General features: G+C 62.7%; 99 protein-coding genes and 1 pseudogene (1 of these 100 running past the window's edge). 45 read left to right on the forward strand and 55 right to left on the reverse strand.

Annotation, left to right across the window (positions count from 1 at the left end):
• The 10 genes from LB552_RS12375 to LB552_RS12425 form a co-directional block, all read right to left on the reverse strand.
• On the reverse strand, positions 1-6426 hold a 6426-nt coding region (locus LB552_RS12375), incomplete at its 3' end, for an autotransporter-associated beta strand repeat-containing protein (protein ID WP_224605988.1).
• Between the two features lie 358 nt (positions 6427-6784).
• On the reverse strand, positions 6785-8872 hold the full coding sequence (locus tag LB552_RS12380) for a response regulator (protein ID WP_224605991.1): 2088 nt from the start codon (positions 8870-8872) through the stop codon (positions 6785-6787).
• An 11-nt stretch (positions 8873-8883) separates the two neighbouring features.
• Positions 8884-14598, reverse strand: a complete 5715-nt coding sequence (locus LB552_RS12385; RefSeq protein WP_318012036.1) for a HAMP domain-containing protein — start codon at positions 14596-14598, stop codon at positions 8884-8886.
• A 369-nt stretch (positions 14599-14967) separates the two neighbouring features.
• Positions 14968-15750, reverse strand: coding sequence for an ABC transporter ATP-binding protein (locus LB552_RS12395; protein WP_224605994.1), 783 nt, complete (start codon positions 15748-15750; stop codon positions 14968-14970).
• Between the two features lie 10 nt (positions 15751-15760).
• On the reverse strand, positions 15761-16624 hold the full coding sequence (locus LB552_RS12400; protein WP_411965924.1) for an ABC transporter permease: 864 nt from the start codon (positions 16622-16624) through the stop codon (positions 15761-15763).
• 28 nt (positions 16625-16652) lie between these two features.
• Positions 16653-17654, reverse strand: coding sequence for an ABC transporter substrate-binding protein (locus LB552_RS12405; protein WP_224606904.1), 1002 nt, complete (start codon positions 17652-17654; stop codon positions 16653-16655).
• A gap of 314 nt (positions 17655-17968) precedes the next feature.
• Positions 17969-18700: a histidine utilization repressor gene (gene hutC / locus LB552_RS12410; protein WP_095768633.1), complete on the reverse strand. Its 732-nt coding sequence runs from the start codon at positions 18698-18700 to the stop codon at positions 17969-17971.
• Positions 18701-18730: 30 nt separating this feature from the next.
• A complete protein-coding gene (locus LB552_RS12415; RefSeq protein ID WP_224605997.1) occupies positions 18731-19756 on the reverse strand; it encodes a zinc-dependent alcohol dehydrogenase in 1026 nt (341 codons plus the stop codon).
• 15 nt (positions 19757-19771) lie between these two features.
• Positions 19772-21094 (reverse strand): histidinol dehydrogenase, encoded by a 1323-nt coding sequence (gene hisD, locus LB552_RS12420; protein WP_224606004.1) that lies wholly within the window; start codon positions 21092-21094, stop codon positions 19772-19774.
• 197 nt (positions 21095-21291) lie between these two features.
• Complete coding sequence (locus tag LB552_RS12425) at positions 21292-22065, reverse strand: SDR family NAD(P)-dependent oxidoreductase (RefSeq protein WP_095768630.1); 774 nt, start codon at positions 22063-22065, stop codon at positions 21292-21294.
• 185 nt (positions 22066-22250) lie between these two features.
• Here LB552_RS12425 and LB552_RS12430 point away from each other — a divergent pair, with 185 nt between their 5' ends.
• The 12 genes from LB552_RS12430 (at position 22251) to LB552_RS12485 (ending at position 36601) form a co-directional block, all read left to right on the forward strand.
• The gene (locus LB552_RS12430) at positions 22251-24329 is read left to right on the forward strand and encodes a N,N-dimethylformamidase beta subunit family domain-containing protein (protein ID WP_224606007.1); all 2079 of its coding nucleotides are present in this window, start codon (positions 22251-22253) and stop codon (positions 24327-24329) included.
• A gap of 10 nt (positions 24330-24339) precedes the next feature.
• Positions 24340-24489, forward strand: coding sequence for a hypothetical protein (locus tag LB552_RS12435; protein ID WP_224542919.1), 150 nt, complete (start codon positions 24340-24342; stop codon positions 24487-24489).
• A gap of 732 nt (positions 24490-25221) precedes the next feature.
• Positions 25222-25491 (forward strand): acylphosphatase, encoded by a 270-nt coding sequence (locus tag LB552_RS12440; protein ID WP_411965928.1) that lies wholly within the window; start codon positions 25222-25224, stop codon positions 25489-25491.
• Between the two features lie 163 nt (positions 25492-25654).
• Positions 25655-26305 (forward strand): Rieske (2Fe-2S) protein, encoded by a 651-nt coding sequence (locus LB552_RS12445; RefSeq protein WP_224606027.1) that lies wholly within the window; start codon positions 25655-25657, stop codon positions 26303-26305.
• Entirely contained in the window at positions 26302-27147 is an 846-nt protein-coding gene (locus LB552_RS12450; protein ID WP_224600629.1) for an aromatic ring-hydroxylating oxygenase subunit alpha, read from the forward strand. The genes LB552_RS12445 and LB552_RS12450 overlap by 4 nt, the downstream gene beginning before the upstream one ends.
• On the forward strand, positions 27144-27803 hold the full coding sequence (locus LB552_RS12455) for a glutathione S-transferase family protein (RefSeq protein ID WP_224606030.1): 660 nt from the start codon (positions 27144-27146) through the stop codon (positions 27801-27803). Before LB552_RS12450 ends, LB552_RS12455 begins: the two co-directional genes overlap by 4 nt.
• Position 27804: 1 nt before the next feature.
• The gene (locus tag LB552_RS12460; protein ID WP_224606034.1) at positions 27805-29184 is read left to right on the forward strand and encodes an amidohydrolase; all 1380 of its coding nucleotides are present in this window, start codon (positions 27805-27807) and stop codon (positions 29182-29184) included.
• A gap of 26 nt (positions 29185-29210) precedes the next feature.
• Entirely contained in the window at positions 29211-30305 is a 1095-nt protein-coding gene (locus LB552_RS12465) for a BMP family ABC transporter substrate-binding protein (protein ID WP_224606933.1), read from the forward strand.
• A 2-nt stretch (positions 30306-30307) separates the two neighbouring features.
• Entirely contained in the window at positions 30308-31831 is a 1524-nt protein-coding gene (locus LB552_RS12470; protein WP_224606036.1) for an ABC transporter ATP-binding protein, read from the forward strand.
• On the forward strand, positions 31828-32928 hold the full coding sequence (locus LB552_RS12475) for an ABC transporter permease (RefSeq protein ID WP_224606039.1): 1101 nt from the start codon (positions 31828-31830) through the stop codon (positions 32926-32928). The genes LB552_RS12470 and LB552_RS12475 overlap by 4 nt, the downstream gene beginning before the upstream one ends.
• Complete coding sequence (locus LB552_RS12480) at positions 32925-33836, forward strand: ABC transporter permease (RefSeq protein WP_095768621.1); 912 nt, start codon at positions 32925-32927, stop codon at positions 33834-33836. Before LB552_RS12475 ends, LB552_RS12480 begins: the two co-directional genes overlap by 4 nt.
• A gap of 464 nt (positions 33837-34300) precedes the next feature.
• Complete coding sequence (locus LB552_RS12485) at positions 34301-36601, forward strand: FdhF/YdeP family oxidoreductase (protein WP_224606059.1); 2301 nt, start codon at positions 34301-34303, stop codon at positions 36599-36601.
• 2 nt (positions 36602-36603) lie between these two features.
• Here LB552_RS12485 and LB552_RS12490 read toward each other — a convergent pair.
• A pseudogene (locus tag LB552_RS12490) lies at positions 36604-36710 on the reverse strand (cysteine hydrolase); the annotation flags it as partial.
• A 5-nt stretch (positions 36711-36715) separates the two neighbouring features.
• Between LB552_RS12490 and LB552_RS12495 the strand changes: the two are divergent.
• Positions 36716-36820 carry a DUF3309 family protein gene (locus tag LB552_RS12495; protein WP_224606936.1) on the forward strand — a complete coding sequence of 35 codons (105 nt, stop codon included), beginning with the start codon at positions 36716-36718 and terminating at the stop codon, positions 36818-36820.
• 93 nt (positions 36821-36913) lie between these two features.
• Here the strand turns inward: LB552_RS12495 and LB552_RS12500 are convergent, their stop codons facing one another.
• The 21 genes from LB552_RS12500 to LB552_RS12600 all read right to left on the reverse strand — a co-directional run bounded on the left by LB552_RS12500 (position 36914) and on the right by LB552_RS12600 (position 56209).
• Positions 36914-37858, reverse strand: a complete 945-nt coding sequence (locus tag LB552_RS12500) for a cytochrome c oxidase assembly protein (protein ID WP_224606062.1) — start codon at positions 37856-37858, stop codon at positions 36914-36916.
• On the reverse strand, positions 37858-38454 hold the full coding sequence (locus LB552_RS12505; protein ID WP_224606081.1) for a heme-copper oxidase subunit III: 597 nt from the start codon (positions 38452-38454) through the stop codon (positions 37858-37860). Before LB552_RS12505 ends, LB552_RS12500 begins: the two co-directional genes overlap by 1 nt.
• Complete coding sequence (gene ctaD / locus LB552_RS12510) at positions 38455-40368, reverse strand: cytochrome c oxidase subunit I (RefSeq protein WP_224606084.1); 1914 nt, start codon at positions 40366-40368, stop codon at positions 38455-38457.
• On the reverse strand, positions 40365-41096 hold the full coding sequence (gene coxB / locus LB552_RS12515) for a cytochrome c oxidase subunit II (RefSeq protein ID WP_224606101.1): 732 nt from the start codon (positions 41094-41096) through the stop codon (positions 40365-40367). The genes ctaD and coxB overlap by 4 nt, the downstream gene beginning before the upstream one ends.
• A gap of 477 nt (positions 41097-41573) precedes the next feature.
• On the reverse strand, positions 41574-42734 hold the full coding sequence (locus tag LB552_RS12520) for a c-type cytochrome (RefSeq protein ID WP_224606104.1): 1161 nt from the start codon (positions 42732-42734) through the stop codon (positions 41574-41576).
• Positions 42731-43183 carry a c-type cytochrome gene (locus tag LB552_RS12525; RefSeq protein ID WP_224606106.1) on the reverse strand — a complete coding sequence of 151 codons (453 nt, stop codon included), beginning with the start codon at positions 43181-43183 and terminating at the stop codon, positions 42731-42733. Before LB552_RS12525 ends, LB552_RS12520 begins: the two co-directional genes overlap by 4 nt.
• Positions 43184-43442: 259 nt before the next feature.
• A complete protein-coding gene (locus tag LB552_RS12530) occupies positions 43443-43688 on the reverse strand; it encodes a hypothetical protein (protein ID WP_224606109.1) in 246 nt (81 codons plus the stop codon).
• A gap of 192 nt (positions 43689-43880) precedes the next feature.
• Complete coding sequence (locus LB552_RS12535; protein WP_224606112.1) at positions 43881-44243, reverse strand: hypothetical protein; 363 nt, start codon at positions 44241-44243, stop codon at positions 43881-43883.
• Between the two features lie 2 nt (positions 44244-44245).
• On the reverse strand, positions 44246-44605 hold the full coding sequence (locus LB552_RS12540; protein WP_224606115.1) for a hypothetical protein: 360 nt from the start codon (positions 44603-44605) through the stop codon (positions 44246-44248).
• Positions 44605-45825 carry an NRAMP family divalent metal transporter gene (locus tag LB552_RS12545; protein ID WP_224606117.1) on the reverse strand — a complete coding sequence of 407 codons (1221 nt, stop codon included), beginning with the start codon at positions 45823-45825 and terminating at the stop codon, positions 44605-44607. Before LB552_RS12545 ends, LB552_RS12540 begins: the two co-directional genes overlap by 1 nt.
• Positions 45822-46214, reverse strand: a complete 393-nt coding sequence (locus tag LB552_RS12550; protein WP_224606134.1) for a hypothetical protein — start codon at positions 46212-46214, stop codon at positions 45822-45824. Before LB552_RS12550 ends, LB552_RS12545 begins: the two co-directional genes overlap by 4 nt.
• 797 nt (positions 46215-47011) lie before the next feature.
• Positions 47012-47830, reverse strand: a complete 819-nt coding sequence (locus LB552_RS12555) for a 3-methyl-2-oxobutanoate hydroxymethyltransferase (protein ID WP_411966012.1) — start codon at positions 47828-47830, stop codon at positions 47012-47014.
• Between the two features lie 32 nt (positions 47831-47862).
• Positions 47863-48642 carry a TIM barrel protein gene (locus LB552_RS12560; protein ID WP_224606153.1) on the reverse strand — a complete coding sequence of 260 codons (780 nt, stop codon included), beginning with the start codon at positions 48640-48642 and terminating at the stop codon, positions 47863-47865.
• A gap of 6 nt (positions 48643-48648) precedes the next feature.
• Positions 48649-48957, reverse strand: coding sequence for a MocE family 2Fe-2S type ferredoxin (locus LB552_RS12565; RefSeq protein ID WP_224606156.1), 309 nt, complete (start codon positions 48955-48957; stop codon positions 48649-48651).
• Positions 48958-48968: 11 nt separating this feature from the next.
• Positions 48969-49928, reverse strand: coding sequence for a sugar phosphate isomerase/epimerase family protein (locus LB552_RS12570; protein WP_224606160.1), 960 nt, complete (start codon positions 49926-49928; stop codon positions 48969-48971).
• Positions 49925-50929 carry a Gfo/Idh/MocA family oxidoreductase gene (locus LB552_RS12575; protein WP_224606162.1) on the reverse strand — a complete coding sequence of 335 codons (1005 nt, stop codon included), beginning with the start codon at positions 50927-50929 and terminating at the stop codon, positions 49925-49927. Before LB552_RS12575 ends, LB552_RS12570 begins: the two co-directional genes overlap by 4 nt.
• Before the next feature lie 80 nt (positions 50930-51009).
• Positions 51010-51855, reverse strand: a complete 846-nt coding sequence (locus LB552_RS12580) for an ATP-binding cassette domain-containing protein (protein WP_224606165.1) — start codon at positions 51853-51855, stop codon at positions 51010-51012.
• Between the two features lie 73 nt (positions 51856-51928).
• On the reverse strand, positions 51929-52951 hold the full coding sequence (locus tag LB552_RS12585) for an ABC transporter permease (RefSeq protein ID WP_224606167.1): 1023 nt from the start codon (positions 52949-52951) through the stop codon (positions 51929-51931).
• Positions 52948-54000, reverse strand: coding sequence for an ABC transporter permease (locus LB552_RS12590; RefSeq protein ID WP_140630329.1), 1053 nt, complete (start codon positions 53998-54000; stop codon positions 52948-52950). The genes LB552_RS12585 and LB552_RS12590 overlap by 4 nt, the downstream gene beginning before the upstream one ends.
• A 102-nt stretch (positions 54001-54102) precedes the next feature.
• A complete protein-coding gene (locus LB552_RS12595) occupies positions 54103-55068 on the reverse strand; it encodes a sugar ABC transporter substrate-binding protein (protein ID WP_140542665.1) in 966 nt (321 codons plus the stop codon).
• A 94-nt stretch (positions 55069-55162) separates the two neighbouring features.
• Positions 55163-56209, reverse strand: coding sequence for a sterol desaturase family protein (locus LB552_RS12600; RefSeq protein WP_224606170.1), 1047 nt, complete (start codon positions 56207-56209; stop codon positions 55163-55165).
• A 197-nt stretch (positions 56210-56406) separates the two neighbouring features.
• Here LB552_RS12600 and LB552_RS12605 point away from each other — a divergent pair, with 197 nt between their 5' ends.
• Positions 56407-57441: a LacI family DNA-binding transcriptional regulator gene (locus tag LB552_RS12605; protein ID WP_224606173.1), complete on the forward strand. Its 1035-nt coding sequence runs from the start codon at positions 56407-56409 to the stop codon at positions 57439-57441.
• 114 nt (positions 57442-57555) lie between these two features.
• Here LB552_RS12605 and LB552_RS12610 read toward each other — a convergent pair whose 3' ends face one another.
• Together LB552_RS12610 and LB552_RS12615 are read right to left on the reverse strand one after the other, a co-directional pair.
• Complete coding sequence (locus LB552_RS12610; protein ID WP_224606176.1) at positions 57556-58773, reverse strand: NAD(P)/FAD-dependent oxidoreductase; 1218 nt, start codon at positions 58771-58773, stop codon at positions 57556-57558.
• Positions 58774-58781: 8 nt separating this feature from the next.
• On the reverse strand, positions 58782-59546 hold the full coding sequence (locus LB552_RS12615) for an HpcH/HpaI aldolase family protein (protein ID WP_224606179.1): 765 nt from the start codon (positions 59544-59546) through the stop codon (positions 58782-58784).
• A gap of 109 nt (positions 59547-59655) precedes the next feature.
• Here LB552_RS12615 and LB552_RS12620 point away from each other — a divergent pair, with 109 nt between their 5' ends.
• From LB552_RS12620 to LB552_RS12725, 22 genes are all read left to right on the forward strand, one after another.
• Entirely contained in the window at positions 59656-60546 is an 891-nt protein-coding gene (locus LB552_RS12620; protein ID WP_224606183.1) for a 2-hydroxy-3-oxopropionate reductase, read from the forward strand.
• A 3-nt stretch (positions 60547-60549) separates the two neighbouring features.
• On the forward strand, positions 60550-61362 hold the full coding sequence (locus LB552_RS12625; RefSeq protein ID WP_224606186.1) for a shikimate dehydrogenase family protein: 813 nt from the start codon (positions 60550-60552) through the stop codon (positions 61360-61362).
• The gene (locus tag LB552_RS12630; RefSeq protein WP_224606189.1) at positions 61355-62161 is read left to right on the forward strand and encodes an SDR family NAD(P)-dependent oxidoreductase; all 807 of its coding nucleotides are present in this window, start codon (positions 61355-61357) and stop codon (positions 62159-62161) included. Before LB552_RS12625 ends, LB552_RS12630 begins: the two co-directional genes overlap by 8 nt.
• Before the next feature lie 10 nt (positions 62162-62171).
• Positions 62172-62423 (forward strand): Rid family hydrolase, encoded by a 252-nt coding sequence (locus LB552_RS12635; protein ID WP_411965941.1) that lies wholly within the window; start codon positions 62172-62174, stop codon positions 62421-62423.
• 172 nt (positions 62424-62595) lie between these two features.
• Positions 62596-63384, forward strand: a complete 789-nt coding sequence (locus LB552_RS12640) for a FadR/GntR family transcriptional regulator (RefSeq protein WP_224523025.1) — start codon at positions 62596-62598, stop codon at positions 63382-63384.
• A gap of 280 nt (positions 63385-63664) precedes the next feature.
• Positions 63665-64375 carry an SDR family oxidoreductase gene (locus LB552_RS12645; protein ID WP_224606192.1) on the forward strand — a complete coding sequence of 237 codons (711 nt, stop codon included), beginning with the start codon at positions 63665-63667 and terminating at the stop codon, positions 64373-64375.
• Positions 64376-64385: 10 nt separating this feature from the next.
• The gene (locus LB552_RS12650; RefSeq protein ID WP_140630296.1) at positions 64386-65135 is read left to right on the forward strand and encodes an SDR family NAD(P)-dependent oxidoreductase; all 750 of its coding nucleotides are present in this window, start codon (positions 64386-64388) and stop codon (positions 65133-65135) included.
• 81 nt (positions 65136-65216) lie between these two features.
• Complete coding sequence (locus tag LB552_RS12655; RefSeq protein ID WP_224523045.1) at positions 65217-66164, forward strand: LysR substrate-binding domain-containing protein; 948 nt, start codon at positions 65217-65219, stop codon at positions 66162-66164.
• Between the two features lie 88 nt (positions 66165-66252).
• The gene (locus LB552_RS12660) at positions 66253-67287 is read left to right on the forward strand and encodes an amino acid ABC transporter substrate-binding protein (RefSeq protein ID WP_224523047.1); all 1035 of its coding nucleotides are present in this window, start codon (positions 66253-66255) and stop codon (positions 67285-67287) included.
• 98 nt (positions 67288-67385) lie between these two features.
• The gene (locus tag LB552_RS12665) at positions 67386-68549 is read left to right on the forward strand and encodes an ABC transporter permease subunit (RefSeq protein WP_224606195.1); all 1164 of its coding nucleotides are present in this window, start codon (positions 67386-67388) and stop codon (positions 68547-68549) included.
• Between the two features lie 5 nt (positions 68550-68554).
• Positions 68555-69634, forward strand: coding sequence for an amino acid ABC transporter permease (locus LB552_RS12670; protein ID WP_224606211.1), 1080 nt, complete (start codon positions 68555-68557; stop codon positions 69632-69634).
• Positions 69635-69644: 10 nt separating this feature from the next.
• Complete coding sequence (locus tag LB552_RS12675; protein ID WP_224606213.1) at positions 69645-70400, forward strand: amino acid ABC transporter ATP-binding protein; 756 nt, start codon at positions 69645-69647, stop codon at positions 70398-70400.
• A gap of 50 nt (positions 70401-70450) precedes the next feature.
• On the forward strand, positions 70451-71854 hold the full coding sequence (locus tag LB552_RS12680; protein WP_224606215.1) for an FAD-binding oxidoreductase: 1404 nt from the start codon (positions 70451-70453) through the stop codon (positions 71852-71854).
• A gap of 121 nt (positions 71855-71975) precedes the next feature.
• On the forward strand, positions 71976-73646 hold the full coding sequence (locus tag LB552_RS12685; protein WP_224606218.1) for a thiamine pyrophosphate-binding protein: 1671 nt from the start codon (positions 71976-71978) through the stop codon (positions 73644-73646).
• Positions 73643-75739, forward strand: coding sequence for a hydantoinase/oxoprolinase family protein (locus tag LB552_RS12690; protein ID WP_224606221.1), 2097 nt, complete (start codon positions 73643-73645; stop codon positions 75737-75739). The genes LB552_RS12685 and LB552_RS12690 overlap by 4 nt, the downstream gene beginning before the upstream one ends.
• Positions 75736-77352, forward strand: coding sequence for a hydantoinase B/oxoprolinase family protein (locus LB552_RS12695; RefSeq protein WP_224606240.1), 1617 nt, complete (start codon positions 75736-75738; stop codon positions 77350-77352). The genes LB552_RS12690 and LB552_RS12695 overlap by 4 nt, the downstream gene beginning before the upstream one ends.
• Entirely contained in the window at positions 77352-78554 is a 1203-nt protein-coding gene (locus LB552_RS12700; protein ID WP_224606243.1) for a pyridoxal phosphate-dependent aminotransferase, read from the forward strand. The genes LB552_RS12695 and LB552_RS12700 overlap by 1 nt, the downstream gene beginning before the upstream one ends.
• 3 nt (positions 78555-78557) lie before the next feature.
• Entirely contained in the window at positions 78558-79370 is an 813-nt protein-coding gene (locus LB552_RS12705) for an NAD-dependent epimerase/dehydratase family protein (protein ID WP_224542954.1), read from the forward strand.
• Between the two features lie 318 nt (positions 79371-79688).
• Positions 79689-80429 carry an ATP-binding cassette domain-containing protein gene (locus tag LB552_RS12710; protein ID WP_224606246.1) on the forward strand — a complete coding sequence of 247 codons (741 nt, stop codon included), beginning with the start codon at positions 79689-79691 and terminating at the stop codon, positions 80427-80429.
• Between the two features lie 34 nt (positions 80430-80463).
• The gene (locus LB552_RS12715; RefSeq protein WP_224606249.1) at positions 80464-81546 is read left to right on the forward strand and encodes an ABC transporter permease; all 1083 of its coding nucleotides are present in this window, start codon (positions 80464-80466) and stop codon (positions 81544-81546) included.
• 51 nt (positions 81547-81597) lie between these two features.
• Positions 81598-82602, forward strand: a complete 1005-nt coding sequence (locus LB552_RS12720) for a sugar-binding protein (protein ID WP_224523067.1) — start codon at positions 81598-81600, stop codon at positions 82600-82602.
• Between the two features lie 89 nt (positions 82603-82691).
• Positions 82692-83441 (forward strand): glucose 1-dehydrogenase, encoded by a 750-nt coding sequence (locus LB552_RS12725; RefSeq protein WP_224606252.1) that lies wholly within the window; start codon positions 82692-82694, stop codon positions 83439-83441.
• Positions 83442-83609: 168 nt separating this feature from the next.
• Here LB552_RS12725 and LB552_RS12730 read toward each other — a convergent pair whose 3' ends face one another.
• Complete coding sequence (locus LB552_RS12730; protein WP_224606255.1) at positions 83610-86198, reverse strand: EAL domain-containing protein; 2589 nt, start codon at positions 86196-86198, stop codon at positions 83610-83612.
• A gap of 351 nt (positions 86199-86549) precedes the next feature.
• On the opposite strand from LB552_RS12730, the gene LB552_RS12735 reads away from it, so the two are divergent.
• From LB552_RS12735 to LB552_RS12745, 3 genes are all read left to right on the forward strand, one after another.
• Complete coding sequence (locus LB552_RS12735; protein ID WP_140839140.1) at positions 86550-86756, forward strand: hypothetical protein; 207 nt, start codon at positions 86550-86552, stop codon at positions 86754-86756.
• A gap of 238 nt (positions 86757-86994) precedes the next feature.
• Positions 86995-87468 carry a hypothetical protein gene (locus LB552_RS12740; protein ID WP_224600596.1) on the forward strand — a complete coding sequence of 158 codons (474 nt, stop codon included), beginning with the start codon at positions 86995-86997 and terminating at the stop codon, positions 87466-87468.
• Positions 87469-87581: 113 nt separating this feature from the next.
• A complete protein-coding gene (locus LB552_RS12745; protein ID WP_224606258.1) occupies positions 87582-89636 on the forward strand; it encodes a sigma-54-dependent Fis family transcriptional regulator in 2055 nt (684 codons plus the stop codon).
• Between the two features lie 75 nt (positions 89637-89711).
• Here LB552_RS12745 and LB552_RS12750 read toward each other — a convergent pair whose 3' ends face one another.
• From LB552_RS12750 to LB552_RS12790, 9 genes are all read right to left on the reverse strand, one after another.
• Complete coding sequence (locus LB552_RS12750; RefSeq protein WP_224542959.1) at positions 89712-90401, reverse strand: MIP family channel protein; 690 nt, start codon at positions 90399-90401, stop codon at positions 89712-89714.
• Positions 90402-90471: 70 nt separating this feature from the next.
• Entirely contained in the window at positions 90472-91515 is a 1044-nt protein-coding gene (locus tag LB552_RS12755) for an NAD(P)-dependent alcohol dehydrogenase (RefSeq protein ID WP_224606261.1), read from the reverse strand.
• 29 nt (positions 91516-91544) lie between these two features.
• The gene (locus LB552_RS12760; protein WP_224606264.1) at positions 91545-93176 is read right to left on the reverse strand and encodes a molecular chaperone GroEL; all 1632 of its coding nucleotides are present in this window, start codon (positions 93174-93176) and stop codon (positions 91545-91547) included.
• 76 nt (positions 93177-93252) lie between these two features.
• Entirely contained in the window at positions 93253-94050 is a 798-nt protein-coding gene (locus LB552_RS12765; RefSeq protein ID WP_224606267.1) for an iron-sulfur cluster assembly protein, read from the reverse strand.
• Between the two features lie 4 nt (positions 94051-94054).
• On the reverse strand, positions 94055-95077 hold the full coding sequence (locus LB552_RS12770) for an amidohydrolase family protein (protein WP_140839152.1): 1023 nt from the start codon (positions 95075-95077) through the stop codon (positions 94055-94057).
• Between the two features lie 87 nt (positions 95078-95164).
• Positions 95165-95533, reverse strand: coding sequence for an MmoB/DmpM family protein (locus tag LB552_RS12775; RefSeq protein WP_112097527.1), 369 nt, complete (start codon positions 95531-95533; stop codon positions 95165-95167).
• Positions 95534-95550: 17 nt separating this feature from the next.
• The gene (locus LB552_RS12780) at positions 95551-96609 is read right to left on the reverse strand and encodes an aromatic/alkene monooxygenase hydroxylase subunit beta (RefSeq protein ID WP_224523075.1); all 1059 of its coding nucleotides are present in this window, start codon (positions 96607-96609) and stop codon (positions 95551-95553) included.
• A gap of 52 nt (positions 96610-96661) precedes the next feature.
• Positions 96662-97720, reverse strand: coding sequence for an NADH:ubiquinone reductase (Na(+)-transporting) subunit F (locus tag LB552_RS12785; protein WP_140839155.1), 1059 nt, complete (start codon positions 97718-97720; stop codon positions 96662-96664).
• A 100-nt stretch (positions 97721-97820) separates the two neighbouring features.
• Entirely contained in the window at positions 97821-99494 is a 1674-nt protein-coding gene (locus LB552_RS12790; protein WP_224600592.1) for an aromatic/alkene/methane monooxygenase hydroxylase/oxygenase subunit alpha, read from the reverse strand.
• A 549-nt stretch (positions 99495-100043) separates the two neighbouring features.
• On the opposite strand from LB552_RS12790, the gene LB552_RS12795 reads away from it, so the two are divergent.
• From LB552_RS12795 to LB552_RS12810, 4 genes are read left to right on the forward strand one after another with little or no spacing between them, the layout of a single operon-like run.
• Positions 100044-100520 (forward strand): hypothetical protein, encoded by a 477-nt coding sequence (locus LB552_RS12795; RefSeq protein WP_224600591.1) that lies wholly within the window; start codon positions 100044-100046, stop codon positions 100518-100520.
• A gap of 12 nt (positions 100521-100532) precedes the next feature.
• Positions 100533-100841 (forward strand): hypothetical protein, encoded by a 309-nt coding sequence (locus LB552_RS12800; RefSeq protein WP_140839161.1) that lies wholly within the window; start codon positions 100533-100535, stop codon positions 100839-100841.
• A 14-nt stretch (positions 100842-100855) separates the two neighbouring features.
• Positions 100856-101983 (forward strand): WD40 repeat domain-containing protein, encoded by a 1128-nt coding sequence (locus LB552_RS12805; RefSeq protein ID WP_140839164.1) that lies wholly within the window; start codon positions 100856-100858, stop codon positions 101981-101983.
• Positions 101984-102017: 34 nt separating this feature from the next.
• Positions 102018-102191, forward strand: coding sequence for a hypothetical protein (locus LB552_RS12810; protein WP_181174704.1), 174 nt, complete (start codon positions 102018-102020; stop codon positions 102189-102191).
• A 156-nt stretch (positions 102192-102347) separates the two neighbouring features.
• Here the strand turns inward: LB552_RS12810 and LB552_RS12815 are convergent, their stop codons facing one another.
• The 3 genes from LB552_RS12815 to LB552_RS12825 all read right to left on the reverse strand — a co-directional run bounded on the left by LB552_RS12815 (position 102348) and on the right by LB552_RS12825 (position 106156).
• Positions 102348-103472, reverse strand: a complete 1125-nt coding sequence (locus tag LB552_RS12815) for an FAD-dependent oxidoreductase (protein WP_224606271.1) — start codon at positions 103470-103472, stop codon at positions 102348-102350.
• Between the two features lie 489 nt (positions 103473-103961).
• Positions 103962-104843 (reverse strand): NmrA family NAD(P)-binding protein, encoded by an 882-nt coding sequence (locus LB552_RS12820; RefSeq protein WP_224606273.1) that lies wholly within the window; start codon positions 104841-104843, stop codon positions 103962-103964.
• 32 nt (positions 104844-104875) lie between these two features.
• The gene (locus LB552_RS12825; RefSeq protein WP_224606276.1) at positions 104876-106156 is read right to left on the reverse strand and encodes a serine hydrolase domain-containing protein; all 1281 of its coding nucleotides are present in this window, start codon (positions 106154-106156) and stop codon (positions 104876-104878) included.
• A gap of 174 nt (positions 106157-106330) precedes the next feature.
• Between LB552_RS12825 and LB552_RS12830 the strand changes: the two genes are divergently transcribed.
• Positions 106331-107233 carry a LysR family transcriptional regulator gene (locus tag LB552_RS12830; protein WP_095768606.1) on the forward strand — a complete coding sequence of 301 codons (903 nt, stop codon included), beginning with the start codon at positions 106331-106333 and terminating at the stop codon, positions 107231-107233.
• A gap of 55 nt (positions 107234-107288) precedes the next feature.
• Here the strand turns inward: LB552_RS12830 and LB552_RS12835 are convergent, their stop codons facing one another.
• The 8 genes from LB552_RS12835 to LB552_RS12870 form a co-directional block, all read right to left on the reverse strand.
• Positions 107289-108035, reverse strand: coding sequence for an ABC transporter ATP-binding protein (locus LB552_RS12835; protein ID WP_224606279.1), 747 nt, complete (start codon positions 108033-108035; stop codon positions 107289-107291).
• A complete protein-coding gene (locus tag LB552_RS12840; protein ID WP_224606295.1) occupies positions 108032-108760 on the reverse strand; it encodes an ABC transporter ATP-binding protein in 729 nt (242 codons plus the stop codon). Before LB552_RS12840 ends, LB552_RS12835 begins: the two co-directional genes overlap by 4 nt.
• Positions 108747-109835, reverse strand: a complete 1089-nt coding sequence (locus LB552_RS12845) for a branched-chain amino acid ABC transporter permease (protein ID WP_176477098.1) — start codon at positions 109833-109835, stop codon at positions 108747-108749. Before LB552_RS12845 ends, LB552_RS12840 begins: the two co-directional genes overlap by 14 nt.
• A gap of 7 nt (positions 109836-109842) precedes the next feature.
• A complete protein-coding gene (locus LB552_RS12850; RefSeq protein WP_224606298.1) occupies positions 109843-110712 on the reverse strand; it encodes a branched-chain amino acid ABC transporter permease in 870 nt (289 codons plus the stop codon).
• A gap of 86 nt (positions 110713-110798) precedes the next feature.
• On the reverse strand, positions 110799-112031 hold the full coding sequence (locus LB552_RS12855; RefSeq protein WP_224606301.1) for an ABC transporter substrate-binding protein: 1233 nt from the start codon (positions 112029-112031) through the stop codon (positions 110799-110801).
• Positions 112032-112302: 271 nt separating this feature from the next.
• Positions 112303-113184 (reverse strand): amidohydrolase family protein, encoded by an 882-nt coding sequence (locus LB552_RS12860; RefSeq protein WP_224606304.1) that lies wholly within the window; start codon positions 113182-113184, stop codon positions 112303-112305.
• A gap of 5 nt (positions 113185-113189) precedes the next feature.
• Complete coding sequence (locus tag LB552_RS12865; protein ID WP_224606306.1) at positions 113190-114176, reverse strand: aldo/keto reductase; 987 nt, start codon at positions 114174-114176, stop codon at positions 113190-113192.
• A 261-nt stretch (positions 114177-114437) separates the two neighbouring features.
• Positions 114438-115187 (reverse strand): FadR/GntR family transcriptional regulator, encoded by a 750-nt coding sequence (locus LB552_RS12870; protein WP_224606309.1) that lies wholly within the window; start codon positions 115185-115187, stop codon positions 114438-114440.
• A 77-nt stretch (positions 115188-115264) separates the two neighbouring features.
• Here LB552_RS12870 and LB552_RS12875 point away from each other — a divergent pair, with 77 nt between their 5' ends.
• Positions 115265-115343 carry the beginning of an NAD(P)-dependent oxidoreductase gene (locus LB552_RS12875; protein WP_224606312.1) on the forward strand. The gene runs 911 nt beyond the window's last position, so the window shows 79 of its 990 coding nt (coding positions 1-79); its start codon is at positions 115265-115267; the stop codon falls past the right edge of the window.

The following is a 115343-nucleotide window of genomic DNA, read 5'->3' on the forward strand; positions in this document are numbered from 1 at the left end:
CGGCACGTTCGCCTGGCCGAAATTGACGTTGACGGCCGACGTGTTGTTGAGCGTCAGGTTGCCGCCGATGGTGAGCGCGCCTGGTGCGTTGCCGGCGTCGCCAGGGCTGAGCGTACCGCCCGCCTGAATCGTGACGTTGCCGCCGATGATGCCGATGCCGCCGAGCGTCGTGGCATTTCCGGCGGTGGTCTGGCCCGTCGCGGCGGACTGATCGCCGTTGACGAGCAGCGTGCCGGCAGTGATGATGGTGGATCCGGCATAGCTGTTGTTGCCGGTCAGCGTCGTCGTGCCGAAGCCGGACTTGGTCAGGCCGCCCGTGCCGGAGATCGTGCCGCCGAATGTGTAATTGTTGTTCAGATTGAAGGCGAGGCTGCCGTTGTTGAGCGCGCTCGGCGTGTCGAGCGCGCCGGCGGTGGTGCCGAAGCCGACCTGCAGCACCCCCGTCTCGATCGTCGTGCCGGCGCCGTAGCTGTGATTGCCGGTCAGGACCAGCGTACCGGTGCCCTGCTTGTCCAGGGTTTCGAAGCTCGCCACGTTGCTGCCGTCGAGGGTGCGGCCCGCGACAGCATTCACCTGCAGCGCGTCGCCGGCGCCGGTCTCCCCGCCGGTGCCGGCATTGATCGTTCCAGTGACGGCCCCGCCGTCCTGGAGCGCCAGCGTGTCGTTGCCGGCGCCGAGGTTTAGCGCCCCGGCGCCTGTGTTCAGCGTACCGGCCACATTGACGGTGTCGCTGCCGCCGCCAAGGTCGCCCGTCGCACGGAGAATACCGCCGGCGTTGATGTTGATGGTGTTGTTGCCGGTATCGCCAGTGATGGCGGTCTGGGTGGGGCCGGCGGCCTGAACCGTGCCGCCGACGGCCAGGGTTGAACTGCCGGTCATGGCGATGGAGGGCGTTTCCAGGCGGCCATTCACCTGCAATGTGCCGGCGCTGATGGTCGTCTTGGCAATGGCATTGTTCAGCGATGTCAGCACGCTTGTGCCCGTACCGATCTGCGCCAGGGTGCCGGGCCCGCTCAGCGTGCCGCCGAACGCAAAAGTGTCGCTGCGATTGAGGGACAGGGTGGACGTTGGAGAATTGACGATGACGTTGCCGACACCGGCATTGCCGGTAGTGCCGCCATTGCCGATCATCAGATTGCCGTCATTGATGACGGTGTTGCCCGAATAGGTGTTGTTGCCGGTGAGAACCCAAGTACCGCCGTCGTTCTTGGCGAGCGTCGTGGCGCCGGTGCCGTTGTCGCCGATGGCGCCGCCCATCGTGTTAAGCCCGGTGTTGGTGCCGCCGAGCGCAATCGTGCGCGTCGCGTTGGTGCCGGTCAGGCCGACCGTCCCGGTGTTCGCGAAGACGAGCGCGCCGGTTCCCGAGGACTGGATATAGGTCACACCGGTATCGAGCGTGAACTGACGGTTGGTCGTGTCTCCCGCGCCGACGTAACGCAACGTGGAGTCCTTGCCGATCACCAGGTTGCCGGCCGCGTTGGAGGACGCACCGATGCTGCTGGCCATGCCGCCATCGGCCAGCTTGTCGACGATCAGTATGCCGCCGCCGATGGTGGTCGCGCCCGTATAGCTGCTGGCCTGATTGGTCAGGCGCCAGGTGCCGGTGCCGGTCTTGGCGAGCGAGGTGACGCCGGCGACATTGTCGTCCAGTCGGGCGGCCAGGATATTGGTGCCGGCATTGGTGCCGGCCAACGTCAAGGTGCGCGGACCGTTGCCGGCCAGGGTTACCGGGCCGCCATAGGTGAACTGTATGGGGCCGGTGCCCGAAGAATCGAGCGTGGCGCCGCCCGCGCCAAGCGTGAACTGCCGGTCGGTCATGGTGGCCGCGCCGACATATTGCAGAGTAGCGCCGTTGCCGATCACCAGATTCGCCGGATTGGAAGACGAGGCGCCGATCGAGCTGTTGACGCCGCCATTCGCCAGGCAGGTAACCTGGAGCGTGCCGCCATTGATGACCGTGCTGCCGGTAAAGCTGCTGTTGCAGCCGGCGAGCGCCTGTATGTTGGCGCCGTTCTTGATCAGCCCGCCGGCGCCGTTGATGGCGCCTGCGTAGGTGTAGTTGCCGAGGCTGTTGATCGTCAGTGTCGCGTTGCCCAGGCTGATGCTCCCGCCGACGGCGCCGCCGCCGTTAAGGCCGCTCACCACCGTATCATAACCGTTGAGGTCGAGCAGCACTCCGGCCGTGTTGTTCAGGGTCATGACGCCCTGCGGGCCAAAGGCATTGGTCGTCCCTGCGCGCAATATGCCGCCCGACACCGTGGTATTGCCGGTCGAGGTGTTGATGCCCGACAGAATCAACGTGCCGGAGCCGGTCTTGGCGAAGCTGCCTGCCCCGATGACATTGCCGGTGAAGGTCATCGTCGTGGCGGCGTTGGATACGCCGATGGCACCGGTCCCTCCCAGCAACTGGAAACCGCGGTCGGTGATGACGTTGCCGCCGGTATAGATCAGCGAGGCGTTGTTGAAGACCAGATTGGTCGGAACGTTGCTCGATGCGCCGATGCCGCTGGCGATACCGCCGTTGCGGATGCAATCGGTGCTGATATCGCCGCCTTGCAGACTAGTGGGCCCGGTATAGCTGTTGTTGCAGCCGGTGAAGGTCTGGGTGCCGCCGCCGGTGCGCAGGATGCCACCGGTGCCGCCGATCGTGCCCGAATAGCTGCCGTTGCCGCCATTGATCTGCAGCGTGGCCGAACCCAGCGCGACATTGCCGCCATTGGCACCGCCGCCATTGAGGGCGCCGATGACAGTGTTGAAATTGTTGAGATCGAGCTGCGCGCCGGCCACATTGGCGAGCGTCATTGGTCCACTCCCCAGGGCGTTCGTGGTGCCCGCGCGCAGGATGCCGGCATTGACCGTATTGCCGCCGGTATAGGTATTGGCCGCGGTCAGGACCAGAGTGCCCGCGCCGTTCTTCGTCAGGGCGCCGCCGCCCACCACCTGGCCACCGACCGTCAGCGTCGTGCCGCCCGCGCTGACGTCGACGACGCCGCCGCCAGTCCCCAGGGTGAAGCCGCGATTGGTGGTGGTCGTGACGCCGGTATAGCGCAACCCGCCACCGCCGCTCAGCGTCAGGTTGGCCGGAGCGCTGCTGCTCTGGCCGATCGGGCTGACCTGTCCGCCGTTGGGCAGCGTGCTCATCGCCAACAGGCCGCCGGTGACGGCGACGGCGCCGGTAAAGTCGTTATTTGAGTTGGCGAGCGTCAGCGTGCCGGCGCCGCTTTTGGTGAATCCGGCGCCATCGGCGCTGGTGACGAGCCCCGAAAAGACCAGATTGGCGTTCGCATTGGTGACCTCGACCCCGGCACCCAGGATAGCGCCCGACTTGCCGAAGGTGAAACCGCGGTCGCTGGTGTCGCCGGCTCCGGTATAGCGCAGCGTGCTGCCTTCCAGCACCAGATTGGACGAATTCGCCGAGGACGCGCCGATGCTGCTCGCCGCGCCGCCATTGCCGATGCTGGCCACCGCCAGCGTGCCCTGCACGACGCGCGTGGCGCCGGTATAGCTGTTGGCCGTGTTGGTGAGGGTGACGAGTCCCGTGCCTGCCTTGGTGAACCCCATGCCCGGACCATTGTCGACGATCTGCGAAGCGATGGTGAAATTGCCGGTACTGTTCTGCTGGATCCCCAGCACGCCGCCATTGGCGCCGGTCATCTTGCCGCCGGTGATCAACTGGTTGTTGCCCAGCACCGTCGGGGCGACGATGATCGTGCCGTCCACGCCCAGCGTCTCGCCGGGGTTGACGGTCACGGTGGTGGAAACCGCCTGGGTATACCGCAGGCCGCCGAGCTGCTTGGTGCCGGTCACCGTGCCGAAAAAGCCGGTCACATCCGTGATGAACTCGTTGTCCAGCCAATTGGCGGCATTGTCCTTGTCGGTGTAATCGGCATCGGTGAAGGCCGCGATATTGCCGCCCACCACTTTCGCATAGTCGGTGCCGTTGACCGTGGCCCACCCGCCGAGCGACGTATTGGTGGTGGTGATGTTGCCGCTGGTCGGCAGGTTGAAATTCATCAGCCCGCCCGTGCGGGTTATGGCGCCGAGGTTGACGGTCAGGCTGCCGCCGGTGCCGGATACCGCACTGATCGTGTTGTTGCCGGCTGTAATCGTCAGGCCGTCGAAAGTCTGAGTGTCGCTCTCGTTCGCGGCGCCGGTCACGTTCAGCGTGCCACCAGACATGACCAGAGCGGAACCGCTGCCGACGATATTGCTCGTCGGGCCGCCGGCCGCGCTGAAGTCGAGAGCGAGCGTGCCCCCGCCGATGGTCGTGTCGCCGGTATAGGTGCTCGCACCGGTCAGCGTCTGGATGCTGTTGCCCGTTTTGCTGAGCCCGCCGCTGCCGGAGATGCTGCCGCCGAAGCTCGCGCTGGTGCCCGTCGGCCCGTCTATCGTCAGTTTCGCGCCGCCCAGGGCCAGTGTGCCGCCAGTACCCGTCAGGGTGGTCAACGTCTGGTCGAAGCCGTTGAGATCCAGCGTGCCGCCGTTGACCTGGAAGGTCTTGGAGCCGGCGAAGGCCGTGGCCGATCCCGCGCGCAGCGTGCCGCTGTCGACGATGGTCTGGCCGGTATAGGTGTTCGCACCCGAGACGACCCAGGTTCCAGCGCCGGCGCCGCGCAAGTTGCCGGCGCCCGAGATCACGCCCGAAACCACATTGTCCGCGCCGGTGAAACCTCCGCCCAGCGTGCCGGTGCCGCTAAGGCCCATGTTCCCGCTCAAAGCCAGCGCACCGGTCCCATCGTTGCTGAACGTGCCGCTGAGACTCCAGTCGCGGTTTGTGCTGGCGCCCGTGCCGGTGTAGCTCAGGGTTCCGCTGATGTTTGTCGAGTTCCCCGCTCCTACCGAACTGGCGATGCCAGCATTCGCCAGAGTGCCCGCTTCCACCTTTCCCGCGCCGCCGATGCTGCCGATTGAAAAGGTGTTGGCATCGCCAAGCCTCAGGACCTGTCCGGCATTCGCATTGAAAACGACGTTATTTCCGCTGATGACGCCAAGCAGCTCAAGGTCGGCCGTTGCCGCCGTGAAAGAAGGCGCCTGAGCGAGAGAAGTCTTGTTCACCGAAATGGCGCCCGTCAGCGTTAGTGTCCCGGTGCCGCTATTGCTCAGGCCCGTACCGCGATAGCCGTTGGAGGTCAGGGCCCAATTGCGGTTCGACACATCGCCATCGCCGATATAGATGGCAATGCGAGTACCGGCGGTTCCGCTCGGATTTGATATGCCGATGGTGCCGGCCGCGACCGTGGTCGGCGCTCCTAGGGAACTGGCCTGACCCAGATTGCCGATCGAGGAGAAGGTGGAGCTGCCAGCGCCAACGAAGCTGGTGGCACCGGTGTAGTTGTTGGTATCGTCGGTCAGGTTCACCCCGGGATTGACGGAAAGGCCACCCGTGCCGGTGAAATGGGCGCCGCCGATACCCGCCCCAAAGAGGCTGACCGCCGTGCCGCTGAGTGTGACGGTGCGTCCGGTCAGGCTGCCGCCGGTCGTGCCGATGTTCAGCGCCCCGCCCGAGATGATGATGTTGTTGCCGACATCGCCCAGAGCCGCAGCGCCGCTGGCGGTCAACGAACCGTTGACGTTGATATCGCCGACGAAGCTGTTGGTGCCGGTCAGTGAGAGCGCGGCCCCGCCGGTGATCACCGGGCTGCTGCCGAAGCTGTTGTTGCCGGTGAGGGACAAGGTGCCGGCGTTCACGGTCAGGCCGCCGGTGAAGCTGTTGTTGCCCGTCAGCGTCAGCGTTCCCGCGCCGGCCTTGATCACTGCGCCCGTGCCGTTGATCGTCGAGTTGATCGTCGCGGTGCCGGTCGTGACCGAAAGCGTAGGGTTGACCCCGCCGAGAGTGAGCGTGCTGCCCGTAACGGTGTAGCCACTGACCTCGAATGTCATGTTGTGGACGGTGATCGGCGCGCCGAGGGTGACGGTTCCCGCCGTGCCGCCAAAGAAGGCGTCGTCGAGCGCGCCGTTGTTCCAGGCACTATAGGGGCCGCTCACACCGTCATTGCTGGCGCTCCAGACTGACGTGCTCAGATCCCAAACGCCGGTGCCGCCGCGGTTGAGCGATGTGTTGTTGACGTCCCAGTAGAGGTTGGCTGCCGCAGCCGGTGTTGTCGCGGCAAGCCCTGCAAGGAACGCCAACGGCAGAAGCGTGCCCTTCATCGTATGGACGACGAATGCTGACAAACCGACGGCTTGTGGGGCGTAGCTGGCCGCTTGGCCCTTCCATTTGGTCATGCGTCCGCCGCGCAGCAGGCGCGAGAAGATGGCGTCGCGCCTCTCCCGCTGCCCCAAGCGGCCCAGACGCCCTTGGGACGATGCGCGTTCGGGATGCTGGGTATCGGCTTTCAGGTTCGGGTCAGGATTCTGCTCACCGGCGCTTTCGCCGGATCGAGAATGGTCGTGGATCGTCCTGCCGCCACCGGGCAATCCCACCATGTTGTCCCCCGCCTAAGTCTCTGGTTAACAAAGTCTTGCTTGAATGGAGATTTGGCATCAAGGCATAGTCAACAATATGAAGTATATCGTAAAGTCCTCTCTTATAAAAAAAGTGCGTTTTCCCTTGCTGGCTCACAGATTACCGGACCGTGACTCGATTCCCACAGTGGTCAACACGCTGCGAGGCAACAAGTGAAGAGATGCGATACGTTTATATAAGCGCAGTCTAATTTTTAAACTTTCCGGCTACATCGGCAGCAGCGCGTCTCTCGGCCCCGCAGCAGCATGGTGCCTAGCGGCTGTTCTCGGATTCAATCCATTGGCGCGAAAGACCGGTTGGCCACTGCCAAATCTTGATCTAACCGGAGCCGGCAGTCGGCCGGCCGCCGACTGGCTTCAAGGCGCTGACCCGCAAGATGCTCTCGATGAGATCTTTTTCCCGGAACGGCTTGTTGACCAATGGCACGTCCGATGGGCGGTTTGAAATTGCCTCAGCGTCGGCATAGCCGGTTATCATAACCGCTGGCCAATCGGAGCGCAGGTTGCGCGCGAAGCGAATTACCTCGACTCCGGACACGAGCGGCATTGCGAAATCGGTGACAATCACGTCGAACTCATGCGGTGTCCGTTCAATAATTGCCAGCGCCTCGGCACCCCCTGCTGCGCATGTCACTGTAAACCCGTGTTGCCGAAGCGATTCCGCGGTCAGCTGCCGCAATCCGCTGCTGTCGTCGATCAATAGAAGCGAAGGGAAAGCCTTCCCTGCAGTCTCGACCAGGACTCTCTCTCCATCCAGATCTGCCACATTGTCGGAAGGCTGCTCCGCTGAACGCGGCAGCCACAGCTCCATGGATGTTCCGCGCCCGACGAGGCTGTCTATGCGAAGCGCGCCGCCCGATTGCTTCATGAAACCGTATACCGTGCTGAGACCAAGCCCGGTGCCTTTCCCGACGGGCTTCGTCGTGAAAAACGGTTCGACGACCTTGGTCAGAATCTCCTTCGGGATGCCGGCACCGGTGTCCTTGACGGTGAGGACTACATACTCTCCGGCCGCCAGGTCTTCGGAAGGTATTTTGATGACCCGATTTTGCGCCTGCACGGCAATTGTCCCGCCGGAGGGCATCGCGTCGCGCGCGTTGAACACCAGATTCATCAACGCCAACTCCAATTGGCCGACGTCGACATGCGCGGGCCAAACGGAGTTGTCGACCTCCCACTCAAAGCGGATCAGGCCGCCGAGCACGGGAGCCACCAAGCCGTTCATCGTATCTTCCAGCGCGGCCAGCCGCACTGCCGTCGGCTTCAGATTCTGACGCCGCGAAAAGGCAAGCATGCGGTTGACAAGTTCGGCGCCTTGCTTCGCGGAGCGGCGAGTGAGTTCAACGATCTTCTTTGCTTGCTCGTCAAGCGTAAGCTGCCTCTCGAGCAATCCTAGTCCGCTCAGAACCGCGGCAAGCAGATTGTTGAAATCGTGTGCCAGCCCTCCGGTGAGTTTCCCGACCGCTTCGAGGCGCTGTGACTGAAGAAGTTGATTTTCGAGCTCACGCCGCTCGGTCACGTCAAGCAAAGTGCCGAGGATTTCAGGTCGGCGTCCGTCGACACCTTTCGACAGGATTCCTTGGTCGAGAAAGATACGATATTTGCCATCGGCGCACTGCCAGCGGAACTCGCATGTGTAGGAGCCTGTCACCTTTGCCGCCAATAAAGCTTCCCGCACCCTGGGTAGATCTTCCGGATGCACCCGGCTCAGCCCAAACCGCGGCTCGGACGTCAGTCGCTCAGGCGGGAATCCCGTCAGACGTTCGACACCTTTTGAAACAAACCGGGCTGCAAAGGGCGGCTCGGCGAACCTGGCGTGAAAACAGACGGGCAAGGATCCAAGAATGGCCTCCTGCCGTTCTTCGGCGCCGCGCAGCGATCGTTCGGCCTCGAGCTTTTGTTTTTCGGCCTGCAAGGCCTTCGCCAGCAGTGCCTGTTCGGCGACCGCATTGCGCTGGATCTCGAGCGTCTTTTCGTGAAGCTCGACGAATACAGCCACTTTCGATCGCAGCATCGCGGGGTCGAAGGGCTTGAACATATAGTCCACTGCGCCGGCGTCGTAGCCACGCAGCATATGAGCATCTTCCTTGTTGATAGCCGTGAGGAAGATGAGAGGGGTTCGTCTGGACTGTTCGCGCTGGCGGATCAACGCGGCTGTTTCGTAGCCGTCGAGGCCCGGCATCAAAACATCCAGCAAGATAACGGCGAAATCCTCCTTTAGGAGGCAGCGCAGAGCCTCCTCGCCGGATTGCACAGCGACGACTTCCGCGAGTGGAGTGAGAACTTCTTCGATCGCCAACAGGTTTCGTTCGTCATCATCGACCGCCAGGATGCGTGCCTTTGACGGATTGTCCGCCAACTGCACAATCTCCAGTTTCTTCGAACGTATCCGCGACAGCCTTTGCATCGGGCATCCCGTCAGCTGACTGACCTAAGCAGATTTTGGGATGTCTCGACCCGATCCCGAGAGCGACCGATCCAGACCCGCAGCAGTGCCAACAGCAGGTCGAGATCGACAGGCTTGGCAATATAGTCGGAAGCCCCGGCTTCCAGGCATTTCTGCCGGTCGCCTTTCATCGCCTTTGCTGTCACCGATATCAACGGAATATGCGCGATGGAGGGTGTGTTGCGGATACTCCTCATCGTCTCGTAGCCGTCCATCTCCGGCATCATGATGTCGATCAAGGCTGCGTCGACGTCGGCATTCTCCTCCAGCAACGCTATCCCATCGCGACCGCGCTCAGCGTGAAGGACTTCGATATCGTAGGTCTCAAGGACGCTCGTCAGCGAATAGATGTTTCGAATATCGTCATCGACGATCAGGACTTTCGCGCCCGCAAGATTCGACCTGTTGTCAGCTCGTTCGGCACCTGCCCCGCTTTCCTCGCGCAATCCTCCCGGAAGCGTCGCAGATATATGGAGAGCCAATTGAGCAAAATTCTCAGCTCGGGGGACCGAGGACAAAGCGGGATTCAACGCCAGCACCTGTTCAACTGCCTCTGAATGAGGGGCAAAAAACAGCAGCGGGGGAAGGCCGTCTGAAAACTGGTTGGTGAGCTCGTCAAGGGCCCGCGCATTATCCCTGGCAGACTTTCCAAGCCCAAGGACAACCGCATCGAATGAGGCGAGGTCGATGTCCTCCGCGGTTGCCGCGCGACTGATTGCGGTGACCGAGGTGACGCCGTCCCGGATCGTCTCGACCAGGGAAAGTCGGCGCTCGGGATCGGAGTCGGCCACAAGCACCCGGCGCTGGACGCGCAGGTTCCTCGAATGAATTTCCTGGAACACCTTCACCAGCTCTTCGGATGACACCGGTTTGGTCGAGATGCTCGATGCCCCTTTGCGAGCCAGGCTATCGATGTCTTCCGCTCCGGAAATCACATGAATGGGAATGCCGGCGGTCTTCGGATCATGGCGCAGCAGGTCGAAGAGCACCCATCCATCGATGTCCGCAAGGCCGAGGTCCAGCGTGATCGCGTCCGGCACCAGTTTGCGGGCCAGCGCCAAGGTTCCGGAGCCTGCGGTCGAAAGGACGCCTTTCAACCCGGCAGACCGTGCCAGGCCCAGCAGCAGACCGCCAAAGGTCGGGTCGTCCTCGACGATCAAAACGACCCTGTCTTGCGCCGATATAGCGTCGCGATCGTCCATCAATTCCGCCGACGGCAAACCGCTGGGCGCCGCTGTCGTCGCGATTGCCTCGGTGGCCGGAAGCAGTTCCGGCTGGCTGGCGGCGGCAACCCTGGGACCATCGATCGGAATGACGAGCGTGAACGTCGATCCTTTGCCGGGAATGCTTTCAACTCTTAGCTCACCGCCGAGCAAACGGGCGATCTCACGGCTGATCGAGAGCCCAAGTCCGGTTCCTCCATATTTGCGGCTGGTCGTGCCGTCGGCCTGCTGGAACGCCTCGAAAATCAATTTCTGCTTGTCTTCCGGGATGCCGATACCGGTGTCGGTCACCGCTATGGCAAGTGCTTTCCTGGGCAGCTTGGCGCCGTTGCGGCGTCCCGCCTTTTCCATTCTGAAACTCAGGCTGACCTTGCCTTCGGAGGTGAACTTGAAGGCGTTCGACAGCAGGTTGAGCACGATCTGCTGCAACCGCTTCTCGTCCGTACGCACGGTTTCCGGAAGAGCGGGATCGACATTGATGGTAAAGCCCAGACCCTTGTCGGCTGCAAGCTGGCGGAACGTGCGCTCCATATGCTGTCGCAAATGGGCGACTGGCATATCGTTGATGTCGATCGAGACCGTGCCGGACTCGATCTTCGACAAATCGAGAATGTCGTTGATCAGGCTGAGAAGATCCGTGCCGGCCGAATTGATGGTGCGAGCAAACTCGACCTGCTTTTCATTGAGGTTGCCCTGCTGGTTCGTGGCAAGCAGATTTGAAAGAATGAGAAGCGAATTGAGCGGGGTTCTGAGCTCATGACTCATGTTGGCGAGGAACTCGGATTTGTACTTGGAGGTAAGCGCCAGCTGCTCGGCTTTCTCCTCAAGCGCCCGGCGCGCCATCTCGATTTCGAGATTTTTGTTTTCGACCTGCTTCTTCTCATTCTCCAGAAGTTGAGCCTTCTCCTGGAGTTCCTCGTTCGTGGCGTGCAGTTCCTCCTGCTTTTTCGTCAGTTCGGTCTGACGCGCCTGCAGCTCGGATGTCAGCAATTGCGATTGCTTGAGCAGGCCCTCGGTGCGCATCGTCGCCGCGATCGTGTTGAGGACGATGCCGACCGATTCCATCAGCTGATTGAGAAACGATTGGTGCGTGTCGCGGAACTCGCTGAAGGATGCGAGCTCGATGACAGCCTTGACCTCATCTTCGAACAAGGCAGGTAGAATGATGACGTTTGCCGGCGAGGCGCTGCCAAGCCCCGATGTGACGCGCAAAAAGTCCGGCGGAACATTGTCGAGCATAATGGCTCGCTTGTCGGCAGCACTTTGTCCGACGAGACCCTCACGCAGATCGAGGCGTTGCTTGATTGCCGCCTTGCTCTCGGCACCATAGGACGCCGCCAGTTCCAGATAGGACTCCTCCTCGTCCCGATTGGTCACGTAAAAGACGCCGTATTGCGCGTTCACAAGCGGAGCGAGCTCGGACATGATGAGACGCGATACCGTGGCGAGATCGCGCTCTCCCTGCAGCATGCGGGAGAAACGCGCGAGATTTGTCTTCAGCCAATCTTGCTCGGCGTTCTTCAACGTCTGATCCTTGAGATTGCGGATCATCTCGTTGATGTTGTCCTTGAGCGCGGCGACCTCTCCGGAAGCCTCGACGCTGATCGAGCGCGTCAGATCGCCCTTCGTCACCGCTGTCGAGACCTCGGCGATTGCGCGGACCTGCGTGGTCAGATTGGCCGCCAACTGATTGACGTTGTCCGTAAGATCGCGCCACAGACCGGCGGCGCCAGGCACGCGTGCCTGGCCTCCAAGCTTGCCTTCGATGCCGACTTCGCGCGCGACATTGGTCACCTGGTCGGCAAAGGTGGCGAGCGTTTCGATCATCCCGTTGATGGTGTCCGCCAGGGAGGCGATTTCGCCCTTCGCGTCCACAGTCAGCTTGCGTTTGAGATTGCCTTGCGCAACCGCAGTCACGACGTCGGCGATGCCGCGCACCTGGTTGGTCAGATTGGTGGCCATCAGGTTGACGTTGTCGGTCAGATCCTTCCAGGTGCCGGCCACGCCGCGCACTTCGGCCTGACCGCCAAGCTTTCCTTCCGTGCCGACTTCACGTGCGACGCGTGTCACCTCGCCGGCGAAGGAGTTCAGCTGGTCGACCATGGTGTTGATGGTCGACTTGAGCTCGAGGATTTCGCCCTTCACGTCGACGGTGATCTTCTTCGATAGATCGCCTCGCGCGACCGCCGTCGTCACTTCGGCGATGTTGCGAACCTGGCCGGTCAGATTCTCGGCCATCGAGTTCACGTTGTCGGTCAAGTCCTTCCATGTACCGGCCACGCCTCGCACCTGGGCTTGGCCGCCGAGCTTTCCTTCGGTGCCGACTTCGCGCGCCACGCGAGTCACCTCGCCGGCGAAGGAGTTCAGCTGATCGACCATGGTGTTGATCGTCGACTTGAGCTCGAGGATCTCGCCCTTGACGTCCACGGTGATCTTCTTTGAAAGGTCGCCGAGCGCCACGGCCGTGGTCACTTCCGCGATGTTGCGCACCTGGCCCGTCAGGTTGGCCGCCATCGCGTTCACATTGTCGGTCAGGTCCTTCCAGGTGCCGCCCACGCCTCTGACCTGCGCTTGGCCGCCGAGCTTGCCGTCCGAACCGACCTCGCGCGCCACGCGCGTCACCTCCGAGGCAAAGGAATTCAGCTGATCAACCATCGTGTTGATCACGTCCTTGATCTGCAGGATCTCTCCCAAAGCATCGACGGTGATCTTCTGCGTCAGATCGCCGGTCGCGATCGCGGTTGCGACCTTGGACACGTCACGCAACTGCACGGTCAGATTGCCGGCCATGGCGTTGACGTTGTCGGTCAGGTCTTTCCAAGTGCCGCCGACGCCTTCCACATGGGCCTGGCCGCCGAGCTTGCCTTCCGAACCGACCTCGCGCGCCACGCGCGTGACTTCGGAGGCGAAGGAGTTCAGCTGGTCGACCATCGTGTTGACGGTATCCTTGAGCTCGAGGATCTCGCCTTTGACGTCCACGGTGATCTTCTTGGAAAGGTCGCCGCGGGCGACGGCTGTCGTAACCTCGGCGATGTTTCGAACCTGGCCAGTCAGGTTGGCCGCCATCAGATTGACGTTGTCGGTCAGGTCTTTCCAGGTGCCCCCGACGCCCCTCACCTCTGCCTGCCCGCCGAGCTTGCCTTCCGTGCCCACTTCGCGCGCAACGCGCGTGACTTCGGAGGCGAAGGAGTTCAGCTGATCGACCATCGTATTGATGGTATCCTTGAGCTCGAGTATCTCCCCCTGCACTGCCACCGTGATCTTTTTCGACAGGTCACCCGAAGCAACCGCCGTCGTGACCTCGGCAATGTTGCGCACTTGGCCGGTGAGGTTCTCGGCCATGGAATTGACGTTGTCGGTCAGGTCTTTCCAGGTGCCGGCGACGCCGCGAACCTGGGCCTGGCCGCCGAGCTTGCCCTCGGTGCCGACCTCGCGCGCGACGCGCGTGACCTCGGATGCGAACGAGTTCAACTGATCGACCATCGTGTTGATGGTGTTCTTGAGTTCCAGGATCTCGCCCTTCACGTCGACGGTGATCTTCTTCGAGAGATCGCCCAGCGCGACCGCCGTCGTCACCTCGGCAATGTTGCGAACCTGGCCGGTCAGATTCTCGGCCATCGAGTTCACATTGTCGGTGAGGTCCTTCCACGTGCCGCCGACGCCTTCGACCCGCGCCTGGCCCCCGAGCTTGCCTTCCGTGCCGACCTCGCGCGCGACGCGCGTCACTTCCGATGCGAACGAGTTCAACTGATCGACCATCGTGTTGATGGTGTTCTTGAGCTCGAGGATCTCGCCCTTCACATCGACAGTGATCTTCTTAGACAAATCGCCTGACGCCACCGCAGTGGTCACCTCGGCGATGTTGCGCACCTGGCCGGTAAGGTTGGTGGCCATGGCGTTGACGTTGTCGGTCAGGTCCTTCCACGTGCCGGCCACGCCCTTCACCCGCGCTTGTCCGCCGAGCTTTCCCTCCGTTCCAACCTCACGCGCGACACGTGTCACTTCGGAGGCAAAGGAAGCCAGTTGCCCCACCATCGTGTTGACGATCTTGCCTATGCGCAGGAACTCCCCGCGCAGCGGGCGGCCGTCGATTTCGACCATCATTGTCTGGGAAAGGTCGCCCTTGGCCACTGCCCCGATGACGCGGGCCACTTCGGCGGTCGGTTGAACCATGTCTTCGATCAGGTCGTTGACCGACCTGACGCTTGATTCCCAGCTGCCGGTGGCATTGCGGACATGACCCCGCTCGCCAATTCTCCCGTCCTTGCCGACGACCCTGCTCAGTCGCTCAAACTCCTTCGTCACCTGATCGTTGAGTTCGACGATCTGGTTGAAGGCATCGGCAATATCGGAATCGATTCCTTCGTAGATGTTGTCGATCCGGACGGAAAAGTCGCCTCGCCTGAAGGCCTTTAAGGAATTGAGAATCTGACGACGATCTAATTGCGCCCTTGATGCCTGCACGTTCACAGTGCCCCTCCCCAGTCCACCTGTTTGTGAAGAAACTGATGATCAGATGAAGTCCCGCCCTCGCGGCGAGGTATACAATTCACCGCAAGCTCCACAACGTGGTGGGCGCCAATTTGTTCCGACACGCAGATCGAATCTTATCCGCACGCCGGCAAACGCTTAAAAAAGCGCGAGGGCTCGCCCGTTATTTGGCTTGCTTTGCCTTGGATTGCTTGGCGTAGTCAGCCCAATCGGAAGCTGCGACACCGCCGCCCGCAGGCTCTTGTCAACTTTGGCGAACCGCTTCGTAAGCTATTGACGGAGAAGGATTATGTTAGTCGCAGAGGGGCGATTCCGCAGGCGGCCCGGCAAGGCCGGCTCGCCTCATGCCATCTCTGGACGTCTTGAAGCTTCGCGGATCGCCTTGTGAACATTGCGCTGCAGGTCCATGAACTCCGCGCTTTCCACGACCTCTTCCCGGCGCGGGCGCTCTATGTCGACGTTGAAGGTTCGCATGATGCGTCCCGGGCCGATCCCCATGAGGACGATGCGGTCGGACAGATAGACGGCCTCCTCCACGTCATGGGTGACGAAGAGCACGGTCAGCCGGTGCTCCTCCCAGATCTGCGTCAGCAGCTCCTGCATCTGGTGCCTAGTCAAGGCGTCGAGCGCGCCGAAGGGCTCGTCCATGAGCAGCATCTTGGGCCGATAGGACAGCGCCCGCGCGATGGCGACGCGCTGCTTCATGCCGCCCGACAGTTCCGACGGGTAAAGGTCGGCGCAGTGCGGAAGCTTGACGAGGTCGAGATGCTCGCGCGCGATCCTGCGGCAGGTCGAGCGATCATAGCCGGCGGCCTTGAGGGCAAATTCTATGTTCTGCTGCGCCGTCAGCCAGGGCAGCAGCGTGTAGGACTGGAAGACGACGCCGCGGTCGAGCCCGGGCTTGAGGATCGGCGAGCCGTCGATGTCGAGTTCGCCCGCGTCGAAATCCTGCAGCCCGGCCACGATCGACAGCAGCGTGCTCTTGCCGCAACCCGACGTGCCCACCAGCGAGACGAACTCGTTGTCGGCAAGGTCGAGATTGATGTCGCGCAGCACCTCGGTGCGCCGCTCCCCGGTGCCAAAGCTCTTATGGAGGCCTTCGATGCGAAGTTTGGGCAAGCTCATCGGCCGAACCTCATTGCGCGTGCCCTTCCTGCCGGAACAGCACCTTTCCCAACGCCTTCATCACCTGGTCGGTGATGAGACCGAGCACGCCCAGGAGCAGGATGTAGCCGATGATGGTGTTGGTCTGGAAATAGCGCTGCGACACGGTGATGCGGTAGCCGAGGCCGGATGTCGCCGCGACGAGCTCAGCCAGCACGAGCCAGGTCCACGCCCAGCCCAGGCTGATGCGCAGCGTGTCCCAGATGCCCGGCAGAGCGCTGGGCACCACGATGCGCGTCAGGATCTTGCGGTCCGGCAGGCCGAGCGTCCTGCCGAGGCCGACGAAATCCGTCGGAACCCGCTTCACATTGTCCATGATCATCAGGACCTGCTGGAAGAAGGTGCCGATAAAGATGATCAGGAACTTCTGGGCGTCGCCGGTGCCCGACCAAAGGATCGAAAGCGGCACGAAGGCGACCACCGGCATATAGCGGATGAAATCCACCAGCGGCTCGATGGCGGCTTCCCAGACCCTGAAGCTGCCGATCAGCACGCCGATCGGTATCGCCAGCGCCGAGGCGATCAGGAAGCCGACGGAGATGCGGTATATCGAGGCCTTGAGGTCCAGCCACAGCGTGCCGTCGCTCCAGAGCTTGCCGAGCTGTCCCGCCACGCTTTCCGGAGAAGGCAGGAAGATGGGCTTCACCAGCTCCAGGCCTGTTGCCGCCCACCAGGCGAGGCCTAGGCCGGCAAAAACGGCCACGGCGATCATCAGGAAACGCGACCGCGTGATGGGCGCGCCGATTCCGGAGGATCGGCGGCGCGGCACCGGTCGCGCAGCCGGTCCTTGCGCGGGGCCGGGCTGGCTCGTTTTGGCGGCGCGCTGCTCGGACATCCGCGCTACCACCGCGACGCAGCCTTCGTCATTCCGCGGCCTTGACGAATGACGGGTCTATCATCTGCTCCGGCGTAACGTCGGCCTGGAGCAGCCCGGCATTCTTGGCGGCGGCTTCGACATCGGCGAATGTCTTGGTGGAGAACTCGCCGGTCAGAGCGCTCTTGTTCTCGGCGAGAGAATAATAGCGCACGCCGTCGAAGGCCGTGTTGAGGTCCTCGACACTGGAACCGACCGCCTTGGAAATGATGGCGCGGCCACCCGCGGTATCGGCGTTGTAGTTCTTCAGGGCCGCATCCCAGGTCTTGATCATGGCAAGCACCTGACCGGGCCGCGACTTGATCACCTCGTCGCGCACCACAAGCACGTCGCTGATCAGGCCGGGATCCTCGCCGGCGGTGAAGAGCAGCTTGACGTCCTTGTTCTGCGCCCTGGCCGCGGTGAGATAAGGTTCGTAGGTGACCGCGACCGGGACCTGTCCGGCAATCAGCGCGCTGCCGGCGTCGGCCGCCGGCATCGGCACCGGCTGCACATCGGCGATGGACATGCCGTTCTTGGCAAGGGCGTATTTGAGCAGGATGTCGCTGGTCGTGCCTTCCTCGAAGGCGACCTGCTTGCCCTTGAGGTCGGCGACGGAGGAAATATCCTTGCCGGCGATCATGGCGTCGGCCGTCATGCTGACGTCGAGCAGCAGCACGATCTTCACCGGCAGGCCCGCCGCAACCATACCCATCGCGGTATGGGTCGCGATGTTGGCGGCATCGAGCTGGCCGCTCGCGAGCGCGGCATTGATGTCCTTGTCCTCGGCGAAGTTGACGATTTGGACGTCCGACAACCCACTTGCCTTGAACAGGCCCTTGGCCTCGGCGACGTGCCACTGGCCATAGCCGAGCCATGGCTCGATGCCGATCTTGAAGGTGCCCGCTTCAGGCGCCGCGGGAATGGCCGTGTCGGCGGCATAGGCCGCCGGGGCGATTACGATGGCGGCGGCCACGGCGAGTGCACGAAATTGTCCTGCTAGGTTACGCATCATCTCTGTTCCCCTTTATGATCGCGCCGATCTTTGAACTGCATATCCGGCTTGGATGAGAATGCGGGCTTATGCTCTTGCGGCATTGTGCCTCGGCGTCTTACCTGCCGCTTCAACGGAAGCGCAAGGATACTCAACGTCAGCGGCGGTGAATGTCAAGGCGAAAATACATACATGCATATACAAGCTGGAGCAGCTGAATCCGCGGCTTCCATGGCATCGGGCCGCATCCGTTCGCCGCATGGCGTTCGATCGATCGCATCCAGGAAGTCCGTCACGCGATTTGCGCCGGAACAGGGCTCGCCTTGCCGCGATCAGCCGCTTTTGGAAGGAGAGTACCGGCTGCCGAGCGAATAGCGGCTGCCGACATAGGTCAGCTTGCTGATCGTGGCGACGATCGCTCCCGTCCACGTCCGGCGGTGCAGAAGCAGGCAGCAGCTGCCGGCATCGATGCCTAGATGCCGCGCCGTCTCGGCATCGGCTGGGATTGCCGAGATGATGTGCTCGACCTCGGTCACCGGTGTTTTCTGCATCAGATAGTCGTAGGTCGCGGTCTTGGAAAAATCCTGCTTGTCGTAGTCGGGTATCAGGCTCGGATTGACGAAGCGCTCTTCCAGTTGCACGGGCAGATCGTTCTCGAAATTGACGACGACGGAGTGGTAGACCGACGAACGCCTGGCGAACTCGAAGGACAGCGCAAGCTCCTTTTCCGGCATGATTTTTTCGAGGACGAGAACCTCGGAACGATGCTTGTTGCCGCGTGCCAGGATCTCGGCCGCGATATTGTTGATCTCGATCAGGGCCGATTGCGGCCGCGGCGGCGCAATGAATGTTCCCACGCCCTGCAGCCGGATCAGAAATCCCGCCGAGGTCAGTTCCCGCAAGGCACGGTGGATCGTCATCCTGGAGACGCCAAGCGCTGCCACGAATTCATTTTCGGACGGCAGCTTGCGGTCCTTGCTCCACCGGCCGGTTCCGATGTTCGTCAGGATGTAGTCCTTGACCTTCTCGTAGAGGGGGCTGGCCGTATCGGGCAGAGTGTTCATTTCAGATATCCTTTCCGGCAAGCACGGAAATCAGGAATGCTCAAGGGATTGCCGCATCCGGATGATTGTTTTCAAGCCGTCGCCCTGGCCTTCCAGCAGCCGCCGGTAGGTTGCGGGGACGTCATCCAGGCCGATCTCGCGGTCAATCAGGCTGATCAGCGGCTCGCTCAGTTCACCCAGCATCCGGATGGCATCGGGAAGCTCGTCGGCGAAGGCGTGGCAGCCCAGCAACGCGATCTCCCGCTCGACCAGCATGTTGGGGTCGATGTCGAGCCGGCCGTGGAAGATGCCGACCATCGCAATGGTGCCGCCCGGGCCGAGAACACCCAGCAACTGACTGAGCGCGGCGACGCTGCCTGTCGCCTCGACGGCCGCGAGCAAGGGGGTATTCGCAGTCGCTGAGGCGATGGCGTGCGCGTCCAGGTCGACGATCGTGGCGCCGGTCACGCGCGCGACGCGAGCGCAGCGGCCTTGGTTGCGGTCGGCGATCAATACGGTGCCCGCGAGCGTCCGCGACAGCAGCAACGCGGCAAGGCCCCCGATGGTCCCGCAGCCGAGAACAAGCACCGAGGCCGCCGCTTTCGGCAGGCGTCGCACCGCATGCAGCGCAACCGCGAGCGGCTCGGCCATCGCCGCCACCCGCACATCAAGCGCGGCATCGACGCTATGCAACAGGCGCGCGGGGAGCACGGCCTGTTCGGCAAATCCGCCGTCGCATATTTCGCCGACGAAGCCTAGCGACGTGCAGAGATGGCGCCTGCCGGCACGGCATTGCGCGCACTCTCCGCACCAGAAGCGTGAATCGGCGACCACCCGGTCGCCAATGGCGATGGTGTCGACGCCCTCACCCACGGCGATCACCGTGCCCGTCAATTCATGGCCGGCCGTCGAAGGCGAGCGGCTTATCCATTGACCGGTGCGGAAATTGTGCAGGTCGGAACCGCAGATGCCCGCGGCGTCCACCTTGAGCTTCACCCAGCCCGCATCGGGGACGCCCGGGGCGGCGATATCCTCAACGCGCAAGTCGCCGGGTCCGTAAAGTCGCGCGGCCTTCATCGTCTTCGCTTCCGCTCAGACCGAGAGATAGCGGCTGCGGATTTCCGACACCGCGTTTTCATGCGAGCTGAAGCCTTCGTAGCGGGCGAGCCTGCGCGCGTGCCGGGCGAGTTCCGGATAGGCCGCCGACGTCACATAACCGACTGACGAGCGCTTGACGAAATCCGTGACCGACAGCGGCCCATAGGTGCGCGCCCACCGGCTGGTCGGCAACACGGCATTGGGCCCGAGGACAAAGTTGGCGAGCGTCACCGGCGTATGCGGACCCATGAGGATCTCGGCCGCTTCGGTGATGTGCCCGAGATGCGCGAACGGTTCCTTCGACAGGATCTCGAGATGCTCCGGAGCGTAGTCGTTGATGAAGCGATAGCTGTCCTCCAGGGACGCGGTCAGCACGATGCCGCCGCGCGTTCCGGTCAGCACAGCGCGCGAGAATTCGACGCGCTGTTCGCTCATGCGGGACCAATGCTGCGGCAGCGCGGCAAGCGCGGCCTCGGCGACCTTGCGGCTGTGCGTCACCAGATAGGCCGAGGAATCCGGTCCGTGCTCGGCTTCGATCAAAAGGTCCAGCGCGGCAAGGCCGCCATCGACGCTGTCATCGGCAAAGATGATGGCTTCGGAAGGGCCGGCCGGAAGGCCGGTGTTGATGACCGAGGACAGCAGGCTCTTTGCCGCCACCACCCAGGGACTGCCCGGCCCGACGATCTTGACGGCGGGCTTCACCGTCTCGGTGCCATAGGCGACAGCAGCGACCGCCTGGGCGCCACCGCATTTGTACACGGTCTCGACGCCGGCGAGACGTGCGGCAACCAGGGTCGCGGCATCGACGGATCCATCGGAAGTCGGCGGCGTCACGATCGCTATCTGGGGCACGCCGGCAATCACAGCCGGGACCGAGGTCATCATCGTCACCGACGGGAAGGCGCCCTTGCCGCGCGGAACGTAAAGCGCCACGGAGGCGATCGGGGTGTATCTGTCACCTGCATAGGCGCCCGGCCGGACTTCCTTCAGCCACATCGTTTCCGGACGCTGCTCCTCGTGGAAATGCCGGATGTTCTCGATACCGAACCGGATGCTCTCCACGACATCCTTTTCGACCTTGTCGAATGCCGCGTCGAACTCCGCTTCCGAGACCTTGAGCCCGCCATCGGCCACATCGGCCTTGTCGAGCTCGCGCGCGAACCGAAGCAGGGCGGTGTCACCTTCGGTCCTGACCGCCTCGATGATCGGACGGGCTTTTTCGACGAAGACCGAAAGATCGGCTTCGGCGCGCCTCAGCAAGCTGGCCCGCCGGTCGGCGTCGAGGGTCGACAGGTCGTGGAAGCTGATATCGGACATGGCTGCTCCTTCTCCCGGAACGCAGTGGCGGTTGGCGATGGCCGGTCACACGCCTGGAAGACCTTTGAGACCGGCAATACGAGGCAAGGGCCGCAGGTGGAACATTGCCAGCCTGCAAAAGTATATACATGTACGTATAACAGCTGCCAGCATTTTCTGCGTCCAGCAAACTCTAGCTCAGCTGATGAGAGGCCATCTCAGATCGACGCGAGAAAGCCGCCATCGACGGGGATGGACTGACCGGTGATGTAGGCCGAGGCATCGGAGGCGAGGAATACCGCAATCCCGTGCAGGTCCGACAGGTCGCCGAAGCGATGCTGCGGGATTTTGGCGAGCATCGATTGCCGCCATGCCTCATTGCCGTAGAACACTTCCGTCATTGCCGTCCTGAAATAGCCGGGGGCGATGGCGTTGACCCTGATCCCCAGATCCGCCCACTCGGCCGCCAGAGCGCGCGTCATGCCGAGCAAGCCCGACTTCGACGAGCCATAGGGCACAGCCGTCGGAATCCCGACTTCGGAGGTGAGTGAGCAAAGATTGATGATGACGCCGGGCCGGCCGGCGTCCTTCATGTGCTGCGCGGCGGCCTGGGCGCAGAAGAATGCGCCTTTGAGATTCGTGTCGACAATCCTGTCCCAAAGCGCTTCGTCGACATCGAGCGAGGGGTGGACTTCCTCCATTCCGGCATTGTTGACGAGAATATCGAGACCGCCGAGCAGGCCGGCGGCCTCGGCCGTCGCCGCCCTGCAGCGGCCGACATCGGTGACGTCTAGGGCGATGGCGTGCGCCACCCCGCCGGCGGCGCGGATGGTCGCCGTCGTCTCCCCAAGCGAGGCAAGGCTGCGTGCCGTGACGGCGACATCGGCGCCGGCCGCGCTCAGCGCCTCGGCAATGGAACGCCCGATGCCGCGGCTTGCGCCGGTGACAAGTGCTTTCCGGCCCGACAGGTCGAAGAGCGGAGCGTTGCGCATGCGATCCTCCTTGGCACCGCCGGCTTGGCGATCTCGCCTTGAGCCTAATGGATCGAACTTACCTATACAAGCATATACAAATCAACTGGGTTGCGGTAGTGGTTGAGGGCATGCGCGACAACCGGTCGATCTGGACCAAGACCGCGAAGTCGCTCCGTCATTCATGGATTTGAGAGGCACGATCCATGCGCCGCTTGGTTGACCATGGAGCGATGAGCGCTGCCGGTTATGCCACGCCCTGGAGCGTAAGGCCCGGCCAGCGGGTGGAACTTGGCCTCTCCTGCAGCCGGCCGGTGGAGAGCGTGCGGATATGCCGGCTGGACACGCAAGCCGCGGACTTCGAGGATTGGCCAATCGAGGCGACATCCGAGCCGGACGCCCATCGCAGCTTCGATCAAGGGTCATACCTTCGCCTGCATGCCAAGGAGCTTGCAAAAGCGCCTGCCGTCAAGGGCATCCGCTTTGAGCTGTTTCTCACCCGCAATATGGGGCCGCGCACAATCCTGGAAGCGGGCTCCTTTCTGCTGAGCCTTCGCGATGGGGCGATCGCCTTGGAGATGCGGAATGATCGTCTGTTGTCTGCGCCGGTTCCGCAAGGGGTTTGGCTGACCATCGAGCTCGGCCTGCATGAGGACGAGCCGCTTTTCAAGCTGAAATCTCACGACCTCCTCGCCCCTTACGAATTCAAGCGGCGCCTGCACGACGCCGAATGGCATCCGCAAGGGCGCGACATCCTCTTCGGCGCGAGCGGCTCTCGAAGTGAGCTCACTCTCAATGCGAGATTTGCAGCTATTCGGCTGGAGACTTCTCAGGGGCCAATCACCTGGGATTTCCCGACTCTTCTGCCGACGGGACCGATCCTGTCGTCAGGCGGACCGGTTCCGCTGGCGCTCGATGTGATCAATCAACCTACATTCTGCGTGACATCGGCGCGCTGGGACGGATCAAGCTTCGACCCCCGGCTCGTGCCTTCGCACTACGATGCCGTCCATTGCCATGACGATGACATGGGACCGCTCGATTGGCCTGCTTCCCACCGCGCCGCGGTGCCCGAGAATGCGAAGCCGGGCGTATACGCTTTCCAGGTGGAATGGGACGGCGGCTACGAGCGCATCGTGTTCTTCGTCACCTCCGCGCGTGCCTCCTCACCACTGCTTTATCTGCTGCCGACCGCGACCTATCTCGCTTACGCGGACGAGTATCTCCCCGACCATCTCTATGAGTGGAAGTGCGACGATCGCGGACACCGCTTTGCCATCGCAAACAGCCTCAAGTCGCTCTACGACTATCACTCCGATCTCAGCGGCGTGTCGATCTGCTCCTATCGCAAACCCAAGGTGACATTGCGGGACGACTACAACTACCCGCTATGCGGCTGCCCTCACAACTTGCCGGTCGATCTGCATTTCCTCAGATTCTGCAACGAGAACGGCATAGCGCTCGATATCGTCACCGATCACGATCTGCATCGGCAGGGGCTCGAGGCTCTCCGCGGGCATCGGGCCGTCGTGACAGGAAGCCATCCGGAATACATGTCGACCGAGATGGAAGGGGCACTGCGGCAATTCGCGGCCGACGGCGGCAGCATCGCCTATCTCGGCGGAAACGGCTTTGCCGGAACGGTCGCCTTCAAGGACGACCTGATGGAATTGCGCCGCTCGCCCCTGGAACCTGGCCGCACATGGGACGGCCCGGTCAGCGAACAATATCTGTCGATAACCAACGAGCCTGGCGGCCACCTTCGCTCCCGGGGCCGCGGCGAGTTTTCACTGGTCGGCGGCGCGATTTCGCTGATGGGTTTCGACGGCGCGCGCCCGTTCACGCGAACGCCCGAAAGCCACGCGCCGGAATGCTCATGGTTGTTTGAAAGCATCGAGGACGAAACCTTCGGTTCGGAAGGCATCGTATTGGGTGCCGCCGCGGGTTACGAGGTGGATGCGACGAACCCGGCCCTGGGCACGTCGGCCGACACCGTCGTGATCGCCCGCGCGACGGACTTTCCGGCCGGCTTCTTCCAGGATCCCTCGCGCTGGTACGCGGGCGGGGATGAAGAACGCGTCGGCCGTCGCTGCGCCGAAATGACCTTACGAAATCTTGCTGCGGGCGGCCTGATCTTTTCAGCAAGTTCGGTCGCCTGGTGCGGCGCGCTGCCTGCCGGCAAAGCAATGAACGACGTGGGGAGGATCACCCTCAACCTGCTCAACCGTCTCTCGGCATTGCAAAGCAGGAGGCCAACTCCGACGCCCGGCGATCAAGCCTCATGAGGAGCCTGAAATGCTGAAGAGATTGGGACTGGCGGTCTTCGTGGTCGCGGCAACCATGAACTCCGCCTGCGCGGATACCATGGCGCGCCCGAAAATTGTGGAAGGCCATGCGGGCTTGAGCATTCATTGCTGTCCTGTGAACGCGGCCACGCGAACGTGATCGCAGCTACGCTCGATCTGATCGGGTCGGAAAGGCTCAAACGATCGCGAGGCCGGTAGCATCAGACACAGCCAGTTCGTTAACGCGGCGGAACTGGCAATTGGCCAGATCGCCACCGACTTGCGCCCGTCACGGGCGCCCGACCATATCCTGCCGGCGCGAGAAAGCGCTCTCGGCAGCGGCGTGCTGGAGATCGCGGGAGTCATTCTGGTCGGCCCTGAGCGTGAATTTGCTCTTTACCGACCCCAGAGATTTCGCCCTGTCCCTCTGCCATTCCTCTGTCGCATGGCTACGACGCGGCGGCAGGCCTCCACGCCGCGGCGCCGCTCGAAAAAGGTTTGAGCCGCCATATTCCGTTTAGCTTCCGGTCTTGATCTGGGTCCAGAGGCGGTTGAGCACGCGCTGCTCCTTGGACCCCTAGGGAGAAATCGTGAAAAGCTTCTTGAGTGTTTCGCGACCGTCGGCGCCCTCCATCCGCCAGGATAGGTCGCGCTGGGAAGCCAGCGGCCTATACGATCCCTCAATCCCGTAGCGCGTCGTCGAAGGCATATCAACCAGGTCGTGAGCGCGACTAGTTGGACCGAAACCTGTCTGTCGATCTTGAGGATCAACTCGCACATAGCAGTCTTCGACTTCAGGTCTGGCGTGACGACGCTCTCAAGCAGATGCTTCAGCGATTGAGCACGATGTAGATAGATAGATAGAATATTAGCTTCATTGCCGAGGTTTTCTATGAACGAGCAAAATCGATGTTCCTGGCGGGAGCGCATGACGATCCTCGGCGATGTCGAGGTGGCATCCTTTCTTCCGTGGATCGAGCGTCATGCCGCCAAGCTCGGGCTCGCGCATGCGATATGCGTTGCCGGTCCCGACCGCGTTGAACTCGACATTGCCGGTCCGGTCGAACTCATCGACATGATGGAGATGGGGTGCTCGCTTGGACCAATCGATGTCTGGGTCGAGACGATCCGCCGGATGCCGATCAAGAGCGAATCGGGCTAGGTTTCTGGGCCTGCGGCCCTCTGCCTGCCGAGGTATGATGCACCTTTTTTAGGCATTATTGCCAGTGAGGAAATGTTGTGCAAACGTAACCCGGCGTATTGGCATATCCTTGACCGCGAAGCTTCGCTCGGGAAGATGCTGGTGCCGTTTTGAAAGTTGATGCATGCCGTCTTATCCCACCGGCTCATGGATGCCTGTTGCCCTCTCCGCGGACTTGCCGGCGGGAACCGTTATGCCGGCGCAATCCCCGGCCGGACCGGTTGCCCTTTGGCGAACCCGCTCCGGCCGTGCGGCGGCCTTCGCCGACAGATGCCCTCATCGCGGCATGCGACTTTCCCACGGCTTCGTACGCGGTGAGACCCTGGCCTGCATTTATCACGGCTGGAGCTACGCCAAGGCGGGAAACTGCCAGCGCATTCCGGCCCATCCGGCATTGAAGCCGCCGGACACAATTCGGGTCGCGACGCAGCACGTCGAGGATGGCGGCGGCATCATATGGATTTCGGTTGGCGAACCCGCCGCCGGGCCGCCGCGGTTCGAGGGCCTTGCGCCGCTCCGCTCCATGGTGGTGGAAGCGGGCATCGTGGCGCTGGAGGCGGCCGCGGGCACGACGGCCGCTGGAGACCTGCTCGACTACACCTATGATGATCGGACCGTCCGGCTGCTGCTTGCTCCCGATGGGCAGGCGCGCACGCTGATGCATGTTTTGGTGGACGAGGACAGCAATCCGGACGAGCGTATCGCCGCGTCGAGGGCCGCCGAGGCGCTGCGGCGGGCGGCCGAGGATATTGCACGCGCCGGGATCGCCCGATGACCCGCAACACGATGATCGACGGATGGTACCCTGTCGGCCTTGCTAGCCAGCTCGATGCGCATGGGCGCAGGACGGCCCTGATGGGCGAGCCGATCGCGGTGAGGCGCGGCGAAGATGGAAACGCGAAGGTCACGGGCGGCAACGGACGTGACCTGCCGGCCTGCATCCGCTATGGCCATGTCTGGTCATCGCTCGGCAATCCACAAAAGCCGCTGTTTGCGATCCCCGAGGCCGATCAGCCGGGCCGCCGGCTCGTCGATGTCGGGGTGGTGCGCGTGCGCTGCTCGCCATTGCGTGCGGTGGAGAACTTCCTGGACATCGCGCATTTTCCTTTCGTGCATACCGACATACTGGGGGCCGAGCCGCATACGGAGGTGCAGAACTACAAGGTCGAGATCCGAGAGGACGAAGACGAGGTTTGGGCCACTCAGGTGAAGTTCTACCAGCCGCAGGCCGCCAAGTCGGCGGAAGGTGGCATCACCACGGAATATATGTACCGCGTGCCCGCGCCGACCTGCTCGGTGCTCTACAAGACCTGCCCGCCTCGCCCGGCGGAATGGGACGTCATCACACTTTTCGTGCAGCCACTTGCCGAAGACCTATGCGACGTCTGGCCATGGATGGCGCTGTTCGACGACGAAACACCGATGGCCGACCTGATCCATTTCCAGCAGACGATCTTCGTTCAGGACCGATCGATCCTCGAAAACCAAATTCCGACGCTGCTCCCGCTCGATCCCGGCATGGAGATTCCCACGCGCGCCGACCTTACCTCGGTTGCCTACCGGCGCTGGCTGAAACGCCACGGCTACACCTACGGCGCGCAACTGGTGGCGCAATGAAGCTCTACGACTACGTGCTGTCGCCGAGCTGCTACAAGGTGCGCCTCATGGCTGCGCTGATCGGGGTGACGCTCGACATCCGTCCTGTCGACTTCCATCCCGGTCGCGAGCATCGCGGTCCTGAGCTCATGGCGCTCAATCCGGCCGGTTCGATCCCGATCTTGGAGGATGGCGACCTCGTGCTGACCGAATCCTCGGCCATGCTGGTCTATCTCGCCGCGAAGGCGGCACCCCAATGGCTGGGCAATGATACGGTCGGGCGGACGGCGCGCGTCCAGCAATGGCTGTCCTTCTCGCACCGGCTGACCGCGAGCCTTGGGACGGCGCGCTTGCACGAGATGCTGCTGCGTCCGGGCAATATCGCCGCCCTTCGGGAGCAGGGAATAGCGGCCCTGCGGGAGCTGGAAGCGGGCCTCGTCGAACAGCATATCCGCGGCCAGCGCTTCCTCGCGTCGGATCGACCGACGATCGCCGACATTGCCTGCTTTCCCTATGTTGCGCTGGCGCCGGACGGCGGTGTTTCGCTCGACCCCTATCCCGCAATCCGGCTCTGGTCGCGGGCGGTCCGCAGTCTCGAGGGCTTCATCGAGATGCCGGGCATCCACCGGCTGCACGAACTGACGCCCGCGCCCGTCCTCGAAGTCGGCGAGGCCTGACGTGGCGGGCTATTTGCTGAAGGGCTGCGCTGCGGTCATCGTGGACGAGGGCAACGGTCCGGACATCCGACGCAATGTCGATGTCTTGACCGACGGCCCGGCAATACGGGCCATCGGCGCAGGCCTCGACAAGGCAGAGCTGCCCGTCGGAACAATCACGCAGGACGCCGCTGGCTGGTTCGTCTATCCCGGCCTCGTCAACACCCATCACCACTTCTTTCAATGCTTCGTGCGCAACCGCGCCGATCTGGACTGGACGAAGCTGTCGGTCATCGAATGGCTCGACCGCATCTATCCCATTTTCTCGCGGCTGACTGAGGAATGCTTCTACCACGCATCGGTCACGGCGATGGCCGAGCTGATAAAGCACGGCTGCACGACGGCATTCGACCATCAGTATTGCTTTCCGCGGCAGGCGGGCAAGCGGCTGATCGACCGGCAGTTCCAAGCAGCCGAACTGCTCGGCATGCGCTTCCATGCCGGACGTGGCGGCAACACGCTGCCCAAATCGGAAGGCTCGACCATCCCCGACGCCATGCTGGAAACGACCGACGAATTCATCGCCGACTGCGCCCGGCTGATCGACGCCTACCATGATGCCGGTCCCTTCGGCATGCGGCAGGTCGTCGTCGCGCCTTGCCAGCCAGTCAACTGCTATCGCGACACCTTCGTGGAATCGGTGGCGCTGGCGCGCGACCGCGGGGTGCGCATGCATACCCATGTCGGCGAGGGCGAAAGCCCGGTAATCGAGGCCCGTCACGGCATGCGCACGGTGGACTATTGCGCCGACATCGGCTTCTGCGGGCCGGAGACCTTCTATGCCCATTGCTGGGAACTGACCCATGACGAGCTGCGCAAGATGGCCGCGAGCGGCACCGGCGTCGCCCATTGTCCGGAACCGGTCTATCTCGTCGGCGCCGAAATCACCGACATTCCGGCGATGTCGGCCTTCGGACTCAGTGTGGGTCTGGGCTGCGACGGCGCCGCCTCAAACGACAATTCCAACCTGATGCACTGCATCCATTCCGCCTACATGCTGCAGTGCCTGTCGGCGTCGACGCGCGACCATCCGGTGCCGCCGCCGGCCGATTTTCTCGGCTATGCGACGACCGGAGGCGCGGCATTGCTCGGTCGCGGCGACATCGGCAGGCTGGCGCCCCGCATGGCCGCCGACCTTTTCGCCATCGACACGCGGCGCATGGACTATGTCGGCACGCGGCACGATCCGCTGAGCCTGCTGGCCAAGGTGGGCATCGGCGCGCCGACCGATATGACCATGATCAACGGCCGCATCGTCTGGGCCAAAGGCGAATTCCCGGGGCTCGACGAGGCCAGACTGTTCGCGCAAGCCGAGGCGGCGCTTGCGACGGTGGAATTTTAGAAACCAAAACAAGGGGAACCGACATGCTGACAAATCTTACCCGCAGAACATTGATGAAAGGCGCGGCCGCCTCTGGGCTCGTCGTGGCGGTGGGCGGCCGCGCGCTCGCCGCCGACGAACCTCTGGGCATCGTGCTCGTGGTCCCGTCGCCGGTCGGCGATGTCGGCTGGGGCCGTGCGCTCGCCGACGGGCTTGAGCCTGTGAAGGCAGCCTACGGCGACAAGGTGAAGGTGACGATCATCGAGAACATACAGGAAGGACCCGATGCCGACCGGATCATGAACAAGGCGGTCGCCGACGGGAACAAGTTCCTGGTCGCCGGCTCCTTCGGCTATCAGAACGGCGCCCTGCAGATCGCGCGCCGCAATCCCGATGTAACCGTGCTGCACGCTTCCGGTTTCCAGGTGGCGCCGAACTTCTCGCCCTTCGCGGCCCAATATTCCCAGGGTACCTACCTTATGGGCATGGCGGCAGCCGCGCTTTCGAAGACTGGCAAGCTCGGCTCGGTCTCTGCCTTCGCCATTCCCGAGCTGATCACCTCTATCAACGCTTTCACGCTGGGAGCGCAGGCGGTGAAGCCCGATGTCGAGGTTTCGGTCGTATGGGTGAACTCCTGGTTCGATCCAGCTAAGGAGCAGGAGGCCGCCAAGGCGCTGCTGGCGCAGAAATGCGACGTGATCTTCTCCAACGCGCAGGACACACCCTCCGTCGTCTCGGCCTGCGAAGAGGCCGGTGTGCCCGCCTTCAACCTCAACTCGTCGATGAAGAAATACGCGCCCAAAAACTATCTCGGCTGCGTGGCAACCGACTGGTCGCCCTTCTTCAAGGCCTCGGTCGACGCCCACATCGCCGGCACCTTCAAGGGCGCAAACGCTTTCCTGGGTGTGGGCGACAAGGTGGTCGAGGTCGTTGACTGGAACCCGGGAATCCCGGCCGACATGATGGCCAGGATCAAGGACGTTGAGGCCAAGATCGCCGACGGCAGCTTCTCGCCCTTTACCGGTCCGATCGTGAAGGCCGACGGCAGCGAGGGCGTGCCCGCCGGCAAGACGATGACCGGGGCCGAGATCGTTGCCATGGACTGGCATGTCAAGGGTGTCACCACGCCGCTGCACAAGTGACCGTGACTGTCCCGCTCCTGTCGCTGCGCGGCATCTCCAAGAGCTACGGCCAGATCCATGCCAATCGAGACATCGATCTGGATGTGGCTCCACGCTCGATCCATGCGATCCTCGGGGAAAACGGGGCGGGCAAGTCGACGCTGATGAAGCTGATCTACGGCGTCGAGCAGCCGGACGCCGGAATGGCGACCTGGAAAGGAGACCCCCTGGCCCTCGCTTCCCCCGCGGATGCGAGGCGCAAGGGGATCGGCATGGTCTTCCAGCATTTCTCCTTGTTCGAAACACTGACGGTGGTGGAGAACATCCGCCTGGTCGTGCCCAAGGGCAAATCGGATCTCGCGGAACACATCCGTGCGCTCGGCCGCGACTTCGGACTCGAGGTCGATCCGCTTGCCCATGTGCACGCGCTCTCGGTGGGAGAACGGCAGCGGGTGGAGATCATTCGCTGCCTGATGACCGAACCCCAGCTTCTGATCCTCGACGAACCGACCTCTGTCCTGCCGCCGCAATCGGTGGACAAGCTGTTCGAGACTTTGCGGCGGCTGCGCGACGGCGGCGTTTCGATCCTGTTCATCTCGCACAAGCTGGAGGAGATCCGGGCGGTCTGCGACCGAGCGACCATCCTGCGCGGCGGGCGCGTCACCGGCCACGTGGACCCGCGCGACCATGACGCGCACGACCTCGCCCGCATGATGATCGGCCGCGACATGCCGCAGCCCATGCCGGCGTTGGCGCATTCCGGCGGCGAACAGCGCCTCGAAATCGTGGGCCTGGACCATCAGCCCGATGATCCCTTCGCCGTGCCGCTTTGCGACGTCAATCTGACGGTGCGTGCCGGTGAGATCCTCGGCATAGCGGGCATATCGGGCAACGGGCAGAGCGAACTCGCGGCGCTGATCTCGGGCGAAACGGTGCTGCCGCGCGAAAAGTCCGATCGCATCTACATGATGGGAAAGGATGTCGGCGCGCTCGATACGGCCGCCCGCCGCCGGCTGGGCTTCGCTTTCGTTCCGGAGGAGCGGCTCGGCCGCGGCGCGGTGCCGGAAATGTCGCTCGTCCTCAACAGCCTTCTGACCGCCCATCCATTCGGCCTGCTGAAACGCGGCCTTGTCGACACAGCCCGGGCGAAGGCTTTCACCGAGGACTGCATCCGGCAATACGACGTGCGCACGCCCGGTTCCGAAGCGGAGGCCGGCGCGCTTTCAGGGGGGAATCTGCAAAAGTTCATCGTCGGCCGCGAGATCATGCTGTCCCCGAAATTGCTGTTCGTGGCGCAACCCACCTGGGGCGTGGACATCGGCGCGGCCTCCGCCATCCGCCGGCGCCTTGTCGCCCTGCGCAATGAAGGCATGGGCATCCTCGTCATCTCGGAGGAGCTGGAGGAACTGTTCGAACTCTGCGATTCGATCCAGGTGATCCATCAGGGCCGGCTGAGCCCGCCGCTGGTGACGCGCGACACCAGACCCGAGGAGATCGGCCGCTACATGATCGGCGCGCAATCAATGGCCACGAAGGTCCCGGCATGAGCGCTCTTTCCAGGCCGTTCCTTCCGGTTCTGGTTCGCCGGGAGCATGCCTCGCTTACCGTGAAGCTGGTCGCCCCGCCCATGGCGCTCGCCCTGGCGACGCTGCTTAATCTCGGCCTCTACCTCCTGATGGGCCGCGATCCGGTCGCTATTTTCCACGCGATGCTTCTGGAGCCTTTCCTGTCCTGGGCCTCGTTCTCGGAAGTTCTGCTGAAGACGGGGCCGCTCCTGCTGATCGCGCAGGGGCTTGCGATCGGCTTTCGCGCGAAGGTCTTCAACATCGGCGCCGAGGGTCAGTTCATCCTCGGCGCGATCTTCGCATCCGCCATTCCCGTCTGGTTCCCGCAGGCAACGGGCCAGTGGATCTGGCCATCCATGCTGGTCATCGGCGCGCTGGGCGGCGCGCTGTGGGCGTCGCTAACGGCCTTCTGGCGCGTGAAGCTCAACGCAAACGAGATTCTCGTGTCGCTCATGCTGGCGCTCGTTGCCGCGCAATTGCTCAATTATCTGCTTCTCGGCCCCTGGAAGGATCCGAATGGCTTCAACTTCCCTCAATCGGTGATGTTCCAGTACGACGCGACGGTGCCGATCCTGATCCCCGGCACCCGCGTCAACGTCTCACTGCTTGTCGCCTGCGCCTTCTCCCTCGGCGCCTGGGTGTTCATGCAGAGGAGTTTCGCGGGGTACAAGCTGCAGGTCGGCGGCCTCGCGCCGCGCGCCGCCGGATACGCCGGCTTCAACGAAGGACGTGCGATCTGGCTTTCGCTCCTCGTCGGTGGCTTCGCGGCAGGCCTCGCCGGAGCGGCCGAGGTCGCCGGGCCGCTCGGACAGTTGCAGCGCTCCATCTCGACCGGCTACGGCTATGCCGCCATCATCGTCGCCTATCTCGGAGGCCTTCACCCCGTCGGTATCGTCTTTTCCGCGTTGCTCATGGCGGCCCTCTATATCGGTGGCGATAACGCCATGGTCTCGGCAAATCTGCCAGTCGCTGCGGTCAGGGTCTTCCAGGGCAGCCTGCTGCTGGCCTATCTTGTCGCCATCGCCTTCGTCCGCTATCGGCTCGAATGGCGCCATGCCGCCCACGCAAGCACGCCATGAACGCCGTGGAGTTCATCATCGCCGGGATGTTGGCGGCGGCTACGCCGTTCCTTCTGGCGGCGCTCGGCGAACTGGTGGCAGAGCGCGCCGGGGTCCTCAATCTCGGTGTGGAGGGCCTGATGGCCCTCGGCGCAGTCATCGCCTTCATCATCGTCTATCAAGGCGGCGGGCATCTCCTGGGTTTTCTCGCCGCTGGTCTCGCCAGCGCCGCTCTTTCCCTTGTCTTTGCGGTCGTGGCGCTGGGATTCCGGGCGAACCAGGTTGCGACGGGCCTCGCCATAGGCATCCTCGGCCAGGGCCTGTCGGCGCTGTTCGGCAAGAGTTTTGAGAGCCTCACGGTCAAAGGGCTTCCGAAGCTCTCATTGCCCTGGCTTTCAGATATCCCCGTCATCGGCGGCCTGTTCAGCCAAGACATTGTCGTGTGGCTTTCGCTTGCTGCGACCGTCGCCATTTGGGCGGTGTTTGCCTACACCAAGACCGGCCTCGTCATCCGCGCCGTCGGCGAGAATCCCAAGGCGGCCCGTGCGCTCGGCTATCCGGTAATCGCCGTGCGCTTCGCCGCGGTCGCTTTCGGCGGCGCGTTGGCGGGTTTCGCCGGTGCCTACGCGGCCGTGGTCTACACTCCGCTCTGGGCCGATGGCATGATCGCCGGGCGCGGCTGGATCGCGATCGCGCTCGTCGTCTTCGGCACTTGGCTTGCCAGCCGTATCTTCCTTGGTGCTTGCCTCTTCGGCGCCGTGTCCCTCGCAAGCCTCGCGGCCCAGACAACTGGGCTCGACGTTTCCTCGCAACTTCTATCGAGCCTACCTTATCTCGTGACAATCGTCGTGCTGGGCATCATTTCTTCGAACCGGCGTCTGCTCAAGCTCAACGGCGTGGCTTCGCTGGGAGAGCCTTTCGAACCATAGTGTCGCTCGCCGCCCGGGCGCTATAACCCGACATCTGAGCCGCACCGTACCCCTGGCGCGATCAGGGTTGACGAGTTTGAGAATGCCGAGCAGCTCGCCGCATAGCTCGGCATGGACCTCGCCGCGCTTGTCGCCGGGCGTGAGCACGATCTCTCCTATCAACGAGCGCAGCGCAGCGGCGGCCGGACGTCAACGGTTGCCCTGGGCGGCGCGAAGCTGATGATAGACGGGCACCACCTCAATCGTCCGCTCGGTTCAAGGCTGTCTGGCATCGCCCTTCGGCACTCTTGGTGGAGATTGGCAGCGCCTCTGTGGACACAATTGAGCCATCCGACACGACCGTGCGCTACCGTTAGCGAGCCTGAGCACTGGCCGCCTACGATGAGTCACTGGCGAGGCAAGCTGGAACAACTGAGGCCCGCTTTGGTTTTTCCCTTTGCTTTCCTCTTTTTTGGACGACTCACATGGAACCTGCTGTCACCGATCGCGTCGAGATCAAGAAATACAATCATCCGACCGGCGGATGGGGCTCGCTCAAGTCTTTGATCCGCAACGCGCGGGACCAGGGGCTGCTGCTGTCCGACATATGGAGCACGTTGCTGAAGCAGAACAAGGCGGATGGCTACATGTGCGTCTCCTGTTCATGGGCGAAGCCGGCCGAGCCGCGGCCTTTCGAGTTCTGCGAGAACGGCGCCAAGGCAACGATGTGGGAGCAGACCAGCAGGCGCTGCGAGCCGTCCTTCTTTGCCACCCATAGCGTGACCGAACTCCTGGATTGGCCGGATCACGATCTTGAGAAACAGGGACGCCTGACGGAGCCGATGCGCTATAACCGCGCCACCGACAAATACGAGCCTGTGGCGTGGCCGGACGCGTTCGGCGATATGGGCGCTCAACTCAGGCGCCTCGACCCGAAGTCCGTGGTCTTCTACACGTCCGGACGCGCCTCGCTCGAGGCCTCGTTCATGTATCAGCTCTTCGCCCGCATCTACGGCTCTTCGAACCTGCCCGATTCCTCGAACATGTGTCACGAGTCGACGTCGGTCGGCCTACCGGAATCGATCGGCTCTCCGGTCGGCACGGTGCAATTGGAGGACTTCGCCAAATCCGACATGATGTTCTTCTTCGGCCACAATACCGGTGTCACCGCGCCGCGCCTGTTACACCCCATCGAGGACGCTCGCCAGCGCGGGGTCCCGGTGATCACCTTCAACCCTCTGCGGGAGCGGGGCTTGGTGAGATTCAAGAACCCGCAGAACCCGGTCGAGATGCTGTCGCCAGGCCCAGGGACGAAAATGTCGAGCGATTTCTTCCAGATCCGGGCGGGCGGGGATATTGCGGCCATGACTGGTATCGCCAAGGCTGTGCTGGCGCTCGATGACGCAGCCCGAGAGCGAGGCGGAAAACGCGTCCTCGATACCGCTTTCATCGAGGAGCATACATACGGCTTTGCCGACTTCGAAGCCTATCTGCGCGCGACCGGTTGGGAAGACATCGTTCGACGTTCCGGCATCTCGCGGGCTGATCTCGAACATGTCGCTGAAATATACAGTTCGGCCAATGCGGTGATCGGCAATTACGGCATGGGGCTCACTCAGCATCGCCACGGCACCGAGAATGTGCAGATGCTGTGCAACCTGCTGCTCATGCGCGGCAATATCGGCAAGCCCGGAGCCGGCATATCGCCGTTGCGCGGACACTCCAACGTGCAGGGACAGCGAACGGTCGGCATTTCCGAAAAGCCGGAGCTCGTCCCGCTCGACAAATTTCGCGACTTCTACGGCTTCGAGCCGCCGCGGGATAAGGGGCTCGATACCGTCGAGACGTGCGAGGGCGTGATCGACGGGCGGGTTCGCGGTTTCGTCGGACTCGGCGGTAATTTCGTGCGGGCCGTTCCGGAAACCGGACTGGTCGAGAAGGCCTGGCGGAACCTCGACCTGCACGTCGAGATCGCGACCAAGCTCAACCGCAGCCATTTGATCGCCGGGAAAGTCACGTATCTGCTGCCATGCCTGTCTCGGCTGGAGAAGGACATTCAGGCCAGCGGGCCGCAATGGGTCTCGATGGAGGATTCGACCGCCTGCATTCACGGCTCCTTCGGGTCGCGGCCAAAACCGAGCGAGCATCTCATGTCCGAGCCGAGCATTGTGGCGGAACTCGCCAAGGCGACCGTCGCCGGCATGAGTTCGATTCCCTGGGACGACTGGGTCGCTGACTATTCCCGCATCCGCGACGAGATCGAGCGCTGCTTCCCGGCACATTTCAAGGATTTCAACAAACGCTTCCTCACGCCAGGTGGATTCCATCGCGACATCAAGGCGTCGAAGCGCGTCTGGGAAACGCCGAACAAAAAGGCGAATTTCAAGCTGCCCACCACACTGGAAACCGACCCAGACATCGATGTGTCGGGCGAGGACGTACTGACGCTGATCACAGTACGGTCGAACGACCAGTTCAACACGACCGTGTATGGTTATCGCGACCGGTTGCGCGGCATCATCGGAACGCGAATGGTCCTGCTGATGAACGAGGAAGACATCAGACGGATGGGGCTCAGCGCCGGGCAGGAAGTCGCTCTCGAGGCGCATGCCGATGACGGCGTCGAGCGGCGGGTGGGAGGCCTGCGGGTCACGCCTTACTCCATACCAAGCGGCAACTGCGCCGGCTATTATCCCGAACTCAATCCTTTGATTCCGCTGTGGCACAGGGCTCATAAAGCGCACGTCCCGGCGGCGAAATCGGTGCCGGTGAGGATCGTCGCATAGCTTCAGGTCCAGGCCGAGAGAATCGTCTCCATGTCGACGGTCTCGACTTGTTGCGCGAAGCGCTGGAGGTAGACGGTCATCAGGCGCCGTGCGTGGCGTCGGAGGAACTGCGCGATCCCGGCTTGGCCGTATTCCTCAGGTTGGAACTACGGGCCTTCAGGCCTCGTCGGCGTCATACTTATCATCTTGATAGTCCTGGCTCTCATGGGCAGGATTTGAGGACCGGATAATCCAGTCGCACCCGATCGGCATCTCTACCGGAGACGAGACCGAGGACGAGGCCCTGCTGCCTTCAACGCTTCTGGATGACAATTAATTTCGCATGGAACTCGCAGTGCCGGCGACCTTCTTTGTAGCGGACGATCCGCTTCCGATCCAAAAAGCCGCCAAGATCAATGCGGCCGCCAAGTAGAAGGCGGAGGCCCCCACCCACATGATCAAGCCACCAAGTTGCTGGTCTTCGAGAACGGTCAGATTCCATTGTGACGCCACTGAGTTCCTCGGAACGAACAGCTCATTTTTTGACAGGGCCAGAATCGCGCCGAGCAGCCCGCAATGCATCGAGGTGAAGAACAGATAGAACACCGACGCGCCGTAGCCTCTCCGGCGCGCCCGGCCATTGAGTAAGGCCCACCAGAAGAGCAGCGCGCTTGCCAGAAAGCTGAAATGCTGCAGCCAGTGCACCGGCTCGCTTGCGAGTGCAGCATCGAAGAGAACCGGCATGTGCCATGACCAGATGGCAAGGCCGTGCAGGATCGTTGCGGAGGCCGGCTCAATCAGGCCTCGCCATGTTATTCGCAAGACCGGCCATCGCGCCGCGCGCGCCAGGCGGCGTCGTATGACGGGCGGGAGCGCCCACATCATGGCGCCGAACGGGCGCGACAGGACAAGCGCAGGAGCAGCAACCACCATCAGGACCTCATGCTCGAGCATATGCGCCGTAAAGAGCCGCTCGCCCAATTCATGCAGCGGCGACATCAGGGCCGCGGCAAGCGCTGACCACCCTATCGCGAAGCAGGCCAGTTGCCACCATGCGACGCCGCGCCCCGCTCCTGCCCGCCGCCACAGCCGCGCAATGCCACCGCTGTAGATAAGCAGCGCGACGCCAAGCGGAACCACGGTCAAGCCGGTGATGGACCAGCCGCCGGTTCCTTGGCCTGCACCATGTGCGAATGCGGCGGGCGCCGGCATGATGCACAGCGCCGAAACACATGCTGCGAGCAAAGATGCCTCGCCGGCGGAGCGGGCGATCCGCATCAGAACCTCGGCAGCCAATAGAGCACGGCATAGAGGGGCAGCCATGAGAGCACGACGAAATACCAGTAGAAAGCATTGTCTTCGGCATCGCTGAAGCGTTTGCCCGTTCCGTGCCGCGTAAACATCAGCACGGCCAAGACCAACGTGTCGGCGACGTCAGTGAGGACGTGCACGCCATGCAGGCCGAGAAGGAGCCAGACAAAGGAGCCATACGCATTGTCGCTCCAGCGTACCGGCAAGGCCGAGAATTCCATGATGCGCAGCCCGATAAGCACCAGCCCGATCGCGCTCATGATCAGCAGCAGCAGACGGACCGAGCGCAAGCTCTCCCGCATCGCTGCTCGCTTGATCAGGAAATTCGGCAGTGCGCTGACGACAAGGACGAGCGTGAAGAGCGCCGACCAGAGCAGGCTCAAAGGCACCGCGTCCTTCGCCCAGTCCTTGTTGGTAACGGCCAGGTAGAGATAGCCTGCGATGCCGAGGGCGAAGCCAGTTCCCTCCAGCAGGCAGAACGAGAAGGTCCCCCACCAGGGGGTGACACGCGAACCGAAGGCATAGGTCGGCAAACCCGAGACATCGATGACGCTGCGGGCCATCTAGACATTCTCCTCGATGGTTTTCGGCCAGAACCAGGCGACCAGCACGATGGCGACGACGGGCGAACCCCAAGTAACCGCCCAGGGCGTGTAGATCGAGCCGATGAACGCGACGGCTGTGGCAAACGCCGCCAGAAAGGGCCAGATCGAGGGCGCCGGCGATTCCTCGCGAATGTCAGGCCGGGCCTCCGTGACGCTCGTCACGAGCAGTTCGCGCTCATCAACCTTGAGGCCGCCGACCACCGCCTTGTCGTCGCCCTGATCCCATAGCGGCGAGCCGCTTGTGACGCAGGGAATGCGATCGAAGTTCTGCGGCTGGGGCGGCGAGCTGGTCGCCCACTCCAACGTGTCGGCGCCCCAAGGATTGTCGCCGGCAAGGGCGCCCGAGCGGGCGCTGGCAATCATGTTGTAGAGCATGAGTAGAAAGCTTGCGAAGAACAGCAGCGCGCCGGCGCTGGCGAGCAGGTTGAGCCCGCCCCAGCCCATCTCCGCAGGGTAAGTGTAAACCCTGCGCGGCATGCCATGCAGGCCGAGCAGGTGCATCGGAAAAAACGTGACGTTGAAACCAGTGAAGGCGAGGGCGAACTGCCATCTGCCAAGCCGCTCATCCATGAGCCGGCCCGTCACTTTCGGGAACCAGTAGTAGACGGCCGCGACAAGCGGAAAGACGGTGCCGCCTATAAGCACGTAATGGAAATGAGCGACGACGAAATAGGTGTCGTGCACCTGCGTATCGATTGGCACCGACGCCAGCATCACGCCGGAGAGCCCGCCGGCGACAAAGATGAAGAAGAAACCGAGCACGAAGATCAACGGCGTCTTGAGCACCGGCTTGCCGTCCCATAGCGTCGCGATCCAGCAGAATATCTGGACCCCGTTTGGAATGGCTATAGCCATGCTGGAGGCGGTGAAGAATGCGGCGCCGACTTCAGGCAGGCCCGTCACGAACATGTGGTGAACCCACAAGCCAAAGGACAAAAAGCCGATCGCGATCAGCGACAGCACCATCGGCAAATAGCCGAAGACCGGCCGCCGGGAGAATGTCGCCACGATCGCCGACACGAAAGCGGTTCCAGGCAGGAAGATGATGTAGACTTCGGGGTGACCAAAGAACCAGAAAAGGTGCTGCCAAAGCAGCGGATCGCCGCCCGCGTCCGGATTGAAAAACTGCGTGCCGACCAGCCGCTCCATGATCAGCATAGACGAGGCGAGCATGATCGCCGGCATGGCGAAGATGATGATGAAGGAATGGACGAGCATCGTCCATACGAAGAGTGGAATGCGGTCGAGCGTCATGCCCGGCGCGCGCTGCTTCAGGACTGTGACGACGATCTCCACCGAGACTGCGAGCGCTGCGACTTCGGTAAAAGTGATCATCTGCGCCCAGTAGTCCGGCCCCTTGCCTGGAGTGAAATTCAGATTTGCGAGGGGCACATAGGAGAACCAGCCGACATCAGGGCGGATGCTCAACGCGAAAGCGCCCCACAACATCAGGCCGCCGAACAGATAGACGTAGTAGGAGAAGGCATTGAGGCGCGGAAAGGCGATGTTGCGGGTGCCGACCATGAGCGGCACCAGATAGACGGCGAATGCCTCGCCGACCGGCACCCCAAACAGGAACATCATCGTCGTGCCATGCATGGTGAAAAGCTGGTTGTAGAGCTCGGCGTCGACAAGGTGGCTGTCCGGCCGCGCGAGCTGCAGCCGCATGATGATCGCCATGATGCCGCCGGCCAACAGGAAGACGAAGGCGGTGACGGTATAGCGGATGCCGATTATCTTGTGATCGACTGTCGAGAGAATGCCTATCAGACCACGCGCCGTGCCCCAGGTCTTGCTCAGCCTCGCGCGCAGTTCCTGGTCATCCAGATCGGTGTCACGGGTCTCGTGACGTTCTTCGAGCGCCTGGTTCATCGCGAACGCTCCGAAAGGGCGGCGAATGGAGACGATGCCGCGGAAGCAAAGGCATTTTGCTTCGCAAGATGAGCCATCGGCCTTGCCGGCGCGGCCTGTTTTGCGCGCCAGCGTTCGAATTCGCTCGGCTCCAGCGCCACCACGAAGATCGCCATATGCGCATGCTGCTGGCCGCAGAATTCGGCACATTGGCCGCGGTACACGCCGGGCTTATCCGCTTGGATACGGAGCTCATTGCTTTTGCCTGGAATGAGATCGAGCTTGCCGGCGAGGCTCGGTATCCAGAACGAGTGGATCACGTCACCCGTGGTGAGCTTGATGTCGACCGCGCTGCCTACCGGAATGCGAATCTCGTTTGCAGTCTCGAAACCATTCTTTCCTTCGTAGCGGACCTGCCACCACCATTGGTGCCCTATGACGGATATTGTTACGGCCGCCCCGGCCCCATCCCTGAAAACCATCCTTTGTCCGTCGAAGCTGAGCACGGTCAGGCCCGAGAGAATGATGACGGTCGATGCCAGCATCGCAGCAAAGGCGATACGCACCGGCCGTTTGATGGCTGGACGCGCTTGCGCCGGTTCGCCGCGATTATCTCGCCGGCGTGTCAGCGCGAAGAACAACCCAGCCATGGTGACCAGCCAGACAAGACCGAGCACGGCCGTGAATATCCAGAACAAAACAGCAAGAGCGTCGGCCCGCTCGCCGTGCGGATCGAGGGCCGATTGCATACCGGTGCAGCCAGAGACGAGAGCGCCGGCTGCAGCCGGAAGGCTGGCCAAAGCCCGCCAATTGGGGGCTCTCCGAAACAGACGAAACACAAGATCCGGAACTCGCCGGTCCCGTTCCGTGTTGTGGGCTTCGTAAAGTGTCGAAGAGGCTGAGCCGTGAGTCTGAAACGCGATATCAGGATTTTCCGCGAACACGGGTTCTACGTTGCGACACTCCTCGCCTTCTGCCTGATCGGCGGCGTTCTTCTGTTCTGCGGCATCTACGCGCCATAGCTGCGACAGGAGGCCGGGACAGGCTGCAGTCCCGAAATTCCATGTCTCGTAAGGCCGCCGGAAGTGCATTCAGCCTGGTTCACCCGCAAAGGATGCTTCAGCCGGCTGTCTGCTCAGGCCGTCTGTGCGGAGTTGGAACTGGCAGGATGGGATAAAGTTCCTTGAACCGATTTCGAGGCGCCTTGTACAGCAGGCGCATTGTGCTCACCGAGGACCTTCAGCACGTCTGGAAAAATAGGCCGATACCGCTTGTATATCGTCGTCCGTGAGGCGTTGGGCTGCGGTAGCCATGATATGCCAGAACGGCGTGCCGCCTCGGTCCTCGGACCGGAACAGCTTCAGCTGCCGCTCCAGGTAAGCAGCACGCTGACCGTCGAGGCGCGGATAGATCGGATTTTTGTCGGAGCCGAGATGGCAGCCGGAACAGGCAGGCACGTTCCGCTCCGGAATTCCGGCCTCAGCGATTTGCTGTCCCTTGTTGATCACCGCCGAAACTTGATCGCGGTCCGCTGATACCGGCGGCTGCGCCGCGAAATACCGGGCAAGCGCAGCCAGATCGGCGGGGTCGACACCAGTCACCGGCAGAGCCATGAAGCCGCTCGTGCGATCGCCCTTGGCATAGGCCTGAAGGCTGGCGAGCAGGTAAGCTTCTTTCTGCCCGGCCAGCACGGGCACGGCGTCACCCCTGCCCTCGCCGTCGCCTCCGTGGCAGCGCATGCAGTCGGAGAGAACATCCGGGGTGGCGGGTTGCCGATCGCTGCTGGTAGCATCGCTGCCATTGAAGGCAAGCGCTCGAAATTCATTCGGATTGAGCTTTGGAAGTTCCCGCAGGAAAGCAACCATTGCCCAGACCTCGTCATCGCGGTCGCGGGCCGGCCAGGCGGGCATGCCGGTGAACCGTATTCCATGCTTGACGATCCGAAAAAGCTGGGCGTCGGTCCAATCTCCGACCGTGAGCGCGAGATCCGGCGGTTGCGGAAGCATCCGCAGCACCGCCGGCGAGCGGAGCTCGCCAGGCGCGCCGTGGCAGATCGCGCAGCCTCGCGCGAAATGTCCGGCTGCCGCCGCGAGCCCCCGCCGGTCGAGCGTTTTCGGCGCGTCCACGGCCAATGCATAGGTGCGTACGGCCGAGCGCATGGCGAGCTGAAGGAACCAGGCCGTCACCTTCCAATGGCCGCTGCTGGCGCCGACGTTGAAAAAGCCGATCCATGCCCCAAGCAATAGGACGACAGGCAAACCGATGGCGCCGAATACGACATGCTTCACGCGGATCATCATCGGCTGGTTCGCCACGCGAACGGCGTCTTCTTCGGCAGTAGCATTGGACGACGCTGTCCCGAATTCGGTACGAGAACCACGCGTCATTGCAAGGCTTTCAAATATCGCGCGATCGTCTGGATTTCGGTTTGCGGCAGCATGTCGAACGCCGGCATTTTCACGCCTGGCTTGAACAGATCAGGGCGAGCGACAAAACGTGCAATGGCTTCCTCGGTGTTAGGCAGGACCCCGGCGCCGATCGCTGATCGCGATCCGACATGGGAAAGGTCCGGGCCAATCGTCCCGCGGGCCTCGGTGCCTCTTATAGTATGGCATGCACCACAACCGTTGCTCAGGAACAGCGACAGCCCGCTGCCCGGCGGGTCTTGGGATGCGGTTAGGTTCGAGAATTGCGGCGCAGCCGGAATTACGGGCTCGATCGGAGGTTTGACGACCTTCGCTTGTTGATACCCGAGTTCCTCGGCTGCGACCCAGTTGCTGGCATAGGCAAGAAACCAAAATGCGAAGCCTACCAGAAGGCCGGCGTTTGCTGACATGACAACCGCTCCCGCGCTTTAACTTTGCAGGATGGGCGAGGTTCCATTCCCGCGGGCGCCGGGGCTGCGGTCTTTTGGCGGTCAACCGCTAGCGAAGGCGGTGATTCAGCCTGGAGACCTTTTCCAGTCGAACACGTCGAAGCCGATCACAGTTATTCGTCGAGAATCCGGGCAAGTTGCGCAAAAGACTGCTGCCACAGATTATCGAGAAGGCACCGATTGCGGCCGGGAGGCCCTGGGGTTGCCGCGGAAGGCGGTCCTACTTGGAACCTCGATTCCTGTTATGGGCACTTTCTTGATTTTTGCCGCGAAGGATATTGCGATCGTCTGGATCGACCAGGTCAGGCGTATCGCCCCTGAGGCTCGACCCCTTCCGCCGTGCCTCGCGCTCCGCCGCCGACCGCTTCAGCTCCGCTTTGGCCTCGAATTCCTTGGGCGCGTTCTTCGTATTCTCACGCTTCTCGATGACACGTATCTGCTGATCGTGGGTGGTGCGTCCAGTCATTGCTCGCTCCTGTCTTTTTGACGGTAACGGCAGTTGGACTCGATCGTTCCGCATAGGAGGAGTTTCCTTGGGCATAAATGCAATATGGCAAGAGTAGCGGCCTTGGCGTCGGCAAGTCCGGGCTCATCTGGACAGACGGCGCGCCCGCGGATCGGTGCAAAGCGTCTCGGACGACATCGGGAGACCGCTGCCTCAACTGTCGCGCTGATGGAGGGGAGCGGGACTTGTGCGAGAATTGCCAATATCTTCTAATCCCGAAAGCTCGTCATCCGAGCAGAGCAGCCGCGGGTGCGCCGGATCGGTAATGTCGAGCTTGTCCCAAGGTATGCGATAGAGGCCCGACCTGCGACGCAGCTTGAAAAAATCGAGCAATGCGGTGCCGACGGTCGACGCGGACAGACGTTCGAACGCCGCGAAGATGCCGATATGGAATTCGGTGACGACGAGATCGTCACCATCCTGCTCGGCGATGATCTCCTCGATGTAGCCGATGCTCTTGCCGCTTTCTGAGCACACGCGCCGGCCGGCCAGATGCTCGAGGTTCACATTCGCCATCGTCAGGCTCCCGGGATCCGGCCGACGACGTGATCGCGCAACCAGTGCTGCCAGGCAAAGATCTTCGTCCTGCGAACGTCGATATCGAATTCGATGTCGACGCCGATGTCGCGCACCTTGTTCCATGCGATCCGATGCGGCCTTGCCTGGCGCTTGCCGCCAAGCTTTGCCGCGAGGCGCGCCGTCCACCGCCCTGGCTGCGCGCCAAGCCGGCGCGCCAATGCGATCGAGCCAAGTTCGACGGCAACGAGCCTGGGCGGCTTGCCTTGCCTCAGCTCGGCGACTAGGCCGTCAACCTTGCCGATCTTGACCTGCTCGCGATCGACGACCTGCTTGTCCAATATATCGCGCAGCAGCTGCATCATGTGCCTCCGAATATCTGCAGCGGAATGGTCACCACCGCCAGCACGAAGCCGAGCGCGATGACGAAGATCACGGCCGCGTTCGAAATGACACCGTTGCGATGCTTGCCGACATAGCGGTCGTCGTTCAGCAGGAAAAGGAACGGAACGACCGTCAGCGGCAGGCTGGCCGCGGTCAGCGCCATCGAGAAGATGGTGAGTTTCAACGGGTCTAGACCGAGCGCTATAGGGACGGCGGCGAGGAAGAGCGTCAATGTGTAGACGAGGCTGAATCCGGGATCGTCGCGCGGCTTCAGATTCTCGCCCCAGGTCCAACCGAATCCCTGCGCGACCAGATAGGCCTGCTGCAAAGCTACTTCTAGAGCGGCTCCGAAACAGGCAATGCCTAGCGAAGCAACGAAAAGGACGAAGCCCCAGAAGCCGAAGATCGGGATCAGCATCAGCGGAAGCTGGTTATAGTCATCCACCTGGTTCACGCCATGGGCGCCGAGCACAAGCGCGGCCACGATCAGCACGGCGACCGAGATCGTCCCTCCGAAGCCCATGCCAAGGCCGGCAATCGCCCGATTGGCGCCGAGGTAACTCTTGTCCCATTGGTCCTCGATCGCGCCCGACGAATAGAACATGAAAAGATAAGGCGAGATCGATGCGCCGAGAATGCTGACGGCCATGAACCAGTAGGTCGCCGTGTCGTGCTGCGGCAGGCTGGGCACGGCCCCGACCGCCACCTCTTTCCAATCGGGGCGGAGCATCACCGCCCCGACTACGAAGCAGAGCGTGACCAGGCCAAGCATCGATACCCCTTTCTCGATGAGGCCGAACGTGCCTTTCCACAGCAGCAGCCAGGCAAGGAAAGCGACCGGCAAGGCCCACCACTGGAAACCGATGCCTGTGGCAAGCTCGGCGGCAATGGCAACGCCGCCTATCTCGGCGGACAGCACCAGGAAGTTGACCAACAAGACCGCAAGCAGCGGCCAAATGAACGCATTGAAGCCGAACCGTTCGCGGATGCCGTCGGCAATGGTGTGATGGCTCACGGCGGCGAACCGGCCAGCCATCTCGACCAGGAAGGCTATGCAGACGGTGCCAAGGACAATGGCCCAGATGAGCTGGTAGCCGAACAATGCACCGGCCTGCGCCGCCGTCGCCATCGAGCCGACCTCCAGGAAGCCGCCGACGCTGGTCACGACACCGAGTGAAATTTCGAGCAGCTTCTTCATTGCTGCTGCGCAAAATACTGGCGATAGGCCGCGGCGAGATCTGCTTGCGCGGCGCGAAGATCCTGCCGCGCCTGTCTGGCCTGGATCTGCTGTTCAGCCTTAACGGCGCGCTCGGCCGCGGCTGCTGCGAGCGTCAGCCGGCCGACCGCCGACCTCAGCGCGTCCCGCCTTGCGATATCGGATGAGGGGGCCGATTGAACTTGCCGGTCGGCATCACCAAGCGTGCCGGCAAAGGATTGCAGGGCCTCAGATGCATAGTGCGGCGGTGCGGCGCCGGAAAGCCAGGCATCGATCACCAATACCGCCGCCTCCGCCGTCGAGGCGGCAAGCTTCGATTGCTGTTCGACGGTTTCAGATGAGGAGCAGGAGGCCAGCGCCAGCGCAAGCACCGGCAGTAAAAGCAGACTCCGCCAGGCAATGCTGCTCAATTGCTTCCTCTCGCTGCTTCTTCAAACATGAAGATAAGGCAGCATCGATCGGAAGGTTCCACTCAACTGGACGGCAGTGTCCGTTGGCGCAGTTCCAGCACCTCGTCTACCAATGAGTTGCTCAACTTCGCTTCGAAAGCTGTAGTCATCGACCTGCCAGCTCGAGCGCTGGCGAAGACCTTTTCTCACGCAGCGAGACGGCTTGAGGACACGATGGGGTGGCTCGACCTTGACGGTGCGACCCAACAGAAGAATTCATGGTTGATCGAACGATTTCTAAGCCTGAAGGTCGACCCAGAGTACCCTCTGACCTGACGCGACACACCGATGGAACATCTCGACGCAAATCGGCTCCGCGCTGTCATTAAAGCCGTCGCCGCTAATAAAACGCAGCTTAGGGTCTGGCGATCGATGCAGTTGCTTTGTTAGCTCGGTTTCCGCTGCCCTTTCGATCAAGGATATCATTGCGAAAGCAGTTCTGCATTTCTTTGAAGGAGCTGAAGCCGAGGCGCGGAGCGAGGCGAGATAAGGTCGTCGTTGATACGTTGCACCGGCGTGCGATCGAGACCGAATTCTCGAAGGCGACGTAGTCCGGGTTCGAGAACATCAGTCGAGCCGCTGTCTCCAGTTTCGCCGGAAGTATCATTTCCTTCTTTGCAATCAGTATTTTGAGCTCAGCGAGAGTTGGCGCTTTGGTGCTTCGCACTACCGGCTGCTTGGCGCCTGCTGGTGATGACGTGGGTAGCTGAGGCATCGTTTCACCGTTTGGCCGCTTGCATGAAGCTGTCGAACTCGGCATCTCCGATCGGAACGGTGTGCTCATAGCCTGGGTATCGGCCAGATTCGACATCGGCCCTGTATTCTTTGAACGCCGCGATGCGCTCGTCCTGAATCTTCTGCAACTCAGGACCAAGATTTCGGTAGACCTTTCCATGTCGTGGCTTGTGGTTCTTGCCGTAGCCGCAGACGTCTTCGGTGAAGAGATATTGCGCATCCGCATGTTTGCCGGCGCCCATGCCAAGCATCACCAATGACGAGTTCTCGGTCAGGAATTTCGCCACCCGGTCAGGCACGACTTCCAATTCCGCCCCGAAGACGCCGATCTCCTCGAGCCTCTTCGTATGCCGCCAGAGGCGGAGCGCTTCGTCCGCCGTCTTGCCGACCGCTCGCCACCCCGTCCAGGTGATGTAGGAAGGAATCAGGCCGATATGGCCGACGACTGGGAGGTGATTGTCGCAGAGCGCCCTTTGCACGTCATAGGAGGCCGCGCAGTAGAAGGCGTCGCCGCCAATGCCGGCGAAATGGAAGGCCGCCCGCAGATAATCTTCCGCCGTGGCAAGAGGCCGGCCTGCAAAACTGCCCCAGCCGCCATAGGGCAGACCGACCTGTACGAAACAGTTGCCGGCCGCATCCCGCATTTCGTGGTCGAAATATCGGCCCTCGATCGACAGCATGTGAATGCCCGCCGCCGCTGCGGCGGCGGCTTCCTCGGGCGTGCTGACGAAGAGCATGGATATCTTCTGTCCATTCCGCTTCATCTTTCGAATGTCCTCGACATGAGGACGGTTGTGATACATGCCCATGGTCAGCCTCCGCCGCGGTTCGTATCTCAGATCGTGAAAGCACGCCGGAACGCGTCCAGCGCTGCTTCCGGATCATTTTGCGCAAAAGCTTCCAGTCCCACTGCCCCGCGATATCCCATGTCGAACAGGGCCCTCGCGATGTAGGGCCAGTTCATCTCGCCTGTCCCCGGCTCGCAGCGACCCGGATTGTCGGCGACCTGCACCTCACCGATGAAGAGCAGGCACTTCTGACACCAGCGCACGATGTCGCCTTCGCCGATTTGGGTGTGATAGAGGTCGAGGTTGATCCGCAATTGCGGCCTGTCGATCGACGACACCAAAGCCAGCACCGCCGCCGTGGAGCCGAAGGGGCAGCCTGGGTGATCCAGCAGGTTCAGGTTTTCGAGTGTGAAGACGACGTCTTCCGCTTCGGCCATGTCGCAGATGCGGTTCAACGTGTCGCGCGCCTTCAGCCACATGGGGCCGGTCTCGACCTCGGCCTTCACGATGGGAATACCGCCCTCTCCAAGCCCGGTGCCGTGCAGGTTCAACCGGGCGACGCCGAGGCGTTTTCCGACCTTCGCGGTCTCGGAAGCTGACTTCAAGAGCATGTCGGCGCCCTCGTCGTCGGCAAGCCGCCCTTCGAGATAGCCGTTCATGATCGTGAAGCTCGCGCCAGTCTTCTCGAGCGCCGCGAGGTCATGGTCCGGCCAATTCCACAATCCGACGCCGAAACCCATTTCATGCAGCCGCGCGACGCGCCAAGCCATCGGACGATCGCGCCAAAGCATCTCGGCGCAAGCGGCCAGTTGGAACGGTTGGCTCATGACCGATCAAACCTCGACCATGACGCGGCCGTTCTCGACCTTCGTCTTATATGTCCTGAGGTTCTCGCAAGCCGGCGGCGTCTCCACCTCGCCAGTCGTGAAGTTGAAGATCGATGCGTGCTTCGGACATTCCACTGTATTCCCCATGACCAGGCCGTCGGCCAAGTGGATCCTCTCGTGCGTGCACAGCCCGTCCGTGCAGTAATATTCATCGGCGTCGTTGCGGAAGATCGCGAAGGTTCGGCCGCCATCGTCGAAGCGTTTGGCTTCCTCGGCTTCGATGTCATCGGCGGCGCATGCGTCGACCCAGGGCATTGAGCATCTCCTCAGATATCTTGTGGTTTGAAGTCCGCGGGGGCCGACGGCATCACGCCCTGGAGCAGCGCGACGGACTTGTCCAGCCCCTCCACCGAATTCAGAAGCACGTCCTCGTGCTCGATGGAAAGCCAGCCGTCATAGCCGGCCATTTTGAGCCGATAGCAGAACTGCCGCCACCACTCCTCGCCATGGCCGAAGCCGAGCGTGATGTAGCTCCAGGAGCGAGCCGGGATGTCCATCAGGCTGCCATTCTCAAGCAGCGAGGTCGTGGCCTGAACGGGTCGGTTGAGCAGCGTGTCCTTGGCATGAACATGATAAATGGCGGCGCCCAGCGCTTCGGCGGCAGCAAGCGGATCAGCGCCCATCCAGAACAGATGCGAAGGGTCCAGATTGGCGCCAATGACAGGTCCGACCGCTGCTCGAAGTTTCAGAAGCGAGGGCACGTTATAGACACACTGATTGCCGTGCAGCTCGAGCGCGATGCGCTCGACGCCGTTTGCTTTCGCAAGGGCAGCGATTTCGGTCCAGAACGGGATCAGCTTTTCTTCCCATTGATATTTGAGGATGGTCTGTGTTTCCGGCGGCCAGGAGGACACGACCCAGTTCGGCATGCTGTCGCCGGCGCTGCCGGCCGGCAGGCCGCTCATGGTGCAGACGGTGCGGATGCCCATCTCGCCGGCGACGCGGATGGTATCTCTCAATCCTTCGCCTTGGGAATGATCGGTCGGATGCAACGGATTGCCGTTGGCGTTCAGGCTGATGATCTCCAGCCCGTGTTCCTCGAACGCTCCAGCGAACCGCTTTTGAGCCTCCCTGTTGCCTAGCATGGACGACAGCCGGAAATGCGGCGCCGTCGACCAGCCGCAAGTGTTCACCTCGATGCCGGACACGCCCATGAGCTGGGCGTGATCGAGCACCGCCTCAAGCGGCAGACCGCCGAGACTATCTGAAACGAAACCCAGCTTCACGCGTAGAACTCCGGCTTTGCAATCATCTGAACTTCTGTACGGCGGGCTTCCCTCAGTGCCCTCACGCCGGCCTCGGCAACGATGGCCGCGCAGTATCCGTCCCAACAATCCGAGGCGATCGCCGGGAACTCGCCGGTCGTGGCAAAGCGCAGGAAGTCGCGGTTCTGGCGGCGATAGGCATCGTAGTAGCGGGTCCGCCAGTCGGCGTCGTAGCTTGTGCTTTGGGTAAGCGCCGACTCCGTGCGGGTATAGGCGACGTTGCTGGTCGCAACGGTGCCGCGCTCGCCGACCAGCTCGGCGCGAACGTCGTAGCCATAGGCGGCATTGTTGTTGATCTCGATGTTGACGAGCTGGCCGTCCACCGTTTCCAGCACCATGACGACGGGTGCGACGCGCGCATCGGAGCGGCTCGGCTGGAATGCAGAGATTGCCGCATACTCGGTTCCAAGCACGTAGCGCACCACGTCGAATTCATGCGGAGCGGAATTGGTGATGGCCATCGCGCCGGTGAAATCGGCAGCCGGCGTTTCGACATTGCGGTGGAAATTGTGCATCATCAGCGCCCGGCCGAGACGGCCTTCTTCAAGCGCCCGTTTCATTTCCTGGTAGGAACGGTCGTAACGGCGCATGAAGCCGAGCTGGACGAATTTCGCGCCCGCCTTCTGTTCGGCTTCCATCACCGCGACGCACTCGGCCGATGCTTGCGAAAGCGGCTTTTCGCAGAGGACCCGCTTGCCGGCGGCAATGCAGGCCATCGAAAGCGGCGCATGCGTGAAATCGGGGCTCGCGATGATCACGGCGTCCACGTCTTGCCGGGCGATGCTGCCCTTGGGGTCCGTGGCAATGTCGAAGGCGCCGCACGCGTCGGCCACGCTACGGGCGCGCTGCTCGTCCATGTCGCAAACCAATTGCAAGGTGGCGCCTGGTAACTCCTCGGCGACTATCTTGGCATGGTCGGCACCCATCAAGCCGGCGCCGATCACTGCAATGCGAATTGTCATTTCTGTCCTGCTTTGCTTCTTCGAATTATGGGCAGCGGCGGCATCGAGCGGCACCAGGCTGGGAAATACCTTTGTGAAGTCTAATGCGCGGTTGGGCCCTTCAGCACCTGTAGGGACGGCGGATGCCCCTCATGGGTGTCCATGTAACCCGCGACCTGGACCTCCAGATCGGACATGGTCTCGCCGCCCGCCATCAGGTCCGTGATCTCCTCGCGGGACTTCTCGCCTTTACGGAAATCGGCGGCGATGGCGCCGCGGATCAGCACCGCGAAATGGTCGCCGACGGCCATGGCGTGCATGACCTGGTGGGTGATGAAGACCACCGCCAGGCCACGCCGCTTGGCCTCGTTCACGATGCGCAGCACATGGGAGGCCTGCTTGACGCCGAGCGCCGCGGTCGGTTCGTCCAGGATCAGCACGCGCGCTCCAAAATATACGGCGCGGGCAATAGCGAGCGACTGGCGCTCGCCACCCGATAACCCCCCGACCAGGCGGTCGCCGTCATCGATACGGGTGATGCCGAAATCCCGGACCGCTTTCACCGCGATCTCATTGGCGCGCTTTCGGTCGTAGATCTTGAACGGACCCCAACCTTTGGTCGGCTCGACGCCGACGAAGAAAGACCGCCCGATGCTCATCAGCGGAAACGTGCCGCCAAACTGGTGCACCGTGGCGATTCCGCGTCTCTGCGCGTCGCTCGGTCCGGTGAAGGTCACCGGCTGACCATCCATCAGGATCTGACCGCTTGTGGGCTTGTGGACCCCGGCTAGCGTCTTGATGAGCGTCGACTTGCCGGCGCCGTTGTCGCCGAGCAGGCAGAGCACTTCGCCGGCGCGCACCCTCAGCGAAATATCGTGCAGGACGTCGATCGGTCCGAAGGACTTGTTGACGTTCCTCAGTTCGAGAATGGCAGGTTTGTCGTTCATGGCGTCATCTCTTCATCTGCATCCGGCTGCGCCAAGGTGCTCGGCGAAGCGGGGCCTGATCTGAACTCGCTTCTCATGGGTTTGCCGGCTCTCGCGGCGGGCCTTGTTTGCGCCGCGGCCGGAAGTACAGCGCCAAGTCGCGGAACGACTGGTTCATCAGCACCGCAAGCAGGAGCATCACGCCGATGATCAGGTTCGACCAGTTCCGGTCGATCTGGGTGAAGTAGATGCCCTGGCTGACCATGGCGAAGGTGATGGTGCCGACGAAGATGCCCAGGACCGAGCCGAATCCGCCAGTCAGCAGCACGCCGCCCACGACCACGGACACAATGGCATTGAAGATGAAGTTCATGCCGCCGGAGACCTGGGCGGAGTTGAACAGGATCGCTTGGCAGATGCCGACGAATGTGGCGCTGACCGCGGACAGCACGAACAGGGCAATGGTCATGCGGTCCGTCGGGATGCCGGCGTTGCGGGCGCTGACCTTGTCGCCGCCCATTGCAAAGAGCCAATTGCCATAACGCGTCTTGTGCAGCACGAAACCGATAATGGCGGCGAACGCGAGCCACCAGACGATGATGACCTGGTGACTGCCGCCGATCAGCTGTCCGAATAGGAATTTTGCCCAGTCCGGCGCGGTGAGCGCCACGCTGGCATTGCCGGTCAGAAGCACCGAAGCACTGAGCACCACGCCCTGCATGGCGACGAGCGTGGCCAGGGTGATGATCAGCGACGGCACTGAAGTCCGAATGGTCAGCAGGCCGTTGACCAAGCCAACCGCGATGCCGACCGCCAGCGCGCCGGCAATGCCCACTGTTATGGGGAATCCGTAGTAACCGGTCAGGATCGCAGTGGTCATCGAACCCGCCGGGATCAACGCGCCGATGGAAATATCGAGCTCGCCAGCGATCATCAACAGGCCGACGGGGATGGCGACGATGCCGAGATTGGCCGCGAAGTTGACCCAGCTCGCCGCGCCAACCAGCGTGACCGGATTGGCGCCGCCGAACAGAACGAAGAACAGCACCACGCCGACGAGACTGAGGATGGAACCGGCGTCGGGACGGCGCAGCAAGGACTTGACCACGTCTATCATGACTGACCTGCCTTCTTCGACGAATAGCTGAGCGCCAATTGCCGGAACGTATCGTTGGTCAATACCGCAATCAGCAGAAGCGCGCCGATGATAACGCTGCCGACATTGGGATCCAGGCTGGTGAAATAGATGCCCTGGTTCACGATCGAGAAAGTAAGGGTGCCGAACAGGATGCCGACGATCGAGCCGAAACCGCCCGTGAGCAAAACGCCGCCGATGACGACGCACATGATGGAATTGAAAATGAAGGACTGGCCCGCCAAAACCTGCGCGCTCTGATAGACCATCACCTCGCTGACCCCGACGAAAGCGGCGCTGAAGCCGGACAGCATGAACAGGCCGATGGTGAGCCGCTTGGTCGGGATACCGACGTTGCGCGCGCTCTCCTTGTCGCCGCCCAGCGCATAGATCCAATTGCCGATCGGTGAGACGTGCAGCAGCCAGAACAGACCGACGACGAACACCACCCACCACAGGATCGTGACCTGGAACATGCCGCCGAGATAATCACCGAGGATTAGCTTGGTGAGCGGGTCAGGCACAAGCGAGACGCCGGTGCTGCCGGCGATCTTGACGGTAAGCCCCAGCGTCAGACCCATCGTGCCGAACATGGTGCCGATGGTAATGATGAGCGACGGGATGGTTGTCCTCGTCACGAACAGCCCGTTGATGAAGCCGACCGCGAGGCCAAGGCCAAGCGCCGCCGCTATGCCGAGCCAATCGGGCAGGCCATAATGGCCGGAGACGATGGCCGCCGTGAGCGAAGCAGCAGGGATCACCGCACCGACCGAGATGTCCAGTTCCCCGGCGATCATCAGCAGTCCAATCGGCAGCGCGATTATCCCGATCTCGGAAGCGATGTTCAGCCAGCTGGCCGTGCCGGCGGCCGACAAAAAGCCACTACCGCCGAACAGCCCGAAGAACAGCAGAACTGCGACCATGCCGAGAAACGAGCCCGACTCCGGCCGACGCGCCAGCCGGCCGAGGGCCAGTCCGGATTGCGTTCGGTCCGGCGCCGGAATTGATGTGGACGTCACGGGATGTGCCATTGGGGTAATCCGCGAACATGCCGACCTGCCACGATGCGGCCGACGCCGAGAAGGAAAGAGGCCGCCCCGCAGTAAAAGCGAGGGCGGCCCAGGCGGGGAGGATTATCGCGTCCCTGCTTTCACGCCGGCGATGGTGGCGTCGACATTTGCTTTGTCGATGATGCCTGGTCCCGTCAGGATCTCACGCGTAGGCACCGATAAACCATAGTTGACATGGCCGTTCAGGATCGCAACGGCGAGATAGCCTTGCAGATAGCCCTGCTGGTCGATCGCGCAGTCCTGCTGGCCGCCCTTGATGTTGTTCAGGATGGTCTCGTCGAAATTCATGCCGCACAGATGGACTTTTCCGATCTTGCCGGCCTGGGTAATGCCGTTCATGGCCGAGTTCGCATCGACGTTGCCGATGGTGAAGACGGCGTTCACGTCCTGATGCTGTAGCAGATAGGCCTTCACCGCCTGCGCAACGGCCGTGGCCGAGCCGAACGAGGTGGCTGGCAGTGGCAGCACGTCGGCTTCGCCGCCGCCGTTCTTCATCCCCTCCTTGAAGCCACCGCAAAACGCCTCGATGTTGGCGGCGCCTGGCAGCGTGTTGATGCAGACGCCTTTCTTGTTGCCAGCCTTGGTGAGGTACTCGCCGGCCGCGACGCCGCCCTTATAATCGTCCGAGCCGACATAGTTCATGGCGCCAAGGCGATCGGCCGCTTTCAACCCGCCGGCATTGTAGATAAGCAGCGGAATGCCCGCGTCCTTTACCGCCTTGAACGCAGGGTCCATAGCTTCCGGCACCCAGTCCGGGCCGACAATGGCGTCGGCCTTCTGGTCGATCGCCTGGCGGATCAGTTCGGCGGCGTCTACACCGAGATTGTCGTAGTTCTGCGGCCCGAGCCAGGTAACCTTGCCGCCCTGAGCCTCGACCACCTTGCCGGCGTCTTCAGCGCCGCGCTTGACAATCGACCAGAACGGATCGTCGGGCTTGCCGCCGACCACGAAGATATTGGCGGCGAGCGTCGCGCCGGTGCTGAACCCGATCAGCACCGCTGTCGACACCAGTGTCTTGAAAAGCTTCATGGTATTCCTCCCAGATTACCCCGTGGGGTTTCAACAAAAGTCTTCCTGCTCCGGGCCCGCTCCTCACGGCTCAGCCGAAACAGCGTTTGGTTGGTTATTCCGCCGGCATTCCAGGCGCCGGATCACCGCGGCCTTCCTGGCGGCTCCGCATCTTTTCCTTCTTCTTGCGGAAGCGTGCCTTCATGGCCTCGTCGGCTTCCTTGCTGCCGTCGTGCCAGGTGCCAAACAGCTTATCGAGGGGTACCAACCCGTCGCCGCCGTAATTCACCTCGAAATACTTGTGATGCAGGTAGTGTACGTAGGAATGGCTATCGAGATTGACCTTGTCGGTGATTTCGAAGATCTCGAAACCGAGGTGACCGTTCACCGCGCCGAAACCCGCGCCGTGCAGTGTGAAGTAGGCGCAGACCGGGTTGGACGGGATCAACAGGTGCAGCCAGGCCTCAGCGTGATAGAGGAAGCCTTCGACCGGATGCATCGACAGCGACGACCACGGGCTCGGGTTGATCGAATTGTGATGGACCGAATGCACCCATTTGTAGAGCGGCGGCCAGTGGATCGCCCTATGCAGGAAGAAGAAATAGACCTCATGCACGGCCGGCGCGACAAGCACCAGGAACGACAGGTATAGCCAGTTCGTCGTCCACGGCAGCCAGACCGCCCAGCTGTTGGCATAGACCCACAGCATCACGATCTCGACCACCGTCCACAGCGGTATCGTGACGAAAAAAGAGCGGGCAAAATTGTCGATGTTCTGGCTTTGAAACCAGAACACGTCGGAGGGCACCTCGGACGGAAATTTCGGATTGTATTTGAAACGGTTCTGCTGCTTGCGCTGGATGTAGTAGCGCAACTCGAAGAAGCCGTAGAAAAGAAAAATCCCGGCGGCGTTGAGGCCATACAGCCAAAGGTAGTTGAGCAGCGAAAAGCTCGCGAGGCTTTGCCAGCTCGGGATGAGCAGATTGACCCAAATGAGCGACGTGGCGAGATGGAACGTGTTCCACGGCCAGAAGAACTCCGGAATCCAGGCCACCACTCTTTTCGCATTGAACGGACGGTGCCAGATCGGCGCCGGCTCGGCGCGGCGGTGCGGGGCCCAATTGCCGCGTTTGTCGCGTGTTCCATACTGAAGGTCATCCATCGTAACAGCGCCTCCTCACCCGGATCGGTCTGGAATCTGCAGGGATCAGGCCCCGCCCTGGGCTCAGCTGGCCGAGCCCTAACTCGGCGCAATTCATATCGGAGGGTTGATATTTGGAGAAGGCAGAAATAGTATCAAAATTGCATTTGTATCATTTAGTTTCAATCATGATGATACTGCAAAGGGATGGGCGTTCAATGAAGCGGCCGACAATCCATGATCTCGCCACGGCGGCAGGCGTATCGGTGGCGACCGTGAACAGAATTCTGGGCGGCACCGTTTCCGTGCGGCCCAAGACAGTCCAACGCGTGCAGAGCGCCGCGGAGGAAATCGGGTTTTACGGCATAGGAGCGATTGACGATCGGGCCCGAAAAATATCGCCACACTACCGGCTGGGTTTCCTGCTCCAGCAGTCGACCCGCGACCTCTACCAGCTGTTCGGGAAGAAGATTATTGCCGCCTGTCGCGAGCGTCGGGACGAGGTCATTGAACCTGTCGTCGACTTCGTCGATATTCTAACGCCGGAGACCATATCGGGCCGTCTTATCGCGCTCGGCGAGGGATGCGATGCGGTCGCGGTGGTCGCGGCGGATCACCCGATCGTTGGCCAGGCCATCCGTTCACTGAAGGAAATGGGGAAACCGGTCGTCTCCTACATCACGGATCAATCCGCCCCGGAAAGGGCGGCTTATGTGGGCACCGACAATTGGAAGCTGGGGCGGACCGCAGCCTTCCTGATCACGCAAACGACGCAAGGCCCCGGTCGCATTGCGGTTTTCATCGGCAATCACCGGTATCAGTGCCAGGATGTCTCGGATGCCAGCTTCCGCTCCTATCTGCGCGAGCACGCGCCTCGGCTCACAGTTGAGGAAAGCCGCCCCACTCATGAGGAACCAAGCGAAGCTTACCGCATGGTGGCGGAGTTGCTGAAGACGACCGACGATCTTGTCGGGATTCTGATCGTTGGCGGCGGCATCACAGGCGTTCTTCGTGCCTTAAGGGAGGCGTCTGCCGAGAGGCGAGCGGGGATCAAGGTGGTGTGCCGCGACATTGGCCCGGAGACCCGAAAAGGACTGTCTGAGGGACTGATCACAGCCGCGCTCTGCCATCCCCTCGAGGCGACTTCCGCCCTTCTCGTGCAGACCATGATCGACGTCATTGGACCACAGGCACCATTCGCCACCCTTCAACGATCAATACCATTTGAAATTGTCACGCCGGAGAATATCTGAGGCACGGGCAGCCGGGCCGCCATCGGACATTTGGTTTGAAGTCCGTTGTCGGGCGAAAACGAGCCGATCTCAGCGACCGGGAAGAGGGCGCAAGGCGGTCAACACTCAAGGCCGCTAGATCACCGCTTCTTCGAGAAACGGTTCATTCCGCGGTATGCGTTCGTAGCTGAACGGCGACAGGTCGAGCGTCTGAAAAGCCCCGTGGACAATCAGCTCCGAGACCGCCCGGCCGACGGCAGGCGACTGCTGCAGGCCATGGCCGGAGAAACCGTTGGCGAACATGAAGTTGGTCACCTCCGGGTGGAAGCCGACGATACCGTTGTGGTCGAGCATGTTGTATTCGTAATGGCCGGTCCAACTGGTCTGCACCTTCAACGCGTCGAAGGCTGGAATGCGGTGCCAAAGCGCCGGCCAGATGTAGTCGTCGAACTCTTCAAAATGCATCTCGAAGTCGTCGTATTCGGCCGGCCCGTCGCCCTGCGGCGTGTTGCCGGTGAGGAAGAGCTCGCCTTCCGGACGCACGAAGGTGCCGGAAAGATCGATGACATTGGGCATCCGCCCGGGGATGGGATTGGCGCTGGCGAAAACAAAACTGTAGCGCTTGTAGGGAGCAACCGGGATGGACAAGCCGGCCATGGCGGCGACCTGCTGTGCGCGTGGACCGGCGGCGTTGACTAGGGTTCCGCAACGAACCGTCTGGCCGGTCGAGAGACGGGCCGAGACGACCCGGCCTTCGGAAACATCCAAATCCGTCACGGCGTTGTCGATATATTCGACGCCGCTCGCTCGCGCCGCGCGGCGGAACCCATTAAGCAAGCCCATGGAGTCGAACCAGCCCTCTTCGCGCGAACCCCACGAACCTCCGCCGAGGTCGTCGACATTCAGCCAGGGAAAACGTTCCTTCAACGCGCCCGGTTCGAGGAAGACGGTGTGGGCGCCGAGGCTGCGCTGCAGCTCGACTCGTTCGCGCGCCGCGTTCACGCCCTCGGGCGAGCAGCAGTAGAGATATCCATGTTCCTTGAAGCCGAGATCAGGCGCGGGCTCATTGGTGTAGAACGGCGCCATCCGCTCCTGAAAACCGCGGATGATCTCGATGCCGAACTGGCTGATCTTCACATTGATCGGGTTAGAATACTGCTGGCGGATTGCGCTGGTGGAGAGCGCCGTCGAGGAGAACTCGTAGCTTGAGTCGCGTTCGACCACGAGGATCGACGCGCCGCTGCCCAGCGCCTGGCTCAGCCAGTAAGCGGTCGACGAACCGATCACCGCGCCACCGACGATGACGATGTCGTAGGCGTTCCGGGAAGGCGCCTTGTAAGGAGGAATTGCCATGGCTTTTCCTACTGCCTGAACGAAGCGATCAGGGCATCCGAGCCCCGCGCCAGCAAACCGAGATCCGAGCCCACCGCAATCATGGTGAAGCCGTCGGCGACATAGCGGTCGGCGTCGGCCTTGACCGGCGCCAGGATGCCGCTGGCCTTGCCAGCGGCGGCCGCGGCCTTGCGTACCGAAGCGATCGCCTCCTGCACATGTGCAGCGCCTGGATTGCCCATCGCGCCCATATTGGTGGAGAGATCGCCGGGGCCGACGAAGAGCACATCGACGCCCGCGACAGCGGCGATCTCGCCCGCATTGGCGACGCCCGATTCGTCCTCGATCTGGACGGCCAGCAGCTGCTGCTCGCGTGCCTTGGCGTGGTAGCTGGCGATGCGGCCAAACGCGTTGGCACGATGACCGACGGAAAAGCCGCGGAAGCCGCCTGGCGCATAGGTCATGGCTGCGACGATGGCGCGTGCCTGCTCCGCCGTGCGCACATTTGGAATCATCAAGCTGCGGGCGCCGACATCCAAAGTCTGCTTCATGAGGCTGGCATCGTCGGACGGCAGGCGCACCACTGCCTCACAAGGAAACGCTGCCGCGACCTGCAGCTGCGCCATGATGCTGCGCAGATCGTTCGGGCTGTGTTCGCCGTCGATCAGCAGCCAGCCCGTCCCGGAGCCGGCGACGACCTCGGTGGTCAGCGCCGAAGCCAGCGAGCACCAGATACCGATATGGGGTTTGCCCGCCTGCACGGCAGCCTTTAGCGAATTGACACGCTCCTGCATCTTGCGATCGGTCTCCAATGAGAAGAAGGTGCATTGAAATTTATATGATGTCCTATATCATATGGCAAGCTTGGCCTGCAAGATGGCTCTGGCCGCAACGGAGTTGCAAATGAAGATTGGCTTTATCGGACTGGGCGTCATGGGGGCGCCGATGGCAAGGCATCTCGCCGACGCAGGGCATGAGGTCGTCACGGTGCTCAACCGCTCGCCTCTGCCTGCAGATCTGCGAGCATCGGTCGTCGCCTCCGCCGCTGAGGTGGCGCGAACCGCGGAGATCGTCATCACGATGCTGCCCGACACGCCTGACGTGGAGCGCGTCCTGTTTGGCCAGAACGGCGTGCTTGAAGGGATATCCGCCGGCAAGCTGGTCATCGACATGAGCTCGATCAGCCCGATCGCCACCGCCCAATTTGCGGCGAAAATCACGGAAGCGGGGGGCGGCTATCTCGACGCGCCGGTCTCCGGCGGCGAGGTCGGCGCCAAGGCGGCGAGCCTCACCATCATGGTCGGCGGACCGGCCGCCGAGTTCGAGCGCGCGCTGCCGATCTTTGAGGAGCTCGGCAACAACATCACGCTGATCGGTGGAAAGAACGGCGCCGGCCAGACATGCAAGATCGCCAACCAGATCATCGTCGCGCTCAACATCGAGGCGGTTGCCGAAGCGCTGGTCTTTGCCGGCAAGGCCGGCTGCGATCCGGCGAAGGTGCGCACTGCCCTGATGGGCGGCTTCGCCTCATCGCGCGTGCTTGAAGTGCATGGCGAGCGCATGATCGCCCGCGCCTTCGCCCCGGGTTTCCGCATCCGGCTGCACCAGAAGGATCTCGGTCTTGCGCTCGAAAGTGCTCGCGCGCTTGGCGTTGCATTGCCGGGCACGGCAACGGCGCAGCAGCTGATGAATGCCTGCTCAGCGCGAACCGCCGGCGCGGACGCCGACCATTCGTCACTCGTGCGGGCGCTCGAAATCCTGAGTGATCACGAACTGTCAAACGGAAAGGAATAACCGATGCGCGGAACCGGCAAGGCCGACATCTTCGTCATGCTGGCCCATCCTGTGGGCCATGCGAAGAGCCCCGGCATATTCAATGAGATCTTCGAGCAGAAGGGGCTCGACAGCCTGATGGTGCCGCTGAGCTGCCGTCCGGAAGATTTCGACACTTTCTGGGCCGGCATCACGGCGGCCGAGAACATCAGAGGTGTGATCATCTCCGTGCCCTATAAGGTCCCGGTCTACCACAAATGCGCGGCCGCTCACGACCGCGCCGCGCGCGTGCAGAGCGCCAACTCGGTGCGCCGGCAGGCGGACGGCAGCTGGTATGCCGACAATTTCGACGGCGTCGGCTTCATCGATGGCTTGAAGGCAGGCGGACACCAGATCGCCGGCAAGCGCATCCTGCAGGTCGGCGCCGGCGGCGCGGGGTCGTCGCTGACCTATTGCCTTGCTGAAGAAGGCGCGGCGGAAATCCGCCTGGCCGACATCGACAGGGAACGCGCGCAAAAACTCGCATCGCTGGTCAACAAGTCCTTCCCCGATTGCCGCATCGAAGTCGCAGATCCCGACCCGTCCGGCATGGACATGGCGATCAACGCGACGCCGTCCGGCCTGAAAGCCGGCGACCCGCTGCCGATGGATGTTAGCAAGCTGACCCCGAACATGACAGTGGTCGACATCATCATGGAGCCGGCCGAGACCGCCCTGCTCAAGGCGGCGAAGACGATCGGCTGCCGCATCCAACCCGGACGCCCGATGATGGATTTCCAGGTCGAGGCCATGGCCGCGTTCTTCGACATCGAGCGAAAGGACCGCCACCATGGCTGATGCAATGAGCGCCGTCATCATCGGCGGCACGTCCGGCATCGGCCGTGCGATCGCCGAGCGCTTTGCCGGGGACAGCTATCAGGTGGTCGTCGCCGGCCGCGACAGCGTCCGTGGCAAGGAAACGGCGAGCGCCTGCGGGAGCATAGGCGCGCCGCGCGCCCTCTTCGTCCGGACCGATGTTGCCGATCCCGTCTCCGTCGAGGCGCTGGCGACGGAAGTCGTGAGCGCGTTCGGCACGCCTCATGTCGTCGTCAACTGCGCCGGCATCCTGCAGAGTGGCAAGCATGTGCTCGACCAGGACCTCGCCGAAGACGAAGAGATGTGGCGCATCAACTATCGCGGCACCCTGCTCGGCTGCCAGGTGTTCGGCCGGCTGATGTCGGCGGCCGGGCGCGGGGCGATCCTCAATGTCGGCTCGCTTGCCTCTTTCGCGCCGCTGTCGCTGCCGGCCTATACGCCGGGCAAACATGCGGTGCTGGCCCTCACCCAGATGTTGGCCGCCGAGCTCGGCCCGCATGGGGTACGCGTCAATGCCGTGGCTCCGGGTTACACGCTGTCGGACGGGCTGAAAGCAAAGATCGCCAAGGGCGAGCGCAACCCCGAAGCCATCCAGGCGACCACGGCTCTGCGCCGCTTCGTCGAGCCGCGCGACGTTGCCGAGGCCGCGCTGTTCCTGTGCTCCGACCGCGCCGCCTCGATAACCGGCGTGACCCTGCCCGTCGATGCCGGCTGGCTCGTCCAGGCGCCCTACGCGCAGTATCTGCAAGGCAATCCCATTCGGCTGACGCCGGCTACCTGAGAGAGAACCCGTGACCGACATCCAGCGCTTCGACTTCGACACCCGCGTTCATCACGGCGTCATCCACAACGGCACGCTGTACCTCACCGGTCAGGTGGCGAAGCCGGGCCAATCCGCGGCCGACCAGATGCGCGAGGTGCTGGACAAGATCGACGCGCTGCTCGCCAAGTCGGGCACTAACAAGACCCGCATCCTGCACGTCCAGATGTGGCTGGACGACGTGCGGGATTTCGACGAGGTCAACACGGTCTGGGATGCCTGAATGCCGAAGGAGCACGCGCCGGCCCGCTCCTCCGGCGAGGGCTGCATGGCCAAGCCCGGCATGCTGGTCGAACTGATCGTCACCGCGGCGGTTTGAATGGTCCTGCCGGTTCGGGCATCATCCCGAATCTGAACTTGAACGGCCCTGATCTGATTTGAACGGAAGGACCTCAATGACCAAACGCAAGCCGCTTTCCACCCTGGTGGCGGAGAGCTTGGCCGAAAAGATCCGCTCCGGTCAGTTGCAGCCCGGCGCGCAACTGCCGACCGAGGCGGAACTTTGCGCCGAATACGACGTCAGCCGCACCGTCGTGCGCGAAGCAGTGGCGCGGCTGCGCTCCGAGGGTATGGTGGTTCCGCAGCAGGGGCGCGGCATGTTCGTCAGCGAGACGCCGACCCCGCGCAGTTTCTCGATCCCGGACGAGGCACTCAGGACCCTGCCGGAAACCATCTCCTTGCTTGAACTCAGACTGAGCGTCGAGGTGGAATCCGCCGGGCTCTGTGCGGAACGCCGCACCGACAAGGAAGCAAGCGGCATCCGCGCCATAATGGATGACATCGACGCGCAGCAGGCCGACCCCGCCGCGGTCCAGATCCATTACGATTACGACTTCCACCTCGCGATCGCTAAGGCGGCGCGCAACGAATTCATCTACGGCTTCCTTGCCTATCTCGGGCCGATGATCGTGCCGAGATTCCAGCTCGGTTATGTCGTCGAGCCTGCCCTCAAGGACAGCTACTACGCGCGCATCCACAGCGAGCACAAAGCCATCGTCGATGCCATTGAAAGGCAGGACGGAAGCAAAGCCCGACAGGCGATGCGCAAGCATCTGCAGAACAGTTTGGGACGTGTGCGCGCACTTGCCAAAGCCTCGGGCGTCGAGGCAACCGAGGCCGAGCAGAAGGCCGCGGCGGCCTCGCTTTTCACCAAGCTGAAAAAGCCTTTGCCGACCGCCGGGTAGGTTCACCCGACTTCGACGTCGTTTGCCTCTGTCGCCGCGCGGGCGGCCGGTTGTTTACGAAAGCCATGTTTTTTCTCAGTTGGCGATCGGAAATCCGCCTTCGCAGGTTGAGGACATTGTTTTCCTTGGGATAGCAGCGTTTGTCGCCGCGTAGGCACGCCGGAATATTCCAGCCGCCGAAAGGCGTTCGAAAGTTTATCTTTCCTTTTTGCTGCTTTTCTTGGTTTCGCGGCATCGGCCCAGGCCGCAAACTGAAATCCAAGCAATCGGGGAAGCCCAGGTGACGACAGCCTTCATAACAGGAGCGACGAGCGGCATAGGGCGGGCGATGGCAATTGCGCTGAGCGACGCCGGCTACGACGTCTATGCCGTCGGCCGCAGCCAGGCCGCGCTCAAGGAGCTACAGGCCGAGCGTCCGGGCATCGTGCCGATCGCCGTCGACGTTACCGACCGCGAGGCGCTGGAATCGGTGCTGGCCGATCTCACCGTCGACGTCTTGATCAACAATGCCGGCATCATGCCGCCGCTCGGCAATTTCGCCGATATGAACATCGCCGACATCGACACCACGCTCGAGGTGAACCTCAGTGCCGCGATCCTGCTCACCCGCCTCGTCGTGCCGCAGATGCGCGAGCGGCAGTCGGGCCATATCTTGTTCACCGGTTCCGTCGCCGGCCACACGGCATTCTCCAACATCGCCGTCTACGCGGCCACCAAGGCGGCTATCTCCGGCTTTGCCGGCGCGCTGCGCGCCGACCTCTCTGCGTCCGGCATACGCGTCACCGAGATCGTCGCCGGCCGTGTCGAGACGCAGCTCTATGAAGACATCCTCGACGCCAAGACGCGCGAGGCCATGTACGCCAGCAAAGTGGTGCAGCCGGATGACGTGGCCAAGATGGTGACCGCGGTTCTCGCGCTCCCCGCATGGGCCGACGTTACCCGTTTTGACATCATGCCCACCTGGCCAACCTCGCCGAGCGGCACCAAGTAAGGGAAACAGGATGAAAGACCTTTCCGTTCTGATCGTTGGCGGCGGCGCAGGCCTCGGCGCTCTTCTCGCCCGCATGGCCGTGGAGGCCGGAGCGACAAAGATCGGTATCATCGACATCAACCAGGAAGCAGCGCAGAGCGCGCTCGATCCGGCAAAGGCCAAGAGCCTGCCGACCGCAGCGGCGACTTGCGACATCCAGGTCGGCCCGCAGTGCCATGCCGCTTTCGACGCCATCGTTTCGAAGCTCGGGCGCATCGACACGCTGATCAATTGCGCCGCCATCTATCCGCGCCGTCCGCTGCTCGAAATCACCGACGCCGATTGGGACGCCTCCAACGGCATCAACATCAAGGGCACCTATCACATGATGGTGGCCGCGGTTCGCCACATGCAGGCGCAAGAGCCGAAGAACCATGTCCGCGGGCGGATTGTGAACCTCACCTCGGTCGATGCCTTCAAGGCGCATCCGCAGAACGCCCATTATGCAGCGACGAAGGCAGCCGTCGTCAGCCTGACGCGCTCCTTTGCCCATCACGTCGCCAAGGACGGCGTCCTGGTGAATTCCGTCGCACCCGCCGGCATGGCCACGGAGAAGGCAAAGGCGCTCGGTTTTCTCGAGGAGCTGGCTAAGGCAAGCCCTCTCGGCCGCGGCGCCGAGCCGACGGAAATCGCCGAGTGGGTACTCATGACCGGCGGACCCAAGAATACCTACATGACCGGCGAAAACGTCATTGTCTCAGGTGGTTACATCTACGCCTGAACCAACTTCATCAGCCCGGCCCGGCTGACATTCAGCAGTGCATGCTCGACGGAGTCTCGAACGAAAGGAGGCGGAATTCCCATGACCGGCAAGCTTCGCCTCCCATCGCTCAATGCGCTGCGCGTTTTCCACGCCGTCGCGCAGCACAAGAGTTTTAGGCAGGCAGCCGATGAATTGCTGGTCACGCCGCAAGCGGTCGGGCAGCAGATCAAGCTCCTGGAGGACACGCTCCAGGTGACGCTGTTCGAGCGCAAGGGTCGTTCGATCGAGCTGACCGAATCCGCCATTTTGCTCTCGCACTACGTCAAGGCCGGCTTCGAGGAGTTTTCCGAAGGTGTCCGCCGCGTCACCAAGTCGAACTACCGCGACCGCATCAACCTCAATGCCAGCCCCTACTTCGCCACGCACTATTTGCTGCCCAGGCTCTCGCTCTTCCGCGAGATGCTGCCGGGCGCCGATCTGCGCCTGACGACGATGGTCGACCTGCCTGACTTCGGGCGCGACGACATCGATATGACCGTGCAGTGGGGCTACGGCAACTGGCCGGACTATGAAACCACGCTCTTGGTGCCGGATCCGAAGATCATTTGCTGCACGCCGGCGATCGGCGAAAAGATCAAGTCGGCGCACGATCTCACGAAGTTCACGCTGCTCGACACCGTCAAGTCGAAGCGCCTGTGGCCGGATATTCTGCGGCACCTTGGCGTCGAGCTGACGGATGGAGACCGCAGCATCAGCTTCGACGATGCCGCGACCATGCGTCGGGCGACCCTGCAGGGCATCGGCGTCGGCCTGGTTTCCGTGATCGATGCCGAGGAAGATTTCCGCTCCGGCGCTCTGGTGGCGCCGATCGGCCGCGACGCTATTGCCGATATGAAGCCGGAGGAAGTGCCTGGTTTCTATCTCGTCGTCCCGCGCGGGCATCTGCGCGTGAAGGCGGTGGCGGCGCTCCATCGGTGGCTGGCCCAGGAGGACTGGCGCAGCGACCTGAAACTCTCCTTGCCGAAACCGACCCCGCTTTCCGACTGAGAGGCGGCTTCGAGACCGAGTCCCGAAGACATCTTGCGGGGTTCCAACAACAAGAAACGGAACAACCTCAACAGTGGAGACAACAACTATGAAAATGATCAAATGGGGGGCCGCCGCCATGGCCCTGGGCCTCGCGCATCTGGCGGCGCCGGCTGAAGCCGCCGGCGGCAAGACGCTGGAGACCGTGAAGGCCCGCGGCGTGCTCAACTGCACCGGCCATGACGGCTCCTATCTCGGCTTCGCCGAAGTGGACGACAAGGGCAACTGGAAGGGCATGGACATCGACCTTTGTAAGGCGGTGGCGACCGCTGTGTTCGGCGATCCGGCGAAACTGAAGATCGTGCCGATCAGCTGGGCGCAGCGCTGGCCCTCGCTTCAGTCGGGCGATGTCGACATCATCATCAAGGCCTCGGGCGGCACACTCAGCCGCGATACCGAGCTCGGCCTGCAATTCTCGATGTCCTACTATCTCGGCACCACCAAGGTGATGGCGCATAAGGAGCTCAACCTGAAATCGCTCAAGGATGCCAATGGCGGCACGATCTGCATTCCCGCCGGCACTTCGCAGGAACAGCAGGTCGCCGCCTACGCCCAGAAGCTCGGCATCAAGCTCGAGCCGGTGCTGATCGAAAAGACGGAAGAGTTGGAGCAGGCCTACTTCTCCGGCCGTTGCGATCTTTATGCGCAGTGGGGTCCGACATTGGCCATCGCCCGCATCGCCAAGAGCAAGGTCGAAGACCATGTCATCCTGCCCGACGTGCTCGCGGTAGAGCCGGAAGTCATGATCATGCGCCAAGGCGACGACAATTGGGTCGACATCGCCAACTGGACGCTGAGCACACTGATCTTCGCCGAGCAGGAAGGCATCACCTCCAAGAACGTCGACGAGATCAAGGCCAAGCCGACCTCGCCGCAGGTGGCGAAGTTCCTTGGCGTCACGCCCGGCATGGGCAAGGGCCTCGGACTCTCCGACGATTGGGCCTACAACGTGATCAAGAAGGTCGGCAATTACGGCGAGATCTTCGATCGCGACCTGGGCAAGGATTCGCCCTACAAGATGGATCGCGAGCTAACCAACCTCTGGAACAATGGCGGCGTCCTGTTCCCGCTGGTTATCGACTGATCCCCTTGGTGATCGACTGATCCGTTCCTAACGCATCCGCTTTGCGCTCCGCCCGGCCGCCTGCCCGGCGGAGCCGGCGCCAATTCGGGAAGATCCTGATGATCAGCCTGCTGAGAAATCAGAAGGTCCGCAACGCGCTGTTGCAGGCCCTTTATGTCGGCTCACTCGCCGCGATGGTCCTTGCCTGCGTGATGATCGCCAGGCGCAACCTCGCCGAGCAAGGCATTACCTCCGGCTTCGACTTCCTGTTCAAGTCGACGGGCTGGGACGTGAACTTCTCGTTGCTGCCGGCCACGGCCAACGATCCCTATTGGTGGTTCTTCCTTATCGGCATCATCAACACGCTGTTCCTGGGCTGCACCGGGCTGATCCTGGCAACGCTCGTCGGGACGATCGTCGGCCTGGCGCGGACCTCGTCCAACGAACTGGCGCAATTGCTCGGCCGCACCTATGTCGACATCTTCCGCAACATCCCGCTGATCCTCCAGGTCTTCTTCTGGTACGCTTTGATCACGCACCTGCCGACGCCGCGCGCTGCACACGAAGCCTGGGGCTTTCTGCTGACCAGCCGCGGCCTCTACGTGCCGGCGCCGAATGTCGGCGGGACGGCAATGGCGCTGGCCACATCGGCCGTGATCGCCGCCATCGCACTGCCGGTCTGGCTGGGCAGGACGTCACGGCTCAGCCAGCCGTTCGGCCAGCGTGCCACCATTCAGCTTGCCGGTGCTGCTGCGGCGCTGGCCTGCGCGGCCATCGTTTTGGTGGTAGGACGTCTGCCTGACGCACCGCTGCTCGATTTCCCGGCCCTGGAAGGCCTCAACCTGAGGGGCGGCCTGCGCGTTCCGCCGGAATTCTCCGCCTTGGCTATCGCAATCGCCATCTATGGCGGCTCCTACATCGCAGAAATCGTGCGCGGCGGCTTCAAATCTGTCGGCATGGGCCAGATGGAAGCTGCACTCTCGCTCGGTTTGAGCCCATGGCGCGTCTTCACGCTGGTGCGTCTGCCGCTGGCGTTGCGGGCCATGCTGCCGATCCTTGCCAACCAGTATGTCTGGCTGATGAAGGCGACGACCATGGGCATTGCCGTCGGCTTCACCGACTTCTTCATGATCGTGGCGTTGACCATCAATCATTCCGGCCAGACCCTGGAAGTGATCGGCATCCTGATGGGAGGCTTCCTCGCCATCAATCTCAGCCTCGCCGCCGTCTTCAACCGCATCAACAAGGCCATTGCCCTCAAGGGCAATCAACTGAGGGGATGACAGAGATGGAGATGGTCATTGTCGCCCCCCCTGCCCCGGGCAGGCTCGAAGACCTGAAGCGCCGCTTCTTCGCGACGCCGCTCCAGGCGCTGCTGTCGCTGATCTCCCTGGCGATCATGGTCTCTATCGTCTGGAAACTGCTCAACTGGGCAGTCTTTTCTGCCGTGTTCACGACCAGCGGTGGACCCGATGCGTGCCAGGCGGCGGCGGGAGCCTGCTGGTCGGTCATCGCTGCCCGGTGGCGGATCATCCTGTTCGGCCTCTATCCCTTCGAGGAGCAATGGCGCTCCGCGCTCGCCTGCCTGACCGTGGTGGTGATGACGGTGCTGAGCTGTATTCCGGCCTTCTGGACCGGACGCCGGATCGCGCTGGTGTGGGGAGCAGGAGCAGCGTCGTACTACGTGCTGATGAAGGGCGGCGTGCTCGGCCTTTCCTATGTCGGCGAGGAAGCCTGGGGCGGGCTGGCGCTCACCCTCTTCATCTTCGTGACCACCTGCCTGATCGGCTTCCCGCTGGCGGTCTGCCTGGCGCTGCTGCGCCGCTCCGAGCTGCCATGGATATCCAGGACCACCGGTCTCATCATCGATGGGGTCCGGTCGTTGCCGCTGATCTCGATCCTGTTCACCTTCGCCATCGTCCTGCCTTTCGCCTTGCCGCAGTGGATGGCGGGCGACAAGCTCTACCGGGTGATCCTGGGTTCCGCCTTGTTCTTCTCCGCCTATCAGGCCGAGATCGTCAGAGGCGGCATGCAGGGCGTCCCGGCCGGGCAGGAAGAAGCCGCCATGGCGCTCGGCATGAGCTACTGGCAGCGTATCGGCCGCATCCTTCTGCCGCAGGCGATGCGCAACGCGCTGCCGGCCACGATCAACCAGTTCGTCATCTCGTTCAAGGAGACCTCGCTGGTGGTCATCGTCGGCTTCTTCGAGATCCTGGCCTCCGGCAACGCCGCCTATGGCACCGGCGAATGGCGCTTCGCCTATGTCGAGGTCTATGCCTTCATTGCCTTCATCTATTTCGTCTTCGTCTTCAGCCTGTCCCGCTACGGCGCTTACCTCGAGCGGCGCATGGCGGTCGGCGACCGCTAAGGAGGCATGCATGGAATCGACGCTCCCGTCCGGCTCGGCCGTGCAAATCGAAAGTCTCGACAAACATTACGGGTCGTTCCACGCGCTGCGGAAGATAAATCTCTCCGTCGAGCGCGGCGAAAGGATCGTCATCTGCGGTCCGTCAGGCTCCGGCAAATCCACCCTGATCCGCTGCATCAACCGGCTCGAACAGCATGACGGCGGCCGCATCGCCGTGCTCGGCACCGAGCTCAACGACGACGTCGGCAATATCGACGGGATCAGGCGCGAAGTCGGCATGGTGTTCCAGCACTTCAATCTGTTCCCGCACATGACGGTGCTGGAGAACTGCATGATCGCGCCAATGATCGTCCGCAAGCGGCCGCGCGCGGAAGCCGAGACGACGGCCAGGCGCTTTCTGGAGAAGGTGCGAATCCCTGAGCAGGCAATGAAGTTTCCGAGCCAGCTTTCCGGCGGCCAGCAGCAGCGCGTCGCGATCGCCCGCGCGCTCTGCATGCAGCCGCAGATCATGCTGTTCGACGAGCCGACCTCGGCGCTCGACCCGGAGATGATCGCCGAGGTGCTGGATGTCATGGTGACGCTCGCTTCCGAAGGCATGACGATGATCTGCGTGACCCACGAAATGGGCTTCGCCCGTCGCGCCGCCGACCGGGTCATCTTCATGGACGGCGGCGAGATCGTCGAAGAGGCGCCGCCGGAGGCGTTCTTCACGTCCTCCCGAAACGAGCGAACCCGTCAATTTCTGTCGCAGGTGCTGGGTCATTGAACAGCATCCCGGGAGATGCAACGTTCGCGCGCACATCAGCAGGAATTTCAATGACCGATCCTATAGTCGCCCTGCGCGGGATACTCGGACCGAAAGGCTGGCTTTCGGGCGATGATGCCCAACCTTACCAGCGCGATTGGCTCAACCGCTACGGCGTCCGGCCCGTGGGCGTCGCCCGCCCCGCCAACACCGCGGAGGTGGCCGCGGTCGTCAAGGCTTGCCGGCAGGCAGGATTGGCAGTCGTGCCGCAAGGCGGCAATACCGGCCTGTGTGGTGGGGCCGTCGCCGAGCAGCCCGACGCGGTTATCGTCTCGCTGTCGCGCATGACCGCAATCGGCGAGCCGGATCCGGAGAGCGGCTCGATCGCGGTTGAGGCAGGCGTCGTGCTCGCCGCGCTGCACGAGGCACTGGAGCCGCATGGCCTGATGTTCCCGATGCATCTTGGGGCCGAAGGCAGCGCCAGGATCGGCGGTCTGATCGGCACCAATGCCGGCGGCAGCCAGGCCTTCCGCTTCGGCATGATGCAGGATCTGGTCCTCGGCCTCGAGGTCGTCATGGCGGACGGCACGGTGTGGGACGGAATGCGCGCGGTACAGAAGGACAATGCAGGCTATCAGCTGCGCAAGCTGTTCTGCGGTTCGGAAGGCACGCTCGGCATCGTGACGCGAGCAATCCTCAGGCTCTATCCCTCGCCAAAGCAGCGGGCGAGCGCGCTGCTGGTGATGTCCGACTTCGCCGCCGCCGTGTCGTTCGGCGCGTTTCTGCGTGGCGAGGCCGGAGAGTTCCTTACCGGCCTTGAATTCTTTTCGGATGTCGGCCTGACGCTCGCGCTCAAGCATCTTCCAGACCTCGCCTATCAGCTGGAGACGCGGGGCGACGTCTATCTGCTCGTCGAGATGGCGTCGGGCTCGACGCGCGTTCCCCTCGACGACATCCTGGGTTCGGCGCTGGAATGGGGCATGGAGCAAGGCCTGGTCGTCGATGGCGCGCTGGCCAATTCGGGCGCGCAGCGGGCGCAGTTCTGGCGCCTGCGCGAAGAGCAGCCGGAAGGCCAGCGGCTGGAGGGCGAGCAGCTCAAGCACGACATCTCCGTGCCGCCGGGCGCGATCGCGCGCTTCATCGAGGCAGGCGCGAAACTATGCCACGAGATTCTTCCGGGCGTGCGGATCAACCCGTTCGGCCATCTCGGCGACGGCAACATCCACTACAATCTGTCGCCGCCGGAAGGCCGCGCCGATTTCGATGGGAAAGCCGCGGTATTCGCTGAGGCGCTGGCCGCTTCAGCCACCAACATGGGCGGGAGCTTCGCCGCCGAGCATGGGCTCGGCCGCGCCAAGATCGCCATGGCCGACCGAAACAGAAGTCCGGTGGAGCGGGAGCTCATGGCACGGCTGAAGGATGCATTCGATCCGTCGGGCATGATGAACCCCGGTGTTTTGGTGCGGATTTCATAGCGAAAGAAAAACTTTCGTATGGATCGCATTTCTTGATTTCGCGTCGACCGGCCGCAGTGCAGGTATAAATCCGAAAGGCAGGCTCGGTCCGCTTGCCACCGGCTTAAGAGGATGTCGAAGCATGGTCCGCAATGGCGGTCGCCTTCTTGTCGAATGCCTGATCGCCTTGGGCGCGACCAAGAGCTTTGGCGTGCCCGGCGAAAGCTATCTCGCCGTTCTCGACGCGCTGCACGATACCAAGGGCAGGCTGGACTATGTGCTTTGCCGCAATGAAGGCGGCGCGGCGTTCATGGCCTCGGCCTACGGCAAGCTGACGGGATCGCCCGGCATCTGCTTAGTGACCCGCGGCCCAGGCGTGACCAATGCCAGCATCGGCATTCACACCGCGATGCAGGATAGTTCGCCGATGATCCTCTTCGTCGGCCAGGTCGGCACCGATATGAAGGGCCGCGAGGCCTTCCAGGAGATCGACTACCGCGCCGTCTACGGCACCGTCGCCAAATGGGCGGTCGAGATCGAGGACGTTGAGCGCCTGCCTGAAATCTTGGCGCGCGCCTGGACCACCGCCTTGACCGGCCGGCCCGGCCCCGTCGTCGTCGCGCTGCCCGAAGACATGCTGACGACCTCGACCGAGGCCGCGCCGCTCAGCGGCCCTGCTTCGATTTTCGAAGCCGCTCCGTCGCAGGATGCCCTTTCGTCGGCGCTTGAGATGCTGGCTGCGGCCGAGAGGCCGGTGCTGCTGATAGGCGGGGCCAACTGGACGACAAATGGACGCGCCGCGCTCCAGGCCTTCGCCGAGGCTTCCGACATCCCCGTCATTGCCGCCTTCCGCTACCAGGACCAGTTCGACAACCATTCGTCAGTCTTCGTTGGCGAAGCCGGCGTCGGCATGGTGGCGCATGTCAAGACGTTGATCCACGACGCGGATGTGATCCTCGCCGTCAATGTCCGCTTCGGCGAGATGACGACCGACGGCTACACGCTGCTCGACGTTCCGGTGCCGCGCCAGAAGCTGATCCATGTGCACGGCTCCGACCGCGAAATCGGCAAGATCTACGTGCCCGCGATCGGCGTCCATGCCGGACCGAACGCTTTCGCCAAGGCGCTGACGCCGGTGAAAGGTGGCTGGGCCAACTGGCGCGCGGCGGCGCGCAAGGCCTATGAAGCCACATTCGCGGCACCCGTCCAGCCCGGCCCGGTCGACATGGTCGCGGTCACCGCCTGGTTGCGCGAGACCTTGCCGGCCGACGTCATCCTCACCAACGGCGCCGGCAATTTCACGGTCTGGCCGAACAAGTTCTTCAAGTTCGGGCCGGACGCGCGGCTGCTTGCCCCGCAATCCGGTGCCATGGGCTATGGCCTGCCCGCAGCCATCGCCGCGAAAGTCGCGTTTCCGCAGCGCACAGTCGTATGCTTTGCCGGCGACGGCGACTTCCAGATGAACTGCCAGGAGCTCGGCACGGCTATGCAGGCAGGCGCGCAGCCAATCGTGCTCATCATCAACAACGGCATATACGGCACGATCCGCGCGCATCAGGAACGCAACTATCCGGCCCGCGTCTCCGGCACCTCGCTGGAAAACCCGGACTTCGTGGCGCTGGCAAGGGCCTATGGTTTTCACGCCGAGCGCGTCGAAAGCACCGGGCATTTCGCGGCGGCGTTCCGGCGGGCCCAGCAATCTGCGACCGGCGCCGTTCTCGACATCGCCATCTCGCCCGAAGCGCTCACGCCCCGGCAGACCCTTTCCCAGATGCGCGACGCAGCACTCGCTTCGCAGAAGGCCACGGCATGACCTCCAGATCAGACGACATCCGCCTCGGCGCGGACATCGGTGGCACCTTCACCGACATCGCCCTCGATGTCAGGGGAACGATGTTTTCGACCAAGGTGCTGACCAATTATTCGGCGCCCGAGCAGGCGATCCTCGACGGCATCGACGTCGTCGTCCGCGATGCCGGAATTTCGGCAGCCGAGATCGGCATCATCATCCACGGCACGACGCTCGCCACCAATGCGCTGATCGAGCGGCGCGGCGCCAGGACCGCGCTCGTCACGACGGAAGGCTTTCGCGATGTGATCGAGATGCGGACGGAGAACCGGTTCGAGCAGTATGATCTGAACCTGCAGCTGCCGACGCCGCTGATCCCGCGTGAAGATCGTTTCACCGTCAAGGGCCGCATCGGCGCCGAGGGCCAGGAACTGCAGCCGCTCGACGAAGCGGCGCTGGAAGCAATCGCCGAGAAGATCTTGGCTGGCAATTTCGGCTCGGTGGCGATCGGCTTCATCCACGCTTACGCCAACCCCGACCACGAGCGCCGGGCGCGCCAGATCCTCGCTCGCAAGCTCACCATCCCGATCTCGATCAGCGCCGAGGTCTCGCCGCAGATGCGCGAGTTCGAGCGCTTCAATACGGTCTGCGCCAACGCCTATGTGCGGCCGCAGATGGCCGACTACCTCGCCCGCCTGCAGACGCGGCTCAAGGACATGGGCGCCGAGTGCCCGGTCTTCATGATCCATTCCGGCGGCGGCCTGATCTCGGTGGAAACTGCTTCTGAATTCCCTGTCCGGCTGGTCGAGTCCGGTCCCGCGGGCGGCGCCATTTTTGCCGCCGACATCGCTCGGCGCTTCGGCCTGGAGAAGGTCGTCTCCTATGACATGGGCGGAACCACCGCCAAGATCTGCCTGATCGAGGATTTTGCGCCGCGTACGGCGAGAACGTTCGAAGTGGCGCGCACCTATCGCTTCTCCAAGGGCTCCGGCATGCCGATCTCGATCCCCGTGATCGAGATGATCGAGATCGGCGCCGGCGGCGGCTCGATCGCCTGGGTGGACGCTATGGGCCGCATCCAGACCGGACCGGAGAGCGCCGGCTCGGAACCTGGCCCGGCCTGCTATGGCCGCGGCGGTAAGCGCCCGGCGATCACCGACGCCGACTTGGTGCTCGGCAAGCTTGATCCGCACAATTTCGCCGGTGGCGCGATCAAGCTGGACATCTCCGCTTCCGAGCAGGCGATCCTGCGCGATGTCGGCGAGCGCCTGTCGCTGGATGCCATATCGACCGCCTTCGGCATCTGCGAGGTGGTGGACGAGAACATGGCCAACGCCGCCCGCGTACACGCCGTTGAGAACGGCAAGAACATTTCCGACAATCTGATGATCGCCTTTGGCGGCGCAGCGCCTCTGCATGCGGCAAGGCTTTGCGAAAAGCTCGGCATCGATCAGTGCATCGTGCCGCGCGGCGCCGGCGTTGGATCGGCGATCGGTTTCCTCAAGGCGCCGTTCGGCTACGAGGCGCTGGCCTCGAAACTGACGCGCCTTTCGCGCTTCAAGCCGGCCGAAGTCAACGCCCTGCTCTCCGATCTCAAAGCCTCCGCCGAAGGCTTTGTCCGCACCGGCGCCAGTGGCCAGATCGTCTGCGAGATCACCGCCTTCATGCGCTATGCCGGCCAGGGCTGGGAAATCCCCGTGCCGGTATCGGACGAGCCGTTCGGCGACGATGCGGCCGCCAGGCTCAAGGCGCTGTTCGAGACCAGCTATCAGCGCTTCTTCGGCCGCGCCATCGACGGGCTCGACGGGCTGGAGATTGAGATCGTCACCTGGTCGGTGAAGGCGACCGATATTCGTCCGGCCGGCACCAGGCACGAGCTCACCGCAGGCAAGAAGACCAGCCAACCGACGACGACCCGCGCGGTATTCGATCCGGCAACGGGGGCGCCGCAGAGCTACGGCATCATCGAACGCGAAGCGCTGTGCCCCGGCGATCGCATCGCTGGCCCGGCCGTCATCGTCGAACGGGAGACATCGACCGTCGTCACCACCAGCTTCGATGCCGTTATCCAGAGCGACGGCGCGATCCTCCTGATCCGCAAAGGCAGCCAGGCATGAGCGATATTGGCGAAATCCGCATGCAGGTCATGTGGAACCGGTTGATCTCGGTGGTCGAGGAACAGGCGCTCACCCTGCTGCGCACCGCCTTCTCCACCTCGGTGCGCGAATCCGGGGACCTGTCGGCCGGCGTGTTCGATCCGCGTGGCCAGATGCTGGCGCAGGCGGTGACGGGCACGCCCGGCCACGTCAACACTATGGCCGAAGCCGTGCTGCATTTCATGAACGAGATCCCGCGCGATCAAATGTTCGAGGGCGACACTTACGTCACCAACGATCCCTGGCTCGGCACCGGCCACCTGCACGACATCACCATGGTCTCGCCGTCCTTCCTCAACGGCGAGCTCGTCGCCTTCTTCGCCTGTACCGCACATGTCGTCGATGTTGGGGGCCGCGGCTTCGGCGCCGACGGCAAGTCGGTCTATGAGGAAGGCATCCAGATCCCGATCATGAAGTTCGCCGAGAAGGGCAAGGTCAATCTCGACCTCGTCCGCATCCTGCGCGCCAATGTCCGCGAGCCCAACCAGGTCGTCGGCGATTTCTATTCGCTTGCAGCCTGCAACGAGGTCGGCCATCGCCGCCTCGTCGACATGATGAAGGAGATCGGCCTCACCTCGCTCGACGGGCTCGGCGACTTCATCTTCTCGCGCACCCGCGACGCGATGCTCGAGCGCATCGAGGCGCTACCGAAGGGAAGCTGGTCGAACGAGCTGGTGACCGACGGTTATGACGAGTCGGTCAAGCTCGCAGCGACGGTCTCGGTCCGCGACGACCATGTCGAAGTCGATTTCACCGGCACAGATCCGATGAGCCGCTGGGGCATCAACTGTCCGATCATCTACAGCAAGGCTTACGCCTGCTATGCGCTGAAATGCATGGTGGCGCCCGACATCCCGAACAACGCCGCCTCGCTTGCCTTCTTCACCGTATCCTCACCGGTCAACATTCTGAACGCCGTGCGACCGGCGCCGGTGGCGCTCAGGCATATTTTTGGCCACATGGTGCCCGATCTCGTGCTGGGCGCCTTCGCCAAGGCGCTGCCTGGCAAGATCCTCGCCGAAGGCGCCGGTGCTCTCTGGAACATCCACATTTCGGCACGCCCGGTTGCAGGCGGATCCGGCCGCCGCGCCGAGGTGCTGATGTTCAACTCTGGCGGCATGGGCGCCCGCCCCGAACTCGACGGCTTGTCGGCGACGGCCTTTCCGTCCGGCGTGCACACGATGCCGATCGAAGCGACGGAACATACTGGCCCGATCGTAATCTGGCGTAAGGAGCTGCGCCCTAACTCCGGCGGCGACGGCGAATTCCGCGGCGGCCTCGGCCAGATCATCGAGATCGCAGCGACCGACGGCCACGAATTCGACTTCTCGGCCATGTTCGACCGGGTCAATCATCCGGCCCACGGCCGTAACGGCGGCAAGCCGGGCACTGCCGGCGTGGTCAAGCTCGACGACGGCACGAAGATGCGGCCCAAGGGCTGGCAGCATGTGCCGGCGGGACGCCGGCTGATCCTCGAACTGCCCGGCGGCGGCGGCTATGGCGATCCGGCCAAACGCCGTGCGGCCGCACGAGCCAATGATCGGTCCAAGGGTTACATCACGGAGAACGACTGATGAGCTATATTGCCTCGCGCCTTTCGGTGGTGAAGCCTTCGGCCTCGATGGCCGCTTCGCAGGCCGCCAAGGCGCTACGCGCCAGGGGCGTGGACGTGATCGATCTCGGCCTGGGCGAGCCCGACTTTCCGACGCCCCTCCACATCATCGATGCCGCGCATTTCGCGGCGAAAGCGGGACAAACCCTCTACACCGCCGCTGCCGGCACGGCCGAGGTGCGCCAGGCTGTGGCCGGCAAATTCCGACGCGAGAACGGCCTGGACTACACGGCCGATGACATCGTGGTGGCCAACGGCGCCAAGCAGATCATCTTCAACGCGCTGATGGCAACGCTGGAGACGGGCGACGAAGCAATCCTGCCGGCGCCCTACTTCGTCTCCTATCCCGAAATGGTGAAGCTGCTCGGCGGCACGCCGGTCGTCGTCGAATGCCCGGAGACCACCGGTTTCCGGCTGACGCCAGCGCTCTTGGAAAAGGCAATCACGCCGAGGACGAAATGGCTCTTCCTCAACATGCCGGGTAATCCATCCGGCGCGGTCTATTCGGAGTCGGATTTGCGCGCACTCGGCGCCATTCTAGCCATGCACCCGCAAGTGCTCGTCCTCTCCGACGAGATCTACGAGCACATCCTGTTCGACGGGCGCGAGTTCGTTTCCTTCGGCAAGGCCTGCCCCGAGCTCAAGGACCGCACGCTGATCGTCAACGGCGTCTCGAAATCCTACGCGATGACCGGGTGGCGCGTCGGTTACGCGGCGGGACCCGCGCCGCTCGTCAAGGCGATGTCGACGATCCAGAGCCAGTCCTGCACCTCGGTGTGCTCGATCGCGCAGGCCGCGACCGTAGCCGCGCTCAACGGTCCGCAGGACGAAGTCGCGCGCTTCCGCCAGGCTTTCGAGAGGCGCCGCGATCTGGTCGTGGACGGCATCGGGAAGATCAACGGGCTGACGCTGTCGCCGCCGGAAGGTGCCTTCTATGCCTATATCGGCTGCGCCAGCCTGATCGGCCGCAAGACCCCGAAGGGCGTCGTGCTGGAAGACGATACCGCGGTTGCGAATTACCTGCTGAGTGAAGGCCGGGTGGCGTCGGTGCCCGGCGTCGCCTACGGACTGTCACCCTATTTCCGCATCTCGACCGCGACCAGCGAAGAGGTGCTGGCCGAGGCGATCTCGCGGATCAATACCGCCGTCTCGCAAGTGGAGTAAACGATGCCGCATTACGAACGTATCCTGATCACCGGCGCCGCCGGCCGGCTTGGATCGGAGCTGCGCAAGGGGCTGGTGCCGCTGGCCAAGACGATTCGCCTGGCAGGGCGCCACCCGTTCGGCGATCTCGCGCCTCACGAAGAGGAAGCGGTTTTCGATCTCGCCGACATGGAAGCCACGATCGCCGCGACCAAGGACTGCGACGCGATCGTGCATTTCGGCGGCGCGCCGCTCGAATGCGAGTGGCAGACCATCCTCGATTCCAGCATCCGCGGCTCCTACCACATCTATGAAGGCGCCCGGAAACATGGCGTCAAGCGCGTCATCTACGCCTCGTCGGTGCATGCCATCGGCTACCACGAGGTCGAGGCGCATATCGGTGTCGACGCGCCGGTGCGTCCCGACAGCCTCTACGGCGTGTCGAAAAACTTTGTCGAGAGTCTCAGCCGGCTCTATTGGGACAAGTTCGGCATCGAGACGGTATGCCTGCGCATCTTCTCGTCCTTCCCTGAGCCGGCCGACCGCCGTATGCTGTGGTCGTACCTATCCTTTGCCGATTGCGTGCGCCTGGTCGAGGCATCGCTGACCGCGCCGCGCGTCGGCCACACCATCTCTTACGGCATTTCCGATAACAAGCTGAAGATGGTCGACAACAGCGGCGCGAACCATCTGGGATTTATCCCACAGGACAGCGCCGAGCCATTCCGCGCCGCCGTCGAGGCGAAGACGCCGGTTCCCGATCCGAAAAGACCGTCAGTGAAATATCTCGGCGGCTGGTTCTGCGAGCTTGGCCACCCTGACGACAAGCCGTCCTGAGGGTCGATCCGCAGAGCGCACGCATCCGTCTCCGCGTCACCAGTGCGAACACATTGCCGAAGCGCTGGAGCAGCGATACGGGAAGTTCAGCGAGAGCGCCAGATTGGTCTCCTTGCCGCCGTCGGATACCTATCTGGCGCTGAAAAGTCAGCGAGCTGCCCGTTGATCTCTGCGAAGGTGGTGGACCCAAGTCGCACCCTTGCTCTAACGCCCCCCAAAATCCTGATCTAATAATGATTGTGTTGAATGCGTTTCGCTGATTAGCTGTCTTGCATAAGTCCGGGACAAGGTTGGCAATGTTGTCCGGGGAGGACCGCGATGCCGGTGCTTGAAGTTCGCCATGTTTCCAAGAACTTTGGAGCCATCCAGGCCCTGACCGACGTCAGCTTCCAGGTAGAGCGGGGCGAAGTCGTGGGTCTCATGGGGGACAACGGCGCCGGCAAGTCGACGATAGTCAAGACAGTGGCCGGGAACTTCCCGCCGAACGTCGGCGAAATCGTAGTGGACGGCGAGGTTTGTCAATTCCACAAACCCGTCCAAGCGCGTGCTAAAGGAATCGAAGTCGTCTATCAGGACCTGGCGCTCGCCGACAATCTAACGGCCGCGCAGAACGTCTTTCTTGGCCGTGAGATCAAGAAGGGCTTCTGGCCGATCAGGGTGCTCAATAAGCAGGCGATGATCGACCGCTCGGCAGCGCTGTTCGAAGAACTCAAATCGGAAACCCGACCGCGCGACCTGGTCAGGAAGATGTCGGGTGGGCAGCGCCAAGCGGTAGCCATCGCACGAACCCGGCTTTCGAACGCCAAGCTGGTGTTGATGGACGAGCCGACCGCCGCAATCTCCGTACGCCAGGTGGCGGAAGTGCTCGAACTGATCCGACGCCTCAAGGCGCAAGGGGTCGGGGTCATGTTGATCAGCCACCGCATGCCTGACGTTTTCGCCGTCGCAGATCGTATCATCGTGCTGAGGCGAGGTTCGAAGGTTGCCGACAAGCAGGTCGACAACACCTCGCCCGAGGAAATCACCGGACTAATAACGGGGGCCATCCGTGGCGAATAGTGCTCGGCAGTCGGTTAGCGTCAGGGAGTCGCTCGTGGAAACCAGCCGCCCGGCCATGGCGGACTTCATCCCGACCAAGGAGAAGACGGCACTGCAGCGTGTGGTTTCAAGTCAGCCATTCTGGGTGACAATCGCGCTCATTGCTCTCGTCATATTGATGACAGCCATCGAGCCGAGCTTCGGCACCTCCGAAAACGTCGCCAACGTCACGCGCAACTTCGCACCTTTCGGCCTCATGGCGCTCGGCATGACGGTGGTAATCATCACCGGTGGCATCGATCTGTCGGTCGGCTCGATCATGGGCCTGGTGGCCATCGTCGCCGGCCTGTTCCTGACCTGGCACTATCCTTGGTACGTCGCCTTCGCCATCGGCCTTTTCTCCGGTCTGGCCTGCGGCGCGGTCAACGGGTTCTTTGTTGCTTATGTCGGAATGCCGTCCTTCGTGGTCACCCTCGGGATGCTGTCCGTGGCGCGTTCGCTGGCGGTCGTGTTCTCGGCCAACCAGATGCTCTACCAGTTCGGGCCCGATGCTCCGATCGTGAAGGCGATCGGTCAGGCGAGATGGCCGCTGCATGGGCCGCAGGACTGGGCACCCCACTGGATACCGGGACTGTCATCGCAGTTTTGGACTATGGTGATTCTGGCCCTGATCGTCGGCTTCGTGTTCAATTTCACCGCCTGGGCCCGACATCTCTTCGCCATCGGTGGTAACGAGGAGGCCGCCCGGCTTACCGGCGTGCCGGTCGACTGGATCAAATTCCAGGCCTATGTCTTCTCGGCTTTCACCGCCTCGCTCGCCTCGCTGCTGCTGCTTGGTTACAACGGCTCGGCCATCAACGCCATGGGCCAAGGTTATGAGCTGCGCGTGATCGCCGCTACAGTCATTGGCGGAGCCAGCCTCATGGGCGGCGCCGGCACGGCGTTCGGCGCGATAATCGGTTCGGCCTTCCTCGAGGTGATCAGGAATGCACTGCTGATGGCCGGCATCGATTCAAATTGGCAGGGCGCCTTCGTGGGCGCCTTCATCGTTCTTGCGGTTCTTTTGGGCATGCAAACCGGCGGCAGATCGATGCTCGCAGCGTCGCTGGCAGCCTTGATGCCCAAACGAAGCCGTTAGAAACCCGCCGGCGGGAGGCCTGCGGGATCACACCAAGGAGGAGAACGTCCCATGAGAAAACATCTGTTGACGGCGGCCGTGGCGCTTGGCGCAATGGTGCTCGCCGTTTCCGGCGCCCAGGCGAAATACACCTTCGCCCTGGTGCCGAAGAACATGAACAATCCTTTCTTCGACCAGGCACGCGACGGCTGCAAGAAAGCCGAAGCCGAATCGAATGGGGCCCTGGAGTGCATGTATATTGGCCCCGGAGAGCATGGCGGCGGCGACGAGCAGGTACAGATCGTGCAGGACCTCGTTGCCAAGAAGGTGGACGGCATCGCCGTGTCGCCATCGAATGCCGCGGCGATGGCAGTCGCGCTGCAGGCCGCCAAGGAAGCCGGCATCCCGGTCCTCACCTGGGATTCCGACCTCCTGCCCGAGAACAAGGATCTTCGCGCCGCCTATATCGGGACCCACAATTATGAGATCGGCGTGAACCTTGCCAAGCTTGCCATGCAGATTAAGCCCAAGGGCGGCACGATCTGTATCCAGTCGGGCGGCGCGGCGGCGGCCAACCACAACGAGCGCATGCAGGGCATTCGCGATACGCTTTCGGGCACCAAATCGGCAGCCTCGCCCGGGGATCGGCTGACGGGCCAGAATGGCTGGACCGAAATCGAAGGCTGTCCGCTCTATACCAACGATGATTTCCCGCTTTCGGTGCAGCAATTCGAGGACATCATGGGGAAAAACCCGAACCTCGACGCATTCATCCCAACGGGTGGCTTCCCGCAGTTCATCCCAGATGCCAACCGAGCTGCGGTAGCCCCGTACAAGGACAAGATCGCCTCGAAGGCCCTGGCCCTTGTCGTCGCCGACACGCTTCCCGTCCAGATCGATCAGATGAAGGAAGGTCTCTCCCTTGGCCAGGTCGGCCAGCGGCCGTTCGAAATGGGCTACAAGACGATGATGGCATTGAAGGATATGAAGGACGGCAAGGCTCCGCCGGCTGACCCGACCTACACCGGCCTCGACGTCTGCACTCCGCAGACGGCGGATACCTGCGTCGCCAAATAGGGTTTTTTGGGCGGGAGGTAACTCCCGCCCGTTCGTTGAAGCGAGATGCGGCTAGATTGAAGCATTCTCATCTCGCTCCAGGGGCTTCAATGTCGGAATTGTTCTCGCTCAAGGGCCGTGTCGCATTGGTCACGGGTGCTTCGCGCGGCCTCGGCTTCGCCATGGCCAAAGCACTTGCGGAAAACGGTGCGACGGTAATCGTCAACGCCCGCGGCACGAACGCCCTCTCCGCGGCGGCAGAAAGCATCGGGGCCGAAGCCCTGCCGTTCGACGTTGCCGACGCGGCGGTCTCAAGGGCGGCGCTCCAAGCAATCGTCGAACGCCACGGCCGCCTCGATATTCTGATCAACAACGCCGGCATCCAGCATCGCAGGCCTTTGGTCGAATGGGAGGACGAGGATTTCGACCGCGTGATTGCCGTCAATCTGTCGGCCTGCTTTCGCATGATGCGTGATGCAGTGCGTCTGATGCTGCCGAACAAATTCGGCCGCATCATAAACACTGGATCGGTTGCGGCGATCCTTGGCCGTCCCACCATTCACGCCTATGTGGCGGCAAAGGCGGGCCTGCATGGACTGACGCGCTCCGCCGCCGCCGAGATGGGCCGTCACGGCATAACAATCAACGCGATCGCCCCCGGCTATTTCGCCACCGAGCTCAATACTGCGCTTATCAACGACGAGGCTTTCACCAAATGGGTCGAGGCACGAACCCCAGCAGGCCGCTGGGCCAAGCCTGAGGAACTCGGTGGAGCCGTGGTGTTTCTCGCCTCTAACGCTGCCGGTTACATCAATGGACATGTGCTGGCGGTTGACGGCGGACTATCGGTTTCCCTCTGACCTGCGAACCGCAGCCCGTCAGAGCCTATTCCGGATGACACCGTCGGCTTCGGCCTCACGGCCGCGCCGGCGCGTTCATTAGGACCCGCCGATATGAGCCAGTGCGTTGGCTATGCAAGTACCCGCGAGCAGGTTTGTTCTCTGCGCGGGGCATCTTGCCGACTTCAGTCAACCCCGGGCAGACGCACTCCTGCCAAGCCGGCCGGCGGAGACCTGTTCTTTCTTCCGCTCGCCTGTCGTTTCGGGCGCAAGCTCGCTGATGTCGCCGGCCACGACGGAACGTGTGCGCTCCAGCATCGCGGGGATCTCCCGAGCCGGTAGTGGCCGACTGAACAGGAAGCCTTGCGCTTCCGTGCAGCCTTCTCTTCGCACCCGTTCCAGTTGCTCGGCCGTCTCTATCCCTTCGGCGGTGGTCTGCATCCCAAGGCTGTTGCCGAGGCTGGTGACGGCCCGGATGATGGCGACGGAGCTGTCGATATCCTCGGCGTCCTTTACGAAGGACTGGTCAATCTTGATCTTGTCGAACGGAAACGAGCGCAGATAGCTCAAACTCGAATATCCGGTCCCGAAGTCGTCCATCGCGATATGGACACCCAGCAAGTGGATCTGTTGCAGCATCGCGAGAGTGGCCTGGGTGTTGGCCAGCAGCACGGTCTCGGTGATTTCAAGCTCGAGACGGCTCGCGGGCAATCCCGAGGCATCCAACGCTGCGACAATCGTCGAGAGCAAGCGGGCATTGCGAAACTGCGTCGGCGACAGGTTGACGGCAACCCTGATGCCTTCGGGCCAGCTTGCTGCGTCGAGACAGGCTTGCTTGATCACCCATTCCCCAATCGGAACAATCAGGCCGATCTCTTCGGCCAAGGGGATGAACTCGGACGGCGAAACGATACCCCGCGTCGGGTGATGCCAGCGCAACAGCGCCTCGAAACAGCTGACCTCGCCGCTTTCGAGATTGAGGAGCGGTTGGTAGTAGATCTCGAACTGCTGCCGTCCCAACGCGTCGCGCAGATCGAGTTCGAGAACCCGCCGCGCCTGCATGCGGGCATCCATGTCCGGCTCGAAAAACCTGTATGTTCTGCGACCCTCCGCCTTTGCCCTATAGAGCGCCATGTCGCCGTTCTTGAGCAACTGGTCGGCGTTTGTGCCGTCGTCAGGCGCAATCGAGATGCCGACGCTGGCGCTGACGGTGACGCCATGGCCGTCGGCGATATAAGGCGCGCTCAGCGCATCAATGACGCGTTGCGCAAGGGCGGTGGCCTCGACCGGCTGATCGACCCCATTTTGAATGATCACGAACTCGTCGCCACCTAGTCTGGCAACAGTGTCGTCCTCGCGCACGATCTGCTTCAGCCTTGCGGCGACCTCCTTGAGCAAGGCGTCGCCGACCGGATGCCCTAGCGTGTCGTTGACAGTCTTGAAATGATCGAGATCGAGGCAAAGGAAGGCGACCTTGCCATCTCTGCGAGCCATCTCGGCTAAGGCGTCCTCGGCGCGTTCGCGAAACAATATCCGGTTTGGAAGATCGGTAAGCCCGTCATGGCGAGCCATGTGCGATATGCGAGCCTCGCTGCGCCGCAAGTCGGTCACGTCGTGATGCGTGGCGAGCCATCCGCCGCCCGGCAGCGGCTGATGAATGAGGTCGATGGTGCGCCCGTCCCTGAGCTCCACCAGGCTCACGACGCGCTCGGCGCGGTCGATGGTCGCCGAGAGCTCTTCCAGATATCTGTCCGGGTCCTGGCCTACATAAAGTCCCGCCGCAATCCGGAAACGCATCAAATCGGCCCACCGGGAACCAGGGTGGGTCAGGGCCTCCGGCAGGCGATAGAAGTCGGCATAGGCCTGATTGCAGAAAACCAGCCGTCGGCCGGCATCGAACATACACAGGCCCACAGGCATGTTCGCGGCAGCGGCAGCCAGATTCTGCCGCTCCAACTCGGCATCACGAGCCAGGGCGATGCTGCGCTCCAGGCTGGCACGGTAGCCGGCAAAGGCCGTGAACAATATTCCGACCTCGTCGCGCCGATCCTTTCTGAGCGCAACCAGCGTCGAGCGGTGTTCCCCTCGCGTCAACCGGTGCATCGCTTCGCTCACGGCCAGGATCGGCTTGCTGACATTATGGCGAATCCAGGCGACAAGCACGCCAAGGCACACGGCAGCAAAGGCGATCGCGGCCCAAACGAGCCGCTGCGCGATGGTGTAGGTGCGGTCCGCGATGGCTGCGGCAGCCTTGCTGCGATGATTGGTGAGTGCCAAGAGGCCATCCAGCCGCTGAGCCGCCGCCGCAATCGTGGGGAGCGACACCGCCTCGAACTCGTTAGCTGCCTTCGTTCGCTCCGCGGTATCGAGAAGTGGAATGATCGACGACAGGGAATCTTGATACGCCGTCCAGAGGTTGACGAATTGATCGAACAGCTCCTGCTCGGCGGGTGATCCGGCGCTCCTGCGGTAGGCGCGCCGATCTTGGAGCATTTCTTCGCTCTCTCTCGCCATCTCCTTGTCGATGTCAGCGATTTGCTGAGAGTTTTCGGCACGCATGCGCAGCGTCGCGTAGAGCCGGTGCTCCGCAAGGTTGCGCTTCATCTCGTCGACGATCTGCACCTGGGGCAACCAAACTCCGGTGATCTCGCTCGTGACCTTATTGAGCGACCGCAGCTGTGCGACCCCAAATACCCCGACCGTCACGGTGCAAAGCAGTGCCAATCCAAAGCCCAGCGTGAGCTTGCTGCCGACACTTATGTCCTTGAACCGTTTCATGTTAACGCTGACCTGATGAGGTCAGTCCCGCCCGCAGGCGCCAATAGCGGGACTGATTGGAAGCGCCTCGCCAATCTCGCGCTGAAATGTATTAAGGCTGACTTAAGATGGCGTTCAGCGTAATCTGCACTTCGTCGTTGTCTGCTTCAACGATATGACGACCGGGGCACTTATCCTTTGCGCTTGTGAACAAAGAGATATTCGCCGCTCAACAGGGATGGCGGGTCAATACTCTTCTGGACGCTGAGGTAATCCGCTACATATTTAACGATCGGGCAGCTGTCGAAGGAGACCGCCTAGGCACGCGACTGCTGCCAAAGGGACCCGCTGATTTCGGGATGGAGGAAAGCCGTGGAAAATCACGCCGGCTCGGCACCCAATGTAGCTGACTTTGTCATTCACAAGGTTCTGGACACGTTCGAATACTCCGACCGCGGCGCGGTGGTCACGATGGTCGATCCGCGGGGCGCACGCATCCGTCTCCACGTCACCATCGTCACCGGGGAGTTGCTTTGCGAGCATATTGCCGAAGCGCTGGAGCAGCGATACGGGAAATAGAATGTCTCCTGCAACAGCACACTCATTCAACAGCGAGCCCTCGGAATCGAAGAGCAAGGCGGCATGACACGGGCATTGCTCAACCTACGAATACCCCGGTGTAGCAGCCACCTGCTACCAACGACATCCATTTCGGCACTAACTAATATGAATGGCGGACCCGACTGTGGCAGTGTAAGGTCCGCTGCAAGCAAGAAAAATTGCCATACCGGCACTGCCGACGAATCTGGGAGGATTCATGGTCGAAATCATCTCCAAGCGGGATGGCCCGCGGCGCGAGGATGCTCAAGTCAAAAGGCTGATTGAGCAGAACCGCTCAACCATCGTGCGCCTTGCCGACCAGCTCAGCGCCGGCGGTTATTCAGCTTCGAAACAGCCACGTCAGAAACCGAAGGCTCAAGGCCTTATCTTTCATGTTGGCGGCGCAACCGGATCTGTGGCCGAGGCCAACCCGTCCGTGCATGTCAGCCTCAATGGGCGTGTGATCTCGAAGGATCAAAACACAGGCCGTCAGCTTCATCATATCGGCGATATCCGCGATCGCGGCGGCGAGCACATTTTCGTATTGGCCACCAAGCAGAACGGCTACTTCGCGCCGGTCGACGAAGCCGTCGCCGCGAAGCTTGCCGAAATGGACGGGCGTCGCCTCACCGCCACCTACTCCGAAGAACAGCTCGCCACCGACATCGGCGCGAAACTAGGCATCAATTGACCGGTAAGCGATTGGACCGGCTTCGGCACGTCCGATCCAAGACAGCATACAGCATTGGCATGCCTCGAAGGTTCCGTAATGACTGAATGAAACGCGATCCTGGGCCTAATCAGATGAAGATCGATGCTCTTCCGACGCGTGCGTCGTTGGCCGGCAATCAAATCGCTCTGGGCAGCATCGACTATGACGAGCGCGCCACCATGCGCGCTTGGGAAGATTTTCTGGCGGACGAGCCCAAATGTGTCCGCGATCCGATCCGCCCAAGCCACGTCCGCTCCCTCATTCACGACTCCTGGTATCGCAGCGCCACCGGCGGCATCAACGCTCAGGGGATCGAAGCGCCGCTGAGCAGCGATCGCGACGAAATCGAGTACCTGACCCGGGCCAATGCCGAACTGCTCTCGGCGGCGCGCCGATCCTTCGCCTCCATCGGTCAGTTGCTGGAGGGCACCGGCGCGATGCTGGTTCTTGCCGACAGCGACGGCGTGCTGATCGATGCCATCGGCGACAAGAAGACCCTGCATGACGGCATGGATATTCATCTGGCCATCGGCGGCAAATGGAATGAGGGCGCCGTCGGGACCAACGGCATCGGCACGGCGCTGTGGACCGGGGAACCGACTTTCGTCCATGCGGCGGAGCACTTCTGCGCCGGCATCAAGTCCTGGACCTGCGCCGGGGCGCCGATCCGCGATCCGCTGGACGGCAAGATAGTCGGGGTCGTCGACTTGTCGGGCTACTCGCCGATCTTCCGACCGCACAACACCGCGCTTGTCGCCGCCACGGCCCGCCAGATCGAAAAAGCATTGGCAGAGCAGCAACAGGAGCAGCGCACACGCCTGCTCGAAGCTTTCATTTCCTCGGCTCCCGGCTATCGCCGAAGAGATGGACTGGTGATCGTCGATCATCGCGGGCGCGCGATCTACCGAAACAACCTGCCCGACGGCGAAGCCGCCGAAATGACCAGCGGCCCGATAGACGCGGGTCGCGGCCGCTGGCTGATGAACCTTCCGTCGTCCGGTTCGGAGGCCGATATCGCCAGGGCTCTGCCGGCTCATCTGCGCTCCTGCCACATCACACCGCTCAAGCTCGATGGCGACTTGCGCGGCGCGGCGCTGGTGTTCCCGTCGGCGCCGACAGTTCCGAGCCCGACCGTGATCAACCGGGAGGCGGACAAGCATCTTCAAGACGCAGCCGCAATGATAGTCGGCGAGAGCGAGGCACTGCTTGCCGCAGTCGATGTCGCCTGCCGCGTCGCGCGATCGAAAAGCATCGCCTCGCTGCTGGTCGAAGGCGAGACCGGCGTCGGCAAGGAGCTGTTCGCGCGGCTCGTCCATGCCGGCAGCCGGCGTACGGACAGCGACCCGTTCATCGCGATGAATTGCGGCGCCATCACAAAGGACTTGTTCGGCAGCGAGCTGTTCGGCCATGTCGCCGGCGCCTTCACCGGCGCATCACGCGACGGCAAACCGGGTGTCTTCGAGCTTGCCAATGGCGGCGTGCTCAGCCTCGACGAGATCGGCGAGATGCCGCTCGAGATCCAGCCGTTTCTGTTGCGTGTCCTGGAAGAGCGCGTGGTCCACCGTATCGGCGACAACCGAGGCCGGCCAGTCGACGTCCGGCTCGTCGCCTCGACCAATCGAGACCTCAAGCAGGAAGTCGCTGCGGGTCGTTTCCGCCGCGACCTCTATTATCGGATCGGCGCCGTCTCGATCACTGTGCCGCCGCTGCGCGATCGCGGCGAGGACGTGCTGCTGCTGATCGAACATTTCAACCGGAAGATCGCCGCTGCATCAGGCGACGAGCCGCTGGAATTCTCGCAGGAAGCTGTCGCTGCATTGCTCGCCTATCGGTGGCCGGGCAATGTGCGCGAGCTGAAGAACCTCGTCGGACGGCTGCACGTCCTGGCGCGCGGCCGCGGTATCGGACTGCACGACCTTCCCGAGGAAATCACGGATGGCGGTTCCGAGCCGCAGCCGGGCAGCAACACGGCAGTCTCCCCCGAAGAGCCCGCTGGCACGCTAGCCGAGGCGGAACACCAAGCGTTGAAGAATGCGCTGACCGCGGAGGGCGGCAATCTCAGCCGGGTGGCGCAGCGGCTGGGCATTTCCAGGCCAACGCTCTACCGCAAGCTCGAGCAATATGGCATCCGGCGCGGCTTCGTCTGAACACGCAGCAAAAAGAAACCCATGGCGTTCCGCCATGGGTTGGGGAACTCTTACCGACAAAAAGGCAGCGGCCGATCAGGCGAGCTGCGGTGCCGGTTCGCTGGCGCCGATCATCCCGGTGCGCAGCACCAGTCCGGCCGCGGCAGCGCCCAGGCAAGGCGCCACGATATAGAGCCAGAGCTGCGACAGCGCGCTTCCGCCGGCAAACAACGCGGGCCCTAGCGAGCGAGCCGGATTGACCGAAGACCCTGACACGGCAATGCCGGCGAGGTGGATCATGACCAGCGTCAAACCGATCGCCAGGCCAGCCAGAGCACCCGCGCCGTCCTCCGCGGTGGCACGCAAGATGACGAGCAGAAAGAGGAATGTGGCGACTGCCTCGAACAAGAACGCCGAAGTCGCCGAATAGGCCGACCAGCCGTTCTGGGCAAAACCATTCGCGGCGACGTCATAGCCGCCGCCTTTGCCTTGCGCCATCACGTAGAGCACCGCCGAGGCAGCGATCGCCCCCAGACATTGCGCGACCACGTAGCCGGCGAGATCGTTGGACTTCATCCGGCCCGAAACGAAGACGCCAAGGCTTACCGCCGGGTTGAGATGCGCGCCGGAAATCGGCCCGATCGAATAGGCCATCGCAATCACCGACAGGCCGAAGGCCATTGCAACACCGAGCAGTCCGACCTCGGAACGCATGAACAGAACCGTCGCGCAGCCGAAGAAGACCAGCGCGAAGGTTCCGACGAATTCACAGATGTATTTGTTCATTTTTCCTCTCCGGATTATGACGCCTGGACCGGATACCGCGGCTTTCCGCGCCCATCCGGGCCTAAGGTTTTCAGGGAACGATGACGCCGCGGCCGGTGAAGCGCCGGTTCTTGAAGTCGTCGAGCGCGGTGTTGATGCTGGCAAGGTTGTACTCGGTGTAGTGCATCTTGACCTTGCCGTCGGCGTTGAGCTCCATCAGTTCGACGAGCTCGGTGAAATTGCCGACCAGGCTGCCGCCGATGTTGATTTCCTCGATGACCAGATGCGCGGTCGGCACGTTGACGGCGCCGCCATAGCCGACCACGAACAGCTGGCCGCCCTTGCGCACCATCTTCCAGCAGATGTTTTCCACGCCAAGCTCGCCGACGAAATCGATGACCACATGGGCGCCGCCGCCGGTGATCGCCTTTACTTCCTCGACGACGTTCGGCCCGCCATCGAGGACGAAGTCGGCACCGAGATCCTTGGCCAGCACGCGCGCGGCAGGCTCACGATCGACGGCGATTATCCGGCAGCCTGAAATCGCATGCAGCGACTGCAGCGCGATGTGTCCGAGCCCGCCGATGCCGAGCAAGACGCAGTAGCTCCCCGGCCGCAAAAGCTTCGCCGCCCGTTTGGCGGCGCGATAAGCGGTGATGCCAGCATCTGCCAGCGGCGCCACTTCGATCGGCGTGACATTGGCATTGAGCTTGATCAGCGAACGTTCACTGGTGATGAAATATTCGGCGAAGCCGCCATTCATGCCCAGCCCAGGGAACTGGCCATTGTCGCAGTACATATCCTCGCCGTGCCGGCAGTTGAGGCAGATGCCGCAAGAGCGGAACGGATGGCAGATCACGGCATCGCCGCGCTTGACCGATCTGATGCCGCTGCCGACCTCCTCGACCCAGCCGGCGTTCTCATGACCCATGATGTAAGGCAGAAGGCTGCCGTCGGGGTCCATGGTCGGTTTCCACACACCTTCAATGATATGGAGGTCGGTGCGGCAGAGGCCGGCGGCACCTACCCGCACGATGACCTCGTCCGGGGCCGTGATCGTCGGCGCCTTGACCTCCTCGATCTTGAGCTTGACGTTCATGTGCGGGTCGTATTCGTAAAGTCTTGCGGCTTTCATCGTCGTGTCCTTTCAGGTCCGGAATTGTTTCAGGCGCGGCCAAGCTTTTCCGCGCCGCCGCCGAGCGCCGGCCCGGCCGTCGGGTCCTCATCCTCGGCAAGATCGCCGATCAGTGTCTCGGTGGTCAGGATCAGCGTCGCCACGGAGGCGGCATTGGCCAGCGCGGTGTAGGTGACGCGGACAGGATCGATGATCCCGGCTTCGAACATGTTCTGGTAGCTGCCGGCGGATGCGTTATAACCGTAGCCGCCGTTGATGCGCGTCACCTCGGCTACCACGGCTTCGGGATCGGCGCCGGCATTGGCGGCGATGCGCCAGAGCGGCCGTGTCAGCACCGACCGGACCAGGCGCACGCCTTCGGCGACATCGCCGTCGACACCGGTCGCCACCTTGTCGAGCAGCGGCGCGATCTGGGCCAACGCCGAGCCGCCACCGGCAACCACGCCCTCCTCGGACGCCACGCGCACCGCATTCAGCGAATCCTCGATCAGCTGGATGGTCCGCTTCTGCTCGACCGGCGTGACGCCGCCGGCATAGAGGATCGCGGTACCGCCGGAGAGCTTGGCCAGGCGCTCGCGCAGCTTGTCCTGCTCGATATTCGGCGGCGCGGCCTCATACTGCCGCTGCACCTGGGCGCGGCGCGCCGCGATCGCGTCATGGTCGCCGCCGCCGCGAATGATCGAGGTGTAGGATGAGCTGGTCTTCACCCGGTCAGCGGTCCCAAGATCGTCGACTGTGATGTCCTCCAGCCGGCCGCCGAGGTCGCGGGCTATCACCCTACCGCCGGTGATGATCGCCAGGTCCTCCATCATGGCCTTTCGCCAATGGCCATATTCCGGCGGATGGACGACGAGGTATTTGCCTGGCCCCTGCTTGCCCAGCAGTGTGACCACAACTTCCGGCGACACTTCCTCGGACACGATCAGCAACGGGCGCCCCGCCTCGTCGGCGATACGGCGCGCAGTCTCGAGCGCCGTGGGCTCCTTGATCTTGAGATCGGTCATCAGGATGAAGGGCCGCTCGAGCACGGCCTCCATCTTCTCCTGGTCCGTCACCATGTGATGCGAGAGGTAGCCGCGGTCGAAGGACATGCCCTCGACCACGTCCAGCGTGGTCTCGGTGGTCACGCTGAAATCGGTGGTGATGACGCCTTCCGCGCCGACGCGCTCATGCGCTTGCGCCACCAGCGCGCCAAGCTTGGCATCGGTCGCGGCGATGTTGGCAACCGAGGCGAGGACGCCATTGCCCTTGGCGGGCTTGGCCGATGCCTTGAGGGCCGTCACGACCGCCGCCACGGCAAGGTTGATGCCCTTGCAGAGATCGACTGATTTGGCGCCGCGCTCATTGGCCTCGATGCCGCCCTGGATCAGCGCGTTGGCGAGCACGATGGCGGTCGTCGTGCCGTCGCCGGCGACCTCATTGGTCTGCATCGACACCTCGCGGACGACCTGCGCGCCCATGTTCTCGAAACGGTCATGCAGCTCGATCTCGGAAGCGATGCTGACGCCGTCGCGGGTCACCATCGGCGTTCCGATCGGCCGGTCGATCATGGCGTTCATGCCTTTGGGACCGAGCGTCGGTTCGACTGCCGCCGCCAGCCTGAAGACGCCACGGGCAAGGGCCCGGCGGGCCTCGGAATTGTGAAGCATAATTTTAGGCATGATTCCTCCTTCCGCCTTACGGGCGGGTTGTTGGTTGGGGGCCTCGTGCGAGGGAGGCCGTTGCTTTCGACGCTGCTTAGACGGCCGGCGCGTTTCGCGCCGGCACGCGATCCATGATGAAGTCGACCAGCGTCGGCTCGCCTTCGACCACGCTCAGTTCCTTGTATCTTGTCTGCTTGAGCCCACGGCAAAGCGCACCGTTGAACTCCATGTTGACACGCACACCGCGTAACTCGGCGAGATGGGCACTGAGCGCGGCAGGCGGAATTTGCCGCCCCTCCCAGGTGACGAAGACGGGATCGTCCATACAGCGATCGGGAAACCGCTCCAGCAGCGCTGCCCGGTACCGTGGCTTCTGCATGGCCGCCTCGCCCGGCTCGAAGCTGGCGGCATCGTATGCCGGCAGGTCCATGCCGAGGATTTCGACATCCGTCAGGCCGTGCTGCCGAAGTCCGCGCAGGACCGCTTCCTGGCGGCGCTTGAATGCCTTCATCCTGAAGGTTTCGCGCACGGCGCCGAGATCCGCGTCTGCGGCTAACTCGGCGAATATGTCGCCGAATGCCTTGCCGGCTTCGATGCCGCGATTGACCTCCTCCGCGAACATATGATCGTGCAGTTTCACGCGATAGGCGGGCGACCAGGAAAGCTGGTCGAGCGCCTTGCGGACGCCGTCGAGCATGAGGAAAGCGAAGTTGGGCGAGCACCAGTAGGTCGGCAGGCGGAAATCGACCTCCACGCTGCCGTCGCCCGTCATCTCGGCGCGCTCGACGAAGCCCATCTCGGTAATCGGTTCGTCGAGTTCCGGGTCATTGACCTCGCCAAGGCGCCGCCAGAGTTCCTTCTCGCGGCTGTCGGAAACGCTGGCGGTTGCCATGGCCCTACTCCGCCGCGATGCTGAAGGGCGAACTTGCGAACGCCTTCTTCTTCGCTTCGACGTCGATCTCGTAGAGGCGCGCGGCATTCAGCCCGAGGATCTTCTCCTTGATCTCGTCGGTCAGCTGCACGCCGCGTTCCGCGGCGATGTCCTCGGGGATCTGATACGCCCAGAATTTCTCGACGAGCCAGCGTGGCGTCCAGATCGCATAGTCGGAGCCGAACAGGATCTTTTCCGGCCCGATCCAGAACAGCAGCTCGGCAATGACCTCGCCGAAATAGCGCGGGCGCGAATGGATGAAGGGCAGCGCCACGGCAAGGCCGCCATAGACATTGGTTTCCTGCGTCGCGATCCAGCAGAAATCGTCGAGGCGCGGCAGGCCGCAATGCTCGATGATCCAGTTCAAGCCCTGGAAATCCGTCGCTGCGTGGTCGACGTCATGCACGTCGAACGCGTCCTTGCTGAGCGGGATGATTGTCGGGCCCTTGTGGACGTGAATGTTTTTGATGCCGAGTTTTTCACAGAGCTCGAAGCACCTGTAGGCGTCGGGATCGGTGAGCTTCCAGCCCTTGGAGGCGCCATTCCACTCGGCCGTGTACATCTTCACGCCCTTGACGTCATAAGTCTCCTTCATGAAGTGGATGTATTCCAGCGCCTTCTCGCCGTCGCGCGGATCGAAGGACCCATTGATGATGAAGCGCTCAGGGTAGCGTTTGGCGACCTCTGCGTTGCGCTCGATCGTGTTGAACCCGTTCTTGTAGAAATCCTTCAGATAGGTCGACTGGACGATCGCCACGTCGTCCGGACCGTCTATGAACAGGTCGCGATAGAGATCGTCGGCGCTGTATTTCTCGAACTTGCCCTTCTCCCAAAGCTGCTCCTTCGGGCTCAGCCCCGTATGATAGGCGTAGAAGCAGTCGATGAACTGCTTGCCGTGGATGTTCCTTTGATTCTCCGGGCTGCCGTCCCAGAAATGGGTGTGGCCATCGACCACGAAGATGTCTTTGCCTTCAGGTGTCCTGTACATTCTTGCCTCCGCAATCGTCGCGTTGATGCCGTCCTGTTGATGGAGTGGGCGCGCCGCGATCGGGCGGCGCGCCGGTGCCCGGCTTCCTCAGATGTATTCGAAGACCTCGTCCATGTTTCCGAACAGGATCACGGTGTTGTCGTCGACGCGCACCATGCGGCCGTAGTGGGTAGAGGTGTTGACCTCGAAGATCTCGGCGGTCATGTCGCGGCCGAGATATTCGCTGATCTCGTCCATCTTGAAGATCAGCTTGCCGTTGCCGTCGATGCGGATCATGGCCGGCTGGTAAGTGACGATAACCCCCGGCTTCTTGCCCATGAATTCGGCGATGGCGCGCGCCTCGACCGAGTCGTTCATGGTGACGCCGCACTGGTGCGAAATCGTCTGCTCAAAGGTGATGTCCTTCATCGATTTGAAGATGTTGGACTGCGAGGCGTCGCGTGCTGCTACTGACATGTTGGTCTTCTCCCTGTTCAGCGCTTGAGGCCGAGTTCGCCGAGGATCTGGCCGATCCGTTCCTCGGATTGGGCGCGAACGTCGGTGAAGGAAATCGGCTTGGAATGCGGCATCGACCAGATCGGCTGAAGGCCGGTGGCTGCCTTGTCGGCAAGCGCGCCGTGCTTGTTCACCCAGCCCTGGAAGAGCTTCCTGTTCGCCGCGCCATGCTTCTCGTCATTGGCAAGCAGGTAGGCCAGGTCGATGGTGTTGGCGAGGTTGCGCTCGTAGTCGGCTTCAGCCGCCGAGATCACCGGCGGTGTGATGAAGTCGTGGTTGGCCGCCGCGGCCTGCATCAGGAAGCCGGAGCGGAACAGTTCGCCGACCAGCGGTTCGAACACGATGTTGATGGCGAAGTACTGTTCCAGATAATCGGTCGTGCCCATGATGGTTTCGACCGCCTCGCGGGTGCCCTGCCAGACACCGTCCTCCAGCCAGTGCTTCTTGCCGAGTTCGTCGTCCCAGCCGGCGATGTCCATGCCGATCTCAGCGAGATAGAGCGTGATGTCCTGGGCGAGCCTCAGCTTGTAGGACGAATTGGTCAGCGTGGCGTTGTTGATCATCTGCGTGTAGCCGTAGCGCTGCGCCTGCATCAGCGAAGTGCCTAGGCCGAACTCGGCATGTTTCCACGCTCCGAGATGCGCCTGCAGGAGCTTGGCCCACACCTTGTCGAAGGTCTTCGGCGCGCCGGCGCGGCGGGCATTGGTGATCACGCTCTGCACCATCGTCTCGATTTTCGACTGGCGCTGATAATGCGTGCGCTCCCACTCCTGGTCGGGAGCCCGGAAGGCATGCCAGTTCGAGCTCTTGGCAGCCGTATTGTCCTTGATGTAGGCGCCCTTGCCGTTCGAGAAGGAGATGATCCAGTCCTGGATCAGGTAGCGCTCGGGGTCGGGCTGCACGTCGACCGTGACATCCTCGTAATGGGTGGCGCGCTGGCCTTTCGGATCGAAATACCGATATTTGCGGCTGTCGGAATCGGCGAAGATCGCGGCTCCCGCGGCTCCCGATCCGACTGAACTCGACGTTGCTACCATTGTCTTCACTCCCTTGTTGCAGTTGCTTTGGTGTCGCTGGCTCCGGGCCGTCTCAATGACTCGGGGTGGCGCTGGACGACGTGGTGAACCGGTCGAAGAAGATGCGTTCGCTCTCGAAGCCGTTCATGAACAGGACCGGCTGCAGCGCATCGATCATGGGCGGAGGACCGCAGGCGTAGACGTCGCCCTGCCCGTCGACCGCCAGTTGCTTGAGCTTGGCATCGACGCTCTGGTGGACGAAGCCGCGCTCGCCGTCCCACGCCTCGCCATTCACATGCGACAGCACCGGGATGAAGTTCAGCTCCGGATGGCGGCCGGCAAGCTCGGCGATCCTGTCAAGATAGAACAGGTCGGTCGGGGTCCGCGCGCCGTAGAAGAAGAACACGTCCCGCTTCTCGCCGCTCTTCAGGTGATCGTTGAGGATCGACCAAACCGGCGACATGCCGGAGCCGGCGCCGACCAGGATCAGGGGGCCTTGCCGTTCCTCCCGCCGGAAGCAGGTTCCATAGGGTCCGGCGACAGTGACTTCGGCTCCGACGCGGATGCCTCCGGAATCAAGCTCTCCGGAGAACTTTCCTTCGGGATATTTCTTGATGATGAAGGAAAGTTTTTGGGTTTGGTCCGGCGTATTTGCCATGGAGAACGAGCGCGTAATCGTCTCCCCTTTTTGCGTGGTGACCGTGATGTCGACATATTGCCCAGCCCAGAATTTTATCGGCGAGCCGAGCTCGATCTCGATGCCGCGGATGTCATGGGTCAGATGTTCGAATTTTGAGATCCGGCCTTTGAACGTCTTCACCGCGATTGATTTCGCCAGCACCTCCTCGTCGTAGTTGAGAAGCTCGACATGCATGTCGGAATAGGCGATGGACCGGCACAACAGGATGTGCCCGGTATCCTTCTCCGTGTCGTTGAGGGCGAAGGTCGAGTATTTCAGCATGTCGACCTCGCCTTCGAGCAGCACGCATTTGCAGGCCGAGCATTGCCCTTCCTTGCAGCCATGCGGCAGCGCAATGCCTTGGCGGAATGCCGCGTTCAGGACCGTCTCGCCGTTTTCGACCTCGAACTCGACGCCGACCGGCTCCAGGCGCACGGTGTGAGCACCAGTCATCGATAACCTCCCAATTCCTCTCCGGCCCGTCCGCAGGACAGGAGATGGCCTTCCTCTGGAATGTCGCGGGGGTCGGAACCCGGCCCCCGCGCTCGTATGGTCAGTTGAAGGGCGTGATCGTGAAGCCGGCCCGATACTCGGCCAGGTGCTTTTCACGATCGGCCGGCGACATGCCGCGAAGCGCCTTGAGCGGCGATCCGAGGATGTTGCCGCGCACATCGTCGAGCGTCCACTGCTCGTCGGCGCCGAAGCGCAAATGCGGCTGCGGGATCAGCGTCTTGCCATCGGAACGGACGAAGTTGAGGTCCTTGATCGCATCGGCGAGATCCCAGCCGTCATAGAGCGTCTCCCACTCGCGCTTCCCGCTGAAGCGGCCCATCGCGGGCGTCGGACGGCCCTGATATTCATCGGCGAAGGCTTCGACAGCGGTCCAGCGGTCGAGCTCGTGGGCGAAGGTATGCAGCTGCCCATCGATCTCGTCGACCACGATGTCCTCGCGGATCAGGCAAGGCACGAGGCAGGACCAGCAGCGGTGCGGATAGACGTAACCGACATCGCTGTTGAACAAGAGCACCTTCTCGCCCTTGTGGCTGAGCTTGGCATACCATTTCCAGAAGTCGCCGAACTCGGCGTACCAGCCCGGATATTTGTGCTCGAACCACTCGAAGTCCTTGTCGGTCTGGGCCTCGATGCGCCAGAAGTTGACCGGCCAGCCGACCGCGAAGAACTGGCCGACCTTGTGGACGTAGTTCTTCTTGGTGATGCGCTCCCAGGCTGCCTGGACATCGTCATGGTGGATCTTGATGCCGTACTTCTCGAGCGGCAGCATGTAGGTGCGATAGTAGTCTTCGTAGATCCAGCGGTGCCACATCTCCGCGTAGGATTCCTTCGACTTGTCGCGATTGGTGGTGCCGTATTCGATGAAGGTGCCGATTGCGGCATCGACGATGGCGTGGTTCTGCCAGAAAGCGTAGCGCATGTCGCGCTCGAGCAGCAGGTGGTTCTCAGGCTCCTTCAGCGCGGCCATCAACAGCGAGTGGCCGTTGCCGATGTGCCGGCTCTCGTCGGACTGCACCGAAAGGAACACGGTCGGCAGCGCGTAATCGCCGTTGCGGGCGGCCTCCGAGGGCATGGCGACGAAGAGCGTGTTGGTGAACGCCGTCTCGGCCACGACGGTCAGGTACATGCACGCGGCCGTCATCGTGTCGCCGGTGATGAAGCCTTCGCCGAACTGGCGGCCGATGGTCGTCGCATAGCACTTGCCGAAGGCTTCCTCGGTGATGTCGAAGCCCGCCGGATCGATGTAGTTCTCCATGTACCACTTCTTCAGGTTCATCTGGATCGTGGAGTGGCGGAACTCGTCGACCATCTGCATGGTGAAGCCGGTCCTGAGATCCTCGCCCGGCGCCAGCCGCGCCACCATCGCCATCGAACGGGCGGCGGAGATTTCCGGGAAGGGAATGATGGCGAGGAAGAGCTTCATCCATTCCACCCAGCGCGGCTCGACATTGCGGAACATGTCGCCGCGAAGAGCGGCATCGAGCGCGCCATAGACGCGGTTGTCCTTCTCCTCCTGCATGGGGAAGTAAGAGCGCAGCACCTGCTTCATCGGATCGCGCGGCGCCTTGGCGATCTTGTAGTCGGTCGGAAACGTCATCGCTTCCTGGACATAGGTCGGGTTCCAACCGAGGTCGGAAATCTTCTTCGTCGCCTCGCCTACGGAAATGCCGCGTTGCGAGGTAATCTTGTTGAGCGTCAAAGACGACATCGTCATAAGCCTCCACCAGGTTTGAGCCGAGGATCCCTTGATCCGGGCGTGAGACGGCAAACAGCGCCGCCAGTGAGAGTGCGAACGGCACGACAAAGGGTTGCGCATTCAGGCGCGACCGACGGCCGGCTGTTCAAGTGGATCGCGGCAAAGGTTTGTGAGGGGTCTGGCGCGGCTCGCTACGCCAACCGCACTTGCGATGGCGTATCGAAGCGGACCTGCTTCCTCCGTTCCTTCGTTCTTTTAGCACCGCGACGAGAGCGCGATGGGCTTCTTATGGAAATAGACAAAGCAAGCGCCGTGCCAGTTTGGAAATAAGGGCGCATCCGGCCGCTGGGAACAACCCACGCGTATTTCGACGGCAGAGATCGCCATCAACTGTAACGTTATTTTACAATTGTAACTTACGGGTGTAATGATTTTCTTCTATTCGCAATCGCAATATATTTACTTAGCACCTGCAGCATGCAGAAAAATACACACCATCTATTCAATTCTTCTGGTCTCTCTATTATTTCAACGTGACGGCCCATGCGGCTCAGCAGGAGAGAGGCTATGCCGAACGACAGGGACAACCGGAGCCGTCCGCCGCCAACATCCGATCTGTCCGACGGCGTTGCCGGCGATCTGGTAAGGCTGATGCCCCGTGATCTGGTGTTTGTCATGCGTTTCATGGGCGAGAGCCAATTGCGCCTGCAGAGCCACTTCCAGAGCTTCATCCGGGCCGAACTTGCGGCCGGCGGCGTCACCGCCGAAACGCATCCGATGATCCATCTGTTCATCGAGAGCCACGCCATCCTGCTGCGCGACTTCGTATTTTCCGGCGTTTCGCTGTCGCGCCAGTTCCGCGTCGAAGAAATCGAGCGCCTCACCGGGGACACGACTGCGATGATGCGCGTCGACATCTGGGACCAGCTCAAGAGCCACATCGAGACGGCCGAAAAGCAGTTCCAGTCACAGGCCGGCACACTGCCCGGGCTGCTGGCGGCATTCGAGCAACCGCCAGGTCCGGTGCCTGGAAACGAAAAGTGACAGGAGGGTCCGATGGGGCAAACCGAAAGCCGTGACGCGCTGCTCGCCCGCCGCCTCGATCTCGTCGCGAGCGTCTGCGCGCTCACCGCCGAGGCGCAGCGTCTCAACCAGAAACTTGCCGGCGTCGAGATGGATGTGCTGCGCCTAGAACTCGAGATCGGCAGACGCGGCACGAACGCGCAACTGGTGCAGGACTTGCATGAAGCCGAGGAGAGTGCCGCGGCATTCAGGAACGCATGCACGGCGTGCGAGGAACGTATCGCGGCCGCCGAAGGTGACATTGACGATGTCGACCGTCGCCTGGCGAAGACCGTGAACTGACGAAGGGAGTGGCCATGAACCAGCACGCGATACAGAACCTCACCTTGTTCGACCTGCTGGCGAGAAGCTGGTGCCGTCCATCGGCGATCGCCGATCTGCGCTTCAGCGCCGATGGCTCGACCGTCGCCTTCACGTGCATCGACGGAACGGTTGCCATAGCGGCAGTCGCGGACCAGGAACCGCCGGAGCAGCGGATCAGGGTGAGCGGCGATCTCGGCCAAACGACGATCCGCCCAAGGGAAAAGCCGCCGGTGCCACTGGTAGCGACCGCCGTTCTGGCTGATGGCGATGTTCCGCTCGCAAGCTACCTTGGGTCCGACTTTCTCGTCGGGACGGCGGCCGGCGATGTGGCCCGGCTGAACGCGGACGGCTCTGTGATGGAGACGCTGGTCAAGATCGCCGGACCTGCCGTCGCAATCGACTATAGTCCTCGGACGGGCATGGTGGCCGTCAGCAGCGGGCAGGACATCTTTTTGGCGCGCGGCGGGATCGAGCCAGTGAGGCTGCAACGCGACGCGCCACCATCCACGGACGCGCTTGCCTTCTCACCAGCCGGGAGGAGGCTTGCCTGTGGTCAGGAGCACGGGTTGTCGACCTGGATAGTCGAAGGCGAGCCCACCCCGATGCGCGATTTCGCCTTTTCAGCGCACCCGATGTCAATTTGCTGGAGTGGCGACGGCGCCTGGCTGGCCTGTGGGCTCGAAACCGGAGGCCTTGCTCTGGTCAGCGCAAGTGATGACCGAACTGCAATCGTGGCGGGATTTCCATCGTCAGTCCGGACGGTATGCTGGAGCGCGCCGGGGGACGCGCTGTTTGCGTCGGGCGCATTCCGGATTGCCGGCTGGTCGATGACCGCGCCGCCACTTGACGGCGAAACCTCCGGCGCTCTGGAGACTGGCCGCGCCGGGTTGGTTCCGGTCGAGGCCGTGGCCGCCCATCCGCAGAAGAAACTGATTGCGGCCGGCTATGCCAACGGTCGGATCACCATCGCCCAGATCGGAACGCGGGACGAACTCCTCGTCAGACCCCTGGGCAGCGCGGTGACCGCGCTTGCTTGGTCCGGCGACGGACGGCACCTGGCGTTAGGCGCCGTCGACGGTACCGCCGCGATCATCACCTTTCCCGCCCAGATGTTCAAATAGGCCAATACGGGCCGCAAGCGACAGGAGAAGAAGGATGCAGACCGAACTTACCCCTGAGGACAAGAGCAAGGATGAATTCTTCGAACGGCTCGCCAAACTGTCGGAAGAAATGGTCGCCAAGCACGGTAAGGATTTCAGCATGGGCGCGCTGGTGCTGGCTGCCCGCTGGATTGCGGAGAACCGTGTCGGTCAATTGAAGACCAATTGACCATCAAGACGCTCGTGACAGGTCGCGCTCCAACATCAGCTCCTCGAAATTCGCTGGAAAGACCGAAACAGCCTATTTGTCTCGAAGGTGCTGTGCCGACCAAACTTCCGAAGCGGCGATCAAGGGGGGTCGAGCCCTCGTTTTGGGCCGTATCTCTCAGCCCAAGGCGCTGAAGAGGTCGGCGACGCTCTGAGGAGCCTCGGGTCCGAAGAACCGAGTGAGGTTCTGCGCGCTGGTTTGCGCAACGCTGGTGCTGCGAGGGAACAGACGCTGTTCGTATTCGGCGATGGCGGCTTCGTAGTCGTTTTTGACGGCGATCGCAACAGCCAGCTCAGCGGCGTCATACATCGCCAAGTTGGCGCCTTCACCAGCGAAGGGAGACATTAGGTGCGCGGCATCGCCGAGCAGCGTCGCGCCTGGCACGTGGCGCCAGCGATGGTCGACCGGCAGCGCGTAGATCGGCCGTATCACGGGCGAGATATCGGTGTTTGTGATCAGCGCGACCAGCGGTGCGGCCCAACCGTCGAACTGCTCGGCGACCCGAGCGAGACCGGCGCGCGCCTCCGTGAAGTCGATGCTTGATGCCCAGCTTTCCGGCTTGTTGATCGCAACATAGACGTGAACACTGCCGTCCGCGTTGCGATGGGCAAGAATGCCCTTACCCGGCGCCACTGCCATCAGCGTGCCTGTGCCGATGATCTCAGCGTTTGCGACGCTGCGCGGATCGTCCGCCGACAGATGCGTCTCGATGAAGCAGGTCCCGGAATATTCAGGCTTCGTCTGGGACAAGAGCGGCCGCACCCTCGACCATGCGCCATCGGCGCCTACGAGCAGCGACGTCGTCGTGCCAGTGCCGTCGACGAATCGGAGCTCGTTTCGGCCGTTGCCTCTCGACGACACCGACGCGACCTTGTGTCCCCGATGGATCGTGCCCCGCGGCAGGGCATCGATCAGCATCTTCCGCAGCTCACCGCGGTCCACCTCCGGGCGCTTGCTGAAGGGATTACCGGGCTTGTCGAGCAGCACTGTGCCATCTCGATCGACGACGCGCTTCGCGTCCTCGCTGGGACGCACCAGCCGCTCGAACTGCTCGAACAGACCGGCCACCCTCAGGGCATGCTGGCCGGTAGCTTCATGCATGTCGAGCAGCCCGCCCTGCACGCGGGCGCTGGGCGATGCCTCTGCCTCGTAGATCACGGCGGCGATGCCATTGAGATTGAGAATGCGGGCCAGGGTGAGGCCACCCAAACCTGCGCCCACAATCGTGATGGGATACTGCATAGCGCGCTCCATGTCTTGCGATCCGTGCCGACGGAGCACGAAATCGGGAGCCCAATCTGTCGTCAGGCTCGTGCTGTTGGAGCCGCTGGCCGACCGCGAAACGGTCGGCGTATGCGCGAAGCCCAGTGATGCGGGCGTCGTTTTTCGCGACGTGCAGGTCTTACGGCTTTGCACCCGACAACGCAAGTCGGGTGTCTGCTTCGCCCAAGCTCGACGTTGGCGCCCTCGTCGGCTTCAACGATCGGGGGCCGACGTCCATGCAGGCCGCCGACATTGTGGTGCGACTTGATTGTCACCGACGGGCCGCCCGAGAAGGAGACGCTCGCTACGACCGGCTGGGCGTCTGCCCCCGGCACGCGGAAAGTACCGAAGCCGAGCCGAGGGATTGCGACGCCCCTTGTGATGATGGTGTCCATGAACTCGCTTTTCTGAGTTGATGCTTCGGGGGGACGCTGCACCGCCGGTGTTTCGTGCCCGCAGCTATCGATCTCAGCCAGCCGCCTCGGAGCAGTTCTGGCCGACGAGGTCCGTGACAACGTCTTCGAGTGTCACGGTACCTTTCATCGCCGACCTGCCGTCGTCGCGGAACGCGATCCAACCCTCGTTGAAACCGTCGATCATGCGAATTCGGGGCAGCGGATTGCGCGTGCCTTGCCCGCGGAAGAGCGCTTCCCAACTGTCGCGCGTCACGATCTCGACCCGCACCGGATGGTCCAGCGCCTTGGCGAAGGCATGGGCGAGGTCGTTTGGCGACACGCGCTGAGGCCCTTCCAGCTCGACGATCCGCGTTCCGGTCCAGTCCTCGCGCAAGAGCGCAGCTGCGGTGCGCCCGACATCCTGCGTCGCGACCATCGGGAAGGCCTTGTCGGCTGGCTGCAGGCAGCTGCGCAGCACGCTTTCATCACGCGCGGCGGCAACGTCCCACAGCGCATTCTCCATGAACCAGGCGGGCCGAAGGAAGGTTACCGGCAAGTCGAGCTTGCCGAGCGCTTCCTCAAGCAGGGTGCGCTGGGTCAGCAGGTTCTCGTGCGCAGCGTCGGCGCCGATGGTCGACAGGCACACCACCTTGCCGGGACGGGCCGCGATGAGGGCCGCCACCAGCGCCGCGATCACGCGCCGCGCCTCGGGAAAGCCTGGCTCGGGATCGAATTCCGACGGCGGCAGGATGAAGACGCCCTCGACACTGCGGAAGGCGGCTGCGAGGCCCTCCGCATCATTCATCTCGGCAAGGGCGACCTCACAGCCCTGTCTGATCCATGGCCCAGACTTAGCCTCGTCGCGCAAGACGGCGCGGACGGAAAGCCCGTCGGCAAGCAAAGTGCGCGCCAAGGCGCCGCCGACTTTGCCGGTGATTCCGGTGATTGCAAACATATCGGTTCTCCTTTGGTTGGGATCGCGCCGACTCAGGCGAGTCCGGCATAGAGCTCGCGCTCGAAGGCACCGTAGAGGGCGACGACCCGCTCGTCGTAAAAGGGCAGGATCTGTGTGAAGAGCGCGCCGGTGACATGCTTGACCGGATCGAGCCAGAAATAGCAGTTGAGCAGGCCCGCCCATGAGATGCTGCCCGCAGAGCGGCCGTTCGGCCCAGGCTGCGTGTTGATGTCGAAGGAGAGGCCCCATTTGTGCGGCTGGCCGGGGAATTGGTCGAAGCTGCGCGAATAGGACGGATGCGCCGAGCGCATCTCGTGGACGTTCAGTTCGCTGATCTGGTTCTGCATCATCAGCGAGACCGTCTCCGGACGGAGGATACGCGCGCCATTTAGCGTCCCGCCGTTCAACAGGGCCTGCAGGAACGTCATGTAGTCGCGCGGGGTCGAGAAGGCGCCGCCGCCGCCCATGAAGAATTCCGGCCGCTGCGGCATCTCAAACGGCGCCGGCTCCAACCCGCCATCTGTGCGCCGGTTCTGGAAGGTGGCGACATGCTTCTTCTGTTCGCTCCCGATCAGGAAACCGGAGTTCCGCATGCCGAGCGGCGCGAAGATGTTTTCGCGGAAATAGACTTCCAACGACTGGTCCGAGACGGCTTCCACCAGCTTGCCGACCCAATCCATGCTGATGCCGTATTCCCAGCGTTCGCCGGGATCGAATTCGAGCGGCGCCGTGAAGGCGGCATTCTTGCAGGTGGCGATGTCGGGCATGCCGGTGACCTGCTCGTAGCGGCTCAGCGCCTCGCTCCAGATCGAATAGGTGAAGCCGGAGGTGTGGGTAAGCAGATGCCGCACCTTGATGGCGCGTTTGGCGGGGCGCAGGCGCGGCGCACCGTCGGCGGCGAAGCCTTCAAGGACCTGGGGCGCGGTAAGTTCGGGCAGATACTTGGCCGCGTCGTCATCGAGGTCGATGCGGCCCTGTTCGATGAACTGCATGCAGGCGGTGGCCGTGAAGGCCTTGGTCATGGAGAGCAGCCAGAATACCGTGTCGGCCGTCATCGGCGCGCCGGTCGCAACGTTCGACCTGCCGAAGCTGCCTTCGTAAACGAGGCCATTGCGGGTGGCTGCCATGGCGACGACGCCGGAGACGTCGTCACGGGAGACGCCGGCGCGCAAGGCGGCGTCGATTGCGCTCGCGCTCAGAAGGGATGCGACGGGCTTCGTTGCAGCCAGAGCGGGGCTCACGGTGTCGAGCGCCAGAATGGCACCGAGCAGGCCTCCGCGCTGGAGAATGGTTCTGCGTGTCAACTGGTTCATGACTGGCTCCTTTGAAGGTTCTCAGGAGGGCGGCCGATGGCTGCTCACCCGACAATGGAGCCGTGTGTATGCCGAGATATAACGTGATTCACGCGCATTAAGATCAGTGCTACGGTGACTCAAAATCATTGCGTTTTCGAGGTGGCGTCCGTTAGTGGACGGTAAGGAGAAGGAATGGTTTTCGACACGCGGCTCCTCACCGGCGTCGGCGTCCTTGCGGCGGTGACGGAGGCCGGGAATTTCGCCCGGGCGGCCGAAATGCTCGGCGTAACGCCCTCGGGCGTGAGCCGGGCGGTGGCGCGCCTGGAAGCGAGGGTCGGCGTCCGCCTCTTCGACCGCAATCCGCGCGAGGTAAGCCTCACCGAAGAAGGGCGGCGCTTCCATGCGCAGGTAATGCCATTGCTTGCCGGCCTCGACGAGGCGGCAGCCGAGGTGGCAGGTGCCGCTGCGGTCGTGCGCGGCAGGCTGCGCGTATCAGTCGATCCCTGGTTCGCGCGCATGGTGCTCGCGCCGACGCTTAGGCAGTTCCTGGCACGCTATCCAATGCTGCAACTCGACCTATCCACAAGCAACTATCGCGAGGAGATGATGGCGGGGATAGACGTCGCGGTACGCTTCGGCCCCCCGGACGATTCAACGCTCATCGTACAAAAACTCCTCGAAACGCCGATCCTGACGGTCGCCGCGCCGGTATATCTCGATCGTCATGGCGAGCCGCGCTCGCCTCATGACCTCGTCCATCACGAGGCTTTGCTCTTCCGCGATCCTCAGACGGGACTGCCATTTCCGTGGGAATTCTATCGCGGCGGCGAGATCGTTGAGGTCAAGGTCACAAGCCGCCTGGTGCTCGACGATCCTTCCGTCGCGGTCTCCGCCTGCGTGGCGGGTCAAGGGGTGTTCCAGAGCCTTGCCGTGGGTCTCGCGCCCTTCATGGCACGCGGCGAATTGGTGCGGATTTTGCCGGATTGGTCGGAGGAGCTTTATCCACTCTATGCCTACCATCCCTCGCGCCATCTACCCCCTGCAAAGGTCAGAGCGTTTCTGGACTTCATCCAAGAGGTCGCTGCCGGATTGTGATTTGCTTTTATTTCACGCGCCCACTTCGGGCTGTCGCCGTTAGACACTGCGAATATTAAGCCTGCGAGGAACTTTGGTTCTGCCGCGCCCTCTTGCCGAGATAGAGCTCCTGCATGACCGACGACTGTTGCAACTCTTCGATGCCGCCTGAGGCTACGATGCGCCCGGAATTCATGAGATAGCCTTGCTCGGCCACCGAGAGTGCCAGTCCGGCGTTCTGCTCGACGAGCAGCACCGCGGCGCGGAACTTCTCGCGCACGTCGATGATGATGCCCTGCAGCTCCGAGACCAGCAATGGCGATAGCCCGAGCGACGGCTCGTCGAGCAACAGGATGCGTGGCCTGGCCATAAGGCCGCGCGCGATGGCCAGCATCTGCTGCTGGCCTCCGCTGAGCGTCCCGGCCTTGGCGCCGCGCTTCTTGGCAAGGATGGTGAAATAGCTTTCCATCAAGGCGATGTCGGCTTCGATAGCGTCCCGGTCGTTGCGGCAGTAGGCGCCGAGCAAAAGGTTCTCGCGCACACTCATGTCGGCGAACACGCGGCGGCCTTCCGGCACCATCACGATGCCGAGCGTTGCTTTTTCGTCGGCGTGAAGCTTGGTGACGTCGCGGCTCTCGAAGGTCACCGTGCCGCGCCGCGGCTTCACCAGGCCGGCGATGGAACGAAGCAGCGTCGTCTTGCCGGCGCCGTTGGGTCCCAGAATGGTGACGATCCCGTTTTGGCCGACCGCGAGCGAGACGTCGCGATTGACGGCGACGGGCCCGTAGCCGGTGTCGACATGCTCGACGGCAAGCAGGCTCATGACGCGGCCGCCTTCTTGTCGGGACCGAGATAGACCTCGCGGACCTTGGGATCGGCGAGCACCTCGCCCGGCGGGCCTTCCGCAATCTTGGTGCCGAAGTCGAGCACGACAAGCCGGTCGCAAAGCTCCGACATCATGTCCATGTCATGGTCGATCAGGCACACGCCGATGCCTTGCGGCGGCAGCTGCGCGATGACCGCCGCGAAGGCCTGCGCTTCGCTGTCGTTCAGCCCGGCGCCGGGCTCGTCCAGGAGCAGGAGTTCGGGCGACACACCGAGCGCGACGGCCAGCCCAAGGCGTCTCAGGCTGCCGAAGGGCAGCGATCCCGCAATCGCCTTGCTAAGCGGCGCCAGGCCGACAAACTCGAGGATCATGCCCGGTGACGCCCAGCGGCCGTTTCCCCTCCTGCCCTGCTCCCAGGCGATCCGGACGTTCTCGTCGACGGTCAGGCCCGGAAACGACATCGCCTGCTGGAACGTCCGCACCAGCCGCTTTCGCGCGATGCGATGCGCGCCGATATTGGTGATGTCCTGCCCATGCCAGAACACCGTGCCGCCGGTCGCCGGATGGACGCCGGTGACGACGTTGAACAAAGTTGTCTTGCCGGAGCCGTTAGGGCCAACGATACCGACGACACGGTCGGTGTCGATGTCGAGATCGATGCCGTTGAGCGCGACGACGCCGCCGAACTGCTTGCGCAGGCCCCTCACCTCAAGCGCGGCCATTCGAACCTCTTTGCTTTTGCGTCTCGAAGCCGCCGGTGATCGCGCAGTAGATGTTCTTGATGCCGGCGCCGACGCCGCCCGGCAGCAGCAGGATCACCAGGAGCAGACAGACGCCGTAGGCGATGCGGGAATCGACCGGATCGAGGTTCAGCACCTCGGGCAGGAAATTGACGACGACCGCGCCGATCAGCGGCCCGTAGAGATAGCGGGCGCCGCCCAGCATGACCATCAGCGCGAGGTAGAGGCTGGGAAAGGCGCCGAACAGGGTCGGCGAGATGTGGCGCAGATAGTAGAGCTGCAGCACCCCGGCGAGGCCCGCGAACAAGCCCGAGACCATCAGCACGCCGAGCTTGTGCAGGTCGACATTGATGCCGACCGAACGCGCCAGTTGCTCGTTCTCGCGGATGGCCCGCAACGTCCGCCCGTAGCGCGAATTGCCGATGAGATAGGTTGCCACAACCGCCAGGAACAGCGCCGCCAGGACCAGGTAGTAATTGTTAGAGAGCTTGTCGAAATTGATGCCAGGCAAGGGTGTCACCGAGCCGACGTCGAGGCCGGTCGCGGATCCGGTGAAGGTGCCGCCATTGGTCAGCACGATGACGAACAGCGCGCAGAAGCAGAAGGTGATGATGATGTAATGCTGGCCGCCGACCCTCAGCGTCGGCAGGCCGATGACGCCGCCGACGATCGCCGACAGCGCCATGGCGAAGGGCAGCGATGCCCACAAACCCAGGCCGAGCTGCACCGACAGGATCGCCGAGGCATAGGCGCCGACGCCCATCAGCGCCGCATGGCCGACCGACATGATGCCGGCCTGGCCGAACTGCAGGCCGAGGCCGTAGAGCCCGATCGCCGTATAGAGCGTGGTGATGGCGATCGACAGGAAGCGGTAGCCGAGGCCGAGCCAGGGCAAGGCGATGAGCAGCACCGCCAAAAGGATGGCCGTGATCGCCTGGACGCCGGCCGGCAGGGGAACGGCGGCGTTGTCCGCCGTCAGAAGCGCCAGGCGATCCCGTGCTCTGGCGCCTTCTGGCGCGGCGCCTGTCTTGCCGGCGCTGTTGTCGGTCACTGGCATCGACATCTCACGATGCCTTGGGGCCGAGCGTGCCGCCGAGCAGGCCCTGCGGCCGCAGCACCAGGATCAGGATCATCACGACCAGCGAATAGGCGTCGGTCCATTCCGGATAGCCGTAGCCGGCGCTGAGACCGTCGACCAAGCCGAGCACCAGGCCGCCGACGACCGCGCCGCCGACATTGCCGAGGCCGCCGATCAGCGAGACGGCGAAACCACGGATGATGATGACGCTGCCGGTAAACGGTGTGATCGGAAACAGCGAGATCATCAAGGCGCCGCCTATTCCGGCAAGCAGGCTGCCATAAATGAAGACGCCGGTGACGTAGCGGCGCACCGGAATGCCCATCAGCTCGGCGGTGTCGCGGTCCGCAACGCTCGCCCGCAACGCCATCCCATAGCGGCTGCGCGAGATGCCGAAATAGGTGATCGCCACGATGATGGCCGTTATCGCGACGACGATCGCGCGCATGGCGATGATGTCGACGCCGCCGATCGTCCAGACCAGGCCGACCGGGTCGGTGATGCTTTTCTGGAATTCGTTGAACACGCGGATGACCGCATGCTGCAGGATGACGCTGAGGCCGATCGACATGATGAAGCCGTTCATCGGCCGGTTGAGCGTGAAGCGGAACAGGCATCTTTCGGCGGCAAAGCCGAGCGCGCCGACCAGCAGCCCGGAGAGCACAAGGGCCACGAAGAAGTTCATGCCGGCGCCGACCATAAACCAGGTCGCCATGCCGCCGACCATCAGGAACTCGCCATGTGCGAAATTGACGATGCCGGCGAGACCGAAGATCAGCGTGATGCCGATGCCGATGAGAATGGTGACGCTGGCAACCGAGAGGCTGTTCACCAGTTGCTGCACAAAAATGTCCATCGTCGTATCCGGGTGGCGAGCCTGCAAGGGGAGGATGGACGGAACCTCGCCGCCCATCCCGATGTCGGATTTTGTCGCGGGCCGGCTCAGCCGCCGTTGTCGCCGGGCGGCGGAGCGGCCGGCGGCTGCTCGACCGCGCATTTGAACTGGTCGGATGTGTTGGGCTCGACCATGCAAACCTCGGTCGCGAAGGTGACCTGGTGGTGCTTGTTGAACACAAGCGGCACCGGCGACACGACGCCCTTGTAGTCCGACTTCAGGAGCTCCGCGACCACCGCGTCCGGATCGTCGATCTTGCCGACCTTCTCCAGCGCCTTGGCGTACCAAAAGAAGTAATCGTAATAGAGCAGCGAGACCGAGGACTGCGGGCCCTTGGCGGCGCCGAGGCCGAAATACTTGTCGAAATACTGCTTCACTTCGGGGTATGGCGATGAACCCCAGCAGACCGGCACGCAGCTCAGCGTCACCGGCACATCAGCCTTCAGGCTGCGCTCCTGATAGATGCCCGGATCGACGCCGAACAGGAAATAGGACGGCGCCACGCCGAGCTTGAGAGCCTGCGGGAAAGCGGTGAGCGTTGAATCGCCATTGTACCAGAAATGCACGATATCGGGCTTCATGCCCTTGATGCGGGTAAGCAGCGGCGAAAAGTCGGTCGTATCCGGCGGATACTGCACAAGGTCGACTTTCTGGCCTTCCGCCTCGAGCGCCTTGACATAGTGCGACGACAGATACTGCCCGGTCGCGTCATTGCCGACGAACACCACCGAATGCTTCGGCGGCGACTTCAGCTGCGGCGTCAGAAGCGAGAGCACGCCCTTGGCGGTGCTGCCGCTGCGCTGCCATTCCTGCGGCTCGCTCTGGAACGTGTAGTGGAGCCAGCCATCCTCGGCGACGGCCTTGTCGTCGAGCACGGCGCCGAGCGAGCTGTTGCCGGAAAACTGCAGGACCTTGGCCGGGCCGGTGATCTTGGCCATGGATACCGAGAAGTCATGCGTCTCGGTGCCCCAGATCGCCTTGACGCCGATGTCGTTGACCAGCTCGCGCGCGGCCGCGATGGTGACGTTCACATCCGTGCGGTTGTCGCGGATATAGAGCTTGATCTTGTAGGTCTTGTCGCCGACCTTGATGCCGCCGGCGTCGTTGATCTGCTGCGCCGCCAGGTTGGCGGCGCCGACGATGGTGTTGCCGGCCGAAACGAACGAGCCCGACTGCGCGGCGATGACGCCGATGGGCAGCTCCTCGTCGGCGCGGGCCGTCTGCAAAGCCATGGCGAGCCCCGCGGCCGCCATGGTCAATCCAAGTCCTAGCTGTCTCATGCATGTTCCTCCCGTTACATGGCCAACTTGTCATACAACCCTATTACCATGTAACATTGGTGTCAACACGACCTCGGCCTCGAAGCGAGCGGCCAAGTTGCGTGTCGCGCCTTTGGTTCTTCCCTATCTGATCCAGCTTGGGCGAGGAAGGGTTGCAGTCGGTGCGAGGCGCTGGACAAAGATGCCCAACGCAGAGACATGCGCCGCGATCATGTGCTGATGAATGTGGCCCGGCAACCGCAAGGCGGGAGGGCTCAGAGCCTTGCCGCCGTCACAGCGTCAAGCGGTAGGCCTCGACGGCAGAAGCGCCAAAAATCTGCGAACGTTCCTCTTCGGTCAGCCCGGAGAGGCAATCGTCGAAGGCGCGTTTGACCGTCTGATAGTCGGCTGCGACCAGGCAGACCGGCCAATCCGAGCCGAACAGGCATCGCGACGGGCCGAAAATGGAAAGGACCTCGTCCACATAGGGCTGCAGGTCCTGGCTTTTCCAGTGCCGCCAGTCGGCTTCCGTGACCATTCCGGACAGCTTGCACCAGACATGGTCGCGATGCGCCTTGAAGCCTTGCATCAATCCGGCCCACGGCTCCATCGCGTGCTGCGCAATGCGCGGTTTTGCGACGTGGTCGACCACGAAACGTAAATTGCGATGCCGCGCCACCGTCTCCAGGGCAGCCGGAATCTGCGGCTCCTTTAGCAGCAAGTCATAGGCGAGCCCTGCTTCGGCGACAGCCGCCAGCCCGCGCTGGACATCGGCGCGCAAGAGCCAGTTCGGATCCGCCTCATTGTGCACGAGGTGACGGATGCCGACCAAGTAACGGCCATCTGGCCGCGCCTTCAGCTCGGACAGCGTGGCCGCCACCTCGGGATCGGCGAGGTCGACCCATCCCACGACGCCAGCGACGAAATCGGTCCGGCTGGCCGTCTCAAGGAATGCGCGTGTCTCGTCGAGCGAATGCCATGTCTGGACCAGAATGGTCCTGTCCACGCCGGCTGCGGCAAGCGCCGGTCTGAGGTCGTCGGGCTCAAACACGCGACGTATGGCGGCGTAGTCCTCCGTCATCCAGCCGCAGGATCCATCCGCCGGATCCCAGAAATGCTGATGCCCATCGATGATCAGTTGCTTACCAGCAACCAGGGGCCGACCGGCTGTCATGGCGCTCACCAGCGCTGGTGGACGGAGGCCTTGATGCGCCGCTCATAGATGTCGGCGATGCGCTCCATCAGTTGCGGCGACAACGCCGGCAGGTCGGACGCGGCGGCGTTCTCTTGCGCCTGCCTGACCGACTTGGCGCCCGGAATGGTGACCGTCACCGCCGGGTTCATCAGGATCCAGCGCAGCGCCCATTGCGCCATGGTGGCGCCTGGCGGCAGCAGCGCCCGCAATTCCTCGACCGCTTGCAGGCCTTCCTCGTAATTCACGCCGGCGAATGTCTCGCCGACGTCGAAGGCCTCGCCCTGCCGGTTGTAGCTGCGGTGGTCCTTGGCGCTGAAGCTGGAATCGCTCTTGAACTTGCCGGACAGGAGCCCGCTGGCCAGCGGCACCCTGACGATGATGGCAACGTCCTTCTGGCGCGCCATGTCGAAGAACAGTTCCGCGGGCCGCTGCCGGAAAATGTTGTAGATGACCTGGACGCTGACGACGCCGGGATATTGCAGCGCCTTGATGCCTTCCTCGACCTTCTCGACGCTGACGCCGTAGTGGCGGATCTTGCCTTCCTCGACCAGCTTCTCCAGCGCATCGAAGGTCTCGGGCTGATAGAAGACTTCTGTCATCGGACAATGAAGCTGCACCAGGTCCAGCACGTCGACCTCGAGATAGCGCAGGCTGCGCTCGACGAAGCTGGTCAGGTTCTGGCGATTGTAGCCTGCGGCGACATGCGGGTTCAGCCGCTTGCCGGCCTTGGTGGCGACTATCGGCCTGGCGCCGCCCCGCCCCTTCAGCGTCTTCGCGATCAGTTTTTCCGCCCGGCCGTCGCCATAGACATCGGCCGTGTCGATCATCGTCACGCCTGAATCGAGCGCCGCATTAAGCGCCGCGATGGCGTCCTTCTCCTCGACGTCGCCCCAATCGGCCCCGATCGCCCAACTGCCGAAGCCGATTTCCGACACTTGCCAGCCGGTGCGGCCAAATCGCCTTTGATGCATAGAAACCACTCCTCAAAGACCACGTCCTCTTGACGGGTCATGCCCGCAGGAATATCAGATCGAATGGTTGTATGACAACCCTGTAAGCATGCAAAAGGTGATGACGGAAATGCTGGTTTTGGATCTACCGGCAGGCTGGAGGACGACGGAATGTTCCTGGCATGGGCGCATAATGCCAATCACGGCCGGCCGCACTTTGAAAGTCGCGTCGTAGCTGCCTATCGCGGTGCGCCATGCGCCGCTCGGGCGCCCTCGCCCGATCTATTTCAGATGTGCGGTTCCGTCTCGGAGCTGCTCGAAGCGCTTGTAAGAACGGCTCAGATGCAGCCGCATCGCGCGCTGCGCCGCCTTGGCGTCTTGCGCCGCGATGGCATCATGGATCGCCCGGTGCTCGCGCCGCGTCCGCTCGAAATGCCGCTCGCGCTCGTCGGGCTCCATCTGGTCGAATTGCGTCCATTGGCGCGGGATCATCGCAGTGCCGAACGTGTCGAAGAGCCGGCTGAAGTAGGCGTTGTGCGAGGCGAGCGAAATCGCCCGATGGAAAGCCGCATCCTCGGTCGCGGCGAGACCCGTTTCGGCGATCGCCCGGTCGATTGCGTCGAGCTGCTTAGCCATGAGCCCAAGGTCCTTGGCGGTCCGGCGCGTGGCCGCCAGCGCCGCCGCCTCCGCCTCGACGCCCATGCGCAGCTCCAGCACCGCCAGGATCTCGTCGATCGATTCGACATCCGTCGGCACGATCGAAAAGGTTTTCGGCGGGGGCTCCTGGGCCACAAAGGCGCCCAGACCCTGCCTCGTCGTTATCAGCCCCCGCGCGCGAAGCGAGGCCAGCGCTTCGCGAACCACGGTCCGGCTCACACCCGTCGCATTGACGATCTCCTGCTCGGTGGGAAGCCGCTGGCCAGGGGCCAGATCGCCGGCCTCGATCTGCGCGGCAAATTTCTCCACCAGCTCGCCCCTGAGATTGGGGGACTGGCGAATGGCGCCGAACATTGCTCCCTGGCGATCCGTCATCGGAAAACCGGCCTCTTAAATCGATTCTCAGGCCAAGGATCGCACCGCTTGGTTGCAACGGCAATCTTTCGTTTCCAATGCATGCCCCCCGGAAGTGCACAGCGGTTCCCGGACAACGACATGTATCCAAACAGAAATTCCAACAGCACTGGAAGA

The organism is Mesorhizobium sp. CA7 (genome assembly GCF_020165015.1).
In the GTDB taxonomy this organism is placed as follows: domain Bacteria; phylum Pseudomonadota; class Alphaproteobacteria; order Rhizobiales; family Rhizobiaceae; genus Mesorhizobium.

Bases quoted from the DNA above. Each gene is read 5' to 3' on its own strand.
- LB552_RS12380 (WP_224605991.1), bottom strand. From the start codon at position 8,872: ATGCAAAGGCTGTCGCGGATACGTTCGAAGAAACTGGAGATTGTGCAG.
- LB552_RS12395 (WP_224605994.1), bottom strand. From the start codon at position 15,750: ATGAGCTTGCCCAAACTTCGCATCGAAGGCCTCCATAAGAGCTTTGGC.
- LB552_RS12400 (WP_411965924.1), bottom strand. From the start codon at position 16,624: ATGTCCGAGCAGCGCGCCGCCAAAACGAGCCAGCCCGGCCCCGCGCAA.
- LB552_RS12405 (WP_224606904.1), bottom strand. From the start codon at position 17,654: ATGCGTAACCTAGCAGGACAATTTCGTGCACTCGCCGTGGCCGCCGCC.
- hutC (WP_095768633.1), bottom strand. From the start codon at position 18,700: ATGAACACTCTGCCCGATACGGCCAGCCCCCTCTACGAGAAGGTCAAG.
- LB552_RS12415 (WP_224605997.1), bottom strand. From the start codon at position 19,756: ATGAAGGCCGCGCGACTTTACGGACCCGGCGACTTGCGCGTTGAGGAT.
- hisD (WP_224606004.1), bottom strand. From the start codon at position 21,094: ATGTCCGATATCAGCTTCCACGACCTGTCGACCCTCGACGCCGACCGG.
- LB552_RS12425 (WP_095768630.1), bottom strand. From the start codon at position 22,065: ATGCGCAACGCTCCGCTCTTCGACCTGTCGGGCCGGAAAGCACTTGTC.
- LB552_RS12430 (WP_224606007.1), top strand. From the start codon at position 22,251: ATGCGCCGCTTGGTTGACCATGGAGCGATGAGCGCTGCCGGTTATGCC.
- LB552_RS12435 (WP_224542919.1), top strand. From the start codon at position 24,340: ATGCTGAAGAGATTGGGACTGGCGGTCTTCGTGGTCGCGGCAACCATG.
- LB552_RS12440 (WP_411965928.1), top strand. From the start codon at position 25,222: ATGAACGAGCAAAATCGATGTTCCTGGCGGGAGCGCATGACGATCCTC.
- LB552_RS12445 (WP_224606027.1), top strand. From the start codon at position 25,655: ATGCCGTCTTATCCCACCGGCTCATGGATGCCTGTTGCCCTCTCCGCG.
- LB552_RS12450 (WP_224600629.1), top strand. From the start codon at position 26,302: ATGACCCGCAACACGATGATCGACGGATGGTACCCTGTCGGCCTTGCT.
- LB552_RS12455 (WP_224606030.1), top strand. From the start codon at position 27,144: ATGAAGCTCTACGACTACGTGCTGTCGCCGAGCTGCTACAAGGTGCGC.
- LB552_RS12475 (WP_224606039.1), top strand. From the start codon at position 31,828: ATGAGCGCTCTTTCCAGGCCGTTCCTTCCGGTTCTGGTTCGCCGGGAG.
- LB552_RS12480 (WP_095768621.1), top strand. From the start codon at position 32,925: ATGAACGCCGTGGAGTTCATCATCGCCGGGATGTTGGCGGCGGCTACG.
- LB552_RS12485 (WP_224606059.1), top strand. From the start codon at position 34,301: ATGGAACCTGCTGTCACCGATCGCGTCGAGATCAAGAAATACAATCAT.
- LB552_RS12500 (WP_224606062.1), bottom strand. From the start codon at position 37,858: ATGCGGATCGCCCGCTCCGCCGGCGAGGCATCTTTGCTCGCAGCATGT.
- LB552_RS12505 (WP_224606081.1), bottom strand. From the start codon at position 38,454: ATGGCCCGCAGCGTCATCGATGTCTCGGGTTTGCCGACCTATGCCTTC.
- ctaD (WP_224606084.1), bottom strand. From the start codon at position 40,368: ATGAACCAGGCGCTCGAAGAACGTCACGAGACCCGTGACACCGATCTG.
- coxB (WP_224606101.1), bottom strand. From the start codon at position 41,096: ATGCAATCGGCCCTCGATCCGCACGGCGAGCGGGCCGACGCTCTTGCT.
- LB552_RS12520 (WP_224606104.1), bottom strand. From the start codon at position 42,734: ATGACGCGTGGTTCTCGTACCGAATTCGGGACAGCGTCGTCCAATGCT.
- LB552_RS12525 (WP_224606106.1), bottom strand. From the start codon at position 43,183: ATGTCAGCAAACGCCGGCCTTCTGGTAGGCTTCGCATTTTGGTTTCTT.
- LB552_RS12530 (WP_224606109.1), bottom strand. From the start codon at position 43,688: ATGACTGGACGCACCACCCACGATCAGCAGATACGTGTCATCGAGAAG.
- LB552_RS12535 (WP_224606112.1), bottom strand. From the start codon at position 44,243: ATGGCGAATGTGAACCTCGAGCATCTGGCCGGCCGGCGCGTGTGCTCA.
- LB552_RS12540 (WP_224606115.1), bottom strand. From the start codon at position 44,605: ATGCAGCTGCTGCGCGATATATTGGACAAGCAGGTCGTCGATCGCGAG.
- LB552_RS12545 (WP_224606117.1), bottom strand. From the start codon at position 45,825: ATGAAGAAGCTGCTCGAAATTTCACTCGGTGTCGTGACCAGCGTCGGC.
- LB552_RS12555 (WP_411966012.1), bottom strand. From the start codon at position 47,830: ATGTATCACAACCGTCCTCATGTCGAGGACATTCGAAAGATGAAGCGG.
- LB552_RS12560 (WP_224606153.1), bottom strand. From the start codon at position 48,642: ATGAGCCAACCGTTCCAACTGGCCGCTTGCGCCGAGATGCTTTGGCGC.
- LB552_RS12565 (WP_224606156.1), bottom strand. From the start codon at position 48,957: ATGCCCTGGGTCGACGCATGCGCCGCCGATGACATCGAAGCCGAGGAA.
- LB552_RS12575 (WP_224606162.1), bottom strand. From the start codon at position 50,929: ATGACAATTCGCATTGCAGTGATCGGCGCCGGCTTGATGGGTGCCGAC.
- LB552_RS12580 (WP_224606165.1), bottom strand. From the start codon at position 51,855: ATGAACGACAAACCTGCCATTCTCGAACTGAGGAACGTCAACAAGTCC.
- LB552_RS12585 (WP_224606167.1), bottom strand. From the start codon at position 52,951: ATGATAGACGTGGTCAAGTCCTTGCTGCGCCGTCCCGACGCCGGTTCC.
- LB552_RS12590 (WP_140630329.1), bottom strand. From the start codon at position 54,000: ATGGCACATCCCGTGACGTCCACATCAATTCCGGCGCCGGACCGAACG.
- LB552_RS12595 (WP_140542665.1), bottom strand. From the start codon at position 55,068: ATGAAGCTTTTCAAGACACTGGTGTCGACAGCGGTGCTGATCGGGTTC.
- LB552_RS12600 (WP_224606170.1), bottom strand. From the start codon at position 56,209: ATGGATGACCTTCAGTATGGAACACGCGACAAACGCGGCAATTGGGCC.
- LB552_RS12605 (WP_224606173.1), top strand. From the start codon at position 56,407: ATGAAGCGGCCGACAATCCATGATCTCGCCACGGCGGCAGGCGTATCG.
- LB552_RS12610 (WP_224606176.1), bottom strand. From the start codon at position 58,773: ATGGCAATTCCTCCTTACAAGGCGCCTTCCCGGAACGCCTACGACATC.
- LB552_RS12615 (WP_224606179.1), bottom strand. From the start codon at position 59,546: ATGCAGGAGCGTGTCAATTCGCTAAAGGCTGCCGTGCAGGCGGGCAAA.
- LB552_RS12620 (WP_224606183.1), top strand. From the start codon at position 59,656: ATGAAGATTGGCTTTATCGGACTGGGCGTCATGGGGGCGCCGATGGCA.
- LB552_RS12625 (WP_224606186.1), top strand. From the start codon at position 60,550: ATGCGCGGAACCGGCAAGGCCGACATCTTCGTCATGCTGGCCCATCCT.
- LB552_RS12630 (WP_224606189.1), top strand. From the start codon at position 61,355: ATGGCTGATGCAATGAGCGCCGTCATCATCGGCGGCACGTCCGGCATC.
- LB552_RS12640 (WP_224523025.1), top strand. From the start codon at position 62,596: ATGACCAAACGCAAGCCGCTTTCCACCCTGGTGGCGGAGAGCTTGGCC.
- LB552_RS12650 (WP_140630296.1), top strand. From the start codon at position 64,386: ATGAAAGACCTTTCCGTTCTGATCGTTGGCGGCGGCGCAGGCCTCGGC.
- LB552_RS12655 (WP_224523045.1), top strand. From the start codon at position 65,217: ATGACCGGCAAGCTTCGCCTCCCATCGCTCAATGCGCTGCGCGTTTTC.
- LB552_RS12660 (WP_224523047.1), top strand. From the start codon at position 66,253: ATGAAAATGATCAAATGGGGGGCCGCCGCCATGGCCCTGGGCCTCGCG.
- LB552_RS12665 (WP_224606195.1), top strand. From the start codon at position 67,386: ATGATCAGCCTGCTGAGAAATCAGAAGGTCCGCAACGCGCTGTTGCAG.
- LB552_RS12670 (WP_224606211.1), top strand. From the start codon at position 68,555: ATGGAGATGGTCATTGTCGCCCCCCCTGCCCCGGGCAGGCTCGAAGAC.
- LB552_RS12675 (WP_224606213.1), top strand. From the start codon at position 69,645: ATGGAATCGACGCTCCCGTCCGGCTCGGCCGTGCAAATCGAAAGTCTC.
- LB552_RS12680 (WP_224606215.1), top strand. From the start codon at position 70,451: ATGACCGATCCTATAGTCGCCCTGCGCGGGATACTCGGACCGAAAGGC.
- LB552_RS12685 (WP_224606218.1), top strand. From the start codon at position 71,976: ATGGTCCGCAATGGCGGTCGCCTTCTTGTCGAATGCCTGATCGCCTTG.
- LB552_RS12690 (WP_224606221.1), top strand. From the start codon at position 73,643: ATGACCTCCAGATCAGACGACATCCGCCTCGGCGCGGACATCGGTGGC.
- LB552_RS12695 (WP_224606240.1), top strand. From the start codon at position 75,736: ATGAGCGATATTGGCGAAATCCGCATGCAGGTCATGTGGAACCGGTTG.
- LB552_RS12700 (WP_224606243.1), top strand. From the start codon at position 77,352: ATGAGCTATATTGCCTCGCGCCTTTCGGTGGTGAAGCCTTCGGCCTCG.
- LB552_RS12705 (WP_224542954.1), top strand. From the start codon at position 78,558: ATGCCGCATTACGAACGTATCCTGATCACCGGCGCCGCCGGCCGGCTT.
- LB552_RS12710 (WP_224606246.1), top strand. From the start codon at position 79,689: ATGCCGGTGCTTGAAGTTCGCCATGTTTCCAAGAACTTTGGAGCCATC.
- LB552_RS12720 (WP_224523067.1), top strand. From the start codon at position 81,598: ATGAGAAAACATCTGTTGACGGCGGCCGTGGCGCTTGGCGCAATGGTG.
- LB552_RS12725 (WP_224606252.1), top strand. From the start codon at position 82,692: ATGTCGGAATTGTTCTCGCTCAAGGGCCGTGTCGCATTGGTCACGGGT.
- LB552_RS12730 (WP_224606255.1), bottom strand. From the start codon at position 86,198: ATGAAACGGTTCAAGGACATAAGTGTCGGCAGCAAGCTCACGCTGGGC.
- LB552_RS12740 (WP_224600596.1), top strand. From the start codon at position 86,995: ATGGTCGAAATCATCTCCAAGCGGGATGGCCCGCGGCGCGAGGATGCT.
- LB552_RS12745 (WP_224606258.1), top strand. From the start codon at position 87,582: ATGAAGATCGATGCTCTTCCGACGCGTGCGTCGTTGGCCGGCAATCAA.
- LB552_RS12750 (WP_224542959.1), bottom strand. From the start codon at position 90,401: ATGAACAAATACATCTGTGAATTCGTCGGAACCTTCGCGCTGGTCTTC.
- LB552_RS12755 (WP_224606261.1), bottom strand. From the start codon at position 91,515: ATGAAAGCCGCAAGACTTTACGAATACGACCCGCACATGAACGTCAAG.
- LB552_RS12760 (WP_224606264.1), bottom strand. From the start codon at position 93,176: ATGCCTAAAATTATGCTTCACAATTCCGAGGCCCGCCGGGCCCTTGCC.
- LB552_RS12765 (WP_224606267.1), bottom strand. From the start codon at position 94,050: ATGGCAACCGCCAGCGTTTCCGACAGCCGCGAGAAGGAACTCTGGCGG.
- LB552_RS12770 (WP_140839152.1), bottom strand. From the start codon at position 95,077: ATGTACAGGACACCTGAAGGCAAAGACATCTTCGTGGTCGATGGCCAC.
- LB552_RS12775 (WP_112097527.1), bottom strand. From the start codon at position 95,533: ATGTCAGTAGCAGCACGCGACGCCTCGCAGTCCAACATCTTCAAATCG.
- LB552_RS12780 (WP_224523075.1), bottom strand. From the start codon at position 96,609: ATGGTAGCAACGTCGAGTTCAGTCGGATCGGGAGCCGCGGGAGCCGCG.
- LB552_RS12785 (WP_140839155.1), bottom strand. From the start codon at position 97,720: ATGACTGGTGCTCACACCGTGCGCCTGGAGCCGGTCGGCGTCGAGTTC.
- LB552_RS12790 (WP_224600592.1), bottom strand. From the start codon at position 99,494: ATGACGATGTCGTCTTTGACGCTCAACAAGATTACCTCGCAACGCGGC.
- LB552_RS12795 (WP_224600591.1), top strand. From the start codon at position 100,044: ATGCCGAACGACAGGGACAACCGGAGCCGTCCGCCGCCAACATCCGAT.
- LB552_RS12800 (WP_140839161.1), top strand. From the start codon at position 100,533: ATGGGGCAAACCGAAAGCCGTGACGCGCTGCTCGCCCGCCGCCTCGAT.
- LB552_RS12805 (WP_140839164.1), top strand. From the start codon at position 100,856: ATGAACCAGCACGCGATACAGAACCTCACCTTGTTCGACCTGCTGGCG.
- LB552_RS12810 (WP_181174704.1), top strand. From the start codon at position 102,018: ATGCAGACCGAACTTACCCCTGAGGACAAGAGCAAGGATGAATTCTTC.
- LB552_RS12815 (WP_224606271.1), bottom strand. From the start codon at position 103,472: ATGCAGTATCCCATCACGATTGTGGGCGCAGGTTTGGGTGGCCTCACC.
- LB552_RS12820 (WP_224606273.1), bottom strand. From the start codon at position 104,843: ATGTTTGCAATCACCGGAATCACCGGCAAAGTCGGCGGCGCCTTGGCG.
- LB552_RS12825 (WP_224606276.1), bottom strand. From the start codon at position 106,156: ATGAACCAGTTGACACGCAGAACCATTCTCCAGCGCGGAGGCCTGCTC.
- LB552_RS12830 (WP_095768606.1), top strand. From the start codon at position 106,331: ATGGTTTTCGACACGCGGCTCCTCACCGGCGTCGGCGTCCTTGCGGCG.
- LB552_RS12835 (WP_224606279.1), bottom strand. From the start codon at position 108,035: ATGAGCCTGCTTGCCGTCGAGCATGTCGACACCGGCTACGGGCCCGTC.
- LB552_RS12840 (WP_224606295.1), bottom strand. From the start codon at position 108,760: ATGGCCGCGCTTGAGGTGAGGGGCCTGCGCAAGCAGTTCGGCGGCGTC.
- LB552_RS12845 (WP_176477098.1), bottom strand. From the start codon at position 109,835: ATGCCAGTGACCGACAACAGCGCCGGCAAGACAGGCGCCGCGCCAGAA.
- LB552_RS12850 (WP_224606298.1), bottom strand. From the start codon at position 110,712: ATGGACATTTTTGTGCAGCAACTGGTGAACAGCCTCTCGGTTGCCAGC.
- LB552_RS12855 (WP_224606301.1), bottom strand. From the start codon at position 112,031: ATGAGACAGCTAGGACTTGGATTGACCATGGCGGCCGCGGGGCTCGCC.
- LB552_RS12860 (WP_224606304.1), bottom strand. From the start codon at position 113,184: ATGACAGCCGGTCGGCCCCTGGTTGCTGGTAAGCAACTGATCATCGAT.
- LB552_RS12865 (WP_224606306.1), bottom strand. From the start codon at position 114,176: ATGCATCAAAGGCGATTTGGCCGCACCGGCTGGCAAGTGTCGGAAATC.
- LB552_RS12870 (WP_224606309.1), bottom strand. From the start codon at position 115,187: ATGACGGATCGCCAGGGAGCAATGTTCGGCGCCATTCGCCAGTCCCCC.